Raw genomic sequence first — 115343 nt, forward strand, 5'->3', positions numbered from 1 at the left:
TTTTATGTATTGAAGTTTAAACATAAATCGCTTAAATTTGTGTTTCTTAATAAAAGAAACAAAAAGAGGGAGACTGTCGTGAGACAATCTCCCTTTTTTATTGTTTGTTTCATGTATTACATGAGTATCGGAATTAGCAGTTTGAAACCAAAGTTTCTGCCCATATTGTAAATTCCCATTTTACCATTTTCAGGATTATAGGTAGTATATTTGAGCCTGCTTAAATGATCTTGATAGGCGCGGTCGAACAAGTTGTTTGCTGTTATGTATAGACTTGCTCTTTTCTTGCCTTTTATCTTCAAGTCTGTACCCATACCTATATTTACGAGTGTATAGCTTGGTGTAGCGGTTTCAGTATCGTTGTATGCATAGTAATGGTCTTGTTTCAGATGACATTCCATATTGATATTGATATAGGTGTTATCGAGCACCTTACCGTCTCTTATGATATCGTAACGAAAATCTGAGGTCCACTTAGGTGCTGGAGTAAACGGCAGATACTTTCTGTCTTCAGGTTGATTTAACTGTACTGCGTTTACGTATGAGAAGGCATTCTGCCAATGTAGCTGTTCTATCGGATGCCAGTCGATACTGCATTCACCACCCATCAGTCGGGCATGGCCTTGTGTGTATTGATAGGTGTCGTAACCTTCTATTTGTATACCTTCTAGTTTTTCCGTGAAGATATAGTTATTGATCCAATTACTGAATAGAGATAGTTGTAGGGTTACTTTAGGGGTGGTATAGTCCCATCCTGCATCAATCTGCCAACTATTTTCTGGTTTAAGATCGTGGTTACCAAGCTCATATTGTACAGATCCCTCGTGTACACCATTTGATGCAAGTTCACTGAGGTTAGGTGCTCTGAATCCACGAGACAGATTTACTCTGACATTCATATTAGGTTGTATTTCGTATACTGCACCTGCACTGCCGGTGATGTTTGAAAAGTTTCGCGAAAACTGGTCGAATTGTTCCTCGAGTGCAAAGCTGTGTAAGTGTCTGTGGTCATATCTCAAACCGCCGCTTAATGTCCACTTACCCGTTTTATAGGTTGTGGTGCCAAATACACCGATATCAAAGAGCTGGTAGGCTGGTATCAAATACTCGTCACCATGGTTAAGAGAGCGCTGATACATACCGTTAACACCGGTGGCTATCTTCCAGTTACTATGTTCCGCTATAAGATATTTCAGATCATAGTTGATGGTATGCAACTGAAAATCAAGTCCGGCTTCATCCATACTTTCTTCGTATTCCTGTCGGCGGTTTTGCTGATAGGCGAGTGTTGCTTTAAGTGTTCCATCTCCAATGTAGAAAGAGTTGTCGCTTACTACTTTATAGTGATGTACTTGTTGAAACGGTAATTCTTTGCTATAGCTATAGGTATCTCCTCGTTCACCCTCAATAATACCAGGTGTAAGGTGATAGTAGCTCAAGCAAAGATGTGAAAATCCCCAGTTTTTATTGAGTCCCGCCATGGCTTCAGCTGCTCGTTCGCGAAATTGAGAGCCTTGTACATAGTTGTCGTATTTGTTTTTATAGTCGTGTGCCATTTTATCAGACCATCGCCCATTCCATACAAAACCGTTTTCGTTGCCTTTGAAGTTTACGGAGTAGTCAAAAAGTCCATTGTTGGTTTGATATTCTGACGATAAGTTGGCTTGCATGGTATGGTTAGGTGCTATCTGGTCACCATGAAAGACAATCACACCTGCCATGGCATCAGAACCATACATGAGCGAAGCTGGACCTTTGAGTATTTCTGCAGAAGAGATACCATTTCCATCGATTTCTATTCCATGTTCTGCACCCCACTGGTTACCTTCCTGACGTATACCATCATTGACAACTACCACACGGTTGCTTCCAAGTCCTCTGATGATAGGTTTAGAGATACCGCTACCTGTTGTAAGCTGTGATATACCAGGTTGATGGCTGAGTGCGTCAATGATATTGGTTGACGAAGTACTGACCAATTGTTGTGTACTGATGACTGAGATTGGTGTAGGTGAATCTTTCATTAGGGTATGGCCTGTAAGTCCGGTTACTACTACCTCATTGATGAGTGCATTCGACTCTTTCAGTACAAAATTCATGTGTTGTGTTTGTGATAAGTCGATTATTTTTACGATAGTTTGGTGACCGAGGTAAGAAACTTGCACCTCTGCTTTTTTGGCAGGTAATCCACTTAGTTTGAAGTTACCATCTGTGTCTGTGGTAGTACCCTGACGTAGTTCTGGAAAATAGATTGTTACTCCGATGAGAGGTTTACCATCGCTGGCATCAGTTACTTGACCTGTAAATGTGGCAGATTCACGCATAGGTTCTGCCCATGCTCCTATTATAATCATCTGGATAAGGAGCATAACCATTATTTTTTTCATTTTCGTTGTTGCTATATATGTATGTAATACTGTCCCACGATTTCTTTTATATCATGGGCTACTGATTTAAATGAGTACGGTTTTATGCCGTATTAAGAAAATGAAAAGAATGGAGGTGCACGTAATCCGACACCCGTTATCCTCTGTTTGAGAATAACTGTTCGCTTCAATCCGAAGCAAACATAACTATAGACTGCTGTTAAAGCAGCGACTAATATAGTAGGTGTGATATATGGTAGAGAAAGAAATGAACAGAGTATGCAATGGTCTATACTGACCGTTTGGTTGGTAATATGACCTGCATGGTTGATATGGTGCAAGCATTCATAACATGCTTGTTCACTTCGTTCTGATTCATGGTGGATATGAGTTACTGATAGAAGCAACATAGGAATGAATACTGCTAGCAGTATTCGAGCTTTCCATATTCGTCTATGATTCAGAACTTTTTTCAATCTTTTTCTACCTTGGTTATAGTAAAACGTTTAGCAAATTTACGAAATTAGCGGTAAATAGCTAGCTAATTTTATGATTTTAGTTGCTTATTTTATATTCTACAATATAATAATACATTTTTTTATATTTGGCAATGTAAAATACTCAAAATATCTAATAGACAAAGTATTTTTGTTTATAAATGCAATAAGACAATTTGTCAGAGTACTTATCTCCAGGCATCACCTAATAGTAGTGCTCCTCCAAATCCCGTATGTTCTAATTCTTGTAGTTTATCGTAGGTAACACCGCCTAAGGCATATACTTTTGAGGTAATGATACCATCTTTAACGGCTTGCTCTATCTGACTCTTTGTAAAAGCGGCCTGATATCCTATTTTGGATATCGAATTGTAAATAGGAGAAAGGCTAACGTAGTTGCATCGTTTTTTCCACGTGATTATTTCCTCGATGCTGTGACAACTTTTGCTGATGCTGCCTTGCCATCCCTCTATAGGTTCAGGATTGCGGCGATTCAGGTGTATGCCATACAGATGATAGCGAATTGCCAGTTCGTGATGATCGTGTAAGACGATACGTGAATAGTAATCTTCGGGTATCTCTCGTATCAAGGCTTCGATTTGAGAGAAAGTCCAGTTGGGCTTACGTATATGAATGAGGTCAGCATATTTCCGTTTAGGGTTTGTGGTCGACAAATGAAGACCTTCTCGGTTAGCCGAATGAGCAGAAGCGAGAAGCTCAACGATACGTTGTGCTTCTCGCTCTATCTTATCGGGCATCGTTATAACAACAGTTGTGAACATCTGTTTTATCCTACGCGGAAAGTTTCATCGAAACTAGCATCCCAATCTTTCCAGACAGGTTCACGGCCTATTTCGTGTAATCTTCGATTAATTTCTACAGCAGTACGGTTATCGCTTACACTAAATTGCTCGAGTGCTTGTGGATACGTATGATAACCACCAGGATTAGTATGTGATTCAGCCGACATGGTTGTAACCCCCAATGTAGCCATGTTATCGCGAATTTCCTTAGGTTCGCGTGTAGAGTAAGAGATATCTACGTCATGGTCGAAGATACGCATAGCAAAAGTCATCTGCGCCAGTTCCTTATCTGTAACAAAGCAGTTTGGCTGGAACCCTTCATTATGTGCAGGACGCATACGTGGGAAGTTTACTGAGTATTTGGTCTTCCAGTAATGCTTCTGCAAATAGCGTAGGTGGTAAGCCATCATGACCACATCCGTGCGCCATTCTTTTTCCAACCCTAACAGAGCACCCATACCAATAGAATGAACACCAGCCATACCCATACGGTCGAAACCATTGAGTCGCCACTCAAAGTTACTCTTCATGCCGGCAGGGTGATACAGTTTATAGTTCTCTCTGTGATAGGTCTCTTGAAAACAGATCACACCATTCATGCCGTGATGAGTCAGTTCGCGATAATCTTCGGTACTAAGTGGCATGACCTCGATTTTAACATTCGCGAAATATTTTTTGGCGATATCACACGCTTTAGCCAGATAAGGCACCCCCGCTTTGGCGGGATTCTCACCTGTTACCAGAAGAATGTTTTCAAAGGGTGCAAGTTTCTTGATGGCCTTATATTCATTTTCAATCTGTTCTGGTGTTAAGATGGTTCTAGCCATCGGGTTTTGGCGATGAAAACCGCAATACACGCAACTGTTAGAGCATGAGTTGGTAATATAGAGCGGAATAAACATCGATACGCATCTACCAAAACGCTGTTCGGTATATTTGCGGCTCAACCGTGCCATTTCTTCTAAATGAGGAATGGCAGCAGGTGAGATCAATGCCATAAAGTCATTGACATCGCAATAGGACTTATGGAGAGCCCTAACCACATCATTATCAGTCATCTGAGCAATTCGCTCTGTGGTCTCATCCCAACTTATTTTTGCTAATTCGTCTGAAAACATTGATTCTAATGTTTCTTATATGTTTATATATTTATTTTATTATTTATGCTTTCAACTTTCTCAAATCGTGAGTTAGTTTGGCGGCACAAAAGTTAGGACCGCACATCGTGCAATATTCACCATCCGTGTGTCCGGCTTCTTCGAAATATTGCAAGGCGCGTTCTGGGTCGAGTGACAAATGGAACTGGTCGCGCCAGCGGAAATCGAAGCGAGCTTTAGAGAGTGCATTATCACGAATCTCTGCCCCAGGATGCCCCTTAGCCAAATCGGCTGCATGAGCTGCGATCTTATAAGTTACAACACCTGTGCGCACATCTTCCTTGTTGGGCAGAGCGAGATGCTCTTTCGGTGTAACGTAGCAGAGCATTGCAGTACCCAACCACGCTATCTGTGCACCACCGATAGCACTGGTGATATGGTCATAACCCGGTGCAATGTCGGTTACCAATGGACCGAGGGTATAGAATGGAGCCTCATGACAATGGTCTAGTTGGCGTTCCATGTTTTCGCGTATCTTATGCATCGGAACATGTCCTGGACCTTCGATAAAGGCTTGTACATTGCGAGCCCATGCATGCTCCACCAGTTCGCCCATGGTATCGAGTTCTGCAAATTGAGCAGCATCGTTAGCATCGGCAGTACAGCCAGGTCGTAATCCATCTCCTAGTGAGAGTGCTGTATCATATTGTGCAACTATATCGCAGATGTCATCGAAGTGTTCGTAAAGGAATGATTCCTGGTTATGTACAAGGCACCATTTGCTCATGATACTGCCACCACGGCTTACGATACCACACAGACGATGGTCTGCCAAGTGCACGTTTTGAAGACGGATACCGGCATGAATGGTGAAATAGTCTACTCCTTGTTCACATTGTTCAATAAGAGTATCACGGAAAATCTCCCAGTTGAGGTCTTCTACCTTACCATTAACCTTCTCCAGCGCCTGATAAATAGGCACTGTACCTACTGGAACCGGACAGTTACGAATAATCCACTCACGTGTTTCGTGTATATTATCACCGGTAGAAAGATCCATCAGGGTATCGCCACCCCATTTACAGCTCCATACAGCTTTATCCACTTCCTCCTCGATGCTTGACGTCGTGGCAGAATTTCCGATATTCGTATTAATCTTCACCAGGAAGTTTCTACCGATAATCATCGGTTCACTTTCTGGATGGTTGATATTGGCTGGTAACACAGCACGCCCTTTTGCGATTTCGTCGCGTACAAATTCAGGAGTGATATAGCTTTTGATACCCAATTCTTCGCAATTCATATTTTCGCGAATAGCGACGTATTCCATTTCAGGAGTTATGATGCCTGCTTTCGCGTAAGCCATCTGTGTGATATGTAATCCTTTCTTGGCACGACGTGGGCGATGAATATGTTCAAATCGCAGATGGTCTAACGAATGGTCTGCAAGTCTCATCTGTCCGTATTCACTCGTTACTCCTTGTAATTTATCTGTGTCGTCACGGTCTACAATCCACTTTTCGCGAATTCGCTTGATACCTTTCTTCAGATCTACCTTTACATTTGGATCTGTAAAAGGTCCGCTCGTATCATAGATATATACCGGAGCATTTGGAGTCATGTGCGGTTTATCGTTTTCATCACGCGTCACAGTTGGTGTCAAGTTTACTTTGGTCATACCCACACGTATGTCCTTATAGATACGGCCATTCATGTAGGCCTTTTCGCGCTTAGCATAAGCTTGATGATCTTGTGGCATAATTAGATAGCTTCGTTTAAGAATGAGGTTAATGGACTAGAGGCTTCGGCGCACATATTAACAGCACCAAGACCTGCTTCGAATGCTCTTCTACCAGAGATGACGGCTTCCTTGAAAGCCTTGGCCATTTCGACAGGATTGCCTGCCACGGCTATTGCCGTATTAACGAGTACAAAGTCGGCACCCATTTCCATGGCTTCTGCAGCCTGACTAGGTGCTCCGATACCTGCATCTATGACGACTGGTACGGTAGCCTGTTCGATGATGATACGCAACATATCTTTCATGCGCAAGCCTTGGTTACTGCCGATAGGGGCTGCAAGAGGCATAACAGTAGCTGCACCTGCTTCTTCCAAGTGTTTGCAGAGGGTTGGGTCAGCTTGGCAATATGGCAATACCACGAAACCTTTCTTGGCAAGTTCTTCTGTAGCTTTCAAAGTCTCGATGGAGTCAGGTAAAAGATAACGAGGGTCTGGGTGAATTTCGAGTTTTACCCAGTTTGTGCCAAATGCTTCGCGAGCCATCATGGCTGCAAATACGGCTTCTTTGGCGTTGCGTACACCACTTGTGTTCGGCAGAAGTTGGATATTTTTGTTTTGGATAACATGAGTGAGCAAGTCATCGTTTTTGTCGCTCAGTTCTACACGTTTCATGGCAACAGTTACCATTTCGGTTTCACTAGCCTTGATGGCTTCTGCCATCTGTTGGTTATTATTAAATTTTCCTGTACCCAGGAATAGGCGTGAGCTAAACTCACGGTCTGCGATTTTTATTTTTTCCATTGCTTTATGATAGCTTTATTTATTCTTTGATTAGTTGGAGTAGTCGCTGCATTTCCTTGATCGGGTTGTCTGCTCTCAGCACAGTTCCGCTTAGCGCTATTCCGTTTACACCTGTCTGCATAATATCAGGTATATCTTGGGCTGTAATGCCACCTATCGCCACAATAGGTAAATCGATATGTGCTTTGCGCATCAAACTTACGATTTGTCGATAGCCTTCTAATCCCAAAATAGGTGAGAGACCTTTTTTCGTGGTTGTAAATCGAAAGGGACCACAACCGATATAATTGGCTCCAGAAGCAGCGTGTGCTTGGATATCTTCAAAAGTGTTCGCCGTACCACCGATGATAGTTTGTGGTCCTAGTATCTGTCGGGCTTGGTCGATAGGCATATCTTTTTTGCCTAAGTGAACACCGTCAGCCCCCAGTTCTTTTACTAGAGCTACATGGTCATCGATGATGAAAGTAGCGTGTGCATCCTTGCAGAGTTGCATAGCCTGCAAGGCGATAGGTCTGATCTCTTCGTCTGTAGCATCCTTCATGCGAAGCTGTATCCATCGGCATCCTCCTTGAAGAGCCATGCGTATACCATCGAGATAACTGTAGTGCTCGGTGTAATGGCTGATAAACTGTATCATCCTCCACAAGCAGCTGTTATCACGAGAATATCTGCACCATCAGCAAGAGCTGTAGTATTCCATTCTTCACGAATAATAAGTTCTGAGTTTAGGGCGATAGCTACGCCTGAAGCAGGCAAAGCTAATTCTTCTGCCAGTTGTTGCAGATTAGCAGCATTGGTCTGGTGTGACTTGTCGTTAAGTGTAATATTCATATTCTTAATCCTGATTAGTATTCGCATCAAGGGGGATTAAGATGATACAAGTCCGTATCAAAAAAGCCCGAGCAACGACATATAACTACGTCATTACCCGGGATCTTGTCTATACTTTCTTTCTATTGCTATTCTAGCTTGCTCATTTCCTACGGCTGAATTACCAGCATCAGGTTTAATGGGTATCATCTCAGCCCTACATGTTAAGCCTATTGGCTTCGTGTAGAGCACCCCGAGTATTCTTTTACGAGTGCAAAGTTACACTTTTTCTTGAAAAGTCAATACAAAACATAGAATTTTAATGATATTATTTGTGATATACCCTTATTTTTCTTACATTTGCAATGTAAAATGACACTCAAGTAGTATTTTTTTGGTAATGAAAAACGCTATAACCACCGTGCTGTTAGTATTAATGGTACTGCTTATTAATTCTTGTATTCATAAGGATAAAACAGCATTAGACCAAAACTCGGGCGATTCCATATACCTTTCCTCATATATTAATAAGGTATCAGCGAGAAATCCAGAAGACGCCTTACATCTTTGCGATGATGCAGAGAGAAAAGGAATGATGTGCCATGCCGATGCTGTTCGAGAAAAAGCCTCAATCTTTTTACGATATTATAATGATATCGATTCTGCTGCCGTACTGATTCGTTCGATAGTTAAAGATGACAGTGTGCTCGCATCGCCTAAAAGACGTTTGAAGGTATTTGAATTAATTAGTACGATTGCGTTGCAACGCAATAACTATGTTGTGGCTACACATTATTCTAAACAAGGGCTTCGCTTGGCTCAAGAACTCCGTGACAGTAGCCGTTATGGCTTTTTTATGTTTAATGTAGGACAGGCTCTCTGGTGTACAGGCGCTCGTGATGTCGGTATGCGCGAAATGATGCATAGTATAGCATTGCTTGAGAGGATAGATCCTAGTATAGAAGCAAAACTGTTGCTTTCTAAATCTATTGGTAAAGCTGCTTTCTTTTTGATTGAAGAGCGGAAACTGGAAGATGCCTGGCAGTTGAGTAAAAAGCATGAGAGCCTCATTGATAGTCTGGCACAAGTAAGCGATGTCAACTTAGATCGTGCCAGGGGGTATTGTTATGCTGACATGGCTCATATCAATGTGCTCTTGGGTAATAAAGCTGAGGCTGGAAGCTATGTCAAAAAGTTTTGGGGTACTAAGATGGCGCAAACGGCTGTAGGCAAGATGGCGATAATACCTTACCTCTTTTATAGTGGCAAATACAGCCAGTTGTTGTCGTATCATCAGGATATCATGGCTTATAAAGGCAGTGATACGATAAGTGATGATTTTATCAAACTGCTTCGCCTTGAGAGTATTGCCCTCGAGCATCAAGGTAATTTGAAAGCTGCTATTGTTAAACTTCATACGATTAGTAATCTCAAGGATAGTCTGAGGGCTTTTGAATATTTACAGACTACGGCTCACATGCAGGAGCAATTTAAAACAGAACAATTACGGGCTGAGGTTCAAGAAAAGATTAATCAGCGTAATATTCTGAATATTATAGTAGCTGTAGTGCTCGTTCTCATAGCTATTCTTATAGGTATTTTTATTGCCTATGTGCGCCACAGTAAAGCTATGCAGGCTAAAAATCGGAAGTTGATAGAAGAATATGAAGCATTCAACCGTCAGGTGGATGATCAGAATGTGAGATACAAGGAGGAGGTTGAACGTGAAAATAGGGAGATGGCAAATTTTCAGACGGGGGCTCGTGCATCAGAAAAGCTACAGAAACAAACTGATAGCTTATCGGATAAAGTACCAGAAGGCTACGATATGCATTCTCTGAAGGCTATCCGACTGAAGTTGTTACAGTATCTGGATGAAGAGAAATTATATAAAGATCCTACTCTTACGCGTGCAATGGTGCTCCGCAAGTTAGTGATCAAGGATGCTGAACTCAGTGCAGTGCTGAAGTATACGATGAATGGCGATTCGCTCATTAAAGTTATCAATGGCATACGTATCAAGAAATGTTGCTTGGAGCTAAAAGAGCATCCTGAATATACGATAGAGGCTATTGCTCAAGATTGTGGATTCAGTTCTTTGCGCACCTTTCAGCGAACGTTTAAGGATTTTATGGGGATGACCTCAACCGAATATCGTAAAGCTGTCGCAAGTCAAGTATAGCTATGCAAAGAAATGAATTTATATCAAGAATTATTTGTTATCTTAATTTTTTGAGAGAAAGTTTTTTGAGTTGGCATAATTTTTGTACTTTTACGAAACAATAGTTATTAGTTAAAGTATGTCTCAAACAAACAGCAATATTAAAGAAAGAATTAAATTGAAAGAGCCTAGACGTTACCAGGTTATCTTTTTCAACGATGATGTAACGACTATGGATTTTGTAATCGAGGTACTCACGACTGTGTTTCATAAAGCTTATCAAGAAGCAGAAGAACTGATGATGAAGGTTCATCTCAATGGTAGTGCCGTTGTAGGTGTATATAGCTATGATATAGCTTTAACCAAGACCACAAATGCTAGTGAAATGGCTCACAAGGCAGGGTTCCCATTACGTATAGAAATGCAAGCTGAATAATTATGATAGTAGAGGATTCTGATTTTATTTTTTCAGGTTTAGTAGAATATTACATTAGAGGGGCTGAATCAAACTGCAAAAAGAGTCATTGCGAAATTATTACCCCGGAGCATTTGCTTGAAACCATCATCTCTGACGATATATTCATAGAGACTTGTCGTCCTTATCATGTAGATCTTCAAGGCATGATGAAGGATTTAAAGTCTTATACCGACGGTCTTGATATGTTGGATGAAGAACCCGAAAATGTGGAGAGTTCTTTTCAGTTGACGCAACTTTTTAAGAATGCTGCTTTGATGGCGAATTCTGCAGGTAGAGGTTTTGAGTGCCGTATACCTTTACAGATCATTATCATCAGTTTATGGAATTTACCTGAGTCTTGGGCTTCATTCTATCTAAAGAAATATATTCTAGAATTCAGTGAATTCGGTAACTTCGAGCCTTTCATGAAGGCACTGATGAAGCGTTGCAAAGCTTCTCATGAAAATTTCGTTCAGCCACTCGACCCTACTATAGATGTTTCGAATATACAGCCGCTTATCCATTTCGGTAATACGGATGATGATTCTGTAAATTATGAAAGTTTTGATGACTCAGATCAGGATTTTGATGATATAGATCCTAACGCAGAGGTCGAAATCGGTAATAAGGACGGTGTAATTCGTATTCCTTTTATCCCTGGTGCATTTGGAAATTTTCAGCCTCTTCCTAATGATGCCGAAGATGATGCCGATGATGACAGTTGGAAAAAATATGTAACGCATATTAATCCTCTGGTAGAGGGGCATAATCCTCTTATCGGACGTGATAAGGAACTTGACCGTACGGTGCAGATTCTTTGTCGCAAGGATAAGAATAATCCGCTTCATGTGGGTGAACCGGGTGTAGGAAAAACGGCTTTGGTGTATGGATTGGCCGACCGTATTAATAAGGGTGAAGTGCCTGATCGACTGAAAAATAGTCAGATTTATAGTCTTGAGATGGCTTCGCTGGTTGCCGGTACACAGTTTCGTGGTGATATGGAGAAGCGTATCAAGAAGATTATGAGTGGTGCTGCTCGCGAGACGAATGTTATCATTTATATCGACGAAATACATACTTTGGTTGGAGCGGGTACTACAAGCGATTCTGCTCTTGATGCTTCTAATATGCTTAAACCTTATCTTGAAGCGGGTACCATCCGTTTTATCGGTAGTACGACGTATGAGGAGTATAACCGCTTCTTTGCCAAGTCTAAGAGTATTGTGCGAAGATTCCAGCAAATCGATATTAACGAACCAAGTATCGACGAGACGATAGCTATTATCAAGGGCTTGCAAAAGAATTATGAGAAGTACCATCATGTGGTTTATCGTCCAGAGGCTATAGAGTTTGCGGTGAGGGCTTCTGCCAAATATATTAACGACCGATTTCTTCCGGATAAAGCTATAGACCTGGTGGATGAGGCTGGTGCGTATCTTGAGATTCATCCGAATGATAAGTCTACTCAGTATGTTACTAAGGATTTGATAGCTAAGGTATTACAGCGTACTTGCAAGATAGATGCCTCTGTGATGAAAGAGGATGATAACAGACAGCTTAAAACGTTGTATAAGCGTATGGCTGAGCGTATCTATGGGCAAGACGAGGCGATATCTCAGGTGGTCGAGGCTGTGGAAATGGCTAAAGCGGGTTTACAAGATGATAATAAACCATTGGCGAGTCTGCTCTTTGTCGGTCCGACAGGTGTGGGTAAAACAGAAGTCGCTCGTGTACTCGCACAACAGTTAGGAATAGAATTGGTACGTTTCGATATGTCTGAGTATATGGAGAAACATGCCGTGGCTAAACTTATCGGTTCCCCTGCTGGTTATGTTGGTTATGAAGATGGTGGATTGTTGGTAGATGCTATTCGCAAGACTCCGAACTGTGTACTATTGCTCGACGAAATCGAGAAAGCGCATAGTGATATCTTCAATATCCTCTTGCAGGTCATGGATTATGCAAAACTTACTGATAATAAAGGTCAGAAAGCTGATTTCCGTCATGTCGTGGTTATTATGACCAGTAATGCGGGTGCTCAGTTTGCCTCACAGGCTAGTGTCGGATTCCAGAGTGTTGTCAGTCGTGGTGACGCTATGCTTGCCACCGTGAAGAAAACGTTCAAGCCTGAGTTTATTAACCGTCTTTCAGGTATTGTTGTCTTCCACGATATGGACGAGAAGATGGCATCGTTGATCTTGCAGAAGAAGGTGAGCGAGTTAGAGGCTAAATTGCAAAATAAGCACGTTACCTTGACCTTGACAGATGAGGCTATTGCAGAACTCGTTAAACGTGGTTTTACTCAAGAATATGGTGCTCGTGAAATGGACCGTGTTATAGCACGAGAGTTAAAACCGCTACTGATGAAGGAGATACTTTATGGCAAACTTCGAAAAGGTGGCCATGTCGATGTCGAGTATCAAGATGGTAAGTTTATCTTGAAATAGGATGTCGTGACAATTTTATCAATTTACCCTTAAATGGCAGTATACGAATTAGATAAAAATGAAATCGCATTTCCCGATCCGCGAGGTGGAGATGAAGATGGACTGATAGCAATAGGTGGCGATCTGAGTATTGACCGCCTGTTGTTAGCTTATAACTATGGTATATTTCCATGGTATAGTTTCAGGGATGCACCCGATATCATGTGGTTTTGTCCGATGAAACGCTTCGTCATTATTCCAGGCGAAGCTCATGTTAGTCACTCTATGAAGCAACTTATTCGTAGTGGAAAATATCGCGTTACGTTCAATAAGGCTTTTGATGAAGTGATACAGGGATGCAGTAAAGCACAAAATCGTATCGAGCAGGAAGGGGCATGGCTTGGTGAAGATATGATTCAGGCTTATACCGAACTATATCATCAAGGATTCGCTGCAAGTGTGGAAGTGTGGAATGGCGACAAATTAGTAGGTGGTCTTTATGGCGTAACTTTGGGTCGGGCTTTCTTCGGCGAAAGTATGTTCTCTCTTGAGCCTTCGGCATCTAAACTCGCTTTAATCTATCTTTCCAATATGATGAAAGATAGAGGAGGTACGGTAATCGATTGTCAGTTAGAAACTCCTCATCTCAAGTCGATGGGCGCTAAGTATATTGACTATGATGAATATCTCAGACTGATTCACGAAGATTTTTAATGATTCCGACGGAATATACCTACATACAAAAAGGACACCTCTATTTCAATAGAAGTGTCCTTTTTATATGACATTCAGTTTACTGATGTTTTCTGCTATAGATGCTTATATTATCTGAAGCCTTAAATACGATTTTATCGTGAGCAGGGATAACAATCTTCTCTTTAGTAGAAGGATTGATACCAGTACGCTCAGGCACTTGCTTTACCTGAAAGCGACCAAAGTCAGGAATAGCCAACAGACCGTCACCTTCGCAGAGGTTGTCTGCGATAGCACCTAATACAGCGTTAACTACTTTGCTAGATTCAGCTTTAGTCAAGTTAGCCTGTTCTGCTACCTTGCTTATAAGTTCTGTCTTATTCATATTTATTATATTTATATAGTTTAATGATTAGAATTCTTGGGCTTAAAGGGTAGTGTCAGATCCCAAACCTTCTTGAGCTCGTCTGGTGGGGTAGTGCGTAATACCAGATCAAGAGCGAACTTGGTCATATTTTTCGATTCGGGAGTTCTCAGAAAGCGTTCATCCAAACACCAGTCCCCCAGTCGATATCTATCGAGTGCATCAGCATCTTTGAAGATATGATATATTTCCTGTCCTATAGTCGTACCCTCATCATTTCCGATATGCGACACAGCGATAGCTTTATCCCCGATATCATCATTACGATCATGATATTTCATAGCATCGTAAGCCTCTTGGTAAAAGGAAATAGAAGTTTTATTCTCTTGACTCTGCAGTTTGCAGAAATCCGCATAATATTCAGCGGCACGATCCCCATGACCGATATCCCTATAATTATCTTTGCGACGAGTGTCGTGAAAAATGCAGGTATGAGCAAGAGCAGTCATGGCATCATCGCTAAGATTTCTTAAATGGCCAATGCGGAGTGCATGGAGCAGAACACGTGCACTATGTGCTTCCGTATGAATGTCTAGATTGCCAGGTAAAGACCAAAAAGCAACATGAGCTTCCATATAGTTTTCCCATTGTGTGAATAGTTTTTGTACACGATGAGGTTGGCTTTGTAAGATATCTTGTTTTAGCTTCATTTGAGTCTAAACCATTGCAAAATTTTTCTTTACTATTCCAAGAAGTGCATAGATGGGATTGCAAAAATAGCGAAATTTTCTGATATAGTCGCTATCTTTTTAATAAAAACTTTCCTTTTTCAGAAGTGAAATCATTTGAAATTTAGCATTTTTTTAATCAATTATTTAAAATTGCTTAATATTAGGAGTGAATAATCATTTATTCTTTTAAAATTACAAAATGATTTGTAACTTTGAAACTTAAAATGAAGTTATTTTCAAGGCAAAATGAGTGAAGAGATGAATTACACAGAAATTAAGCAGATTCGCAGCAAGGGAATCTATGCCTATTATTCTTGTCAAAGTGGCAAGGATACCTATATCTTAAAGGGACTTAAGTTAGAATATCAGTCTCGTAAGCAGTTTGCTCACCTTTTGCAGCGTGAGTACAAAAAGTGCTCTGCTTTGAATCATGAGGGTATTGTAAAATACATCGACTTGATCGAAACCGAGAATCAGGGTACGTGTATCGTATTAGAATATATCAATGGTCGTTCGTTAAAGGAGTATATTCAAGAGCGACACTCTGACGAAGAAAAGTTTGCAGTTTTACATCAGTTGGCTTCTGCTGTAGATTATCTGCATAAGAATAAGGTGGTTCATGGTAATCTGAAGCCATCTAATATTTTGATTACGAATCAAGGAGATCAGGTTAAACTTATTGATTTCCGTTTCCTCGATACGGATGAGAGTGCTGAACAGAGTGTTTCGTTGAAGTATCTTGCACCAGAGCTTCGAGATGGAACAATGACGGTAGATGGTTATGCTGATATCTATTCCATTGGTATGTTGCTTAAGGATATGAATTTAGGCAGTATGGCTACCAAGGTTATCGAGCGGTGTTGTTCTTTTGGCCGTTATGAGCGTTATGAGCAAGCAGAGGATGCAATTCAGGCACTCGAACATGGTGGTAATCATGGTGGTGAGCTTAATCTCAAGCTTGTGGGTGGCATCGTTGGTGCTGCTGTTATTGTGTTGGCCATCTTCTTAGCTGTAACTCAGTTTGGAGGTGACGTTACTGCTGCAGACGGTACAGCTCAGACAGATTCTACTGAGACTGTGGCTTCAGAGAATGGTGATGCCAGTGCTAATGGTAACGCTGCTTATGCTGATGCACGGGCGAGTGCTCCTGCTCAGACTCCTGCACCAGACCAAGCTGCAGCAACTGTGGAGAATCAACCAGCTGCCGCAACGGCCAGTGATGCTGTTAATCAGATTCAGGGTGCAGTTACTGCCGATCTCGATAAAATATTTGACCCTTATATTAATGGTGTAAAACAGGGTTATCCTGGTAAGCAGGTCGCTCGTTATTACAAAGGTATTCTTCGTGCTTATCAGTTGAAAGGCGCTGATCTTGAGGCTTTTGATAAATTCTTTGCTGATTATATTAATGGCAAGAAGGCTCAGCTCAAGAAGTAATAAGCCAAGAAGTAAATAAAACTAAAGGTAGATACAAGTTAAAGCGTCAGCTCTGTTGAAGATTAAAACGTAGCTGACGACGGTATTTTTAGAGTTTCAATAGACCGATATAATTTCATATTTTTGTCGATATGGAATTATATCGTTTTTTTATGACTTTACTCATGGGGGAATGCTGCTGGATAAGTTAGCCGCTGCTAAGCAGCTATCTGATGGTAAAGCTGCTATATCTGATAGTTAGTAGCTCTTGATAGTTAGCGTTATCTGATGGATAAGCAAGTGTACATGCGTAGGTATGCAAAAAAGTCTCCATCTTATATAGTTTAAGATGGAGACTTTTTAAGTTGATTCAGTCATCTTACACTTCTATTGAGAACTTGCCTACGAAGTGCAAGATGAGTAATATGCGTTAAGATAGATTATTCTTCAGTTTTCTTATTGTTGTACTGTTCCAGGATATTCTCCATAGAATCATCGATACGCATCTTGTAGAATGAACGCCATACGAAGACGATAGCGATAAGTACGAAGAGAATACCAAAATATGGTGCCAGCTCACGGAAAGATTCGCTAATAGCCATCTCCATAGCCAACAAACCGAAGAGGGTAGTAAACTTGATGATAGGGTTCAGCGATACAGAAGAAGTATCCTTAAATGGATCACCTACAGTATCACCTACTACAGAAGCATCGTGAAGGTCTGTGCCCTTCAAAGCAAGATCTACTTCCACCACCTTCTTAGCATTATCCCAGCTACCACCTGCATTAGCCATAAATACAGCCTGAAACAAACCAAAGAGGGCAATACTGATAAGATAACTAACGAATAATGATACCGCATTGTTACCACCGATACTTGCAGGAGAAGCTAAACAAGCAAAACCTAATGCAAAGAAGAAGATAGCGATAAAGATATTCCACATACCCTTCTGAGCATACTGTGTACATATCTTAACCACCTCAACACTACTCTTAGAGTCAGCCTTCTTAGGTGCGTTAGGATCGAGTTTGATGTGATCCTTGATAAAGGCAACGGCGCGGTTAGCACCTACAGTAACAGCCTGTGTACTTGCACCGGTAAACCAGTAAATAACACAACCACCCAACAAGAAACCAAGAATGGTATAAGGATTTAAAATATTCAGTACACTTGCTGGATCGATACCCAAAACGTTTTTGATAACCAAGATAATAGAGAAAATCATGGTTGTTGCACCTACTACGGCAGTACCGATCAATACCGGTTTAGCTGTAGCTTTGAAAGTGTTACCAGCACCATCGTTCTGCTCCAGATAATATTTACTCTTCTCCCAATCAGGAGTAAAACCATAATTCTGTTCGATTTCCTGATCCTTATTAGGCATATCCTCGATAAGGCTCAATTCGTATACACTCTGTGCATTATCAGTTACAGGGCCATAAGAGTCTACTGCGATAGTCACAGGACCCATACCGAGCATACCGAAAGCGATTAGGCCGAAAGCAAAGATAGCTGGGTAAGACATCAGGCTTTCTTCGATATTGATACTTGCAGCATAGCCCACGAACATAAGCAATACGAAGACTAAACCTGTCCAGAAGCCAGAGAAGTTACCCGTTACGAAACCTGAAAGGATATTCAGCGAAGCGCCACCATGATGAGAAGCCTTTACTACTTCGAGTACGTGGCCACTCTTTGGAGAAGTAAATACCTTGGTAATCTCTGGAATAACAGCTGCTCCCAGGGTACCCAAAGAAATGATAGTAGCGAAAATCCACCAAAGGTCATTACCCATACTTGCCAGCTGGAAGTATGATACGGCATAGGTAGCAATGATACTAAGGATAGAAGCAATCCAGATTAAGTTTGTCAGTGGAGCTTCAAAGTCGAGGTCTTCGTTACCGCCATATTTAGCATTGCTTACACCTTTATTAATATAGAAGGCAACAACAGATGTTACAGCCATCAGAATACGCATAGAGAAGATCCAGATAAGAAGCTGAGTCTGAGCGGCAGCATTTGGTACTGCGAGTAGTACAAATGAAACTAATGCAACACCTGTCACACCGTATGTCTCGAAACCATCAGCAGTAGGACCTACAGAGTCTCCTGCATTATCACCCGTACAGTCTGCGATAACACCAGGGTTACGTGGGTCATCCTCACCAATCTTGAAGATTACTTTCATCAAGTCTGAACCGATATCAGCAATTTTGGTAAAGATACCACCTGCGATACGAAGGGCTGAAGCACCCAAAGACTCACCAATGGCGAAACCTACGAAACAGCTACCAGCCAAGTTGGTAGGCATGAAAAGCAGGATGACGAGCATCAAGAAGAGCTCTACACATACCAACATCACACCGATACTCATACCAGCATTCAGAGGAATATTAAGCAGGTTGAGTGGATTTCGCTTCAGTGATGCAAAGGCCATACGTGCATTAGCATATGTGTTCATACGGATACCGTAAGCTGCTACACCGTATGAGCCACAGATACCGATAATGGTCCATAATAAAATAAGGAGGACACCGCCAGTAGTAGTGCCTTCTGAGAGAACACCGAAGTAAAGGGCTACGATAACACCGATGAAAATAAAAAGGGTTGCAAGAAACTTACCTTGCTGTTTCAGATAAGTAGAACATGTTTTATAGATTACTTCTCCGATGTCTTCCATACGCTCATGTACAGGAAGAGCCTTTGTTTTGGCGAAATAATAAATACCGAAGATAAACCCGAGGAGTGTTACCAAAAATCCCCAATGTAAAAATCCAAACTCGTGGATACTTTCAGGAATGACCAGATCAGCTTCGCTTGCCAAAAGTGGTGTTGCGCAGGTTGCGGTCAACATTAACATAAGTAATTTTTTCATATTGATATAAGTTAATTGTTACTGATTTCCATGATATGTCCATATTGATATACATTGTATTAATATAATGTGTATAGTCTTTGCTGAAACATATATTCAATAATATTTTTTATATAACGATTTTTATTTGTTGAAACATTTTGTTGTATGATATGCTGAAACTTGATATACATTTGCGAATAAACGCAAGAACAAAGATATAAAATATTCAAATAAGTTCCAAATATATTTTATCTTTTTGTCCTGTTTTGGGGTAACACTTGGTTTAAATGAGGAATGTTATAGGTGTTTTGATAACTGTACTTGTCAAATGCGAAGTCGTCGTTATACATTATTATATAATCTATTCATCTTTAGGGGTATATTTAGCATAACCAAAAGTCTTGTTTTTATTTAGTAAATTTCTTTCAAATAGTTTTTTGCTGTTGTATTTCATGAATAATGGTTGCATACCATACGGGTAACAATACTGCTTTTTATTGTTTAAGCCCCCATAAATGGGTAATCGTTCATAGCTTTAATCGATTTTTTATGTTAAATTACTTACAAATTATGATTTTTTTCAAGAATGATATGTTCGAAAAAATCATATTTTTTGAGTATTGTGTATTTATATCAAACGTGGTAATTTTGCACTCGCAAAAAATGCAACTTACTATTCAGATATAATCAGTTTATTAATATTTAAACAAAAAAAGATGAAAATTAAAAAAATTATGGCAATGCTGATTGCCGCTGTTGTTGTGTGTGTTGGTTTTACTTCATGTGGAGACGATGAGGATAACGAAGTGTTTCCTGCTGCAAAGACTATTGAGGGTAGCTATTCTGGGGAGGTAACTTTCTCTGTCATGGGATCGGAGTCAAAGGATAGTGGTACATACGAGATTAAGGCTGTTGATGACACACATATCAGTATGACGACTTCGTCTTCTGGTTCTGGTACGATGGCTTTACCTTCAATCACAGTCGATAACATTCCGGTTAGCGTTTCTAATACATCTGGCACCGAGGTGGTGTCTGCTTCTATACCAGAGGTGTCAGGCACTATCACGGTGAATGGTGAGGAGAAAGCATATACATTCAGTGATATCGTGATTGTGAATACAGGCAATAAGATTTCCATTGCATATAGCTTGCAGTATGGCAGGATGCCTATGGCAATAGTAACGTCATTTACAGGTGAGAAGTAACTCATGACTCAAAAGTTTCTCATGTCTATTGTTCTGCTTGCCAGTGTGGCTCCTACCATACAGGCGGCAGACATTGATCATAATACGCTAAAGGGTAATATCAAACACGACAAGGAAACAGCATTGTACGATTCCCTGACGCTCGATCAAGTGGTGGTTACAGCCACGCATACTCCGAAGGCTTTGAAAGATGTACCTGTTGTCACACGACTTATTTCGCTTGACGACATCAAGAAAACGGATGCTACTACTATTCAGGATTTGCTTGTGCAAGAACTTCCTGGACTTGAATTTGGCTTTTCCATGGGTCAGGAGACTTCCCTAAATATGAGCGGATTTGGTGGCAATGCCGTTCTCTTTCTTGTTGACGGCGAGCGTGTTGCAGGTGAAACGTTGGATAATACAGACTATAATCGTCTCAACCTTGACAATGCTGGAAGGATAGAGATAGTGAAGGGTGCTTCGTCGGCTCTATATGGTTCCAATGCTGTTGGTGGTGTTGTCAATATCATTACGAAGGAATCGACAGAGCCGTGGACTGTAAATGTGAATTCTCGATATAGTTCATTTGGTAATGAATGGAGAAACGGAGCTGGTTTCTCGTTTAATTCTGGTAAATGGAATTCGCAGACTAACTTCCAGCATACTAATATCGAATCTATAAAACTGTCATCGGGGCCAACTTCGGAGGAGAAGGCTCTTGCTGCATTGCTTGGGCAGACGATCGAGGAAGACAAGTCGAATGTTAAGAAATTATATGGACAGAAGTCATATCATGTCAAGGAACGTGTTATGTTCACGGCTTCCGATTTCCTACGTTTCATAGCGCGTGGCGGCTATTTCTACAGAGAAAGTCAGCGTGATACATATAACTATCATTTTAATGCTTATAGTGGTGGTCTGAAAGTCCTATACGACTGGAAGAATGGGCAGAATATAGAGCTTTCGTATGCCTATGATCAGTATGATAAGGCGAACTACACTCCTGCAGGAAAGCGTACCCATGACCACGACTATCGCAACACTCAGCATGTGGTTCATGCTATATATAATCACACGTTTGGTGAGCATGTTCTGACACTTGGTTCAGATCTTCTGCATGATTATCTTTCAACGTATCAGTTTTTGGACAATACTTCGCATGAGCAGAACAATATTGATGCTTATGCGCAGTTTGATTTCAATCCGAGTAAACGGTTTAACCTGGTGGGTAGTCTGAGATACGATTATTTCTCGGCATCGCGTGCAGATGCACTCACCGCACGACTTGCAGCTGTATGTAAACTTAATCGCGTTACGCTTCGGGCGAACTATGCAAGTGGATTCCGTGCCCCTTCACTCAAGGAGATGTATATGCACTTTGATATGGGCAACATGGGATATATAATTATGGGTAATCCTGATTTGAAGCCAGAGAAAAGCAACAACTTCAATGTTGCAGCGGAACTGAGCGGTATGGTCAGTAAAGGTGGGTTCCTTGATGGAAAATATAACATCACGCTCATGGGTTACTGCAATATCTTCGATAAGCGTATCACAACCGTTGGTCGCTATTGGGTGGTGGATGCCAGTTACAAAGAAGGTGGCTATCAGGTTCTTTCCGATGATAAGAGAATAAGTGAAGTAGGGGATGGATATGTCTTTACTGCAGATGATGGCACAAAATATGAGGCTCTGACGAGTTCGCTATATTGGAACGAGGAGGGAGTGAAGGTGTTTGGGCTCGATCTTAGCGCACAATATCGTTTTGACTTCGGGCTCGGTCTTCGCTATAATTACGCCTATATGCACGAGAGCGGCAATGTGATAGATTCCCAGTTCTCGCAACCTCGTACTCACTCTATGACATGGCGTATTGACTATGACCATCGTTTTTCACGCCGATATGCCCTGACCGCAGCTTTGTCGGGCCGATACTTAGGTAAACCGCAGTCAGGACGTCAGGATGTGGATCAAGGTTATACGCTTTGGAAACTGATGCTTCAGCAACATATTCGGAAAGGCATACACGTGAACTTCGCCATTGACAACATCCTGAACTATAAGCCAAAGGCATATTACTATTGTTCACCCATGACTACAGGTACGACATATAGTGTAGGCATATCGTTGAATTTCAATTGATTAACGATTTTTTTAATAATAATTTTGAATGATGAAGATTTCAAAACAAGCGAAACGTATCTGGAAATATGTGGGTTATGCGATACTGGCTCTTGTGGCTATCACTGCAATAACCGTGATATGGAATAAATGGTTCTCGCGTACACGTATTGCGTTCATCAATTATCAGGCTACTACGCTTGGAGAGATTAGCAAGGCAAATAACAATCCGTTTGTCGTAATAGAGGAATTGCCTCTTGAAAAACTCGATGATATAGACAACTATGACATGGTGTTTATGAATGCCATGGGTATTCGTCTTACCGATGAACAGCGAGACAAGATACAAATGGCTGGATGGACTGGCACGAATATCCTCACGACCATGTCGGTGAATCCAGATAATTATATTGTAAGCGTAGATGGCATTACTGCCGATACGCTCAACGCATATCTGCGTGGTTCTTCCCGCAGAAACTATCGCTCCATGCTCAATTATATCCGTCAGAATGTGGATGGCAAGATTATCTTCAAGGGTGAGGTAGAGAAAGTAGTGCCTGCTCCTGATGGTATGTTTGCACATCCTGACATCGATCATCCTGATGATGAGGATTTGTATTTCGACAAAATCAAGGATTACGAGGCTTATTTACAAAAGCATGGACTTATGAAAGCTGATGCTCCGAAGGTCATCGTTACGGGAATGATGGGTAATCCTAATGACCTCATAAGGGCTTTGGAGAAAAGCGGAAACACCGTGTATCACGTCAACAAGAGTTTTTCGGCATTTATTGATGCAAATCCGTCGTTTCACTTCAATGCTGTAGTCAATTTGGCTCATGGTCGTCTTGGGGATAAGGTTGTAGAGTGGCTCAGTGAGCAGAATATTCCCCTTTTCTCTACATTGAGCATCAACCGTCTCACTTCTGAATGGGAGGATGATAAGCAGGGGATGTCGGGAGGATTTCTGAGTCAGAGTATTGTGACACCGGAGATAGACGGTAGCATCCGTCCTTATGTTCTCTTTGCACAACGCATCAACAGTGAAGGCATACACGAGCAATATACCATTCCTGAGCGTCTGGAGAAATTTGTTACTACGGTAAAAAACTATATCTCGCTTCAGAAGAAGCAGAATAAGCATAAGCGAGTGGCTATCGTGTATTTCAAGGGCCCAGGCGAGCAATCGCTGACTGCTTCTGGTCTGGCGGTAGTGCCATCGCTCTACAACCTTCTTGTAAGGATGCGTAAGGAGGGATATAACGTAAGCGGACTGCCTGAGAATAGTGAGAAACTCTCGGAATTGCTTCAAAGAAAGGGATGTCCTATCTCGGATTTCACTATGCTCGATGCACATCCCGATACAGTGGTAAAGGTACAGTTTGGCAACATCGCCCTACTTCCCCAGCCACTTGCAGGTCATGGAGATAACACCTTCCAAATCGTTCATGGCACCGACAAAGACCCGGTGAAGGAGTTTCAGAATGCCTACTACTGGATTCAGAACACATTCAAGGCTGATGCCATGATACACTTCGGCACGCATGGCGGACTCGAATTTACACCTCGCAAGCAAGTGGCATTGTCATCAGCTGACTGGCCTGATAAGCTCGTAGGCACCATTCCGCATTTCTATATCTATACAATAGGTAATGTGGGTGAGGCACTCATTGCTAAGCGCAGAACGTATGCTGGCATTCAGAGCCATCTCACCGCTCCATTCCTTGAAAGTAACCTCCGAGCTCCTTACAAGGCTTTGAGTGATGCTATAAAGGTCTATAATAAAGCTCCAGGCAATGCTGCCTCTCTCGCCGTGAAGAAACTCGCTGTGGGCATGGGGATACATCGTGATCTTGGTCTTGATTCTGTGCTCACCAAAGCCTGGAATGAAACTGAGATTGCGAAGGTGGAAGAGTTTGAAGAGGAACTGGCCAATGAGAAAATCGTCGGACAACTCTACACGCTCGGTATACCATATGAAAAAGCAAGGATTGAATCTTCTGTGTATGCCATGACAACTGATCCTATTGCATACGGTATGTTGCGCCTCAATAAACTATTGAAACGTGCAAAGACAGATACGGAGAAACATAAAGCATTGTTCACAACGTTGTATATAAATCCAGCAAAGGCATTAGTAGCCAAACTTTTCAAAAGTAATGCACCTGTTACCGATGCTTTCATCTGTCAGACAGCGCATATTACTCAGGCTCAACTCAACAAGGCAAGGGAGATAGAGGCTTCTAAGCATAATTCGGAGGATATGATGAGTATGATGATGGGAGGAGGAGAAAGGCGTAAAAACTTTAAACACCCGACAACCAACCACCAGCACCCCAAAATGGATTCCCGTAAGGCCTTGCAAATGGCAAAGATGGCTGGCGCTTCTCCTGAGGCTCTCAAGAAAATGGCAGCAGCCATGGGGCTCGGAAGTAATGGTAGTGGTAAAGATAAGGTAAGCAATATGATGGCTCAGATGGCAGCTATGCGAAAAACCTATACGCGCGAGGAAACCTATTTGGCAGAGGCTATCATGGAAGTAGAACAGGCGCTGAAAAATGTAGCACATTATAAGCAGATGCTTATGGAAGCCCCACAGGCTGAACTTTCTTCTATGATCAATGCTCTGAATGGTGGTTATACCAGACCAAGCAGCGGAGGTGATGTGATAGCTAATCCACGCACTCTACCAACAGGGCGTAATCTTTATGGTGTGAATGCTGAGACTACACCTACCGAAAGTGCATGGGATAAGGGTAAGGCTTTGGCAGAGAGCACGATAAGGATGTATCAGGAACATCATCATGACTCTCTGCCTCGTAAGGTAAGTTTCACTTTCTGGTCGTCGGAGTTCATTGAGACCGGTGGAACCACAATAGCCCAGGTACTCTGGCTTCTCGGTGTAGAGCCTGTGCGTGATGTCTTTGGACGGGTGACAGATATTCGTCTTATTCCCATCAAGGAACTTGGTCGTCCGCGTATTGATGTGGTAGTGCAGACTTCCGGTCAGTTTCGCGACCTTGCTGCATCGCGTCTTTATCTCATAAACCGTGCCGTACAAATGGCTGCAGAAGCAGATGATGGAAAAGTGGCAAACCTGGTCAAGGAGGGTGTGAAGGAATCGGAACGCACACTAACCGAGTCGGGGGTATCGCCAAAGGATGCACGTGAGATGTCCACCTACCGTATCTTCGGTGCACTCAACGGAGGCTATGGCACAGGTATTCAGCAGATGGTGCAGCAGGGTGATAGCTGGAAGAGAGAGAACGAAATTGCGGATACCTATATCAACAACATGTCTGCATTCTATGGTTCTGAGCAATACTGGGAAAAAGCATCCAAGGTGGCCTTCAAGGCGGCTCTCACCCGTACCGATGCTGTGGTTCAGCCACGCCAGTCTAATTCTTGGGGTGCCCTGTCTCTTGATCATGTGTATGAGTTCATGGGAGGTATGAATCTAGCCGTGCGCCATGTTACGGGCAAGGATCCTGATGCCTACTTTGCAGACTATCGTAACCGCAACAACAACCGCATGCAGGAGCTAAGGGAGGCAATCGGCATTGAGAGTCGTTCCACAATCTTTAACCCTACTTATATCAGGGAAAAGATGAAGGGCGGAGCCAATGAAGCCGCAGAATTTGCAGAGGTGATTCAAAATACATACGGCTGGAATGTGATGAAGCCCAACGTCATAGATAACCAAATGTGGCAACAGATATATGATATCTATGTCAAGGACAAAATGAATCTCGGGGTGAACCAATTCATGCGTGAGAAAAATCCAGCGGCTATGGAGCAAATGGCTCATACTTTGGTGCAGACGATTCAGAAAGGATTATGGAAGACTTCGCCTGACAGACTCCGTGAACTTCAGAAATTGGAGAATGATCTCCATGTGGAAAGGAGTAAGGTAGAAAGTGGAAAAATGAAAGAAGAAAGAGGTACGGTTATGAAGAAAGAGACTCTTTCAGAGATGCCAGACACCACGCGCACCATTGTCACCACATCAGCTGTGCTCGCTATTGTCATCTTGGCGGGCGTATTGCTTGTATTCATCATTCGTAAGCGAAGAAAAGAAGAAGAGGAATGGAAGCCGTAATATTGGTATTGATGCTCGTTGTCATCTTTATGACCTGGGTGAAACTGACGTTCCTGAAAGCGTGGCAGGTAGCGGTAGTTGCCGTTATCTGTGCACTCTTCATCGGACTGACATGGAATTTTGCCATTGCGCGGAGCAGAAACGAGATAAGTGCGTGGTTGGGAAATCAGCAACTCATGCTTGATACTTCGGTTGTGCTCACGCTTGAGGTAATATGGCAAATGGCATACTGTATGCTTTCTGGCAAACTTATCTACGATGGCAAAGTTAGCCGGCGCACCGTGTGGGTGTATCGTATGCTGAGATTCTTTCCCGGCATCCTCATTCTCCCCGTGCTGTTCTATCTCCAGATACAGGTGATGTATTTCTTTTCGGGTATAGACTTTGCCCTTATATCGTGGAGCCTTGCCGTTCTGGTGCTGTTTACTATGATAGGAGGTACTTACGCTCTCCGATTATTGTTGCCACAAAAGGCACTCCGGCTTGAACTGCTCTTTCTATCCGCAGCCCTGGTACTTATCCTTGGCATAGTTAGTACAGTCAATGGCAGCACAAATTTCAAGGGATCAGACCCGATAGAATGGCGAGCCCTACTTACATTTATAGCAATCGCCGTCCTTTGTGGTGGAATTGGTTATTTTAGAAAAAAACAAAAAAAATGGAAATAATTTCAGACATACTTTACTGGATTAGCACAGGACTGCTTGTGCCAGTCATTGTCATTCTTATCATCGTCTTTATTCGTGCACTACTGCTTATTGGTAGTTTCTTTGGGCAGTATCTCACCATCAGAAAGACGTCGGCTCATGTGCGAAAGGCACTCACGGATGTGACAGCCGAGACACTTGATGATGTCATAGCAAAACTCCCAAAGACAGATAACGTGCTTGTCATTGCGTATATCAGGAAGATGATATCGTTACGCTACAATAAAGCAGAGGTCAAGAGACTGCTGGCAGAGTTTGAGATTGATGCCGACAAGGATCTTGGATTGAGCAAGATGCTTGTAAAACTAGGTCCTATGCTTGGCTTGATGGGCACTCTCATCCCTATGGGACCAGCTCTTGCCGGACTTGCTTCCGGCGATATAGAGTCAATGGCACGTAATATGCAAGTAGCGTTTGCCACCACTGTTACAGGACTCGTTGCCTCTGCTATCGGTTACGTTACGCAACAAGTCAAGCAGCGTTGGTATCTTCAAGACATCACTAATCTGGAGTATCTGTCAGAAGTAATCAGTAATTCTTAATAGATATGCGACGTTCTCTTTTACGAAATCATGAGGAAGATGATCCTATGTCAACGGTATCAAACCTCTTTGATGTAGCGATGGTGTTTGCTGTCGCACTTATGGTGGCACTTGTCAGTAGATTCAACATGACCGAAATGTTCTCCCAGGAAGATTTCAGTATGGTGAAAAATCCCGGCAAGGAGAATATGGAGATTATCACCAAGGAGGGCAAGAAGATAAACCGATATACCCCTTCAAAGAATCAGTCTTCAAAGAATCAAAACAAAGGAAAGAAGGTGGGTGTAGCCTATCAACTTGATAATGGTGAAATCATCTATGTTCCTGAATAGGTGTTTCCACATCCAGCGAGGCGAAGGCCTCGTTGATGATTAGATTAGTAAATAGTAAAAACAGGCAGTACCATCACAGAGGGTACTGCCTAATTTTACTATATAGGATTTAGAAATCTTGTAATCTGTTGTGTTTCTGTGGTTTCAAAATTTGTGTTTCTCAAACGTAACAAACCTGCACCAAAAATGTGTTAAATATATCCAAGCATCCGAAATGTGGTGCACGTACCACTGAAACATGGTGCAAAGTTACAAAAAATATCTGAGACTAATGCGATTTTCTATGATTATCTTTTTCACCGATGCAACCTGTCGGTTTTGGCATCAGGAAGTGGCACAAATGGGTGCTTCCAATACCTTCGTTTCCGATTGTAATATCCCCAATCGAAACAAACATCCCAAACGGTTTAAGAGTATGGAAAACGCCACAAAATCATACTCGGAAGTTAACTCTTCCAAAATTTCAATCATTTCTTTCAGCGTTTTTCGGGTCACCTGCATAACCGCGTGGATTAACCGAAAATCTTGACCAGTCTGAAGATGAAGAATTTCTTGTCAATAACACCTCTTAACTGAGCCCTGAAGTCCTTAATCTTGGCATTCAGCGATTCTGCAGAAGCATTGGTTGACCTGTTCACAAAATAGTTGAGAATTTCGTCCTCCCTGTCGTACATGGCTGCGGCAATGTCGTTGAAGGCTTTGGACAGGATGGTATAGACTTCACCTGTGGACAGACATGTCTCATCTATGCTCAGATGAGTGCCCATATTCTTCGGGATTATCACCCAGTCCTCTGCATGGTCTGCGTCTTTCCAGATCTTGAAACCACTGATTGTCTCCTTGTATGAGCGCTCGAAGTTATCACCGTTGATGTGATAGTCTTTCTCAAACGAACGGGCCGTTATAGGGAGCGTCTCCAAACGCCTCTTTAAAAAAATCCGCCAGTTCCTTCGAACAGCGGGTCGACTCCTGGATAAAATCAAACTCTGACATGACATTGTGATTGTCGGAGTCAAGCCAGCGACGGCGGCGCACTTGGTGACAAGAAAAATGAACTCTTCCGGCAGCTGCGAGAAAGTCTTCCTTGAATACGGCTAGCGGCAGGACTTCGGCACTGGTAAAGAAATTCCCTGTGCCACGGGGATATCGGTCATGAGAAAACGCGAGTCGCTAAGAAATGGTTCCGCCGGAAATATTTTACTTCCGTCATGAACATTCGTGACTTCTTCGCAGAGAACATCGGTAACAAGTTCGTCGGCATTGTCGCCAAATCTATTGATGACCACTACAGAAGATACAACCACTGATAAATTTACAATGAAGCCAATAAAGTAACCACAAATAAACCAATAACAAGAAATAAACAACCGCCAGAAGGATTATTTCCATGTGATGATTCGTTATTCACATGAATATTCTTATCTGAACAGGCTCTCCTAAGGATTTCTTTTTTAGGATTATATATTTCATGTTTGAAACTGTCAGACAATTTGAAAGTGTCAATAATCTTAATCGCATTCCAACTATTAATCTCTAAATCAGTAGAATACTGATTCATATCTGGATGATATCGACTTAAAGGTTTTCTTAAAAGAAATGCCTGGTCAATATCAAATAATGCAACTTTAGCGACAAAAGTGAACAGCCTCTCATAGGTATATACATCGTCAGAAAATTTGGAACGAGATAAAACCAAAATTTCCTTTTGCTGCATTAAAAAAGCACATAATTTAGTAAGGCCTAATGCACAATCATTTTTCAACAAGTCCCTGCTATTTTCAAGAATCTTATTGAATTCATCTGTCGCATTTGCTGATACGCAAAAATTTGAATTTTCTTCAAAAAATATTTCCTTATTGTGAAGATACGTTTTTTCCTTATCCGTTCCATATGGACTAAAACAAAATGCTTCATTTAAAGCTCGTAATTCATCTACTGTCAACATAATAATCTATTTATATTTTAAATAACTAAATTATGAGTATTATATTGTCTTTTTAACGATGCAAAAGCATTCTTACCTTTGCATCAACAAATTCTACTCACAATGACTACAAACAGCAAAGAATGGATCCAGTACACCACCGCCACGCTCATGATAGTGTCTGGGGGCAAACTTTCCTTTATCTCGTTTACAGGCTATCCAAAGATACCTGCCATCAGGTTTACGGCATTCACTTTCTTTTCCATCACCACGTCGGCATAAATCTCCGTTGTATGGACGTTGGTATGCCCTAACATCTTACTTGTTGTATAGAGATCTCCCCCAGCGGTCAGTGTCATTGTGGCGAAGGTGTGGCGGGCCTGGTGGAATGAGATAGTCTTGTCGATATGGCCGTTCTTCACCCACTTCTTTATGTGGTAGTTGATGGTGGCAACACTTGCAGGCAGCTTGAAGATGGGTTCGTTGGGATTCTCCTTCTCTTCAAGAGCTTTGAGAGCTTCACCTGACAATGGAACTTGACCGCTTTATCTTTTCCCACTGCTTGATGCCACGATCTTGCAGGGCGATAATGTTGTTTTGTTTTCAGTTATCAATCCCTATATTATATAGGATTTAAACGGTTCTAGGTTATAAGAGTTGATAAATGGAGCCTATAAATATCAGTCTTATAAAAGTTTTTCTATAAATAAAAAATCGGTATAATATTCCATTTAGTACTAAAAATATTACAGATAATATAAATTATATCTTTTATTTAAAAAAACATTCAATATGTTTGTTTTTTTTCGTGATAAATTAGTAATTTCGCATGCAAAGAGAGATTTTATTAATATAACCATTATGAAACAATTTTTATCTTTTTCTTCAATTTTAAGGATAATGGTGGTTATGCTATCATGTCCAATGACACTCGTCTTGGTCCACTTTTGGCTAAAAACGAATAACAAGCTTATTACACTATTTATCAAATAGTATTTTTTTAGCATAAATCATTTTTTAATTTTAAAGGAAAGTTTAACGATGAATGGCTTGGACACGGATTGGCGCTAATATCGGGTATAATATCGGAGTATATAAATAGTTTCTTAATAAAAAAGTGTTACCTTTAGATCCTTTGCAAAGGTAACCAATAATTAAAATATGAAGAAAAGAAATTATCTAGGAACATTTGTCTATTATTACAATATTCTAAATTATGTTATAAGTGATATGCTTTCCCAATGGGATTTGGCAATAGACGCAAAGATAACATTTGGCAAAAACATACTAGGGCATTATGATAAAAAACGATTAAGACGTAATTCGCTATGGGTGGCTAACAATCATTCAATCGCTATAATTGGTATTCTTTCTGCACCTATAGCCTTGTTGTTTATGGTTCTATTTAGCTTCTTTCTAGGGCACAAAATAATGGTCTGCTATATTGTATTGATATTATTTTGTTTGTCGCTTTATATGATGTCCATATCAAAATATGACCATTGCTATTTTGAGTACTTCGAAAGCATACGTGACATCAATATAAAAAAATGGCGTTATCAATGCTTGTTGTTTGCGATTGCTGACATGATAGTGGGGGCTGTTCTTGTATGTGTTTTAATTCATATATGAGCCTCTAACTGCAAAAGTTACACAATTCCTGATGGAGATTGGAATGTTGTTAATTTTATTTTCTCATATATTTCACCTCATAAGTTCATCTAAATGTGCAGATTCAATAAATTATGATTATGAAGAAATGTATAACTGTGTTAATTTTAGCATGCGTATGCTTTTTATCCACACATGCACAACACTCTTGTAAAGATTGTATATATGATCTTTATAAAGTGTTAGGAACATGCCAGTCAAAATGCATAGATATAGGGGACAATACTTATTCTGTCAAGTCGCTCTATCAAGACAAAAGTGATAGTATTATTTTTGCAGCAATCACCAAGGCTCATGTTTTCAGTTACGGTAACCCGTTAGATTCCGTTGTAGAACTTGATTTGGGGAATAAAGCACTGTATTTTATGGTAACTACTGAACCACCTCGCAGCTTCAGATATTCTGATATCAATTGCGTCTATGATAGTAAAGGATGTAATCTTCTATATAAAGAGGATTACATGAAATTTCCTGCTGTGATTAATGACCCAGATGGTTTCACCTATGTCAGAGAGAGACCTTCAACGAAGTCAAAAGTAAAGACAAAGATTCGTAGGAACCAGATATTTTTATATACCCCAATTTGGGGAAGTGATTGGTGCAGGGCTTATTCTGATGATGGGAGTTTATTTATCGGATATATATATCGTAAACGAATACTACCATTTGATAAATGCCCTATGGATATTAAAAAGAAAATGATAATATTCATGTTTGATTAAATAATTTTAAGTACGTTTATTAGATATGAAACTATTTGTAATAAGACTATTTTGAATTTATCAAAGAGCCAAATGGAGATATTAATCATAGATTATTTAGTCCCTTTAAATGAAACAGAATGATATAATTTCAATTATTCAAGATAATGATATTTCCGAATATTATTCCTTGAAAAATTTAGGTATTGAAGGCTATGCTTTTCCATACCAAGAAGCGCTTAAAATAGTGCAAATATGCAAACTTTTAGTGATTCCAATCTTAGGTGGTGATGTATATAGTATGAATAATTCTACTATAGAGAACTCAGATGATAATTGGTATTATGATAGGATTCCAAATGAGTCATTTTATGATTACGTGCAAAATAGTTGTAATAAATCTGAATCTTACATAAGGTCTTTTAAAAATCATTCTTGTGATAGGCCTTTATTTTCCTTTGTCCTAGAAGATCAATTAGAATAATCGAATCAAAGACCTCCCGACGCTGAGCCACCAGCCTGTTTCAATGGCTCGTTGTCGGGGACAAAGGTGCATAGAATATATGAGATAACAAAACGGTTCAGAACACGGAAATAACAGTCTTGTCTTATAACGACAAAGACTACATATCACTCACCGATATGGCAAACGGCAAGCAAAGTGAAAGCCGTGCAGCAGACATCATCAAGAACTGGATTCGCACTCGCTATACTATAGAGTTTCTGGGAACTTGGGAGATGATACACAATCCCTATTTTAAAGTGGTCGAATTTGACCACTTTAGAATGCAGGCAGGTTTGCCAAGTTTCGTGATGAGCGTGAGTGAATGGATTGAGAAGACTAATGCCATTGGTATCATTGTGAAAAAAGGGCGCTATGGTGGCACCTACGCATTCAAAGATATTGCTTTCGAGTTTGGAACTGTCATTAGTGTTACCTTCAAACTCTACCTAATTGACGAGTTCCAGAGACTAAAAGAGGAGGAACAGAAACAATTGGGATGGACTGCCAAGAGAGAACTATCCAAAATCAACTATCGCATCCATACAGATGCCATCAAAAGATGATAGATAAAATCTATGAAGTAGGTCCTTATAATGTATCTCATCATTGTGGAACACCTGAAACATTAAAGAAAATAAATGTTATTGATATTTCCTATCAAAGAGTTCCTATTGATAAACGAAGTGTGTTTCATAATGCGCTGTTGAAGCGAGTGACAAAATTACTAGATCCACTTAATTCTCATGATCTTGCATTTCATATAGAAATAAAACAATACTAGCAATATCTTTAATAACTGATAGTATCATTAAAAAATGATGCTATTAGTTATACTAATTGTTTTTAAAAAATGTTTATCTTATAAGATTTGTTTGAATATGAAAAGAATATTTTTTATTTCAATAGTAGCTTTTGCCCTGTTGTCTTGCATGGCCTCTTCGCCTCAACAGAGTCTACAGTCCCGATTATTTGGTTTTTGGGCGCCAATTGGTGATGAGGTTACAGTGTTCAAAATCGATAAGGATAGTTTGTATTATGTAGATGAATATCCTATTGTGGCAGTCCCTTATCAGTTTGCAGGCGATAGTATGTCCCTAGATTATTGGGGAGAAACTATCGTACAACATATTTCATTTCGCAAGGATACACTCGTTATGAAAAATAAATTAGGCGAGGTTAATTGTTTTGTACCTGTTAAATGAACTTATAATATTGGTAGAATTCATGAAAAGTAGGAATTGTACAGTAGAAGAACTTCAATTAACCTCTCCAGGTGGTATGTATAGTGGGCAAACGGTGCAAGACTACCCATAGAAGAGATTTCATCCGATAGAAGAAATCCTATTCTGGCCAAATCAACAACAAGCCAGTTTATGACCACCATTTACTCAATGGAATATGAACCAAAGGACCAACAGAACGAACAAAATCAAACCGGAATGAAGCAGGGATTAAGCTGGGAGCAAGTTGGGACTAAGACAGGACTAAGTTGGGACGAAGTTGCAAAATTGTTCATAGCTCTTCAAGAACCCAAATCCATGTCCGAGCTCAAAGAATTGTATCGGTGGTCTAATACAACGAAATTCAAAGCCAAATATGTAAGACCTCTTATAGAAGCGCAATTTGTTGATATGACATTGCCGAATAAACCAACAAGCCCCAACCAAAAGTATTACCTAACAGACTTGGGAAAGGCGTTGTTTACTTATGAGATGAAAGAAACTGAGGACATGGAGAATGTGAACGAAAAAGTTAGACACATGATTTTAGCTTTGAATGATGACGAAAAACGTATTGCACTGGAACTATTGAAAGGAATTCATTTTTCGGATTAACAATTTTTTTCTACGCGATAATTCTAAAATAGAAAGAAATAGAGTTTTAAACTAATATGAGACAAGTGTTTTTTAGTTTCCATTATATGCGTGATGTCTGGCGCGCTTCAATGGTGCGAACCGAGCTATCAAAGTTTTAAGGATAATGGTGGTTATGCTATCATGTCCAATGACACTCGTCTTGGTCCACTTTTGGCTAAAAACGAATAACAAGTTTATTACACCATTTGTCAAATAGTATTTTTTTTAGCATAAATCATTTTTAATAAAAAAGTGTTACCTTTAGATTCTTTGCAAAGGTAACCAATAATTAAAATATGAAGAAAAGAAATTATTTGGGAACATTTGTCTATTATTACAATATTCTAAATTATGTTATAAGTGATATGCTTTCCCAATGGGATTTGGCAATAGACGCAAAGATAACATTTGGCAAAAACATACTAGGGCATTATGATAAAAAACGATTAAGACGTAATTCGCTATGGGTGGCTAACAATCATTCAATCGCTATAATTGGTATTCTTTCTGCACCTATAGCCTTGTTGTTTATGGTTCTATTTAGCCTCTTTCTAGGGCACAAAATAATGGTCTGCTATATTGTATTGATATTATTTTGTTTGTCGCTTTATATGATGTCCATATCAAAATATGACCATTGCTATTTTGGGTACTTCGAAAGCATACGTGACATCAATATAAAAAAATGGCGTTATCAATGCTTGTTGTTTGCGATTGCTGACATGATAGTGGGGGCTGTTCTTGTATGTGTTTTAATTCATATATGAGCCTCCAACCATTAAACATTATTTACTTGAAGGAGACGAGCCTTTGAGATAGTCAGCATCAAGCTCTTCGTATTTCCGGTCATCATATTCGGGAGGACGGTGATATTTATAATCGGGGTACACTTTATGGAGGCATTCCTCCATAAAATCATCGCATTTCCTATACGGATTCTTTCCGTTGCGTTCCCTGAACACAACGAATTCCTTCTGTGCATAATTAGCCAGGCTGCGGTAAACAGTGTTAAAAACCATCTCATCATCATTTTCTGCACAGATAGTCGTGTGGACTTCTCCCTGCTCAAAAGTACAGTACAGCCACTGATTCCCATTCTTCTTATACCAAAAAGAAGAAGAAATGACGTTACTAAGCGAAATCAGCGGCACGTTGTATGCTGTAATCTTACTGAGTATGTCAGCGGCTTTTTGGTTGACTGCTTCGATGACTGTATTATCTGTGATCAAAGGGATAATTGGTGAATGATCTATACCTTTGTAAATATAGGAATCGCAGTAGTCACGAAAACGTTTAATTTTGTCGAACGGAGAGAGGTCTTTCTCTTTGGTCCAAAGGAACTTGGGAGAGGTGATGCAGCTATACGCGACAATCCTTTCGTGAGCAAGACTCACTATAGCTTCCTCATGCGTTTCACCGAGAAAATTTTCGCTGATTTCTCCGTATTCAAGATAAAGACGTTTGATATATCCTTGGTCAGTGATGAGAATATCGGCGTATTCCATCTCGTTAACTGATATAGCCAATTGATAGTCGGGGATGGTAGCCAGAAGCTTATTAACCTCGACCAGCAAGGCCTTCTTCTCATCCATTGTCATTTTTTTCATCATATATTCAAATTAAAGTTAACAACATCATGGATGTGAAATAAGGCTGAGTTTTCATTCGTCACAAGACTGTAATTTGTGATTCGCACCCACTCCTTAACATTAGGATCCTGATAGTTCATTGGGCTTTGCCTCCGGATTTGCAATGATGGCTCTAAGATGTTGCATATATATCAAATTCATAATATATAAACGTAAATGATATAAAATTATTGTTTTAAAATTCCGTGCTCCGCTTTTTGCGGAGCACGATAATGAAAATTACTTAATTTGGAAAAGGAACGATTAATTTGAATTCTATCAACTGGTTAGCATTCAGATATCTCAAATTAGAAGGTACACCATAAGAAGCAGGTAAAGCCCCAACATTAATACGGAACTGAATACCACCTCCAGGAGTCTGGAATTTAGGCACAGGAGCAACAATAGATGACTCTACAGGCAGATCCACCTTCAATTGATAATACATCCTTTCAACATCAAATCCTGACTCAATGTTCCTTCTTTATAACTAGGATCAACCCAGTCGGAAGGTGCTGGATTATCATTGTACTTCATCTTCGACCAGCAACGTCCCATTAACACCCGCGCCTGCATGGTCCGCCTGAAAATCACACGGGATTCATCCCAGGTTGAGACGATTCCCGTGGAAATCCGTAAATGTGTACCGTATCTTAAATGATAAACTCTTTCCCTTTGGTGATTGCGTGTAATTCTTTGAAAAATATATCAGTTCGGGTATAAAACAAAAGATTACATTAAAAAATATACCCGTTTGGGTATATTATTAAAAAAAAAACATAACTTTGTACCCGTTAAGGTATAATAGTTATGACTTTATCAGAGCATATTAAACAGAAACGCAAGAAAAACGGCCTTTCTCAAGTAGAGTTGGCTGAAAGGGCCGGAGTGGGTCTTAGGTTTGTGAGGGATTTAGAACAAGGAAAGCAGACATTGAGAATGGATAAGGTCAATGATGTGCTGGCCTTGTTTGGCGAACGTCTGGGACCTATAAAAACTGAAATCGTATGAAACAGGCCGGCATATATGTAAACGATAACTATTGTGGACTGCTCACGGAAGACGAGGAAGGTTTCCACTTTGCCTATGACGAGGAATATCTTGCGCGTCAGGATGCAGCCCCGGTAAGTCCCACAATGCCCTTAACTAAGCAGCAACAAGACCTGACGAAAATGAACCGTCCCTCGTTCATCCAGACCCCAGTACACATTGGCATATTGAGTTAAGTGAAATGAAATTAAGATACAATATTTACTATATTAATGAGAATCTTAAAAATGTGCTTGTTAAGTTAGGCACTATAGAACTTGTTATTCTGGTTCTTAATATGTTGGTTACAGAGATTGTGTTTGAACTGATGCCATCGGCATTTGACAAACATATGCACAACTTGATTCAATTTGGTGTGTCTGTTCTGGCTTGTCTGCTTCTTGTATGGCCAACACTCCGATATGTAGTAATAAGAGATTATAGACGTAGAAAAACAAAGCTGGTGGCAATATGCATGCCCTTTATCCTTGTTATGTGGTTGATGATGGGCTGTTCCAGTTTGTTGACACTTCGGTTACACAGAAAGATTACTAGAATTTCAAATGTAAATCAGATTAAGCGCAATCCAGGTTTTTGCTACTATAAAATTGCCGGAGTTGAAATCGACACTACACATTTTGGGGTAAACTATCATACAGAAAGTAGTTCAAGAAGCGGAACAAAGATGTATTTCAATGGAGTTGTTCCTGTGAAATCTCAAAAGCGTGTATGGTTGTGTTTTGATGTCCGAGAACATTGCTTTTTGTGGTATAGTGGAGAAAAAATGCGGAAATTCGTAAATAGGGCAACGGCCGAGATGAAAAATTATTCATCAGAAGATTCAACGTATATAGAGGTTCTTGATGATGAATACGGTTACAATCGCTCTGCTTTTAGAATGGCTATTTCAGATGATCCGCACACCAAATACGGAGAACCTGTGTTTGTTAGAGCATTTAATCTTTATAAGCAATATCTTGAAGATATCTTATGGACTTTAGGAATATTCGTAATATCCATCATTTGGTATTATATCGTACTAAAAGACGCAGAATATTTACCCAAGAAAAAAATCGGAGGGACAGGTTCCTTCGTATAAACCCCCAAAAACCTGAGTATGCAGAACGTGCCGTCCTTGAAGCAATGGTTAACCATTTCATCCATCGCGACTACACAGTGATGGGCAGTGAAGTTCATCTTGACATATACGATGACCGCCTCACTGTAACATCCCAAGGTGGAATGTATTGAGCGTCAGCAGAAAATGCTTAATCTTATCAAAGAATCTCCGACAATTACTAGCAAACAAATGTCAGAGACTTTGGCGGTGAGCCAACGCACCATTGAGCGTGACCTTTCTGCTTTACAGAAGCATGGCGTTTTGAAGCGTGAAGGCAAGGATAATGATGGTAAGTGGGTTATAATTTCTGTTAGTCACTGATTTGATTTAGCCCAATTCCATTAGCATGACAAGAGGAAATGTTCATTTGCTGTGAACATTTCCTCTTTTATATATGTGCAGTTTGCACCTACGGTGCTTTTTCCTATTTTATTCGATACTTTCCTCGATACTCTTGAGCACGTAGTCGAGAATTTCAGGAGTGTGACAACGACTGATGAAGTTGCCTTCAAATTGTGATGGACTAACATAGATACCTCTTTCCAACATATTGTTGAAGTAACGGGCGAATCTCTCCTGATCGCTGGCCTTGGTTTCCTGGAAATTAGTTGGATTCTTTTGGTTGAAGAAAAGGGTGAACATCGTACCACAATGGTTCAGATAGATGTCTTTACCTTCGATGATCTTCTCAAGGCGGGCGCAGAAGTCGTTAGCACGCTCTTCGAGCTCGTCATAAAATCCAGGCTGCTTCAGTTGGTCTAGCGTAGCAATGCCGGCAGCCATCGCTACAGGGTTACCACTTAGTGTACCAGCCTGGTAAACAGGACCTTCAGGGGCAAGCATATCCATGATTTCTTTCTTACCTCCAAAGGCAGCAGCAGGGAAACCACCACCTACAATCTTACCGACAGTTGTCATATCCGGTTTGATACCAAATCGCTGTTGGGCGCCACCAAAACTCAAACGGAAACCGGTAATAACCTCATCAAAGATAAGTACGCTACCATGAGCACTAGTGAGACGGCGAGTAGCTTCCAAGAATTCACGGGTAGGAGGAACTACACCCATATTACAAGCTACAGGTTCAAGAATCAGTGCTGCTACTTCGTCACCATGCTCTGCGAAATATTTCTCCAGCGCTTCAGTGTCATTATAAGGCAATACCACGGTATACTGGGTAAATCCCTGAGGAACACCTGCAGAAGAGGCATTGTTCAGCGTAGCTACACTACTACCGGCAGCTACCAGCAGATGATCAGCATGACCATGATAGCAACCTTCAAATTTTACCAAAATATCTCTTCCTGTATAGCCGCGAGCTACACGGATAGCACTCATCGTAGCCTCTGTACCCGAGTTGACAAAGCGCAGTTTTTCCATGCTTGGGAAAGCTTCCCTAACCTTATTGGCAAGCACAGTTTCAGCCTCAGTACAGATACCATAGCTACTGCCACGCATAACAGCTTCTGCTGCAGCCTTGCTCACTGTATCCTGATTATGACCGAGGATGAATACACCCCAAGACATACAGAAATCGATAAACTTGTTATCGTCGATATCATATATATAAGTATCCTTGGCATGGCTAACAAACAGCGGTGTTGTTCCTACTGCTTTCAGAGCACGTACAGGACTGTTTACGCCACCTGGAATGACGTTGCAGGCCCGTTCGAAAGCCAACTTTGAATTTTTTCTTTCGTTCATAGTTTTATAGCTGCTTGATTACTTCTTAATGGTGTAGCGTTCAGCCCACTTCTGCATATATTCCTTAGCATAATAGGAAATGATATATTTCGCACCTGCGCGCTTAAAGGCGATAAGACTTTCGAATACGACACGTGGCTCATCAAGCCAGCCCTTCAGCGAAGCAGCCTTGAGCATACTATATTCGCCACTTACCTGATAAGTTACCATTGGTATTTCAGGGAAGCGCTCTACGGCACGAGCGATCATGTCGAGATATGGCATACCTGGTTTAACCATAGTAGCATCTACACCTTCTTCGATATCGTCTGCAATCTCTTCAAGTCCCTGATCGTGTGTACGATAGTCCATCTGATAGGTTCTGCGGTCACCGAAGGCTGGGGTAGAGTCAGCAGCATCACGGAAAGGACCATAGAAGGCTGATGCATATTTGGCAGAGTAACCCAATATCTTACACTTAGGATACAAGCCGTTTTCTACAAGTTTGCTCTTGATGGCAGCAATCTGTCCGTCCATCATTGCAGAAGGAGCTACCCAGTCGGCACCAGCCTTAGCATATACGTATGCTTCCTGAGCCAACAATGGCAGGGTAGAGTCGTTGTCCACATCGTGATTATGAATCAGTCCACAGTGACCGTGACTGGTATATTCGCAGAGACATACGTCGGCGATGACAATCATATCTGGGTATTCGGCCTTGATAGCACGGATAGCCTTGCAGATAATACCATTTTCATCGTAACCGGCAGATCCACGCTCGTCTTTCTCTTCGTCTGGTATAACGCCAAAGAGAAGCAACTTATTGATACCCAACTCTTTCACTTCTGCGATATCCTTGAGCAGCAGGTCGATAGAGAAGTGATATACACCTGGCATAGATGCAATTTCGTGTTTTACGTTTTCACCTTCTACGACAAAGTAAGGGTAGATAAAATCTTCTGCGTTGACAAATACGTCAGCATAACGATCGCGTGTACTTTGATCTTTACGATATTCTCTGAATCTTTTCATTGTTATATCTTTTTATATATGGTTTCTTTTTTTCAGTTGTTTTTCCAGATGGGCTTGTGTAATAGCTCCTCGGGTTTCATACGTTTTATCTTCGGGTAGCGTACCATAGAGTTTCAAGAAGTTGTCGATGGTACTTGGCGATGTAAATACGATAGTGTCTATCGTCGCGAGGTCCACTCTCTTCGGGTGTTCGGGCATTACATTCTGGTAGGCGGTCAGCGTTTGTACGGTATAGCCTAACTCTCTTAATCCGTCAGGGATAATGGGTAGTGCTATGGCCGATCGTGGAAATATAACGTGGCGATGTAGAAGTCTTTCGTCTGTACGGAATAGTTCGATAACCCCATAAGAATCGTCTTGAGGAGCGATAATGAGGTTTTGTGCGCCTCTCTCTTGCAGTGCCTGGGCAGTAGTATGTCCGATAGCCACCACCTGCCCGTGCCATGGAGCCTTCACCTTCTGCATGGCTTCATACCAGTATTTCACCGTCATCCTGCTGGTCATCAGCAGAATATCATGGTCGGTGATAGAGGCAGCCGCTTGCTGCAGCAAGGTATCATCTTCCAGTCCTCTTATTTCGATCAGCGGAGTATGAATGGCCGTTTGATCTTTACATGTGAGTCCGGTATAGAGACGCATAGGCGATGATGATTAGATCGTTTCGTTAAGAATATTACCAGGTGCAAACCACTTTTTCAAGTTTTCGGCAGCTTCACCTCTTTTAGCTGTAATAGCCAGTCTTCCCTGCATCGGATGGGTAGGGAAAGGTAGAATCTCTGTAATTTCGTCTTCCATGCCCAGTCGTTTCAGTGCACAAGTAGCCACGATAGCGCAGTCTAGCTTGCCGTCTCTTACCTGAGCTACGCGGTCTTCGATACAACCACGTATCCCCACAATCTTTAAGTCTGGTCGCAGTTCTGACAAGCCTTTTTTACGCAGCGGCGAACTGGTACCTACGGTACTTCCAGCTGGCAAGTCCATCAGTTTGATATGGTCTCTACTTACCAGAGCATCTGTTTTATCAAAAGCTTCATACAGCGCAATCACTTCCAGATCAGGGTGCAAATGTTCAGGCAGATCCTTGGCAGAGTGTATAGCGATATCCGCATCATCATGCAGCAGCGCCCAGTCGAGTTCACGAGTAAACATATCGTCAGGAGCCTCACCGTTGAGTAAAGACAAATCCAGTCTTTTGTCGCCGAAGGTATCCGTAAAGACAATCGTATAAGGTATATCCTTCAGTCTATTGAAGACCTCAGCTACCTGTAGCTGGCTCAGTTTGCTTCTTCTGGCGATAACCCTGATAGGCGCTAATTCCTTATTTTGCGGCATATAATTTTCTCCTTTCCATGATATCCTCGAGTATCTCGATTTCATCTTCTATAATAGCTTCAGCCTTTTCCACCTCACTTGATCTTACCTCTATATTCTTCTTCACACGGTTTTCCAAATCGCGCAAGTTATAGAGATGCACGTTAGGATAAGTAGCGATTTCTGCATCGATATCACGAGGGAAAGCAAGGTCGATAGCCAGCAACTTCTGGTCGCGCTCGATATCGTCTGTAGTCACCACCAAACTTGGAGCAGAAGTAGCACTAATCAAGATATCCGTATTTTTCAGATAGTTCTTCTTTTCCTCCAGACCGAATACCTGTATGCCGAGTGGATCGGCCAGTTCGTGAGCTCGGTCCAGACTTCGGTTACCCAAGAAAAGAAGTTGCGCACCTTTATTCTGCAAGAATTTCAGAATATCGCTGGTCAACTTGTTGACACCGATAATCGTAATACGTGCATGCTTCAAGTCTACCTGTTCTTCTTCCATGATTTCTACAGCAGCCAAACTATGGCTTACAGCACCATGAGATATTTCAGTCTCATTACGCACACGTTTACCCACTTCGAGAGCACACTCAAAGAGTTTGTGAATACCGGCAGGCAGATGATGATCGTTACGTGCTTTCAGATAAGCCTCTTTCACCTGTCCCTGAACAGCTCTTTCGCCTACGATAGCCGATTCCAGTCCACTCACCACGCGGAAAAGATGGCGAGCCACACGCTTGGGAACATCACCATTACCCGAATAGAGTTCCATACGGTTACAAGTCTGTAGAAAAACAGACTCTGGTGGCATCTGGTTTTCGATCGTTTTAAAATATGATTCGCGATCTTGTAATGAAGTATTTTTAAAATTTATTGATTGATAAGTTACCATGATCTTTTTACGTAATTGGTGATAAACTGTAGGCTCTTGAGTGGAGCTTGTGGCGGAACGCCATGACCCAAGTTGAGTATCCAGTTGTGGTGCTCTTCCCAATATGGGCGATAGCTTTCAAGTTTTTGCTGGATAATTTCTTCACTGGCGAAGAGAATCCTTGGGTCTAGATTACCTTGTAGGCCGATGGCAGGGTTCACCAATTTTCTTGCCTCATAAAAGTCCATCTGCCAGTCTATGCTTACAAAGTCGCACATATCTGGGGTTACAGCTTGCAAGCCAAGTCCCAAACCTTTTGCAAAGTATATTACGGGAACACCCATTTCTTTCACAGCTTGTCCGATACGTCGTATGGCAGGCATAAAGTGGGCGATATATTCATTTTGAGGTAGTACGCCGGCATTTGTTTCGAAGATTTGGAAGAGTTGTACACCATGCTTTACCTGGTTACGGGCATATTCGATGGTCATCTCTGTGAGGGCTTCGATGAGTCGGTCGGTTTCTGCCGGATTACTGAAAATATAACTTACAGCATCGTTAAACTGATTATCCGTACTTCTACCCTGAAGCATATAGCAAAGTGTAGTGAGCGGCCCACCGCAGAAACCGATTAACGGGGTGCCGTCTGATATTCTACTTTTTATTTCATCGATATTGCGATAGATATAATCCAGTTTGCTTGCATCAGGTTTCAGCTGTTTGCTTGCGTCAGAATATTGGCAGAGCGGAGTACTGAATACCGGTCCTTTGTCAGTCCAACTGATATTAGCGCCCATCGCAGTAGGCACTACCAGAATATCACTGAATAAGATAGCAGCATCTACGCCAATGGTATGTACAGGCATAAGCGTTACCTGTGCACACAAATCAGGTGTGTGCATAATCTCGTCAAAACTGTGGAGATCGCGTAGTTTCAGATAATCGGGCAGTACTCTTCCTGCCTGTCTCATAAACCATACTGCTGGTCGCTCAGTCTTTTTACCTTGTAACGTACGAAGTATCAAATCGTTCATGTCATACTGTCTTTGTACAAAATCGTTGCAAAGGTACAAAAAATACATCAATCATGCAATCCTAATTTTTGATGATTCGTGTTAACGACTGGCTTTTCGTATTTCCCGTTTATTTTTATCGGTTCCAGATGCAGTCCGATATGTGTTTGTTTACCAAATTTAGCCTGTAATCGATGTTCTATATGGGTAGCATGCTGATGCGCTTCATATAAGGTAATATGTCCTGGCATACGTATATGCATCTCAATAGCTATTGTATTGCCAATACGTCGGGTTTGCAAATTGTGGGCATCTATTACCCCGTCCTCGCTTTCAGCTATTTGTATGATTTCATTTTCCGTTTCATCACCCAGACTCGCCTCGAGCAGTTCTGACAGAGCATCCTTTATCAGTTTGTAAGAAGATTTCGAAATAAAAAAGCTCACTACGACAGCCGCAATAGGGTCGAGAACAGCCCAATTTGGTCCTAACAGGATAGCACCGCCGATACCTAGAGCTGTACCTATAGAAGAAAGGGCATCGCTGCGATGATGCCAAGCATTAGCCGTAACGGCTTCCGACTTGTATTTTTTGCCAGCAGCAGCCGTAAATCGATAGGCCCATTCTTTCAGAGCGATACTCATCAGTGCTGCAGCCAGAGCTATCCATCTCGGTTGCCCAAGATTTTCGCCCCGTAGGCTCTGTATGATTTGCGAAATGCCACTATAACAGACCATCAGACCAACACCTAAGAGGCTGGTACCAATGATGGCCGTAGCTAAGGTTTCGTATTTACCATGACCATAATCATGACTTTTATCTTTCGGTTTGTTGCTTAATTTCACAAACACGATGACAACGATATCGGTAGCGAAGTCGGTCAGCGAGTGCACAGCATCGGCTAATATCGCAGCCGAATGTCCCCAAATACCTGCTGCAAATTTCAGAATAAGCAATATCACATTAATCAAACTCCCCTTCAAAGTGATGCGAAATAGTTTCTTTTCGCGTAAGGCTGAGTCATCAGAAGAGTCAGTGCTTTTATATTCCATTTCTCACGTGCTTTAAACCTTCGATGAGCAAATATATAAAGAAAATGTAACATGAGCTATAATTTGTTCAAAATTTAGGATATATTTTTTTGTATTCGTTACAAATGATAAATTATTTGGTACTTTTTGCAAAGTTTTACTGATAGATATTATTTATTTTTGCAATTGTCTTTAGAACTTGTGGTAAGCGAACTGCATTCTGTTTAGATGTGAATTTAGGTCAACTCATCCATTTAAGGCAGGTATTTCGATTTACCGTTCAATCGCCTGTCTCAATATGTGAGTTTAATAACTAGTTTAGTTAATTTTATTTAGGTTTTACTAGACGTAGTTTTTAAAAAGTTTTGTAGGTTTTTTACAAGTCAAGTGATAGGCAGATTCGTCGTGACGACAAATCTGCTTATATTTTTTATGTTGTTTCAGGAGGAAAAAATCAGCATGTAAATTTGTTTTTTAAATCAGATAATACTATCTTTGTCGTATTATAAATACCCCCAAAAAGAATGGTAATGGAATACGATTATTAACACTTAAATATTTAAAAATATGATCAACAACATGATGGTAACCACCACCCCAACCGTAGAGGGACATCGCATTTTAAGTTATAGAGGAGTTGTTACAGGCGAAACGATTATTGGCGCCAATGTTTTTAAAGATTTTTTCGCAAGTATTCGCGATATTATTGGTGGTCGTTCGGGCAGTTATGAGAGTGTGTTACGCGAGGCTAAGGATACCTCCATGCGTGAGATGATAGAGCGTGCTCAGCAAATGGGAGCCAATGCTGTAGTAGGTGTCGATATTGACTACGAAACGATTGGTGCACAGGGGTCTATGCTTATGGTTGCTGTGAGTGGTACAGCGGTGGTAATCGACTAAATTTGCAAAATGTACCGTTTAGCTGACAAAAATGGCTAAACTCGCATATAGTACCTCATTTTATTTTTAGCCTTAAAATGAGAGGTTTTTCGCCCCCTTGTTTTAAGGCTATTTTTGTGCGTAAGTGTTTGGTTTATAGGTTTATACATATTTACTTGCTTGATGTCTTTCTTCAAAAGGACATGGTCATAGATTAGCCATTAAAGCTCATTTCTTGTGCAAAAAAAAGTGATATTTTTATTGTACATGTTTTAGTTTATTTTTATTTTTGCTTTTGAAAGTTACCAAGTCGATCCGTTAGCCCTCAAAAATGTTACCAAGTCGATACGTTAGGACTTACCAAGTCGATCCGTTAGAAGGTTTTTGCTTAACCAAACCGATCCGCTACCCTTACCAAGTCGATCCGTTACACATGCGCTCAAGCCCGATAAACACTGGGCTGAGCGGGGATTGTGAAATATTTAAAATATTATATATATATAACCAAGTGATAGAAATATTATTTAGAAATATTGCAATAAGAGCAAAATATGTTGTTTTGAATTTTGTTGACATGAACCGCCTTATAATTCGCTTATTTGCTGTCGGCATGTTAGAAAGACTGAAATATGCGAATTTTGCGATAGTTTGTAACTGCCTGATTCATTGCGAGTTAGCTGTTAGCTGTTTTGGGGCGTTAAGAAATGCCCGGCAAAACCCCAGCTCCTATGGTCTAAAAGCTAAGGGTTTATGCGATAAGGTCATAGGTTTTAGCGGCTAAAGTCTAAGCTTTTGGGGTATAGGAGCTGGGGTTTTGCCGCAAGTGTGTGTGTAAGCGACAAAGTGGGTAGTCTAAAAGTTGAATTTTTCGAGCTAGATGGCGATTTTCGGAAGACCCTGATTTTGGCCATTTTATTTGACAGATGGCGGATTTTTTTTCTCGCTAAGAGCGCCAAGACGCAAAGAAAGAAAGTCAAGCGGGCAAGGGACGTAAGGGCGATTGGGTGTGTAAGCTTGGTACGGAAAAGTAGAGTAAGTGCGGAGAATTCGGGTAAAGCGTATCTAAGAAAACTTAGCGTGCAAGAAGAGAGTAGGGAAAATAGGGACAGGGAAGCAAAAAAGTAGAGAGAGCAAAGAGAGTTGGAAGTGCTAAAACCACAACGAAAAGAAAAAATGTTTAGCAAAAATCTTCATCTCTTCCCAAGAGACGGATTGAAACAAAAAAGTGTTGATATACAGATACTTACAGAGATATTCTGATGCGTTTTGCTAAACAAATGGCAAAAAAGCGATGCCTAAAACCCGTTTTTGGGGCATAAAAATGTGCGGTTTGAGAAAAAAAGAGTACCTTTGTACTCAGAATCCGTCTCTTGGGAAGAGATGAAGATTTTCGAATTTTTTCTTTTTCATGTTGATTGGATTCTCTCGATAAAGACCACAAAGAAGCCAATTGGCAAAACAAAGATTATTAGAACTCCCTCGCTGTGTAAAAAGGGCTTGGTCGTCTGTCGAGACACGGCTTGGGAGTTCTTTTGATTGCAGAATGACTGAGAAAATTAAACTTAGCGGATTGGAATCATTCCTCATGCGCATTGCGGATTACCTTCGCAAGAACATGGAGGAATCAGAATATAAAGAGTATATTTTTGGATTGCTCTTTTTGAAGCGCATGTCAGATGTGTTTGAAGAAAAGCGTGAAGTTTTGAAGAAAGATTATCAACATCTTCCTGAAGATGCCTTAAATTCTATTCTGGAGGATAAGACAACATACGGTGATACTTTCTTTGTTCCGAAACGTGCCAGATGGAACGAAGGTTGGTATGATGAGGAGAACGAAACCGAAGTTCCAGCCTTGCGAGACCTTAAAACTGATATTGGGCCAATGTTGAATAAAGCCCTGACTGCTATTGAGGATGCCAATAGCGAAGTGTTGCAAGGAATTTTCAAAGACCGCATCAACTTCAACAAAATGAGCGTTGATGGTACGCCTGTTATAAAAAACAGCGACCTTCGCAAGATGATAGAAGAGTTCAACAACTTTCCACCATTGTTGAACAAGAACTTTGAGTTCCCCGATTTACTTGGTGCAGCATACGAATTTATTCTGAAATACTTTGCAGACAGCGCAGGAAAGAAAGGTGGAGAATTCTATACGCCTAACACGGTGGTTCGCATGCTTGTAAAACTATTACAAGTAGATGAAGGTATGTCTATTTATGACCCTACTGTAGGTTCGGGTGGTATGCTTATTCAGGCATACCAGTATATTGAGGATGAAGGCAAAAATCCAAAGAATCTGGCTCTTTATGGTCAGGACAATAAAGATGGTGTTGTCGCCATTTGCAAGATGAACATGATTTTCCACGACATCCTCGGCTCGCATATCAAGTATGGCGATACTCTTGTGAATCCACAACATACGAAGAATGGCAAAATCATGAAGTTTGATCGTGTAATTGCCAATCCGCCATTTTCTCAGAAGTATTCTACTGAGGAAATGAAATACAAAGACCGCTTTATTTATGGCTTCACACCGGAAGATGCCAAGCAGGCAGATCTTATGTTTGTTCAGCACATGTTAGCCAGTTGTGACGAGAATAAAGGCGGTCGTGTAGTTGTGGTTATGCCTCATGGTGTCCTGTTCAGAGGCAGGAAAGAAAAAGAAATCCGTACAGCCATGCTTCAGCGCGACGTTGATGTGCTTGAAGGTGTGATAAGCTTACCACCGCAATTATTCTATGGTACTGGTATTCCTGCATGTGTGATGGTCTTCTCAAAGCGTAAGACTGATGATATGAAGGGCAAGGTGTTCTTTATCAATGCTGATAGAGAATACAAGGAGGGTAAGAAACAAAACACACTTCGGCCAGAAGATATTGAAAAGATTTCATACGTCTATCTGAACAAGATGGAAGTACCGAACTATTCACGTTTGGTTGACCTATCTGAGATAGAACAAAACGGTTATACTCTTAATATCCGCAAATACGTCGATAATACTCCTGCTCCAGAGCATCATGATGTTCACGCTCACCTTGTCGGAGGTGTCCCAGCAGTAGAGATAGAAGAAATCAACAGCAATCTTTCATCTAAAATTCACTTTGATGCCTTTACTCTTTTCAGTAGTGGCAATGATAGTTATCGTCAATTCGCTGTAAGCAACTGTGATGAGATAAAAAAAGCAGTTGAAGAAAGCAGCGAAGTAAACGCTGTTGTATCACAATTGCATGACAATTTATCCTCTTGGTGGGAAACTGCAAGCGATGAGTTTGCCACTATTGCAGGACATCGGGATGCATTGCTTTCAAAAGTCAGAAACAGTTTGATGCAATCTATGCGCCAGGCTCTCGAACCTATTGGTATGCTCGACCAACATCAGGTGGCTGGTATCTTTGTCAATTGGTGGGATGGTGTCAAGTACGACCTGAAGACTATCATGCAGCGCAAATGGGATATAGATCTCATCTATCCAGAATACAGTGACCTTGTTACAGCCATGTTCTTTGCCGATGAGCAACAAGCCATCGACAAGAAACAGGAAGATGTCGCAAACTGCGAAGCCAACTTAGAAGATATTGTAGAACAAATACTTGAATCTGTTGACTACGAGCCTGAGGAACCAGCAGAAGGCGAAGAAGCAAAAGAGATAAAGCATACTCCGAAATTAGCACACGAACAACTTGCGGTTGCCCTAAAAGGCTGTGAGGAGGACTCTGACGATGCCAAAGAGTTGGAAGCCTATTCAGCACAACTCAAAGAGTGTGAGGGAGCACTTAAGGCTGCTAAATCAGAGCTTGACCAATTGCAAAAGACTCTTGATTTGCATCTTGAATTGAAATGCCTTGGAGTGGAATCCAAGAAACTGTATGCCGAAGGATTGTTGAATCAAGCTAATAATGAAATTGCAGAAGTAACGCAACACGCTATTGCATTACTTGAACAGTCAGGTTTGCAATTCTGTATTCCGTCTGAGGATGCTTCTATAGAAACCATTCTTGTCTCTTTAGATGAAATTAAGAAGTCTGTGCCTTCAAACAAAAATAAGAGAACTGCCGAGCAGAACACTTTGCTAACAAAGGTCGCTCAGGCAAAAGATGTTCTCAAAGAGCCGAAAAAGAAGTTCGCAAAACTTCAAAAAGAAGTCGTGAAGATACAACAGGTTCTGAGCGGATATGATGCCACAATGCAATCTATTGGCGGGCAAATAACGGAAGAGGAAACTCGCACTTTGATTTTGCAGAAGCACTACAATATCATTGCCGACCAACTTAACCGTTACACCGAACAGGAGAGGCGCGACGTGATTGCTGCCTGTGAGCATCTTTTTGACAAATATGCAACGTCCGCACAACAGATTGCAACCGACTGCAATAAAGTGATGAATGAATTGAACGACATACTCAAAAAACTTAAATACGTTGACTGATATGGAAGTAAACAAGATTTCAATTCCAAAAGGTTGGCGTAAAGTCTCCATTGGCGAATGTGTCGTTGAGAAAAAAAAGTCGCCAATAAAAGTTGATGATGCTGCCAATTTCGGTTTGTACCCCTTCTTCACAAGTGGAGAGGCAGTTTTGCAGCATGATAGCAAACTTATAGATGGCGAGAACCTTTATCTGGCTACAGGTGGAATGGCTAACATCAAATACTTTAATGGAGAAGCTGCATATTCCACAGATACCTATGTGCTTGGTACAAAAGAGAATATTTGTCCCAAGTTCATGTACTATGTACTGCTATTCCTTAAACAATATATTGACATCAATTATTTCCAAGGAAGTGGCTTAAAACACCTTCAAAAGAAGGACTTCAAACGCCACGAAATTATTATCCCGGAATCAAAGGATGAGCAACAGCGTATTGCAGATGCGTTGTCTAAACTTGACGATTCGCTTTCAAAAACGCAGTCGCTCATTGATAAGTACGAACTAATAAAGCGAGGCTTGATGCAAGACTTGCTAACTTTTGGCATTGACAGTGAAGGTAACGTGCGAAGCGAAAAGACCCACAAGTTCAAGGACTCACCATTGGGTAGAATACCAGAAGAATGGGAATGGGTTGAAATGTCTAAATTAATGGATGCTATTGATGCTCAGCCAGACCACAGAACCCCAGCGGAAGTTGAAGAAGGTGCTCCCTATGTCGGAATAAGTGATATAGATGATTACGGTAATTTGATAATAGACAAATGCAGGAGAGTTGGGCGTTCTGTTGTAGAGAAACAAAAGTCCATTTTCACTGTAGAAGAAGGAGATATTATCTTTGGAAAGATAGGGACAATTGGAAAGCCCAAAATGCTTCCAATCCTCAACGAAGATTATGCTATTAGTGCCAACGTAATTGTCATCAAACCTAAGGAAAATGCGCTTTATCTTTACTATACATTGAAATCTGAATATGTGGATAAGGAGGTTGATTTATCTATTCATTCCACATCACAGCCAGCTTTCGGAATGGAAAAAATTAGGTCGCTGATGGTTAAGAAACCGCTTAAAGATGAACAAGAAGTTATTTCTGAGATAATATCTCAGTTTGATGGCTTTATACATCAAAACAAACTTGAGATTAACAAATTGTCGAGTACAAAGCAAGGTCTCCTTTCTGACCTCATTACAGGCAAAGTAAGAATATAATCGTAAAGGCTTATGATACTGACCAACGACAACAAATATGAAGAATCCCGTCGGAAACAACTTAAAATCGACGAGTTCAATAGCGTGGAACACCCTTTCATGGAACAGTTGAAAGAGTTGGGCTGGAATGATGATGCAAACGAAGTGATTGAACTTCAGATGCAACAGCAACCATCTGAAAGTTTTCGCACATCGTTCTCAGAAGTGGTGCTGATGCCTAAACTCAGGAAAGCATTAAAGCAAATCAATGACTTCCTGACAGACAGCCAGATTGATGAGGTTGCCAACCGCATCACGGCATATCAAGGTGTCACACTGCTCGAAAACAATGAGCGCATCTTCAATCTACTGGTGGAAGGTACGTCAGTATCACGAAACGAAAAGACGGGTGAACAATCGCCGTCTGTTCGCTATATTGATTTCGACCATCCAGAAAACAACATCTTCACAGCCATATCGCAGTTTAAGGTGGCTATCCCTGGCACCGACCATCATATTATACCAGATATTGTTTTGTTCTTGAATGGTCTGCCAATCGTCGTTGTAGAAGCTAAATCACCGAAGGTGTCAGAGCCGTTGCCTGAAGCCATCGACCAACTGATGCGTTATTCAGAACAGCGTGGAGATACAGGCGAGGGAAATCCTGCGTTGTTCCAATATAACCAGTTTTTAATAGTCACTTGCCGAAACGAAGCAAAAGCAGGTACTATCACCACCCATCGTGAAAAGTATTTTTATCGTTGGACAGATCCTTATCCAATGACATTGAACGATCTGAAACACGGTCAGAGTGCGCCAAACGACCAACAGCGCCTGGTGGCAGGTATGCTATCACTTCAAAACCTTCTTGACATTATCCGCATATTCACCATATTCTCTATTAATGACAAAGGCAAGAAGATAAAGATTGTATGTCGCTATCAACAGTTCCGTGCCGTCAAGAAGATGGTGAAGCGTTTGCAAGAAGGCAAGACTAAAGAAGATCGTGGAGGTATTTTATGGCATACGCAAGGTTCTGGAAAGTCGCTTACCATGATGTTCCTTGTACGCCAGATGCAACTTATAACAGCTCTTCAATCGTGGAAGGTGGTATTTGTCACCGACCGCACACAACTGGAAGAACAATTGGGTGACACTGGCGGCGGTGTTGGTTTTAACTTGAAGAAAGCTGAGTTTATAAACCCAAGGGCAAATAAACCTATGTGCAGTCTGAAAGAGCTTTTGAGCACCAATACTTCCGACCTTGTAATGGCGATGATTCATAAGTTCCAAGAGTCTGGAGAGTTGGATGACATTCAAATCTTTCCAGTCTTGAACGAAAGCCCCAAAGTGCTTATTCTTACCGATGAAGCGCACCGTTCACAATTCTCCCTGCTGGGTGCAAATCTTGAACGTGCCCTGCCTAATGCCACTCGCATAGGCTTTACTGGTACGCCAACGTCAAAAACCGAACGTTTATATAGAGACTATATAGACAGTTATACCATGCGTCAGAGTATTGATGATGGTGTAACGCTTGAAATCATCTATCAGGGCTTTACCCATAATGCCGAGGTGGAAGACAAAGAAGGCATGGATAAGAAGTTTGAAGATGTCTTCAGCGATTATAACATACAGGAGCGTTTGCAGATTCTGGGCTTCGGCTCTCGTGATGCATATCTGGACAGTGAAGATACCATTAGGGAAAAAGCTAAGTATATGATGGATCACTATGTTTCTCAGATTTTCCCAGGTGGCTTCAAGGCTCAGATTATCGCCAATTCTAGAATTGCAGCCGTAAGGTATAAACGCATGATAGAGGATGCTCTCAAAGCAAAAATTGAGGAATTGGAAAATAACAATCCATTAAGCATCAATATCGACCGGCTGAAAAAAGTACGTGCAGCCGTAGTTATCTCTGGCGACCGCAACGACGAGTTGGAGATAAAACAATATACAGATACCAACTATCACAAACGTAGCATTAAGTCGTTTAAACTTCCTTTCGATGGTGAAGACGAGGAAGATCCAACAATTAAGGGAGATGTGGGTATCATCATAGTCAACAACATGCTTACAACTGGTTTTGATGCGCCTATCGAACAGGTTCTGTATCTTGATCGTGTGCTTGTTGCTCATAATCTCCTTCAAGCCATAACTCGTCCTAACCGAGTGGGCGAAGAAGGCAAAGATTTCGGCTTTGTAGTGGACTATGTCGGCATAGGTCATCACTTGAAGAAAGCCATTGATTATTACGATGAGAAACAAGGTCAGGTTGACACTGATGAGACCGATGGAACACTTTCTACCATTGTTAATGAAGAAGAACTTCTGAAAGAACTCAAAAACACACATGCTGCCATTTGGGACTTTTTGAAGAAGAATGTGTTGACCGACCTCACAGACGAGGATGCTTTTTATGATCTCTTCTATGATGAAGATGCACGTGCAGAATGGTTGAAGCTATATGGCGAGTTCACACGTGCATTCAACGCTGTCCTCCCACGAAAAGAGACATTGGACTATCTGATGGACTGGAAATCATTCACAGAGATAAACGCCTTGGCACTGAAACATCTTCGAGATGGTCGATTTAGTATGAAAGGTATTCCGCAGAAACTACGTGCCATTGCCGATGTCTATCTGAAGTCCAAAGGAATAGAAGAAAAGGTTGCTCCAATCTCTATTATAAGCGAAAAGTTTACTGAAGAGGTTAAAAAGCGCAAGTCAGAAAAGACAAAGGCGGCAGCAACAGAACATGCCATTAGGAATTACATCGAGATAAATATCGATGAAGACCCTGAACTCTTTGCGTCTTTCTCCAAGGCTCTTGAAGAGATTCTTAAGAACTTTATGGGTAACTGGAAGAAAATATATGAAGAACTGGAGAAACTACGTCAACGCATACGTGACCGTGAAAAGGAGAATACCTATGGACTTGACCGTAAGCGGCAAATGCCATTCTTCCGCATATTCAAATCGGAGTTGTACAACGACAAAGATTTGACGGAAGACGAGGTAAGCAAAAGCGTTGCCTTGACTATCAATATAGTTGAGAAATTGCAAACAGAGCTTCGCCTTCTCGGTTTTTGGAGCAGTACACCAGCCCAAAATCATTTGAAAGGTGAACTACAGAAAATTCTTCTTTCTCCTGATTTCTGCTCAATGCCTGGTATTGTTACCAAACGGCAGGAGATCATTACAAGAATCATGGAAGTAGCCAAAACAAAATATTCAACTATTATTTCTGAAATATAATGGTTTACGAAATCGAATACAGCAAGCGAAGAAAAACCGTTGGCATTCTCGTAGAACGAGACAGACGTGTTATTGTGAAAGCCCCAGAGGGTTTTCCGGCTTCGCGTATTCAGGAAATAGTTGAAAAGAAAAAAAATTGGATTGAAGAAAAGGTCAATGATTCCTATAAATATCCTACTCAGCCAAGCAAGAAGGAATTTGTTTCAGGCGAAAGTATGATGCTCATGGGCAGGAACTGCACATTGCTTGTGGTGGATGAGAATATAAGAGGAATTAAGTACGACGGATTCTCTTTCCGTATCTCAAAAAAGAATCAGGAAAGAGCCCATGACCTATTCGTGGCTTGGTATAAGAAATATGCACTCACCAAAATAGAGCCAATGGCAAAGTCATTTGCTCAAAAGTTAGGTGTAAACTACAACGGATGCTCTGTTACTGACACCATGAAATACAGATGGGCATCATGCACCCCTAAAGGGAATGTCAATTTCAGTTGGCGCATTATCAAAGCTCCTGTATTTGTAATTGAGTATCTGATTGTACATGAATTAGCCCATTTGCGAATATCAGATCATTCTCCTGAATTTTGGAATATTGTATCAATACAAGTTCCATCATACGAAGACGCAAAGATTTGGCTTCGGGATAATGGAAATGTTCTAGAAGTGGATTTCTGAGTTCGTTCAATTTTAAAATTATTTGTTTAATGGCTCGCATTCTATACAAATATTTGGATATAACTGGGGCTAAATGTATGATTAGGAACCATAATCTCCAGTTTACTAATGCCTCTCAGTTGAATGATCCATTCGATTGTCATCCCAAGTTGCTTGACTACTCAAAGGTGCCAAAGCATAAACTACAAGGATGGATACCTGAGAGATGGTGGATAGAAAAAGAAGAAAACGACGCTCTTAATCTTCGTAACAACACGTGGCTTTGTAGTTTGTCTAAAGTCAATGACTCAATACTTATGTGGGCTCATTATTGCTATAATCACAAAGGTGTCTGTATCGGGCTTGACATAGACAAGGTGATGCAATCCGTCCCTCCAATGTTTGGAGAAATATACCAACAACCTCTTGTTCTTGATGTTCAATATAAGAGTATAATTGAACGTCCAAATGGATATTGTAACACGATGGGGCTGTTTAATTATCAATGGCAAACAAAAGCAAAGGAATGGGAATATGAACAGGAGGTAAGATTAGTCATGCCAAAACCCAACTCTATGTATGCAGCTTTGACTCCTGCGCAAGCCAAACATTCTAAAAAGACATGGGATATGCGTGAGATACACCATTATATACAGTTGAAAGGTGAATGTTTTGAGTCTATCTATTTTGGCATAAATATAGATAAGCATGAGAGAGAAAAAATAATTCAGTTTGTTCGTAAAGAACTGAACCCACACATCAATTTTTATCAAATGCGTGTAGATGATGATGCTTTTAAACTACAATCAGAAATAATATGATAGTTGCAAACTAAGTGTGTGTGATAGAGTAAATGTTGCTGCAACATTCAATCGCTATCATTTCGGGCGGAAACTGCGATATTTTGCAAGTTTCCGCCCGAAATAGCTTTTGTTTAGCTTTATATCGCCAAAGCAGAGAAATCGGTTAATAAGATGTTTCTAGTTGTCCAATAAGTATATTGCAATAAAGGAGCAAGACATTTATCTTATGGATAAGGCTTACTCCTTTTTGAATCATAAATAGTTTGGAGCGGAAACTATGATCTCTAGCATATCTTCACTTATTAGAATACGGTTGCGCTACATGTATGTACCGTCAAAATAAGAACTAATTAATTCATTAGTTCTTGGAGAACCTCTTCTATTGATATGTGTTTCAACATTGGCTTTGGATTGTTGTCCCTATATTCATTTTCATACTCTATATTTTTTTGCTTTCTGTATGATGGAAAGAAGATATATTTGTATGCCTTGGATACCTTTCTATGGTCCCATAACGGACGTACGAATGGAATTATGTAGATAATGAAGCTAATACTAATCGACAAACTTTTAATCTTATTATTTTCGTTGAATATACTTACAACGAATAAGCCTATGACTATTAGGACGTGAACTGTTGCTATCACAGCGTTCTTTCTCCAATCTTTTCTCCCGTTCTTCTTGATAAAGGTAGCCTTCCCCTTGAAATAATCTTCTTTCTGTTTCTCATATTCGTTTTGATATTCTCTATTCCTTTTATCTTGTATTTCTAATGCGGCTTTTCTAAGGGAGGCATCTTTTTTAGCACGCTCTTTCAAATCTGCATCATGTTGTTCTTTCATTTTCTTAAGAGTGTTCTGATGTTCTTCTTTGTTTTTTGCTTCAACCAATTTCCTCTCGGCAATGAATGCATTTATATCATTAACACTTAATACTTCTACATAGGAATCAGCATTGTCTGCATGTAGATCGTCTGGGCTAACTGTAGATTTATGTAGTTCTGCCAAGGTCGCTTTTTTGCTGTCAATATCAAATTTACCTTGTTTATCTTCTTCTATAAATTGAGAAAAAAGCCTGCCAACATTATCATTGATGCGAGAAGACAAAGCTATCTGAGCCTTAGTTATGACATTTATTGAACGAAGTGTTGACATGTTGGATAATCCTTTATTTAAGACCATCCAAAATCTATTTGTCAAAAATGAAAGACTTGTTGCTAATGGAACGCAATTGTCTTTTTTTACGTTCTTGTCAAATGCAATTGTAAATGTAACTTTATTTGCAGATAACAATATGTGTCCCACAGTCCTGAATATAGATTGGCTTTTATATCCTCTCTTGATTGATATATAATTGAGAAGCTTTACTTTCCTATCTATATCTTTTTCTGATGTATCATTATCATTGTATTCATAAAATGGCTTACTGTCAATCAAGTAATTCCAATTGGTTTCTTTATCATAGTAATGCTCTTGCGTGTCAAGTGTAATGTCTTTTTCGGCAAGCATCCGAAACAATTTTGATTTTTTCTCAACGACCTGGGAAGCATCAATACATCCATTTACAATATTACTCATCGCTTGTTTTGATGGATTGAGTTGTTCTTCCTTGCGAACAATTCGTTCTGCAATTTTGAAATAAGACTCTATCTCGTCTCTGTTCTCAGCAAAATATCTCAGTTTAATAATTGGAGTTTTTGCTTTTTTGTTGACTTCTTGGACTAATTCATAGAATTCATCAAACAGATCCTTATAAAGTGCGCCATTCAGTCCAAACATGTGGAATATTATTTCTGTGTCCAAATAGATGTGTAATTGCGTGTCGAGTTTATCAACAGCATTATAATCTGCGTTATAATTTAGGCCAACAAAAATTACGACACCCTGCCTGATTTGATTTAATTGTTCAACAAAAGCTTTATCATTTGACTGTTCAATTATAAATTGCGATATGTACTCTCCAAATTGTGAAGAATTCGTATCATCTATAATGAAAGTGCAAAAATCATTACACAATTCTTCTTTTTCATGTATAGAAAGGCTTTTTCCCATTTTCCCTTCAACGAACACACAAAGCGAGTCTATTGCTTTTTGATTCACATCGTTCTCGGTTTGTGTGTCCTTCCTTATTTCGTCGGCATTGAAAACTGCATCTTTTTTAATTGTATATGAGGATTTGTTTTTGTTTAGAAAATCTAGTTTTCCCAATGCTCTTTTTACAACAGCCACTGGCAAATCAAAACCGTACTCTTGATTTATAATATTAACCATCTCTTGCAAGTCAAAAGATGATAATGCTTTTTCTGCTATAGCTAATTTGATAAATTCTGCTATAACACAATAAATATCTCTTTTTTGATTATACAAATTGCGAAAAACAGTTAGTGATGCCATACACTTTCGCTTGTCTGAGATTCTATCCATTTGTTTATAATATTAATTCATTCGTTTAATTGTTTATCTATTCATCACGCTCTCAGCCAGCAGATATACTCGTGTACCGAGAGTCTGTGGCCAACGGTCAGTAGGATTTTTGTCCAAAGCTTTTGCCCGCTCTATCGCCTCCTTAACATGAGCTATCAGCATTTGAGCATCATATGCAGCCTCATGGTAAGAACCCATCTCTTGACGCAATCGTGTCTTTAGATATGGATCTGTCCTTCTCGAATTTCGACGGTTTTCCAGCCATAGCTGTTGCTCCTCAGGAGACAATGAGGTGGCATCTACCAAATGCAACAGCAACCAAAGTTCGATGCAAGGATTGCTCAATGCCATGTGCATATAGTCATTCTGCGAACATTCTGTAGCTACACGAGAAAGCATCGATTCTGTCCAGCGGTCTTTATCTACGACAAGCCAGAGTTCATCGTCAGCTTCTAGTGCATACTGTTCCTTGTAATCGTTCAACTGCTTCAAGACGTGTTCAGGGCTGGAGTTGTTTTGCTCGTCTTCACTTCGTTCCAAGATATGTACATGCACACGGGGATTGGTATATTCTTTGGCCAATGCCTTGAAATATATTCGCTCCGTGTCCTTGCCCTCGGAGGCTATGACTATTAGGCGAGCGTCACGGAATGCCTCTTGACGCTCGCGCATTAAACTATTCCTGCTTCGCATCGTTCCAATGAATATTGTTCAGTTCTCCAAAGAATGGTATGGCTCCGTATCGACCGTTCAGATACCCCTTCTGTACATTCTCCCTCGGCTTGTACTCACAGAGCGAAGACAGATGGCTTTCACCCTTCTTGTCTTTCTCCACAAACCATATCTCATCTTGACGGATAGGAGCAGTGGAAAGCAGATTAGACTCGTGTGTGGTGCATATCAACTGCATCTGCGAATCGCTTCTGAGTAAGCTGTCATACATCTCCAATAGTTTCAAAGTCAACATCGGATGCAGACTCCTATCGACCTCATCAATCACATAGACGGCATCATTGGCTCGCATGTCAATGAGCATAGGAATGAAATCGAAAAGGCGAGACGTTCCATCTGACTCTTCAAACATTTCGAATATATAGTCAGAGTTGCTGCCTTCTGTCTTGTGGATGGTCTTCAATTCGTACCACTTTAGGTTCTTCGACTCGTCTTTTTCCGCAAAGATGAAACGGCTCTCATTGTGAATCACAACGCCTGCTTTTTCATCTTTGCCGTCAAGGCTTTCCTCAATCTTCTGCCGAATTTCATCTGGGATGCCCAATTCCTCAGATTTCGACTCCACACGACGAAGATCTGATATGCCTGTGCCAAAGTAGCTGAGCAAATCACGCATCACGTTCTTAAATTGGGAGACGTCCACTACTCGAAATGGGAAATCTGTTCTGTGCGTATTTGGGAAGATGATGTTCAAATTCTCGAACCACTTTCGTGCCGACTTGATAGCATCGATTCCCTTTCCGTTACGCTTGATATATTCACTCAGGAAAGTGCCTTTTGTTGGTGTGCCATCAATCAGGAACTTCAAGAACTGACCGTCTGCCCCCTTTACGAACTGTGGTGCAATGGTATTCTCCCAAACGTCGCCATTACGCTTGCGCTCGAAAATCATAGTATCAGTACGACTGCCTGTCTTATACAGCCATTCTTCCAACAAGCCACCCTTCGAGAAGGCAATGCCGTATGCAAAGAATTGACCATCCACCTTGAACTCCAGTTCAATGCTTGAACGCTCTTGTGGAGTGTCCGTCATCTTGAAGTAATTGTACTTTCGGTTACTCCAACCATTCATGGCAAACTCCTTGATGATAGCCAAACACTTTATGATGTTCGACTTACCCGAAGCATTGGCACCATAAATCAAGCCCATGCGGAGCACAGATATATCATCTCGCTTCTCTGCACGTGACACTTGCAACGGCAATTGGTCGCTCTTGCTCGCCGTGAACAAGATACGCGTTTCCTCGTTGAACGAGTATATATTTTCGAACTTGGCTGATAATAGCATGATAGTATCTAATATTTATATTATTTCTGTTGCAAATATAATAAATAAATTTAGACTCTGTCGAATTTATACATTAAATATTTGAAAATGTGACAAATATTTAGGGTGTTATAAATATCTCGTCGTTTTCTTATAAAAATCCGATGTGTTGAACCTTGTAAAGAAGTCTTTCTAAGTATTCGGTTATACAGCCCAAAAAAGGAATAAGTGGACAAATATAGCCCTAAAAATTCGGAATAAGTGGGTGAAATTGGTCGTTAAAAAACGGAATAAGTGGACAAAAATGATGTTAAAATGATGGAATAAGTGGATTTTTTTCTTGTTAACTAAAAAAAGGGACAGTCGATATAATAATTCGACTGTCCGTAAAATGCATACGAAAAAGATTAAAAGAAGGTTATTTTATGGGAAAGTTTTCCATATTAGCGACTTTGTTCCGTAAATATTTTACGGAACAAAGAATATTTTGTAACTTTGCCGTATATAATTTAAAAAAGTAAATATTAGCTATGCTAACAAGATTTGCCGTTAAGAATTATCGTGGATTTGCTGATAACATAGAGTGGAATTTGTCGCATCCATGCAGCTATTCTTTCAATACGGATGCCATTAAGAACGGTATTGTGAAGAATGGCATCATATATGGTCCAAATGGATCAGGAAAAAGTAACTTAGGGTTGGCTATCTTCGATATAGCCAATCATTTGTCGCATAAGTGGAAGAAACCCGATTACTATTTGAACTATGCTTCGGCATATGGATACAACCTGCCTGTAGATTTTGAGTATGTCTTTAATTTCGGTAAAGATGTCATATCATATAACTACTCAAAGGTGGCAAAGGAGCTTAAAGGGATTATCGTAAAGGAGCAATTGTTCTTGAATGACAAGGAACTACTATATAAGGACACGGATACGTTGCGCTTGAACAAAGAGTTCGCTTTGACGGATGCAGCCATTGACAATTTGAAAAACAGCGCAAATAACATCTCGATTGTCAATTATCTGTTGAGTGTTGTGCCTTTTCCTGAAGGGCATGCCTTGCTGAAGCTAAGAAACTTTGTTGAGAATATGTTGTTCTTCAGAAGCCTTGACAATCGTGAGTTTATTGGACTTAAAGAGGGAGGAAGCAACATAGAGGAATATATCATCAACAATAATCTTACAGAAGATTTCTCGAATTTTCTGAAAGAAGTGAGCGGTCAGCATTTTGTGTTTGCTAAACCCATGCAGGGCGAGAACATGCTTTATACGGTTATCAATGGCATCCGTATGCCATTTGTGTTAGTTGCGTCTACGGGCACAATGAATTTAGAATTGCAATACTACTGGTTGAAAGAGATGGTGAATGCTTCATTTATCTTCATTGATGAATTTGATGCTTTTTACCACCATGAGCTTTCATATACCCTTTGCCGTCGATTGTTCAAGAGTGACAATCAGTTATTCTTGACTACTCATGACACGTTTTTGTTGTCAAATGATTTGCTACGCCCTGATTGTTTCTTCATATTAAAGAACAACAATATAAGTGCGATATGCAATCTTACGGACAAAGAGCTTCGATTTGGTCACAACTTGGAGAAACTGTATAGAGGGGGTACGTTTGACGTATGATATTGTTCGTATTTGAAGGTGGAAAAGCCGAACCTACGGTTTTCGATTCGATAGGAAAACTATTCCTGCCGAATGAAGAACTATGCGTAGTTAAGTGCAGGCATGATCTCCCAACATTGTACTCAAATATTGAAATACACCAAGGAAATGCCAGATGCTGACTATTGGAAATATGTTGCGACAAGGGACGAGTGCGCCAAGCATCTATTCAAAGGTAAGGCCGAACGTTTCGCTTATGCACAAGCAAAAGCCTTTCGATTCATCGACCTTGATAAGACAGACAAGGAAACCGTCAAGAACAACTGGGAAAGTTTGAAAATTCAAAATGTATGTAAGGCTCATTATTTAGTAAGTGGTTGCAATACCATCCCATCAGAAAAATCAACGATCAATCAGAAAAGCATATTTGAAGCGCAGAAAGATAAATATGTGAATACGGATGAAATGGTTTCCATATTAAACTCTTTTCCAATATTCTTGTATGATTATTTGAAATGATTGAGAGGATTTTTCTAAGCCAAAAATGATGTTAAAATGATGGAATAAGTGGATTTTTTTCTTGTTAACTAAAAAAAGGGACAGTCGAATTATTATATCGATTGTCCCTTTTTTTAAAATGTTTTTTCTTTTAATTCTCTTTCTCAAATCTTGCTCACACGATTAAGAGATTAGTCTTTGTCGATGTAAGAAAGGAACCAGTTATGGAAATTAAAATCTGTTTCAATCATACCATTTTTGATAGTTCCTGTTGATACATTCTTTTCCTTTTTCATCGCTTTATTCGCATTAGTTCTTTTTATTTTTCTCGTTGAAATTCTCAACTTTTGCTGCAAAGATATATAGTTTTTCTCTACTATGATAATTTTTACGCATTAAAATTGTTTTTTATTATGTAAACGTTTGCATGATGACATAAAAAAGACTCAACCAGAGGTGTATACGCCTTCTGGTTGAGTCTGCTATTTCTATTATCGATCTTTCTTTTTATGCTACACCATCTTCGCCTAGGTAGCTGTCCTTGAAGCCAAGGAAGTATAATATGGCATCGAGTCCAATGTTGTTAATACTCTGTTCTGCGCTTTCTACAACTTTTGGTTTAGCGTGGAAGGCGATTCCCAGACCGGCTTCTGATATCATGAGTAAGTCGTTTGCACCATCACCCACAGCTACCGTTTGCTCCAAATTGATTTGCTCTACCTGAGCAATCAGTTTCAATAGTTCTGCCTTGCGATGACCATCGACAACAGGACCTTTGTAGCGACCGGTCAACTTGCCATCTTCGCCAACTTCAAGTTCGTTGGCATATACATAGTCTACACCGTAAGTCTTGCGGAAGTATTCACCAAAGTAAGTAAATCCACCAGAGAGGATAGCAATCTTATAACCAGCCTTCTTGAGCACCTTCATCAGTCGATCACAACCCTCGGTGATAGGAAGATTTTTCTGTACATCCTCCATAACGCTGATATCAAGACCCTTCAGCAAAGCCACTCTTCGGGTAAAACTCTCTTTGAAATCGATTTCACCACGCATAGCGCTGGCTGTGATGGCTGCTACCTGATCGTATACACCATGACGGCGAGCCAGCTCATCGATACATTCAGCCTGAATCAGCGTAGAGTCCATATCGAAACAAATCAGTCTTCGCATACGGCGATACATGGTATCTTCCTGGAATGATATCTCGATACCGTGCTCACGGCTCAATCGCATAAATTCACTTTGCATCTGCTCCCGATCTGTAGGTTTGCCACGTAGTGAAAACTCGAAACAAGTGCGGAGATTACTTTCAGGATGCTCGATACTCATTCTACCAGTGAGTCGGCGAATATTATCAATATTAAAACCTTGTTGGCGTATAATCGCAGTAACAAGAGCTATTTGCAATGCGGTAAGACTTCTACCTACCACTGATAGGATATAGCGGTTTTTACCCTGATGGCGTACCCATCCCTCGTATTCCTTGTCGGCTACTGGACGGAAGTCAATATGTACACCAAGTTCGGTGGCTGCAAACAGAAGATCTTTCATAACGAATCCTGACTTCTCCGTGCCGATACGAATCAAAATACCCAAACTTAAAGTAGAGTGGATGTTAGCCTGACCGATATCGAGGATTTGTGCCTCGTAGCGAGAAAGGATACGCATGATGGTAGCGGTAAGACCTGGCTGGTCGATACCGGTTATACCAATAAGGATCTGTTCTTCTTTTAGTTCATTATTTACCATATCAAATATGAATAGTTGCGTTTATCGTGCAAAGTTACGCAAATATTCGTTGATAAGACGAAAAAAAGCAGAAAACTTGCGTTTTCTGCCTATTTTTACCCGATGTCGGGCGATATTCACTCTTAATGTTTTAAGATAGTAGCTTGAATCGCTTCTTGCAACTGCTGCTTGTTCATCGCTCCAACAGCGGTCTGTGGCTGTCCTTCCTTAGGTATAAATACGAGGGTAGGGATAGAGCGTACACCAAACAATGCAGCGAGTTCTTCTTGCTGGTCTACATCGACTTTGTAAAAATCGATTTGTCCTGTATACTCGCCTGCTAATTCTTCGAGTACCGGTGCGGTAGCTTTACAAGGGCCACACCATGTAGCGTAGAAGTCGATAACAGCTGGTTTATCACCTTGATATTTCCATTCATTAGGATTAGTCTGATAATCCATAATCTTCTCGCGGAACATTGCCGCAGTCATTTCTACTGGTTTGTTCATCTTTTTTTCCTCCTTGTTTATAGTTGTTTTGTTCTCTTCTTTTGCCAGATGGTTACTGGCTGTTGGCTCTTTCCCTTCTTGCTGTGCATTCTTATCCGACTGTTTATTACAGCTCGTTGCAGCAAGCATCACGGTCAGGGTTAAGCCCATTAATATCGTTTTCCTTATCAAGTATTTCATATCGTTTCAGATATTTATTGCTGCAAATATAGACTATTTTTATATTACTTCCAAATATTTTCGGTAAAAAAGTATCGTATGAGAGATAAATTTGATATTTTTGGTTAAATCGATGGAATTCTCAAAAAAAATCAGTAAGTTTGCAGCATCATATAAAAAGGTATTAAAAACCCACAAAAAAAGATTTGTAAAAATGACAGAATATAAGCTCAATAGTATTGAGGAAGCGGTAAAAGATTTTAAAGAGGGTAAATTTGTAATCGTTGTAGACGATGAAGATCGCGAAAACGAAGGTGATCTGATAGTTGCGGCAGAAAAGATTACTACTGAAAAAGTTAACTTCTTATTGCATGAGGCTCGTGGTGTACTATGTGTGCCTATGACTAACGCTCGTTGCGCTGAGCTTAATTTGCCTCACATGGTAAAGGATAATACTTCACTTTTGGGTACACCTTTCACGGTTACGGTCGATAAACTTGAGGGCTGTTCTACTGGTGTTTCAGCTGCAGACCGTGCGGCTACTATTTTGGCTTTGTCTGATCCTGCTTCTACCCCTGATACTTTTGGTCGTCCAGGACATATTAATCCGCTTTATGCACAGGATAATGGTGTGCTCGATCGTAATGGTCATACCGAAGCTGCTATCGACTTGTGTCGTCTTGCGGGACTTAAACCTGTTGGCGTGTTGATGGAGGTGATGAATGAAGATGGTACGATGGCACGTTTGCCACAGTTGATGGAAAAGGCGAAGGCTTGGGATATGAAGATTATTTCTATCGAGGAATTGATAGAATATCGTAAAGCTAACAACTGCTAAACGGTAATAGATTCATTCTACAGATTTCATTTGAAACTGTTATTTAAATAGGAATAAAGGCAATCGATTGATTTCGGTTGCCTTTATGTTTTGTATGGTTTTCAAGTTCATCAGCGTGCCTGCCAAATGGATAAGGACAGCCAGATACGACGAACTGAACATCTATACGGACAACAAGTCATACCATTGACAGCAGCGCAGAACCTGTACCACCTTTGTGGTCTCGAATATGAAAGTTACCTATTGAGTACTAAAAAAGTTAAAAAAATAAACAATGTATCTAGTTTATATATAATTTTGTAAGAAAATTAATCACTTATTTTTATATATCTGATCAAGAATTTTATGAAAAAATGGAGATTTTAAACAATTGTAATAATGACGGCTTAAATCATTGATTATGAGGAATATATTTATGTCGTGGTGTTTGTTATTGATGCTGTCATCATGCCATAGATCCATTTCTGATCGGATTTATCTTGATGTCCTTGCTGGTGATACTAAGATAGATATAAACGATTATGTTGATTTTCCTTGGGACTCAGCAGTAATATATAGCTATGCGCCTTGCGAAGACGAAGTTTATAGTAGATTTGGACGAAAGAATGATTTTCGTTTGGGTACTAGACCTTTTGTTTTTTATTCTCATGGGAAAATTGTGTATTTTGAAAATGCAGGCTCATATTGTGATGATTATCAAGATGGCATCATCTATCATCTTCCAAAAGACCAGCCGATTGATGGTTATGAATGGCCTGGAGACCTTGTTGTCCATAAAGAAAAAAGCCAATATAAAGCAAAGATTAAAAAATATATGGGATATTATTTGGTTTTATTGTATGATCAATAATGTTAATTCTACTTATATGACAACTAAGAACTTCATGCAGAGCAGCTAGGCTACGACGCATTATACATTTTATAAACTATTCGTAACCTGGCATAAAGTGATGTTGCTATATCAGCAGGAGAAGGTACTCTAACAAGTGGACTCTCTTCAATATAGGAAATTGTATATGGGGTGTAAATAAAGCCTTTTTTGATAGGAATAGTCAAATAATAAAGAAATAAAATTATGGTTTTAATTACAGATGTTTTTAAGACATTGTGGTTTAATGCTTTTTTGTGGGCAATTTGTTTATTTATAGTAACTTTTCTAGATATACTTATACGTACGAGCTATCTATTGCTCCCAATTTGTATTCCGTGGATGCATGATTATTTGGCTATAATAGTATTGTCTTTATGCATTTCTGTATATATCAAATGGTTTAAGCATAGTACTAAAAATTTTTTAAGTTTATGTTTTGAGCTTTTTTGCAAGTTTTTTGTTAGTTATGTAGTTATTGCTTCTATAATAGTATTTAGAGCCCTCTAAACAACTATAAATAACGAAAAACACACATAGATAAGCCACTATATATCAATTACTTTTAGATTTTAACACTTCAGAAGCTATTTTTGGTTGCTTCGGAAATTCCCGTTAATTTTGCAACGTATTTCTACCGCAGGGAATTTACGAGGCTATTTTTTTGCCATATCGTGGACAGAGTTGACAAGAGTTGACGACAGGTTACAAGAGTTGACGTTTTTTTGACCCACTTTTGAGAAAAGCAATATCGTGGAAAAGGTTGACAAAGATTGTCGATAGTTTACTTGTGATTACTTGCGGAGAGGTACAGCAAAAAGGAATGTTGAACCCATTAATATTGCAAGTATGCCAAAGACCAGAAAATGTGCTTATTGTGGTAAGATTTTCACCACAAACAACGGAATGCAGAAGTTCTGCTCAGAGGAATGTGCTGAGCAAGCGAAGGAGAGCAAGAGAAAAAGACAAAAGGATTTCCTTCGAGCTATTGAACCAGCGATGGAACTCCAACAGCAGGAGTACCTGACCTTTTCTAAAGCAGCTATTCTTCTTGGCTGTACCCGTCAGTATGTCTATAAACTTGTAGAACAAGGGAAGTTGCCAGCTTCACGGCTGAGCAGCCGGATGGCTCTTGTCCGCAAGAGTGACATCGAGAAGATGTTTGCAGTAAATCCCTATCATAGAGTAATGCCTGGTGCTTCATCAAAGAAAGCAAGCAAGAAACCTTCCCATTTGTCATCTTCCTCTTCATCAAAGAAAGATAAGAACCAGATTGGCGAATCACCAATGAGGTACTCCGAAACACTTGACTATATCTCCGGCGAGGCTGTCATGGCAATCTACAAGGTAAAGAAGTCATGGCTCTATGCTTCTGCCAAGAGAAACAACATCCCCATGTGTAAGATTGCAGGCAAGAACTATTATAGCCGAAAACACATGGATGAACTATTTGGCGTTTCTGCCGAGATAGAATCTCTGACTGAGTGGCTCACCACAGAGGAGGCAGAAACATTATATTCCACTACCAGGGAATCCCTGCGCTCCCAAGTATACCGTCGCCATATTCCCACCAAGCGAGAATATGGCAAAACTTACTATTCAAAGATACATCTTGACGAGATATATCATCCAGATATGAAGGCGAGTGATGCCTATTGCACTACTGCCGAAGCAGCAGAGAAGTACGGCATGACCAAGAGCAACATCTGTATTATCGTCAAGACAAACAACCTCACAAAGGTGAAAGTTGGTGTCCAAAACCTCATCGTCAAAGAAGAAATTGAAAAGGTTATGGCCAACAGACTGGCTAAATTCGGCTCTTATCGGATTCAATGATGGTGGAAAACAGAACTTTCCTCCTCAATTTTGAGCGAAATCCAGTTATTCCCCAATTATTCACAAGTTACGATAAGTTTTCATCGTCACGGGTACATCATTCAGTTACTTTGTGCCCTCAAAGCGGACAACAGCTATCAGTATTCATTGAATTGTAAAACTATAAACAGTTGTATTATGAGTAACATCTGCAAGACCGTGAGCCTCCGTACACGGAAAATCAAAGGCGGAGAACAGCTTTCCTTCTATCTCGACTACTATCCCGGCTATCGGGACGAGGCCACTCACGCTCGTATCAGGGAAAAGCAACTTGCAGGACAGCTGCAGGAAATGCTTGATGTTCCGGAAATCAAGGAACTTTGGGATGCCATACAGCAGAACAAGAGAGCCATTGAACTGCAGATTAACCAGTGGATTGCCGATGCCATTGATACCATCGCTGCATTCGCAAAGAGCAGCCAAAGCCTGTTTACGAAGGAGCAAGACAATACCGTCCGCATTGGCATCATCGCCCAGACGTTCAAGGACAACCTTGATGCGACGGATAAAGACCAACGGATGCAAGCGACACAAGCCTTGTTGGGACAAGTGGACTGGAGCGGTTTGTCGGAGTACAAGGTGAAGTTTGCCAGGTTGCGCACCGAGCAGTCCTGTGAAGAGATGACCGTTCCCAAAGCCGTTGTTGAATCGCTCCTACTTGCAGCAAGAGGACGCGGAGGCATCAGCACTGGTGGTGGAGGCTCTAACAACGAGCTTACCAACTGGGATGGAACGAAGAAAAAGAATGGATGGGGGAGATAATTCCTATTGATCTATGAAAACTTCTTTAGAGCTAGACACATATTAATTTACGACTTCCAATATATCATCGGTATATTCACCATTTTTATACACGTAAAATTCCCAATGGTCTGGATTGCCGGTCACAGTTATATCAGTATTATTAAATATTATAGGCAGTGTATATCCACTGGTATTATCTAATTTAGTGGGAATAATAGTATACTTCTTAGGAGTTATCCTTGCAATTGCCAGATAATCACAAGATATTAAAACGGTGTCATTATTTGGTTTGAAATGCAATTCTACTCCATATAATGTTTTTCCCAAATCGTCAGAAGTAAATATAGTATCTGTCTTATTTAGAATTATTAAATCATTCTCATTGAATTGATCAACTATGGTGATATACATATTATTGTCTTTACAGTACCATGTTTTACTATTCTTGCTCTCTGAGATAGTATCATATAAACATGAAAAAACTAATATCCCTACAAATAGAATAGCAGGAATAGAAATAAGTACTAAAAAAAAAACATGTATTTTTTTCATTATATATTCAAATTAGTTGTTTATCTTTGCATTCGTTAACAACATCAAGGAAGTGGAATAAGGCCGATTTTTCATTCGTCATAAGACAGTAAGCAATGTTCAGCCCCCGCTCCTTAACATCCGAATCCGGACAGTTCACTGGGCTTTGACCCCGCATGCGTAATGATGGCTCCAAGATGTTTCGATGTTGCATATTTGTTTAAATTCGTTATAGTTATGACTTACATTGGTATCGACGTCAGCAAGGACACTTTCGTTGTCGCTTATTCTCCAGAGAAGAACAGCAAGACGAGGACATTCAAGAACACCACCAGAGGTATTCATGAGTTCATCAGGACTATCTCCAAGGATGAGCATCACTGCGTCATGGAGGCGACAGGCAATTACAGTGCTCTGCTTGTCTATCTGCTCTCGGAGGCAGGCATCACGACAAGCCTGGAGAATCCGCTTAAAGTGAAGAACTTCGCCCGTGCCATGCTATCCACCGTCAAGACGGATGAGATAGATGCCCGCCTGATTGCCCTCTACGGGGAGAAGATGAATCCAGCCCTTTACAGGCTTCGCAGTGACGCTATCCTCACCCTGAAGCAGAAGCGTACAGTCATTCGCCAGCTCAAGAAGCAGCTCATTGCCACAAGGAACCTCAAAGGCTCTATGGAGGTGTTGCCGTTCTTTGATGCCAAGTGTAAGAAGTCTATCGAGAAAACCATTGCCTTCCTTGAGAAGCAGGTTAAGGATCTCGAAGAGGATCTCTCTTCACTTGCCCGTTCTGAGTACAAAAAGCAGATGGATCTGCTCACCTCTGTAAAAGGTATTGGCGTCACCCTTGCTGCTGCACTCATCATGGCCACTGGCGGCTTCACTTACTTTGATAATGCCAAGCAACTCACCCGCCATTTGGGATTGTCGCCGACTTATCAGCAGTCCGGTACTTCAGTCAATTTCAAAGGTCACATCAACCGCAACGGGGACTCTTCTTTGAGGAGTCAACTCTACGTCGCGGCGTGCTCTTCGCTAAGATGCAACACCGAGTGCAGAGCCTGTTACGACCGTCTGCGGTCTAATGGAAAGCCTGGGAAGGTCGCTATCATTGCCGTAGCAAATAAACTCATCCGGCAGGCTTTTGCCGTTGTCACTCAGGAGAAACTCTATGTCGATGGTTATGTATCGTCAAAGAAGTAGCTCCTGCATTTCCCAGAAGTGTATCAGGATAGAAAATCTAATACCTGAAAACACCGAGGGGGTTGGGGGCGAGAAGCCCCCATGAGAGGCAACGATTCAGCACTAAGTGCTAATAATCGTTAACCATGTTCATTTTTCGTATTACAGTTCATTGCTTATCAGAAAAGGTTGTCAAAGAAATCAAATATTGAATTCCACACATTTTTAGCTTCAGAATGCGTATTACTATATCTATGCATCATGCTCCATCCGTAGTATTCGGCATTTCTTGTAGAAATACCCTCCACTACAGGTCTACCACTACATTTAGATTGGTATGCATCAAATGCAATTCTTGCAGCTGACCATGATATACCATTCTTGGCAGCCACAATACCAGCAGCCATATTACCAATGTCACGAGCTGATGATATTAATTGCTGGCCATTAGCTGTTGAACCTATAGACATTCCACGATAAATGTCAATTTTAGGAATTACCTTATTAGTTCCATTTGTTACTTTAAAGTCATACGGTTTTCCGGTTCTAGCATTAGACATATAGTCATCTAAAGTAACGTCAGAAGAAACCATTCTATTCAAAAAACCCTTTCCGCTGTTATCACTCAGATCTATTATTGCATCTTTAGCCCAGGACTTTTTATCACTATTATAAAAAGATGTCATTGAAGTAGTTTGACCTATAGAATTGCCTCGTATAGTGTATTTTCCGTTTTTATCCTGAGAATAAACATATACATTTCTATCTTTATCTTCTAGGTTTCCTCCTATTACTTGATATGTTCCATTTCCTGCATTAATAACCCAAGTACTTCTACCATCTGGATCTATTGCATTAATCGGATTACCTCCACAGTAGCTGTATGGACTAATACTATAATATTTCTCAGCATGTGGATCTATACTTGTAAAAACTGCTTTCGCATTTTCACTAATACTATCGTGAAGGATAACATTACCATTTAAGTCACTTAGTATAACCGCCCCCTTTCCAAAATCGAAATCCGCCAAGTATTTCACTTTATCATTTTCAAGGATATGTACACGATAAATATTTTTAGCTGATTCTTTCTTTGCATTAAGCATCACTGAGTTGTCACCAAACACGGCATAGGGACTTTGGGCTGAAGCCTTTATACACATGCAAAACAATAATATTACAATAGTAACAATCTGAATAGGTTTTGTAAAAGATATAATTTTCATATTAATGTTTGTTTGATTTGTCCTCTATATTCTTCAGTGCTTTTTCGACACTCTGCTTATATTCTTCTTCTGTTTGTTGTGAATAACCAAGGCTATCAAGAGTATTTATCATGCGCTGAAATTCGGAATAATTGTAATATGCGTAATCTGTGTGATCGTTCCCATATTTTTTCTGATATGCATAACCCAACTGCTGATGCACACAAAACTTAAGAACAAGAGCATCACAAAAATGAGGTAATATTTTTAGTACTTCATCTGCACATCTTAAAGGGAAATAGTCCCATGAGTTATACTTTTGTTGATAAGCCTTTCCCAATTGAGTTATCATGAATGCAATATTTTCTTTGTCTGATAAAGCTGTGAGAAATACCCCATTACGTATAGCCTCCGTTGAGACGTTCATTGTTTGTATAATCCATTCATCTCGTACAAAATGTCCATTGGTAAGTTCTATGTTTACCCATTTGCCATCTTCACCAATATGCTTAATATATGCGTGCTTGGGTGCAAATGCAAGTGATGATTGTCCACCAAGTTCGTCACAAAGAATCTTATAATATAGTGGCAGTGACGTACATTGCCCTGTATGCGTCTTCATAACTTTAGTGATAAAAAGGTTTCGGAAATCTTTTTTACCAGTAAAATCATTAAAGTCATAACTAAAGGCTTTATTCCCATTCATAGGACTAGCTTTTGTGAAGTATTCAAACAAAGCATAGTTTGGAGCAGTTTTGTACTGCTGTATATTGTTTACTTGAATAAATCGTTTTAATATAAAAACTACACTGTCTATGTCGTGACAATATTTGGAATAATCCATTTTGCCTCCTGAATATGCACGTTCCACAACAAACTCCGCCCTTTTCAAAGAGTAAGGTTCACCACCGACAAGCATCTTAGCAAGTTCGTTGAATCCCTCCATGAAGGCTTTGTCATTTACCATATAAGGAATAGTATCATAAGACAATTCCTCTGGACGGTCATAGTAAATGGTATCATTCGTATTTGCCGTTATCTTGTTTACTACGAGCAACAATAATATAATTATACGTATTTTAATCATCTACCCTTAACGCTGTAATAAAGTAATTTTGATGCTAAAGTAATAAAAAAACATCAAACTACCAAACAAATGTTTCATGATTTTTTAAGAGTATTAGCTTCGGATGGAACAAGGTACGCAATTTGCTAAGCATAATTAGCTTTTGCGGAGTGAGCGACAAAATTTGCGCTATATGACAAAGGTACTAAATAGACTCTATTCCACTAAGGATATGTCATGATGACCTCAACCTTTCTTTGTGCTGCACAACATTTTATCGCATTATCTCTGTCTGTGGAACCGAAGTCTTGCCAAGCAGCCCATGTACCTCAAAGAGTATCGCGACAAATGAATCAATACACCATTGGCAGAAAACTATAAAAAAGCCTTTCGGAGTGATAACCACCACGCTGTATCAGTATAATGCGGTATAGCCCGAAAATCAAATCAAATTAAAGAGAAACTGCTACAAATGTTTGATAGTTGTGCTGACATTACCTATCCTCGCCTTGGCTTCACTGGTGATTGGCGCAAAGAGCCGATTTGGCGATAAATGACATCTGCATTGCACAAACCATGCGATTTTGTGGTGTACAAATGTTAAAATCGTTAAATCTTCATCTTTTTGTCCATTTTCAGAATCTGTAGACACACTTTTCTACCGTTTAACACGCAAATCGCTGATATTAAATAATTTGCAAATACCTATTGTGTTCTTCCAAATCAATATTTTCCCTCAGGAGAAGAAATAAAAAAGACTGGAACCGTGATTGATAATGAAATGGGAATATATGTGCCAAGTAAACAGGCAGATTCGTGGGTATATGATAGGAAAAAATATGTAAAAGTGACTTTTACTCTATATTGATAGCTATAAGATAAGTATCTTAGCACAAGAGTGATTATTCATTCCGTTATTTTGCGATGATGATATCTATATTTTGTCGGAGCAGCAGTTCCTGATCTTTCAGTGTCATGGCATCGTCAGTGATAATGGTATCTACCAGTGACAGACTGCCTAGACACGCAAAAGCACTTTTGCCGATTTTACTGCTGTCGGCTACCAGATATACATGTTCAGAAGCATCAATCATCGCTTTTTTCACGACCAGATCGCTTACACTCGGATAAGTCAGTCCTGTCTCGATATTGATACCAGCTGTAGCCAAAAATACTTTATCCGCATGAAGATTGACAAAGAAGTCTGCTGCTTTTTGTCCTGTCAAAGAGAGGGTAGGTGATTTGAATTCACCACCAGTAACTAACAGATTGATGCCAGGATTGCTTCCCAGAATCATGGCGATATTCAAGGCATTAGTTATCACTGTCAAATTGGTGAAACCCATAATAAGATGTGCAATTTCTGTAGTTGTTGAACCAGAATCAAGAATAATCGTATCTCCATTCTTGATCAGTTTTACAGCCTCACGAGCTATAGCCTGTTTTGCATCTTGATGATCACGAGTAACGAGTGAGAATTCGCGAACATTATTGCCGGCATTATTAAGGATAGCGCCACCATGTACACGTCGCAGTTGCTGTTCCTCTTCCAGCTTCTCCAGATCCTGACGTATAGTCACTTCGCTGATACCGAACACTTTGCTCAGTTCGCTCACCTTGACATGCCCGTCTTCGCGAAGCATTTCGAGTATTTTTTCTCTTCGTTCTGCAGCTAAAAGCATAGTTATTTTTCTTTTTTTGTGCAAAAATACTGATATTTTCTGATATTTTCTCCTATCTACATGTATTTTTTTAGCGATGCGATTTCTTAGCCGGAGCACAAAAGAGTTAAGTGAAATCTATTTTTATGGTTCTCTTTTTGCAAAAAAATTATGGCAATTTAGTATAGTTTACCTTAATTCATCATATTTTGTCGTAAATAGAACATTGATATTATTCTTGAATAGTTTATTTTTGTAACCGAATTTTATTATAGGTTAATAGGTAAGTAAAAATATTACTATTTAGGGTAAAGATAATTTTATACAATAGTTATGAATAGGTTTAAGTTAAAGTTTATCGTAGCTTTGATGATACCTTTTCTTGCCAGTTGCTTTGATACCCATCCTTATGATGTGGAGGTAACAGGAGAAAGAGGTATTAATAGTACGAATATTAGTAAAATAGAACAAATTACGAAGGATAAAGATACGATTCGTTTTGTATGTATGAGTGATTCTCACCAGTGGTATACTGATACAGACGATGCTGTAGCTGATATTAATCGAAGAAAAGACAGTATCGATTTTGTTATCCACTGTGGTGATATTACAGATACGGGTACTCGAAAGGAGTTTGAGTGGGCAGATGATGTACTCAGTGGTTTACAGTTGCCTTATGTCGTGCTGATTGGTAATCACGATTTTCTGGGTACAGGTGAGGAATATTATTATACCAAGTATGGACCGGGTAATTTTTCGATGATTGCCGGTAGAATCAAGTTTATCTTTATTAATACGAATGCTACAGAGTACGATTATGTTGCTTCGGTACCCGATCTGAATTATCTAAGAGCACAGTCAGTAGCCGATTCGAGTGAGTTCGATCGTACTGTAGTCTGTATGCATGCCCGTCCATATAGCGACCAGTTTAACAATAATATAGCTGAACCATTTCAGTATTATGTACAGAATTTTTTACATCCTATCTTCTGTCTTAATGGTCACGATCATAATATCCAGACCGATGACCTCTTTCATGACGGTTTGATGTATTATGGTATGCCAAGTATGGAGAAGCGTACCTATTTTATTTTCACCATCACCCCAAGTGGCTATTATTATGAAATTGTTAAATATTAAATCTCTGCTTATTGTTTTATATCTGTTACTGGCGAATGCCAGTATACAGGCTCAGAATGTAAATACTGATAAACTCTTTGCCCAGTTTAATGATTCTGTGTTAAGAGATACCAGTTTTTCAGATTACGATAGAAAGGTGATACGTCGTTATAGGCGATGGGCCCACTTAATTCCTACACAAGGTATATTTCAGACCCATGGCAATATGGGTGTTGTGTCGTTAGGTATCGGATGGGATTATGGTAAGCGTGAACAATGGGAAACCCATTTACTGATGGGTTTCATTCCGAAGGGTAATTCTGACGATCCGAAGATAACGATGACCTTGAAACAGACTTTTATTCCTTGGCAGATCAAGACGTGGAAAAACTTAGTTGTAGACCCACTTACCTGCGGCTTGTATCTGAATACCGTGTTTGGTAAGGATTTCTGGGGAAGTCAGCCCGACCGTTATCCGAAGAGTTATTACGACTTCTTATCTACTCGCATTCGAATCAACGTATTCTTAGGTCAGCAGATTTCGTGGAATATTCCACCGAAGCATCGTACGAATAAGAGGAGTATTTCGCTCTTTTACGAGTTTAGTACCTGCGACCTTTACCTCCGTTCGTATATCACCGAAAAGAAAGTAAAGCTCACAGATATCGTAGGTTTGTCTATCGGTGCAAAGATAAAGTTCCTTTAACGTGATATTCGTGTTTATTTATTCTCCCTTTCCGTCACGAAGCAGGCCACGAGCCCGTAGGTGATGGTGGGACGGATCCAAATTTCGACGAGCAAATAGTCGGTGTACTCATTGGTGGGTTCCAGATAGATGTCCAGATTGTAGAGCGCGGCAATAAGCATGTCGATGATGCAGATGGCCCAGAGATTGCGCTTGGTGTAGCTCTTCCAGTCCTTACGTGCATAGAAGAAAGTGAGCATACAGAGCAGCAGCACCGACAGGGTGAGACATGACAGGTGGAGCGCGTAGAACGCCAACGGCGGTGCAAAGAGAATGTCGCGCAGCAGCACCGTCATACCCACCGAGACGGAACACCAGTAGTTGAACTGCTGGGTGGTGATACGGGGAGAGTTGAAGAAGTACATCCATATCATCACCAGACAGGCGATGTAGAACATGTTGAGCACCAGTTCAGGCCAAGCCTCGCCCAGTCCGAAATAAAATACGCCATAGAGCATTACGCCCACCGACAGCATTCCAGCCACGGCGGTAATCACGATGTCGAATACCTTGGCTCTTTTCTTAAATCTTGCCTGCATAAGCTACTTATTTTTATGTGCTTTGCGAATCTTTTTCATAGTCTCATGAGAAGACATAAGGCATAATGTCTCTATGAGGGAGTGTGTTCATCAAGAGAAAGCAGAAAATCACTAAATGTTGTTATTCTTATAATTTAGATTTTTATTGGTACAAATTAAATAAAAAAGAATGATTGTACCAAGTAATTGCTCAAAAAAGTTCATTTTCACTTTGATTCGCACTTAACGTGGTAGAATAATAATCCCTTATCATGAAATAATGATTTGTACACGATATAAAAGGAATCTGCTAATAGTTTATAATTATTATGCTGGATAATCATAATATTTATATACGTATAAACGTAAATAAGGCGTTTGCTGTAAAGCTAACGCCTTATTTGCTATCTCCGACGAGATAAAATGATTCAATAATAAGAAATTTATGCGAATAATCTATCAGGCCTTTCCTAAGAATCACTCCCAAGTAGGTCTGTGCGAATAATATATGTAAAACTTCAACTAATATTTTTGATTTTTATACTGCAAATATAAGTTGAATTTATTTATATTCCAAGCTTTTTTCGTTCAATTTGATTATTCGTGTTAAGTTTGAAAGATTTCTGTTTGTCGCTTGAAGGTTTTCTGAGGGGGTATGACAGAATCTCCTTCATCGTGACTGATTATTAAGCGTGTTAGCATGAAGTCTTATAGAAGTAAGGTCTCTTTTTACACCAGGCACTTCCTGATGATTTCTTCACTGATACCATTTTCTTTCATTTTCTCGGCAACAGTATGTTTATAATCTTCCAATTCTTGATGTTGGAAAATCATTTCTCCTAAGCTTTCCAAAGCTTTTTCTATACGTTTCTGACCGATAAGAAGAGGTTTTGTCTTCAAAAAGTGAAGACAAAACCTCTTTTAATGGTTATATATAAGTTATTTTTGAATATGCTTTTTGCCTGAAGTGACAACAATACCTTGGTAGGTTGGTGATACACGCTGGCCGGTAATGTTATATTCAGTTGCACTCTTGGTGTCAGTCTGTTTAATCGTTGTTATACCGGTAGTTGTGGCAGGAATGCCATACTCACTGAGCGATCCATATTCGTTTACAGCCTGTACTTTATAACTTTCTGTGTTTTTTGAAGATGCTAGAGCGGTAGTAGTATCATAGGTTGTATTGGTAGTGATTGCTACCACTTCGTCGCCTTGAGTTACGACGTAGCAGATAGCATAAGCTACAGGTTGCCATGACAGTATACCATCAGCAGAAGTTACTTCTGGAGTAGTGCAGGCTTCTGTTATTAGTTCAGGATTCCATCCATCGTCTCCACTACATACATTCTTAACGGTATATTGTGCAGCTTCCTCAGCTGTAAGAACAGCTTTTGCACTCTTGCCTTCTATGAGCTGTGTCTTCTCTGCATCGGCATAATAGTAGTAATCTACACGGCGCTGAGAAAGGTCGAGTGGATTGCCCTGTCCGTCCATAGAGTTAAACTCTGCCCAAAGTGCTGGGATACCACCCATTGTAGGATACCACCCAGTAGCAGGGATAGTTACCTCGAAACGGGTATTGAGATACACCGTTTTAGGTGTTTCATGCCAAGGACGCCCCAACCATACGTCGGTTTCGCTAGGTATACCAGGAGCTGTTACGATATTGTTTTGGAACACATAACCCCATTTACAGTTTTCACCCTGGTTAGGTGCTACGATATAACCACCACTCTTGCGGACGATATTGATTGTGTTGTCTATAATCATAGCATCGCCCTTGCCATAGAAGAAGTCAACGGCGCCTTCTATCAAACTGTTGCTTATGTATGCACGATGAGTATCGTCCTTGCCGGTGAACCAGGTATCCTGATATGAGCGGAGCCCCATCTTGTTCATGATCAGGCGATCGCCTTTAGAGCAGAGTGCCAGAGCCTGAGGACCATTATTTTGAGTTACACCGTACGAATTAATCAGGTCGATACCTTCCATGTAGATGTTATCCGATTCGATGTCGAGTGTAGCACCATCTTCGATACCATACTGGCCGGTACCGCTGGTGCGTTCGTCGCTGATAGTAACATAGTCTTTACCCTGGCCAATGAGGTGGATATGGGGTTTGGTAGCAGGTATGGTAATATGTCCTTTATATTCACCCTTCTTGATAAAGATAAGCCATGGAGTAGCTGCATTGGCAGGAGCAGCATCGATAGCAGCCTGAACGGTAGTATAGTCGCCTGTTCCGTCTTGAGCTACTATAGCATCAAAGACACTGGCGGTTGGCTGTTGACGTTCCATGGTGCTGAAACTGATGCTGACACCTTCGAAGGCATTGCCATTGCGGTCGGTAATTGCACCAGCAGGAAGAGTGAAGGTATAGTCTGTGGCGTATGATAAACCAGAATATGGGTATACTACGGTTTTGCCGGTTATGGTTGGCTGAAGAGTTTCGTCACCAAGTGTTGCATTTCCCTGGCCAACTTGTACTTTTTCGTCGAAGGTAAGTACGATATTGCCTGAAGCTGATACACCGTCTGTCTTATCTGCCGGATTAGAGCTGAGTAGAGTAGGTGCTACAGTGTCATCGCCCGATGCATGGTCTGCAGTAACAAAAATTTCTGCAATAGAAAGGCCGTCATTGGTAGAGCTAACACCTACCAGTTCGCTATCGAAATCAGGATACCAGCGAACATACACTTTCTGTTGATTGCTGTATTTCTCTGGTAATGTGAAGGATTTGACATCGCTCCAGCCTCGAGCAGGAATATTTTCGAATGTACCTATTGTTTCGTATTCCTTACCATCGAGAGATACCTGCTCATAGATAGTAGAGTATGAATTATAGTCGGTACCCAGGCAGTTGCTTACTTGAACATTATTGTAGCCGAGGGTAGAGAAATTAATTTCAAAAAAATATTTATCGGTCAGCGGATGCCAGATGCGTGCTGCATATTTGCCATTCTCCTGTCCGTTTTGTGATCCGCGTGAAAGCCATGAGGTGGTAGCTCCCTCTTCATTATGCAGACTCAGTAGGCCGGCGTTCTCGGTATCCGACTTATAGTCTGCTGCTCGTTCGGTCTTTGGTGAATCATCATATAAATCCCAACCTACGATATAATCATCAGTGGCAAAGTTTGCCGTGATGGTTGTGTCTGAATTCATGGTAATGACACGTTCTGTTGTTGTCGTGTTGTCCTCCCAGCCAGTAAAGGTCATAATCTTATTATTCTGGGCAGTCAGTTTCACTTCTGTGCCAATCTCATACTGGTGTTTACCATCTACGATATTGCCTTCAGGCTCAATCTTTACGAGGTTAGAACGGGCGCCATTGGTGAGTTTGACGTCCAGATTGTAAACAGTTGCCTTCTGCCATACGGCTTTTACATCTACGTTATTTGTTATCTTAAAGGTGTAAGGATTAGACTCAGAGAGGTAGTTGCCTTCTGTGTCGTTCCAGGCAATGAAGTGATAGCCGAAGTTCTCTGTTGCTGACAAGGTCACTTCTGTACCTTCGTCTAAGACGGAGGCTTCTGGACTTACTGAAATCGTACCGGCATCAGGATCAGAATTGCCTACATTGAGAGTATAGCTTGGTACTTCGACAACGGTACCAGAGAAATTTCCTGTTACTACGATATCGCGTATACCTATCTGTTTGGTATTGCCCAGACTCTTGACATAGAATTTTATGACGACAGGGTCGCCTGTAGTAACCAGATTCTGAATATCATAGCTCAGGTCTGAATAACCTGTATTGTTGCGATCTGGCTTGATATCTTGAGCAATGGTCACACTGTTGTCGCCTACTGATGCAACGATATCGAGGAGACCACCATCGGTACCGAATCGTACAGTCTTGAAGGCGATGTGTGTAGGCACGTATACAAGTCCTTTCTTAGGGGTGAGAGTGAAGTTGATGGTAGCATTGTCATCATCTGCGCTGACGGTCTCTGTTGGCTGTACACGATAGAATGATAGAGAGTTGACATTCTGAGGAGATGCTACTGTGAGTTTGCTGCCTATAGTCATGGTAGCAGTAGAGGTAAGACCAGCAACAGATAGTTCTCCGTTGGTAGAGCTTGTGGTTCCATCGCCCAGAGTCCATGTGGCGGTTACCCCGTCTTGAGCTTCACCGGTTTCCAGTTTCACGATTTCTCCTGTTACGGCTACATTGACAGTCTGTTCACCTTGTGCTATCTGGATATTACCATTTATCTCTGCGTTCTCATCAGTGATATTATATTTGGCATAGAGAGTTTCGAGTATCATGCCGGCTTCGTACGAGAGGGTGAGCGATGAACTCCAGTTTTGCTGGTCTGTTGATACCAGTATGTTTCCGGTAGTGGTCAGTGATACAGATCCCTGTTCAGGACTAAGTTCAAACCCTTTAAGAGTAAAACTCTTGGTAAGACTTTGTCCCTTGTAGCCACTACCCAGACTGAGGGCTGAAGGAGTAGCTGTGAGTTCAGTTGTCAGGTTGACATCGTCAGCAAGGATACCTTGTTCTTTCATCTTCTGGGCACAGAGTCGGGCTATCATGGTAGCACCAGTCTCATTAAAGTGGGTTGAGCCATTACCGTCGAAGAATAATTCGTTGGCCTTGGTATCACCATATTTTTCGAATAATTCTTCAGAAGCCTGTGTCAGATCGATAAAAGGCACGTCCATAGAGTCTGCTACATGTTTCATCATGGCAGGGTAATCCATAAGAGTATTGTCTTCGCTTACACTTTGGTTGGTGAGAACACCGTTTGAGGTGAGGACAGAGTAGCTGTCGCCCAAATCATGACGACCATTGCGGCGAATCTTGTTACCTGTGAAATACTTACGACATACAGGGCTTACCAATACAGGTGTACAGCCTGCGATGCGGCTCTCGTTGACAAACTTAATAAGGTAATCCTTATAGGCACCATTAGGAACAGTTCCACGAGTGTCCACGCTGGAAGCCTGGGCATCACCGATGCTCTCGTAATAAGCCTTGAGTTCTGCTCCATCCATACCGTCGTTTTTCTCATCGTTATGAGCAAACTGTATGAATACGTAGTCGCCTTCTGCCAGTTGAGTTTTGGTGGTAGCCCAGAAACGGGAGTCTTCATAGAAGCTTCGGGTACTGCATCCACCATGTGCATAATTAGCTACTAGTAGATTCTCGGTGAGGAAGTCTTGAAGATACATTCCCCAGCCACGAGTCACGGTTTGTGAAGGATCGTAAGGGGCCATGGTCGAATCACCAATAGTGTGAACCTTGCGTATGGCTTGTGCCCCAAAACTTGACAAAAGGGCGACAAGAACCATAAGAATTTTCATTAGGTTATTTTTCATCATTATTAAAAAGGATTAGTAATTTATTCGGTTGCAAAATTACAGATAACTCTACAAGGGATAGGGTGAAAAATAACGAAAAGAATGGGTAAAAAAAACGCAAACAACCGATTAACAGGGTGTTTGCGCTTGTATATGATATTTTTATTCTCGATATTCGCTCGGTGTTTTTCCGATAGAGGATTTAAATACCTTGGAGAAATATTTGGGATCGTTAAATCCACACATGTAAGCTATTTCGGATATATTCATATTTGTATTTTTTAGTAACTCTGTGGCTTTCTTGATGCGGGCCTCTTTAAGAAAATCACCAGGGGTGAGTCCTATAAGTTCTTTGAGTTTACGGGTAAGATTTGATTTTGACATTAATGCTGCTTCGGCCATTTCACTGACACCGGCATCAGTATCGCCGATGTGTTCTTCAACGAAGGTCATGACACGTTTCATGATGGCGTCGTCTTGTTCGGAGAGTTGTGGCTTACTTGTTTTTTCTTGGGCTGTTTTCTGTTCTTGTTCTTCTGTATGGAGTAGTGCCAGATAGGCTTCAAGGGTTTCCCTTTGCTGGCTTTTCATGCGTTTTATATAATAATAGGTATAGCCTCCTATAGCCAGTATGGTAATGATAGTCAGAAGATTAAGCAGTGTAAACCAGATTGTTTCTGTGAATTTAGGGGTAACATGAATTGATAGTTTGCGAGTATTGTTACTCCATGTGCCGTCTGCATTGGTGCTCTGAATGAGAAGTTCGTAATCGCCTGGCTTTAATTCTGGGAGTGTAATCGTACGATTGTGCCCCAGATAGTGCCACTCGGTATCATCAGCCAGTCGATAAGCATATAAGATATGATGGGGATCACTGTAATCGAGTGCAGCGAAAGAGAGAGAGAGCGTTCGTTCATCAGTTTGAAGTGTAATTTTGTTGAGTGCATCTGCATGATACAGGGTGGGATGATTCTCTATGCTTATGGCTGTCAATGCTAAATATGGTCGGAATCTGCTGCCCTGAAGTGCTTTCTCGTTTATCTGGATAGCTCCATCCTGGAGTCCTAATAACCAGCGGCCGTCAGCCAGACGGATAGGGGTGGCGTCGCAGAATCGGCAGGATCGTTGCAGAAAGTGCTTACTAAGCGAACGAGACTTGCCGGTTTGGGGATTAAGGATGATTAGTTTGTTGCTGCTTACGATAAGTATGTTGTTTCCTAGTGATACCATAGACAGCGCGATGTCTGAGGCAAGGCCCATTGACATGTCGAAATGTCGGAACCGGAGTTGTTTGTCGAGCAGATTCGTATTGAGAATTTCATTGACTCCGCCGCTTTCTGTGGCAATATAGAGGTGCCCCTGGTGTTCCAGAATATTCATGCAGGCCGAAGAGCTCATACTATTGACTCTGTTGGCCTCTTTCTGATGAAGAATAAACTTTTTATTCTTGATATCAGCCACAAATAGTCCTTCTGTTGTGGCTCCCAGCAGAACATTTCCTTTTCGGAATATTTTGCGGAAGCGCATTTGGGGTGCGGTAGGTGGCAGCCAGGATGTTAACTTGCCGCCTTTCAGTTGGAAAATGCCCTGAAACGAGGCTATCCAAGTTGGTTCATGACTGGAAGTAACGATGTCATAGATATCAAGAGGTGGTGAGCAGCGTTGAAAGCCGTTCTCATTGCCTATAAGCAAACCTTCAGGTTTGCAACCCAAAAGAATCTGTCCCTGCGCATCTTCTGCTATGGTATAGGCTGAGGCCTGAATGGGAATGGATTTCTTGAAATGAAGTGAACGGTCAAAAAGATAGATGCATTTTTCTTCACGACTAGAAATCCAAATCTGGCCTTTATGATCTTTGAAGAAAGCTCTTATTTGAGATGAATGGCCCACTTGGTCTAATTGTTTTACGGGAGAATGTGATGGAGTAAGTTTTTGGATACCATTCTTCATGATGCACCATAAATTACCCTGTCGGTCATACATCTCGAAGAGTTTTTCTTCTTTACCCTTCATAAATCTGGTCTGTCTGTGAGAGACCGAGTTGAGAATACGATTAGCGCGGACGGTAAGATTATAAAACTTGCCGTCTTTCTGACTAAATCTGTACCATGTCTCATCTACGCGACAGTATATGTCATTATTTTTGGCAAGTATCATATCGCGAATGCGATCAGTAGGCATATTGCTTCCATCACCAGCTTTCGACTTGAATGCAATAAATTCCTTACCATCAAATCGATTAAGACCATTCCATGTGGAAAACCACATCATGCCATTGTGGTCTTGTAGCATTTGAGTAACATGCCATTGGGTTAGACCTGAATCTTCATTGTAGAATGTCGTGTCATAAGTTTGGCTCTTCACGGTAGAAATGACCATAAGAAGCATCATTAGTAAATAGGTTCTCATGTATAAAGCTAATCTTTTTATTTAGGCGCGGCGAAGGTAATAAAAATATCAGAATAATCCAAAGGATATATTAAATATATAATATCGTATTTCATTTCTATTGTTCGATACTATGATGGCGAGGATGGTATTATCAAATAAGAAAGGGGCATTTCTCACGATATGCCCCTTTCTTGCTTAAATACAATAGTCAATTATCCATTTTTGTCTTTAATATGTCTTTCATATTCGGCAAGTTCCCGTTCTCCGAAGTGGGCCAGACCGTAATGTTCATCATGTTGACTAAGGTCTAGACCTACCCGTTCGCTCTCGATGCTGACACGCATAGGTACAAATTTATCTACTAACCAATAACCGAAATAACTCATAATAAAGGTGTAAACGAATACTATAGCGATGGCTAACAGATGATAGAGGAAGACGACAAAGCCATCCCATGTGCCGGCAATGAGCCCTTCCTGAATGAAGATACCTGTCATGACTGTACCTACAATACCACCTGTGCCATGGGTAGGAAATACGTCGAGAGCATCGTCTATGCGGCTCTGTGAACGCCAGTATACGGCAATATTGCATATCATGGTAATTATGAATGCAATAAATATGGTCTGCCCTACAGTAACATATCCTGCTGAAGGGGTGCAAGCTACCAAACCGACGACACAACCTACAGCTGCGCCCATAGCTGAAGGTTTACGGCCACGAAGACAATCGAAAAATATCCAAGTCATCATCGCTGTTGCTGAGGCTGTCGTGGTATTTAAGAAGGCTTTAACGGCTACACCATCGGCGTGTAAAGAACTACCTGCATTAAAACCAAACCATCCTAACCAAAGCATGGCAGCTCCGAGGAGCACAAAAGGTATGTTGGCTGGTTCCTCATTCTTGGTCTGAGTCTTTCTTCGACCAAGAAATATCGCTCCGGCTAATGCTGCAACACCAGATGAGGCGTGGACAACGATACCACCTGCAAAATCGACTACTCCCCATTTCAAGAATAGTCCATCTGGATGCCATGTCATGTGTGCCAATGGACAGTAGATCACTATGAAGAAAAACATCATGAAGAAGAGGTAAGCCGAAAAACGTACTCGCTCTGCAAATGAACCTGTAATCAGTGAAGGAGTAATAATGGCAAATTTCATCTGGAACAGAGCATAAAGAGCCAACGGTATCGTTGCGCCACCTACTAATTTTCCTGTTGGGGTAATATAAGTGTCGGCTCCTACATTCTGAAACATTAAAAAGGTGTTCGGATTGCCTAAAATGCCACCAATGTCGTCACCAAAACACAGACTGAAACCAAATGCTACCCAGAGTACTGTAATGATACCCATGGCGATAAAACTTTGGAGCATGGTTGATATTACATTTCGGGCTCCTACCATTCCTCCATAGAAAAAAGACAGTCCTGGGGTCATCATTAATACAAAAATCGTGGAGGTGATGAGCCAAGATACATCTGCACCATTGATCTTACTAAAATCACAGGTGAATGATGGTTCACTGACGAATAATCCTGATATGGCTATAAAGGCCATGCCAAGCATGAGTAAAATCCATTTCTTTTTGATATGCATAGCTATTTCTTTTATATATAATGGTTTGTGTTTTGGCTGCAAAGATAGCTTATTGTTGGCAAAAGTGGTGTAATTGATATCATAATGTTTTATTTATTATATTTATTCTTACGTATTGTAAGATATTTAATAATAAACGCTTACAGTTGGTTAGTATTTTTAATCTTTGACTTACGAATAGTAAGAATACTAATTATACTTGTAGAAAAATGTAATATATTAAACTAAAATAGTTTCAATTTGTTTATATTTGCAATCGTAAAGACAACACTTGATGTATTTTATCTTATTGTCGTTGAGAGAGAGATTTTGTAAGTTTATTATAGTGCCTATGTACTAATTAAAAAATGAATGTAATACGTGAGAAGCATGAATAAGCAGTTCACTTCAAAAGGTGGACTGCTATTTTAATTAACAAAGTAAATAAAAAAGATATATGAAAGAAACATTGAATATTGCACTTGTTGCACACGATTCACGTAAGAAAGAAATCATGAATTGGGTTAAGTTTAATGCAGACTTACTCTCTAATCATCATCTTTATGCGACGGGTACTACCGGAAAGCTTATCAGTGAGCTGAGTATTGTTACTGAAACAGATGGTGATAAAGAAGTGGTAACTTATCCTTTTAAAGATAAGGTTACTCGGTTACTGAGTGGTCCACTGGGGGGAGATCAGCAGATAGGTGCTATGATTGCTACCGGACAGGTAGATATGCTTATCTTCTTTTGTGACAACTTGGTGATGCAGGGACACCAGAACGATGTGTCGGCTTTGTCTCGACTGGCTTCACTTTACAATATTGCTTTTGCTACTAATCGTACGACTGCAGATATGCTATTGACATCGAGTTTATTGGGTAACGAGAGCTATGAGCGTAAAATACCTGATTGCATTCAGGCTTATGCTCATCGTAATTTAAATCAATAGCCAAAATATATAGTCTTGTTGTAAACTTGTCTTAAAAAATTTTGGCTATTTGAAAAAAAAATATTACTTTTGCAATCGTTTTGTAAAAGGGAGTACCTATTGCATAATAGGCGAGTAATTTAATGGTAAAATAGCGGTCTCCAAAACCGCCTTTCTGGGTTCGATTCCTGGTTCGCCTGCAAAGAAAAAAGTGAATTAGCACATTTTGCTAGTTCACTTTTTTAGTTATAATCACTTTACTTTTGATATAATCGCGATATTTTCCAATATTTAGTTCTTTGTGCGGATGTAATTGTTATTCTTCAGATCATTCATCAGTGAATTTATCCATTGTATTCTTAATGCGAAGACGTACCCGTTCGGCGAAACTAAGATGATGGGTCGCTTGTTCCTTGATATCGTATTCATGTGCACCGTTTTCATCATAATTTGTCGGTTTCTTGATGACGGAATTATGATTTGCTGCAGGATTATAGGGTCTGAACGTTAATTTATCCTCTTTCTGGTCATCCTTTTCTTCCAGATTTTCAAGCGTTTCTTGTTCGTTCTTCTCTTTTTGCTCTTCCAAAGTCTCTATTTCAAGATTAGAAAAATCATCATTTTCATCTTCCTCAGCTATTTCAGTGCTTGCATCCTTTTCAGTATTTTTGTCATTCTCTGCATTAACATCTTCCTCAGCTATTTCAGTGCTTATATCCTTTTCAGTATTATCTGCATCCTCAGAATGTTCAGTCTGATTTTTTCGATAGAGACTTTCGATGATTTCGTTATAATATAGCGTTTCATCTTCTCCATGATCTTTTTCTCTAGGCAGGAACTCATTATCCAGTCCCGTTGCTAGAATAATTACTTTGGCATCCTCGCCAACAGTATTGTCATCAGATACGCCCCATATCACATTAATATTTGGATCAAGTTCATACATGAAAGAGTCTATTTCTTGCATTTCACTGATCAAGAGAGGATGCTCTTCGCTCGTATAAATATTAAAGAGAATGCGTTTGGCTTTAGAAATATCGCTGCCGTATAGAAGAGGAGAGTCGAGTGCATTAAGAATCGCATTTTGAACACGTTTTTCGCCCGATGCTCTTCCGATAGCCATTAAAGCTCCGCCACCTCCCTTAATAGTAGCTTCCACATCTCTAAAGTCAAGGTTAATAGTGCCCTCAACAGTAATCAGTTCTGCTATACTTCTTGTGGCATCACTCAGTAATTTGTCGGCAGTTTTGAATGCTTCCTTGATAGGTACCCGTGTATCGGCATAGATATCACAAAGACGCTCGTTGTTCACAATAAGCAGGGCATCTACATTTTTGCGAAGCTGTTCTACTCCCTGTAAGGCCGTGATAATCTTATTGCGTTTCTCAAAAAAGAAAGGAATGGTAACAATACCTACTGTCAGAATGTTCAGCTGCTTGCACACACCAGCGATAATCGGGCTTGCTCCCGTGCCCGTTCCACCGCCCATGCCTGCAGTGATAAAGCACATTTTAGTGCCGTCAGACAACAATCGTTTGATATCGTCTACGGCTTCTTCGGCATCTCGTTTGGCGATTTCAGGATTGGCACCAGCACCCAAACCTGTGCCCAATTGTATTTTTACGGGTACAGGTGAATTTCTCAGACTCTGGCTATCAGTATTGCATACAGCAAACGAGACATTATCAATGCCTTCCCGGTACATATTGCTTACAGCATTGCATCCGCCACCACCTACACCGATTACCTTGATGATGTCTTTGGTCTTGTCTTCTATTTCTACATCGAAATCGAGCATATTCTATCTTTTTTTATCAGAATTCCCAAGTATAACTTACTCCGATATCAAAAGAATGCCAAGTGGCTTTTTCACCTTCTTCAAACCCTCCTTGATGGTGTCGTATGGCATATTCGCCTTTTACTACCAGGTTTTTGAGTGGTGAAAAGTTGATACCCACAGTATATTTATTAAAGTTGAGTTCGCCTAAATGAAACAATCCATCGTATCGCATAAATGGAATAAGTTCCATCTTATCTGTCTTTTCAGTTGTCTCAAAGAAGTCATAGCCGATTTCTATACCAGCAGATTTAGCTGATTGGTCGGTACAGTAAATAGCAGAACCGTCTATAATCCAACCATTCTCCTGGTAATCGAAGTCGAAAGCACCATACCATAGTCCGTCTGTACCAAGAAAATTCAAATCTTGTCGGTGATATTGACTTTTGCATGGCGTTCCCCAGTAGCTACTCACACCCATGCGAAGACCGTTGATAGGATAGTAGTTCAGGCGAATAGCTCCTCCTAGCATTTGGCTATTTTTTAGTGGGAGAGAAGTATAGATATAGCCGCCAATCTGATAATCCCATTTACCAAGGGAGCCATATATACTGGCGCCACCTTCGTGCCAGGTCATCGGAATAATATTCGATTCGCTTTCTGGGTCGTAGATGGTAAGTGCAGGTCCACCTGCGTTGACGATACCTACAGGAACCTCGATAATACCGGCTTTTGCACTGAAGGCCTTAGAAAAATCTTTGGCTATATACAGTTTGTTGGATGTAAAGTTGCCATCAAATTTATATTCCCACTGTTTATTTTCATAAAACTGCTCATATTCCAGTTCGGCCACAACAGTCCACCCTTTGCCCAAATGTAAATGGCCATTAATAATGAAATGAGGCAAGTCGAGCAAGTCAGGAGAATCAAGGTCCCCGTGTCTGCCATAGTTTACTTCAGAATACAAACTACCCTCAAATCGCTTATTATTGACACCGGTATTATCAATAATGATATTGGAATCTTTTTTATTCTCTGCTTTTTGATTTAAATATTTGTTACGGTCATCCTTAAAATGATGAGATACTTGTTCGCGATGTAAAACAGACTTAGGCTCATGATGAGAATTAGTTATGGTCGTGTCTTTTGTGGTAGAATAAGACACACGTAGCTGATTATCGGTTTGTTGAGCCTGCATGTTGAAAGAATTACAGAGAATCAATAAACAAGCAGCAATCATAGTATTTTTTGGTGAAGTATTATAATTCGATATTATCAATGCGCAGTTTTAGTAGACCAGCAGGAACCCTTACTTCGAACACGTCACCTACCTTTTTATTAAGTAAAGCCTGTGCAATAGGAGATTTGATAGAAATCTTACCCTCTTTAAGGCTCGCTTCGTGCGGACTTACGATGGTATAATTCATGCTGGCATTATTACCGGTATTCGTAAGTTTAACCTTACTGAGAAGCTGTACATTGTCAGCACTGAGCCGTGAAGAATCGATAACCCGAGCATGAGCCAGTACATTCTGCTTAAAACGAATACGGCCCAGTAGACGTCCTTGTTCGCGCTTAGCTGCATGATACTCGAAATTTTCACTCAGATCGCCTTTATCGCGTGCTTCTGAGATTGCTTCTGTTACTCGTGGTAATTCCACCTTAGTAAGGTGTTGTAGTTCGGCTACGAGTTTATCGTATCCCTCTTGAGACATATATTCCATAAGGCTTCTTCTTTTTAGTTTTTATTAATGCTAATGGGGATTATTGATGGAGCTATTTTAATAGCTTAGTCAGTTAATTCTGGGTACTCAGTAAGCAGATGTTCCATCAAGTCATTCAGGTTATCTTGTAAGTCGATATTATAATTTACGACAAGAGAAACTTTTTTGTCTTTTACATTAACGTGTAATGTTCCTAATGCTTCATTGTACTCTACTGGCAAACGGATATCTCCAAAAACAAATGCGAAGTCTCCGCCTTGTTTTATAAAATTGTCTATTTGTTGTCTGATTGCTAATTTCTGTTGATGAGTTGCCATGATTTTATTTTATTTCGACTTGCAAAGGTAGTACATTATTTTGAAATACGATAGTTTTTCGTGCAGTAACTTTTGCGAAGAAGCTTCTTTTTTGCAAGAGTCATAATTATCATTTATTGGTATAGTTTAATTCGTCACAACGTAAGTAAATAATTCCAAAATTCCTCCTCTATCGTAACGGTTGTTGTATAAAAAATCATAATTATATGCGTTTTTGTTATTAATATCAGTAATTTTACTATACCTTTGTTGTAGAAAGAAAATTTGTTTTTGTTAAAAAATTTTTAGTTATTATTCCTATATTATTATTTATTATTCATTTAAAATTAGGAGAGTTATCGTTATGAAAAAAAGTAAAATTAGTGTAATGAGCCTCGTTGTATTAGCAGGTTTGACTATTGTCGGTTGCAAGGATAATAAAGCAGAAGCATTGCAGAAACAGCTTGATTCTCTTGCAAATGTAGATAGTCTACGTGCTGAAGATGTTACCTCTATGGCTCAGTTTATTCAGGTTATGAGTGATGGTATGGACAGTATTGCTGCTCAGGAAGGTATTGTTCGCAAGTCTTCTAATCCTGAGGGAAAGCGTATTGATAAGGAAACTTTAAAGACTCAGTTGTCTACCTTAAATGATATCGTTAAGCGTCAGCGTGAGCATATCGCAGAGCTCGAGCAAAAGCTTAGCAGCAGTAATTCTTCTTATTCTCAGCGTGTGAAGAAGTTGATAGCTTATTACAAGCAGCAGTTGGATGAGAAAGAAGCTAAGATTGCTGAATTGCAGGCAGAGTTGGACAAGAAGAACGCAGATATCGCCAAGTTGAATGATGATATCACAGCTCTTAATACCACGAATACTCAGCTTAATAATACGGTTGCAGAGCAGCAGACGGTTATGAATGCTCAAGATGAAACGATTCATGAGGCTTATGTGCAGATTGGTACAAGTAAGGAGCTGAAGAATAAGGGCTTGTTGACTGGTGGTTTCCTTGCAAAGAAAAAGATTGATGTATCTAAGTTGAAGAGTGCAGATTTCAGCAAAATTGATATCCGTAACTATAATGATATTAACTTGAATTCTAAGAAGCCTCAGATTATGACTCAAATGCCTGCAGGTTCTTATGAGATTACTCAGAATGCAAATGGTACTTCTACTTTACACATCAAGGATGTGAACAAGTTCTGGAGTGTTAGTAAGTTCTTGGTTATTAAATTGTAATTCATTATATTATTTTTTTATTTAGAGGTTCGACTTTTTTAATAAGTCGAACCTCTAATGTTTTTCTAGTAATGCTTTTTATTGAGCCTATTTCACTTGATAGTTGGCTGTTATCTTAACGATATGAGGCAACTTCTCAAGATCGTACCAGCGTCGTGTCATAAGATGACTACGATCTTTTATTTTTTTCCACAACTTGGGCAAAAGTGGTAGTGTATTATGCCAGAGTATATCATTTTCTCCTACGTGGATAGCCCAAATGGTCTCTCCGTCTGTTATGCAGGAATCATCTTCGCGTATCTTATATTCAGCTATCGTTTGCATGCAATGTTCGCATTCAGGATTATAGAAGAATAGGGTAATATCACCTTGTAGAGGAGTCGTATAGAGTGTAGAGTCTCGTCCTTCTTCATCAGTATATTGAAAGTCGAGAACGACATGTCCCCGTGTATCTCGTCTGAAAAATTCCCAGAGTTTAGGATTGTATACAGGTGATTCACAGTCGGTTAAGTACCGATGACTTTCGTCTAATATGAAGTCGATGGCTTCTGGATATGGGGATGCTTCTTGGAACAGGTTATTGATGGCATGTTGCTTGTAATCGTCATCCTCAACGTGCTGCAAGAGAAAGAAAAAATCTGCCAAATATTGTTCCTGTTCTGCAGATTGGGCTATATTCTTATCTGAAAAATGGAAGTGCTGACAGTATTTGATGAGGTCTATTGACTCTAAATCCTGTGCCTGTATTTTGTTCGAAATAGTCAGTAGAGTAAACAAAAGAAATAAAAGGACTGATTTTTTTTTCATGATACCCGTCGAAATGTTCATGGATATATGGCTATTCATATCAAAGAGCCATCGGCCCGTGAAATCACTTTTGTGATTTCACGGCGATGGTCTTGGTTGTATTTTTAACTTTCACGATGTATACACCAGGATGTAGTTCCTTGGTATATTCGTTTTGTACCTGATGAGCATGGCTGTAGAGTTTACCACTGATGGTGTAGATATTGACATCTTCTGCACCTTCGATACCCTTAACATGTAAGGTCGTATTTTCTACATATATGCTTAATGTACTGCTAGCCTCTGCAGTCTTAATACCCGTAGGTTGCATGCCACCAAACTTAATAGCAAGACGGTTGTCGTATGTACCAGCTTTGCTGATTGTAAGTTGGTAAGCATTATCCTTAAGATCGGTAACAGAACCCGTTGCATGGTCTATGAGCCATACATTACTAACTTGATCAAAAGCATCAACCTCAGGTAATGATATCGTATAGTTACCCGTTTTTGCAGCTTTGATACCTATACCCAATTCCTGTTCTACCGGAGCTTCAGGTACCCAGCTCATACGTGTGCCGTCAGAAGCGTTTGCATAAATTTCTGGTAGGGTATCGTTGATGGCATCCCATTTTACACCACCGTTACCAACACTGTAGGTAATGCTTGTGGCTTCAGCAGATGGAGCCATCTTAACAGCATCTTTAGTACCATTCTCTGCCGTTAGCATGATATTTGGCTTGGCAGCAGCCTGTGTTGGTTCTTCTGGGTTTATAGGCAGGCGGAAGGTAACTTTTTCGGTATCACTTTGAGTTGCGGTCTGTGTAAAGTAGCCGTCGCCCATCGTTATCTCAGAACCTTCTTCCCAGCTTGGGAGAGTTACCATCTGGTCTGCACTCTGGTATGTACCGTCTTCACTGTTTACGCCATAGAGCACATGTGGAATGTGCATCTGGTACTTGCCATTCTGACCGGTAGCAGTATTGTAATTACTTACCAAGTATGGAAGTCCGATAAAGTTCCATCCCATATTTTCTGCTCTAGTAAAGTGAGCCGTTCCACTACGATCTATCGTGTTATGCTGTGTAAGAATAACCTGCTTATCGCTACCGTCTTCCTCGTAGGCAAAGCTGTTATTATTCTTGGCAAAGGCTGTCATTCGAATGGTCTGATCTTCGTTGAGAGAGCGGCCATAGTCTATCATCCATCCTTCTCCAACTTGAAGAGGAGTATCGACATGCACATCCTCCCAGCATGACGAATTTTCAGTTTGATATTCGTAGTTCCATGCAGAACGAGTTTCGCCATTGTAGGTCTTAACCACAGCATTGGTGAGATCGAATTTACTTAATGTGATATTACCATCTTGACTAGATACCACATTTACATTATCCCAATAGTACTCATTGAATGGAAGCGACATGAGTTTATAGCGATCACCCTTTTTGAGTGTCTTCTCAATAGCGACATAGCTTGCTCGTATCACGTTACGATTACCATAGAGAGAGGCACTGTCTTTGAGGAGTAGATAACTTGGCATGAATGCGTTGTCGGCGTCAAAAATAGGAGTTTCACTCGCATTCTTGTTGAAATTGAATCTTGCCCCTCGCCCGATATACATGACACTACCCGCATGTGGATAGAAGTTGCCACCGTAATTCTTGGTATAGGTACGGTAGCTGTCATCATCCTCCGTTAGATTAGCCTCTGTGTTTGTGGTGTTTTCGGTATAGACATTTTGATGGTCAGAGATGTTCCATACTTCAAAAGCACCAATATCAATATGGTTGGATGTTTCACCATCCTGTTTACCGAGTAGACGTGGATTACCTAAGATATCACGGTCTGTTGCAAAGTTTACTGCATCGTGTGAGAAGTGTTTGTTGCCGATGATAAGTTCACCACTTGGTGTGGTTATATTCGTACCGGCATTAATCATACTGCTCGCTTCGTGCAACTGATAGTAATAGGTAGGATAGATTGTATATGCTGTAGGTTGATGAGCATAAAGGGTATTATCCATATATGGAATGAACGGATTCACCTGGCTTGCCGTATTGCAGGTGGTGAATGTTCCGTTTCCATTCTTTTCAGCTGATGTGCCAGTAGCAGTGTTCCACATCAACGTATTGATGACCTCACCACTCTTATTGTCTACAGTAATACCATCTGCCTGGTTGGCAATAATGGTATTGTTGAGCAGTACACCACCCTGATTGTCCACGAGGGTCGTTGCCGTATTGTTATAGATGAGAGAGTTATAGAGCAAACCATTTTTGATTTTGATCAGAGCTTCACCCTTGTTCTTATTGTTTTGTATAATAAGGTTGCGAAGGGTGGTACGATCATTATCAAGTTCGATAGCCGGAGTTTCAGCTATGCTGTCATTCTCGATGATAAAGCCATCTATAATGCTACCCAGAATGTTATCTTTATTATTGACCGGTTCCGTAATGAGACCACGTATACGGGTGGCATTAGCGCTGTTGGTTTCAGATGCCATACCACGACGGTCAGCCTTGATATGATTAATCATGTCAGTGATCGCATTCTCTTTCTCGTTATCTTGCATATTCAGCGTATCACCCAGTTCTATGAGAGAATGTATGCTTCCATACAAGTTTACACCATCGCGTATAGTCAACTGTGGTTCAGTAGCCTGACCATTTACCAGGACGTATGATTTCTTTTTATCCGTATTCAGGTGTACATAAAGTGTAGCACCGTCAATGATATCCTGTAAATGTCCGCCACCGAATGCAGAATTCCAGCTCTTACCATCTTGTACTTCAGGATTGAATGCCTGATTCTGCTTTACATAATATATGCGCTGCAGGTCAATGACATTTTCGTAAGCACCACGTTCCATACCTTTACCATTGTAACGGCTGAAGGTACCAGAGAGGTCTGTTTGGTGTTTAAGATCAGTAACGACAGAATCCTGAATGGCTTCATCGCTCATACCCGTAAAATTACGAAGTAGCGCTTTCTCTGCAAAAAGTCGTGCATTTGCGCGGCGGCAGGTATGGTCGGCAGGTCTAATCTTAAAGTTACAATCTGCTGCATTGCTCTCGAATGGGGCAATGAAGTTAGGACCATATAGCACAAGACTATTGTTATCACCCAAGCCTACATTGTAGTAATGTGCCTGGTCTTCATTCGTGTTCTCGATACCATATACGGCATTATAACTGTTATATTCAGAACCCTCATCTATCTGGTTGCCCGTATGTGTTAATTCATACTGTTGTGCATACTTGGTAGAAGCAAGAGTATCATCCTTCCAGATAATACAGTTATGCAGTTCACTGGTATAAGGACCCCATGTCTTGTTTTCTTCGTTTGAATTGAGCGTGTAAGTATATCCAGACTCAGAAAGCTGTGTGTGACCTCCGTTGAGTGCGAAGGTACAGTTGGTTATCTTGGTATCAACAGCCTTTACTGGGATACCGATATTTGAGTGGAACAGACTGTTGTAGATAAGTGCCTGTCCGCCACCTGTACCAATAGTAACCGCTGGCGCAGCTGTCGTATTGCCTGGTATACCATTCTCACGGAAAATACAATTCTTGATAATCAGTTTAGGATCATCATTATCGTTCGGGTTAAGTGGAACGGTGGTTTTTGTAGCCGTTTCGGTCTTACTCTCCGAACAATATTGGTCCTGATAGTTAATAGAAGAACCGCCACTTGTACTTTGTCCTGTATTATTAATAAAGGTAATACCATTAATGGTAATCGGTACGGTCTTAAAGGTAGGGCGCGTTATTTTATCCTCCTTCACATCCATTTCGGTCTCACGGTTTTCCACATCTACGATATTCAAGATATGATTCGTTGTGCTACCATAGATGTTACCAGGTTTAAAGATAACCTGATATGTTTCCGGATTCCATTCTTCGGCTTCGGTATTCCATCCACCATTAATAGTAAGACTCTTTATACCATAACCGATACCCGTATAGACAGTATCTTTCAGTTCGATAGAGTTGTTGTTATAGTTACCCAGTGCGATTGTGTATCCCAAATTATCGTTCATCACGTAAGCTGGAGAATATGTACCGGCTTCGATATTGAGCACTTTAGGATGGTCGTTTCTACTCATTAATAGCACCTCTATTGCACGTTGCAAGTCTGAGGTAGGGGTCTTCCAAGTTTTACCATCGTTCTGACCGACGACTTCGCTAGGAGCCACCCAAATGGTATCTACTTCGTGGCTATTATTCAATGCTAGAATCGTATGCTGATATTCGTACAGACCCATGTCGATATAGTCATAGTTGAGACCTTTTTTATGCAATGGATCATTAGAGATACGTTTGTTACTTTCGTTCAAGTCAGTTTCTACATTGCTATATTCCATATAAACCTCGTCGCCCAGTGGCACCAAGGTAAGGTTACTATAGCGGTTAGTGAGACGTGACCAGTAGTTATAATACCCACCACCAGCATAAGAGCCATCACTATTTTTGATGAATTTACCATTTTCATCTTGTTCCAGGTAACCCCATCCGTTATCACATAAGTTGTTAATACGAGAGAGCATCCAGTTACATTGTTCCATGTAACCATCTGCACCTGCTTCTACGGTAGGTTCCTTAAAGTTAGGACCATCTAGAGCATCGTTGTCGCTATCGAGCAGTATGTTCATATCATACTGTATTACGGTACCGTCTTCCTGTGTCTCTCTTAATTGAGGAGCGATATCCTGGAAGTTTCCGGTAAAGTTGATACGCTTATATTTTGGATCGAGAGTACGATAAGGAGTGTGAGCTTGACCGCTTTCAAAAGCATTAAAGAATATAGAAGGTGCATTGTCGACACCTTTCCACTCCTCAATGTTCATGATTGTTTTGAGCGTATCATTGTTTTCTGTAGAGATTTCGTTACCCCAGAACACGTTATTGATGGCATAGTGGTGGATATTGTCAGAACGGTTAGGGATAGAGTTGAAGATACAAGGATATCCTACAGATTTGTTGCGTACGATATCGGTATTCATCATATAGATGGCGGATTCGTCTCCCAACCAGATGGCACCACCATAGCCCTGATATTGATTAGCATTCTTATTGACGGTCTTTCCGTTATGTAATGTTACATCATCAGCGTTTATGGTGATAGCAACATCTCCATATAGTGCTTCGTTATTGGCCAACAGACAGTTACCCATTAATAAGTCTGAGTTGGACGCAATAGCTCCACCGCCACTGTATGATACATAACGGTTATCCGTATTAGCAGTTGAACCACTAGGACCGACAGTTGTATTCTGTACAAATTCAGAACCACTAATATAGAGTGTACCATTCGAGAAGATGGCACCACCCTGTATCGCATTATTGTTCTGGAAGATACAGTTAGCAAGGAGTACAGCTTTATCACGCAGACCACGTTCCATAGCATTTGTTTCGATAGTACGTGTCAACTTATGCTGTTCGTTAGAATTTGCGAAGACCGTAGTCTCAGGGTTTCCATCAATATACATACCACCACCTCGGAAGTAGCCATTAAGGTTGTATACTGTAGTATCAGTATATTCACTGGCGTTACCATTGGTAACCTTTATGCCATCTATGATGATCATACGACTCATCATAGACTCCTGGCTTTCCTTAGTACGGTCTAATGTGGTTTCTCCATTGGTAAGGTTTGTGCCTGTAAACATATCAGGCGATTTACCCGTTTTGGAATCATCATTGATGATAGAGATAACATGGTTCACATTACCTGGAGTATTGTCGTCGATAGTAACTTCACCACTCAGGGTGGTTTGAGCAGCCATTTCCCAAAGCTCATAGATCGAGTTCTTGTTGAAATCGATATGCTCACGAGCAGCGCGGATACTATCTGTGGTACACCCTTTGAGGGTATAGGTATTTTGATTACTTGTGATGGTTATATCCTGTCCTATAGTGCTGCTCTGGCAGTACATATGGTCATCTTTTGATACATCAATACTACCGATTATCGTAACCTTTTCAGGAATGAGGAAGGTATTGCCTCGGGCTGAAGAGTTGTTACGGTCGATATTGGTGTAAGGAAAATATCTACCTTGCGCCAGGAAAATTTCAAATCGTGTATTGTTGATATTGTTTATCGAACTCTGTCGGGCTTTGGCTACATATTCCAGGGCATCGTCAAGGCGTAAGAACGGATTGGCAAATGAGCTGCCAACCTGTTTATACATCGTATTGTCAGATTGCTGCCATGCAATAGCTCGTTGTGGTTCTACATATTCTGTATGGGCCACAAAGATTCGTGTCATCAGATTGTCGGTGGTAATGTTTTGTGATGTGTAGGTCATGAATGCATAGTTGACCACACGTGCACCTATTTCGATATATGAATTGCTCTTCACGGTCCATGGATTACCATCGTAATCTGATCGTTTGGCATTATAGTCGGATAAACTTACTGCCATACGTGACAAGCCATTGATGTCAAGAGAGTCGATGCTTGGATAGCTTTCTTGCATTCGGCGGAAGTTGGCATACGACATACCACCTCGGGTAAGCTGTGACAGTACCTGTAATGAGTAGTATTTGTCGTCGTCTGTGTTATTCCACCTTACACCTTTCGTTTCGTCAGCATCAACAGATATATTGTTTGATCCGTCTGCTATCTGGTTGGTAATAGCACAATAGGTAACGGGATAGATATCACCTTTCAAACCATTTGTTGTGGTGGTAACACCCGATAAGTCAGCCTGGTCGTTACTAGTATTAGCCCAGTATACACTGGAGTTGGTACGGAAGTTATTGAGGAAGTAGATACCACCTCCACGAGTAGTAGCGGTATTATTGACGACCGTAGATGATACTACATACGGGTAATTCAAATACGCATTCTCACTCATGTCGTTGTTATCGACGACAGCGATACCACCACCATAATCAGCCGAATTATTTTCTACAATACAACCGATTACGAGAGCACGTTTTTGTAAGTAAAGACCGCCACCTTCTGTTAGTGCATTGTTATTCTGGATGATACAGTTCTGGATCATGGCATAATTTGGTATGATAGCACCACCACCGATTTGGTCTTCTGTGTTGATACCATTGGCAGATCCATCTTCAATATAGAGTCCATCAAGAACAGCTCGAATATTGGGTTGTTCGATATTCTGGATGGTATCAATCAGCGTTGTACCATAGGTATCTATTAATTTCTTGGTGATGGACTTCGGAGTTACACCATCATCCTCATATTCCAGATTTTGATTGATATCAAATACATGATCCGTGAAGGTTACGGCATGATAACTCTGCGTGACAATGTTTTCGCTGGTATATTTTGCCGACAGTACGGTACGGTTGTCAATAATGTTACGAGAAGCAAAATTATCCGTGTCAAGATAGCCACCCATCACTTTTACACCACGTGGTACGATGATAGAGAAGTTACGCGGATTAATGGTAGAGTAGTTCTCTTGAGTCGTACGGGTTGGATAGTAATGACCGTCAGGAATACTGGCGAGTTTTACAGTTACAGCAGAAGTAGGGTTTGCATATTTATATCGACCAGCAGCATCGAGTATCTTCTGTAGTTTCTGCATACAGGCTGGTTCTGTCAACGTACCTTTGGCAGTACCAGCACCATTCTCTGTTACATAATAAGTTGCAGAATTGCCTTCTATTACAGGAGTAATTTCTCCAGTACCATCGTATTCGTATGCACCTTTGTCAATTTTACAATCTTGTACACGGTTCGCTCCAGTAATATCTTCTATAATATTGAATTTGCTATCCATTTCGTCTGCCCATTCATCAGCACCCATGTTGATGCAATTATTGGCAACATCGCTTGCGCGATTGATGCTATAATTATTGTCTGATGAACCATCTGGGAAATATGGATAGTTGTATTCGTTAAACAGATTGGCATCATAACAGCTTTGGCGGTAAGCATCTACATACGCGGCCTCGTAATATTTAGAATTGGCTTCAGGCACACCATTATAGTCGATATTCTTGGTATTGTATACCAAGGTGGAGTCTGTTACCGCAGAGTGACTGTTGTTTACACCTTCTATGGCAAAGTAGGTGGATGGAGTAGAGTGGTAACAGTTATGTAAGAAACCGGTAACACCGATAGAGGCCTGCCAGTTTGTACGGCACAAGTTGTTATAGTTTTCGCCTGTGATACCATAACCTGCATTTCCCCAGATGATACAGTTATAGAACTGTGATGCATTAGCAGCCCAACCGCTACCTTTATTAGGATTAGAAGCATCGTCCCACACACCAGGGGCAGCAGCACCAGTAAAGTTGCTTCTTACATTGAATCCATTGTTATATGCGATGGTACAGCTATATAGGCTACTCTTACTCTTGATGTAAATGCCTTGTCCAAGAACACCTGAACCGACATTTGAATAATTTTCTACAATAAGTGAATTTACAATATCGCCACCATCCATAAGTACTCCTACACCGCGAGCAGGAGTAGATACATTGGCTACAACACTACCATCAAGAGAACTGAAATCGATAACATTGTTGCGTATAATACAGTTGAGTACTTTACTTCCACTTGTCGTAGCAATACCGGCACCACCATATTCTGTACCACCTTTAGCGTTCTTGTACTTACCATCAACCATATTATAGATACGACTTGAATTGTTATCGTATTTGATGGATGTCGTCGATTTTTCGATGCCATTTTCGCTGTCTTTGGTGTAGATTGTAATCTTAATAACTTTATTGCGTACATTCTTAACCAGATACTGGGTAGGGTATTGCATCTGCATTAAGTTATCCTTAATCAGACAGTTTTTCAGTGTACCATTACTCATAAGGTTTACACCCACACCCGATTTCCAAGAAGGTTCACTTTCGTTATAATGTCTAGTAAAGTGACCTGTAACATTTTGAGTGATTTCCTTCACTATCTTCGTACCGTAAGTACCATGGCTCCATGCACTCGTGAGTGTATCTACGATGACTTCATTTTCAGATATAGTCATTTCATCAGCAATGGCAGAAGCCCATAAACCATTTTGTATTGTAAATCCTTCCCAGATCGTTTCTTTGCTAAAGTCTTCTTCCTGATTCAGTACTCTACCGCTTCTGTCACCATCAATAATGGTCTGATATTCAGAATCTTCGTTAGAAATATTTCGTTCGTTTTCTTCTTTTCCTGGATTACCATAGTTCAGGAATCCGCCATATACATTGACGCCTTCCTTCATGGTAAGGTTTTCATAATACTTACCTGCAGCAACCCAAATGTCTTGTCCGTATGTGGCACGTTCTAGGGCAGCGGAGATAGTCTTGAGCGCAGAACCCCAGCTGCCACCGTGAGCATTATCATCCACACCGTCTGATTCGCGAACATAGATTACCTGTCCGTTTTCAGGGAGTGTATTATTCTCGATAGCGCCGGCATCAGGAGCACCACCGATATTTCTTTTATTTACAGTAGTAAGGTCGGTAGATGTGGCATTACTGTCATCAGTAGTTGCCGCATTCACCATCGGGTTCATATCTTTAGGCATGAAATCAGGAGCACCACCATACATAGTAATATTATCCTGATTATGTCTTGCGCCTACAGTTTGAGTAGCGTTCTCAAAGTGAGCATAGCTCTTGATGTCGTTGGCATCGGATCCCAATACTTGTTTAATATTGGTCATATCCATGAAACCCGTCGGAATTGTTATCGTCTTGTCTACGATGTTATTATTACCGATAATGGTTTTCAGGGTCGTATTTTGAGAAGTTGCTAATGGTGCGATGTAGTTTTCGATATCGGTTATGTTTACCGAGTCGGTTACATTTCCGAATATAGCGCAGTTGGTTGCATTGATCGTTCCTGAATATCCACGAGCTTGCATACTTTGCAATGGTATACCTACATTGTTAACTAATGTACAATGGTCCATCACGATTTCTGCATTACCTCGGGCTGTTACGATACCTGTGCCAGACTGGTTGGTATTGTTGTTGATGACGCAGTTAAGAAGTTTAGCACTGATATGACAAACATTTTTAAGTGCGACATTTCCGTCGGCACCATCATCTTGGGTTCCTGTATAATAGAATCCATTTGCAAAGACAGCTGCACCCGATTCTTCTGCAACACAGTTTCGCATCGTACAGTTTCTTATCTCAATGTTGTCCATGTTCACACGTCCCGTAGGTTCGGTATTCGTGTCATAATTGACATTTGAGATCATAATGGCACCGCCACTTGGCAGTGTGTTGTTTGAATTGATAGAAGTAGAATTACCATATTCCAGGGTAAGTCCATCTACGATCACGTCGTGTACGTTATTCAACTCCATGACATGTACACTATTGGTATTAAATCCCTGGTTAATATTATTGGCACTTACAATAGTCTTGTAATTCAATGGATTACGTGCATAAGTAGTTTCGTTGATGGTTTGCTGGGTATTTGTACCAGTTAATTCAGAAGGATAACCACCAAATATGCGCATGTAAGATTGTGGTCGGAGAGAAGCTGAGTGGAGCATATTATTGACATACGAGCTTGGTCCTGTCGTGTTTATGCTACCTTCTTTAATCAGAATTTGAACTTTCTGCGTATTGTTGCCTTTATCTGAATATTTCTTTTGGAAATAGTTAATGGCTTCACTGACATTGGTTAATGGTGATTCCCAACTTGTTCCGAATATAGATCCACGGATAATGGCATTGAAATTAGGGTCTACAAAAATAGTAGGTATTAACTGACCATTGTCGCTTTCTTCAACAGAAGCCATCATAATTTCACGGGTTTTACTTTCATCGCATTCCATGGCTCCGCAAGAAGAAATCGGGTAGAGAGTACGACCGCGTAAGTCGCTTTGCACCTGTGCATGTAAGATGATCTTATTGTAAGTAGGGATATCTTGTATTTGTACAGAACGATATGCTAAATCGGAACGAGCACTGATACGCCAGTCTGTATACACGTTGTTGGGTGTTTGACCATTCGCACCGATGATAGAAGATGGGTCCATAAAATAAGGAAAATGTCCTGAAGCAGTAGTTGATTCAGGATAATTTCCCTTTTCGAGTGATAGTACATTATCTTTATGGGTTCCATTCCAGTTGGTGATATCGTGATTTGCAATAGCAGTATAGGCTACTATTGGACGGTTCACCTTGGTGTTTTCATCGGTTGTTTCCTGTATGTAAGCCGCATATTGTATATCCGTATTCGTACTACATTTATTGCCCCAGATAACGGTGTTATATACAACGCCCATTTTGTCTATATATACACCACCGCTTCTACCGTATCGGTGATTCTTATAGGTTACATCAGCACCGGCGTTTTCGTTTTCTGCTACAGTACAGTTTACGATGACTCCACCGTTGCCGATATTAACACCACCGGCTTCTGTAATAGAAGTATTGTTGGTGATGATACACGAAGTGGCATATCCTGCATACTGGTTTCTGTCATCAGTTTGCCAACTCAGTGGAACTCTGTCATTTTCGTGTGTAATATTTAGGCCACCACCCATGCGGGCAACATTTTTCTCGATATAGCTCTTTCGTATTCCACCTTCCCATCCGATAGAAACACCACCGCCCATTCCGTCGGTGATACCTGAACCGATACTCTGATTCTCTACGATGTGGCAGTTTTCTACCAGACCGCCACCGTCTAGATATACGCCACCACCCTTTATAGCAGCACTGTTGTGAGTAACAATGCAGTTGCGAAGGATCGTGTTCTTTACCATATATACACCACCGCCATAGCTATTATGGGCTCGTATCTCTGACTGTTTATTATTGGCGTTACCGTCTTGTATCGTAACACCGTCTAGACTGGCACCATAGGTATAGGCTTTACGGCGGTTTGTTACTTTTTTATGTGTACTGGTTTCCTCATCCGTTTCTTCACCGGCAGTACCAAACCATACGACGTGATACGAACTGCTAGGATATCTTGTGTTATATTTCTTTTCAGTATCATTCCATTCAAATGTCACTTCACCAGCACCATGCTTACCTGTAAAGATGGTTGGTGTCTTAAATGACCAGTGTGCAATATCCGATCCGGTACCGGCAGTGTCAAGAGCGTCTCTTTCACCTACTGTAATGGTATTGTCAGCATTTTGTTCATCCACCAATATACGTTCTGCTGGAGTTGATTCCGGGTTATGTGGATTAAAGCCACCATATACATGTATACCATCATAGATATTAATAGCGGTATTCTGTATAGACGATGCCTCTTTCTCTGTGGTTTCAAGTGGGGAGAAAATGGCACTGTCACCACCCATGACATATATGCTGCCCGACGTGACATTCGGGTTAGCTTTCATGTAGTTGTGTAGACTATTGATGGCATCCTGTACGTGTGCATAACCTGTGGCCCAGGTTTTGCCATCAGGCATTACATTTTTTGATTTGTTGCTTGGATTAACGTATCTTATTGTATCCGTTTGTGCCCATCCTTTTAGTATAAATAGCGCAAAAAAGGTAAGGAGTATATATCGTTTCATATTGTTCTATCCGTTTTTGGGTTATACTTTAATCATTAAGCCATCCCGTAGCATCTTTGATGATGATATTACCGTACATCCATGGAACAAAGCTGCTTTGGTTTATTGTCATATTGATGGTGGTTTGTTTATATCCACCCGAAATACCGTTTTCTATGCGTAATGGTAATTGTATGTTCGTGCCATCGGCTGCATAAGGTATAATATAATAATAGGTACGTCCATACCATTGAGTTCCTGGTGTCGTATTGAAGGTCTCTTGATATGTATTGCTTCCGGCAGTTGTATTCTTGTTAGGCCTGAAAAGCAAACATCCTTCTTGTTTTAAACCTTCGATGGTGATGCTTTTTACACTAACGCTTTCATTGATATCCTCTGCAACATTCCAGTCTATGTCCAGTATGGCTGCCACATGATACATTTTCAGTTTAATATATGGATTATTCGACTCGTAGTCACTAATTATACCATAATACTGTGTACCGTTTTTCAAGTCGGCGTTAGTAGAGTAGATATCTTTGAGATGTGCATAGGTATCATCGTTCTTGCTGAAACTGAAAGAGGTATTCAGTACATCTTGCTGTGTTAATGGATCATCAGAGTTGAGATGTAGAGGACTGTAAGATGTAGCACAATAGACTTCACCCGTCGTTCTCAGTTCTGGTATTGGAACTTTGATACCACCTATATATTTATAGATGTTTTCTTCTTCATTCTTTTCCCACAGTGCCGAATCAAGTTCAGAAGTGATATATTGCACCGTTGTGGTCGTATCGTTATTCGAGTCAGCATATTTACTTACCAGAAAAAGATAAAGATAGCGAGGCAGCTTATAGCTATATCCAGAACCAGGATCTCCCCAAGCCCGTGTCGTTTGTTCTGCAGGTATCTCTATTTCTACGGGAAGTGTTTTCGTCTTTATGCCAGATGGTTCTGTATCTTCATGATTGCTACACGATATGAATAGCAATACGGACAGCATAAGGATGGATAACTGATGTATTTTCATATGTTTCCGTTTCGTTATTATCTCATGGGGAGTGAGGTTAGATAGACGGTTCGTAAGTATGACCTTCTTTCCATGTCGTGATGACACTCATACCCATATTCTGTTGTAACTCCTGGTCACCTATTGTACCGGATTCGTTCATCTTGATTTCCAGAATTCGTTTTTCACCAGGTTTTAATTTTTCCTCAACCTTTATCCGAGTATAGACCGTCTCTCCTGTGGTCAGTGCTGCTTTTATGGTATAATACCATTCTTCTGGCGATGGGAATCCTACTCCGACAAAACCAAGTTTCCCTTGTTCGATTGCGACTGCTGGATATGTTTTAATAATCTCTTTACGACTAAAGGTATATAAAAAATCATTGCTAAAGTTTATTCCAGTATAGAGACTGTCGATAGATACCGTAACGTTCTTAACGATTTGTGTGGCAGCAGTGGTGTCTATAATGACTTCTACCACACTGTTCATCGGACTCAAATTTACGGTAAACTCGCGATTAAGTGTGTCGATATTCATGGTCTCGAGCGCATAATACATAATCTTGGCATGGCTGCCTATGCTATCCGCGAGGATATTATTGATACTGAAATTCGTAAAACTAGACGAGTCGCTCAGGGTTACTTGTGAAGTCTCTTTTACATCTGTAATAGCTACATTCATATATTTGTTGATATTCATCTCTCCCTGGATCGTCAAACTCGTACCCTGATTACTGTATCTAGTCTTGAGCGCAAAGTCTTTGCTGTTATCATCGAAAAAATATGAATCATAATTATGAGAACTTAGACTACCGAGGCTTTTTTCCATGAGCGAATCACTTTCAATAACACCACTTAGATTGTAGGTTATTGTAACATCGGTAGTATTAACGACAGGTTCCGGTTCTGGAGGAGACGGACAGTCGTCTAAGTCTTCATAAATGATACTACAACTGCCCATCATCACTGCCAGCAGTGCCAGCATTATATATCGTATGATGGTTTTCATTTTCATGCGCTTGCTTTTAGAGTTCTACTTCGAAGTATAAGCCCGATTGCCATGATGGGTCTACAGAGAAGCCGAAGCTGATGAGTGATTTACTCAAGTCTGGCAAAACATTATAGGCATTACCAAGACCTGTCTCGTGGTTTTCGCTTTCTTCAGTAGAGTTTTGTGGTATGGTCAGTTTCACGGTAGTAATATAGTCTTGTTTGAAGACTTGATTAAGTTCGTTTGCTGTATAGCCACTTTTAGCAGCTGGTGGGTTCAGATTGGCTATAAGATAGAACTTGCCACCGTTAGGAATAATACCAGTAGCTCCTTCGAAATTTTGGCCAGTATTATTAATTAGTTCTATGGCGATATTAACGACTTCTTCTGCTGCAGATGGCAATGTTAGCGTATAGTTGGTATCACTACCGTTACTGCTAGCATACATATTACTCATCGAGTTATCGTATATGGCATATTGTTTGCTATTAGAGTCGGTAATCGGATTAAAATCTTGATCTACTGCCTTCTGTCCACCGATAATGATACCCGTTACTTCAAATCCCTTCGCATTAGGAGTAACCACATTGCCAGCTTTATCGTAGAGTACGTTGCCGTTGGCCAACTTGATAGTGAGATCCATACGTCCCACAGCATATCGCAGAGGTTGTTGCATAGCGATAGTCTTGGTGGTTGTTGTGACACTAGTGTTAGGGAAATTGTCGACGTCATTTACAATTTCACTCCAATCTTTGTTGGTTGTCATGACCTTAGTCTGATCGATGCTTGATGTTTTCAGTGGAGAAGTTACTTGATACCACAAATTTGGCATGTAGACATATCGTGGTATTTCCAAAGTAGAAATTGATTCGGAAATCGTACTTGAACCCATTACCGGTTGAAAACCGGTGTTATTGTTCCATTTTACAACAGCAGCTCCATCAGGAAGATTCAGTTCGGTTGGATAATTGTCCAGGTCACTGTGAAGTGATAGTATGCCGTTGTTGTTGGTGATACAAGGGTATGAACCGCCATTGATGTCCTGAACATCGTTCAGGGTAACGGTATTGATTTTATTTATCAAGGCAACAGACATAGCGTTGCTCTTGCTCTTCATGTTATCGTATAATTCTTGTATCAGGCCAAGTACAGTTTTAGATGATCCTGCAGCGTTTTTTATGAAATTATAATATGCAGTTTTTTCATTTTCATCATTACTCCAGCTAACTCCGTTTGCATTTGTCTTTGCGATTTCAGTAAGCAGGTTAGCAAGATACTGGGCTTTGTTTGATGGTACAGAAGAAGCATTGATACTTACCGGTGTAAAACTAATAGTGTTGATATCCGTATTAGCCTCATCGTCAAGTCCTGTTGCTGTGAGGGTACCATTGGTAAAGTGATAGCCTTCTAGGGCTTCAGTCGTATCCTTTGCGTGTGCGTAGGCTCTTATTCCAGCTGTACCCACGCTTAACAAAATGTTGTCATACACCTTGGCAAGGCTTCCGCTGCTAAGTTGGTTCTTGTTGATATCTTCCAGTGTGATATTGGCACCATTACGTTGAGTAGAATCAGTAGAATATGGTATGAGTACAATATTCGATAATCCTCTGAATTGATTGTCTGCTCCCTGTACGATTTCCTGGGATGCACGAGAGGAAACTTTAGTAGTGCTGTTAAGTCCCTTGTAATTTTTACCAGCAGCATTCTGTGGAATCGAAATAGCGAGGCTGGTGTTGACTAAATCGTTTTGTTGAACAGGTGTGTCTGGGGCAATATCGTTGCTTTGACATGCTGTTAGATGTATTGCTGCTGCTATAGCTATCGCTCCAGAGAGGGTCGATGTAATAAATGTTTTTCTCATGCTGGGAGATGTTTTATGATTATAATTTATTTTTATGCTTTTTGAAGGTACTTGCCGTTAATGCTTTACATTCACGGGATTTATATAATTTTGTCTTGCAAATATAAACAAATATTTTAAGATATGTTATGATTATATTGCTTTTTTGGCTGAAATCAGTGATATATGTTCAAAATTAACGATATAAACTTATTCTACTTGATTACTGGTGGTAAAAGTTGGTATCTATTATAGATAATCTTAGCGTTGATAATCAGTCATCAAGGATGGATTTGAATGAGAAATACACATTTTTTGTTGTTATGTTGGTACTTCGAATCATTTATTTTTTTTGTTATCGTGCACAGATTTTCTTGTTTTCGAACACAGAAAAAAAATAACAAATTTAGTGAAAAAAGTGGCCTCTAACTCTTGACAGGTTCCTTTTTTTTTATTATATTTGTACTATCAAAAAGAGATTATTGGTTTATTTATTCGCATTAGTATATTAAACTTATTCGCATTAGACATTAATTAAGCTAGGTGTAGTTGATTTCGCATTAGGGAATGCTTATTTTCGGTCAACATATTTAAGTTGGTTATTCGCATTTAAACAGTACGAGACATTGCTTAATCTGCATAGGAAGATTAAGGATACATAAAAAAGGATTCTCCGTGAGGCGAATCCTTTTTTATGTTATTTTATTTTCATGCGAGAGATTGGTTTGTGTCGTACTAACCATGCCGGGATGAAGAAAAATGCTAAACGAATTAAGGTTTTTGATTTCTGATAAATGCGATGAGCTGGGTACGGTCGAATTCTTGTTGCTCATTGCCATCACCAAGTATTATTTTCTCGAATGCGAGCCAATATTGAGTGTTATCTGGTGTCAGCTTGAGAGGGATAATGCCTTGGTTATGATTATTCAGGTATGCCCAACGCGCAATAGGTATTTTTTGGTTATCTATCTGAAGTATGGTTCCATTTTGTTGTAATTGATATTTCTTGTGTTTATATTGGCAAGTGTTACAGCTGAAGATGTATATGGAATCTTGATCAAAAGCCATTACACTGGTGATATTATTTTGTTCGTCCTCGAGTACAAAGATACCTTTCATCAAGAAAGCAAGATTCTCTATAGGATAGTCTTGTTCTAGTTTGAGTGCCTCATTATGGTTGGTCGCATCTTTCACAACAAGTTCTGTCTGTTCGTTAACCTCATCTTTTGTGCAGGAGGATACCGACAAACTGGTCATACAGAATAGTGTAGCTAAAAATAAATAATAGAAGTTTTTCATAAATGTGTGTTTTTGTTTAAGGTATGATAAATGCAAATATATTATTTATTCTAATAAAAAGCAAATTTTATACAAAAAAATAATGCCTATTTTCCTAAAAAGGCTTACCTTTATCCCCAAATTCATTTAATCGCAATAAAAAAACATTTATGTCTCAAATTTGGATTAGTGCAGCCGGACTTTGCGGAGCCACTCTGATAGGTGCTGTTTTGGGCTTTCTAATTAAGGAACTTCCTCATAAGTGGAATGATACGGTATTAGGCTATTGTGCTGGTATTATGCTTGCCGCATCAACGTTAGGATTAATTGTACCTGCTTTTGATATGACGTCTTCTACAACTTGGTGGATAGTGGTTGTCGGTGTTATGGCTGGAGCATTATTTCTTAATGTCCTCGATTTGGTTACTCCACATTTGCATCATATTACAGGATTAGATCAAGAAGAGCATCGCAATAACAAATCGCTCAATCATATTCTCCTCTTTGTTATGGCTATTGCTTTGCATAAAATGCCCGAAGGCATGGCTGCTGGCGTTAGTATGAGCACTACGGAAATCGATTGGTCGGTAAGTTTGGGTATTGCTCTTCAGAATGTACCAGAAGGTATGGTTATTATTGCCCCATTGCTGGTTGCCGGTGTGTCTAAGATACGAACTATGGTCATTTCGTTGGCTATCGGTCTGCTTGAGGTAGTCGGTGTATGGATTGGATTTGGGTTGGGCTCTGTATCATTGACGCTGTTACCGGTTATGCTCGGTTTTGCAGGAGGAGCAATGCTCTATGTTACCAGCGACGAGATGATACCTGAGACGCATGCGCATGGGTATCAGAAGCAGGCCACGTATGCCTTATTACTCGGTTTTATGACCTTGTTGTTGATGGATAAACTTATTTGATAGCGCTTAATGTGAAGTGGAAGACCAATCCTCCTGTAGGATTGTTCTTCACGGTTATGTTGCCATGGTGAAAGAGCACAGCGTTTTTGACGATGGCTAGACCGAGACCTGTTCCTCCCATTTTTCGACTTCTTCCCTTGTCTACGCGATAAAATCTTTCGAAAAGTCGATTCAAGTGTGCGTAGGGTACGCCTATGCCATTATCGCTGAATGTAAAGTGCCAGACGCTTTCTTCTAGAGTAGCTGATATGGTTATCGTTGTACCTTGGCCGGCATAGGATATCGCATTATCGGTAAGATTACGGAATATGCTATATAATAATGAGCGGTTGCCGTTAACGATTAAAGAAGGCGGTAACTGGTTTACGAAGTTCATTTCATGTTTCTGTAATTGAAGAGCCGTTTCTTTTTGTATGTTCTGCACGATCTCTGTTATATCCACATATTCAAAGTTTTGTAGCTGTGGCGCATCGTCCAACTTGTTGAGCGTAGAGATATCACGTAGAAGTGATGTTAATCGCTCACTTTGTGCAAAGCAGCGTTGAAGAAATTGTGCTTTTGTTTCTTCATTTATATTCGGGTTATTGATAATAGTTTCAAGATAGCCCTGAATACTTGCCACAGGTGTCTTCAATTCGTGCGCTACATTCTGAGTAAGCTCACGTTTTAGTTTGTCTTGTTCTTGACGCGTGTTTTGCAGTCTTCTGTATATCTTGATGATGCGCTCTGCGATTTCACCTAATTCGTCATTCGGAAAGTGGATAAGGTCATCGATATCGAGACTTTTATTATGGTCGGCTCTCCAGGCAAATGTACGGAGATTATTAATGTTTTGTCCCAGTCGATTGGTAAATCGAAAAAGGAATATCGTTAGTAATAGAATGGCGCCAAGCGCAAACCAGATAAAATGCTGGTCGGTTGCCAATGATTTTGCCAAGTCATTGTCGTATGGTAAAGCCGTTCGTATCACATATCCATCCTCGGGAAAATAGGTCGCACTGTAAAAATAATCATGTTTAAGTGTGCTCGAGAGACGATCTACTGTAGAGCCTTCGCCTGTTTTTATCGCTTGTATAAACTCCGTACGATTCGAGTGGTTAGCAATCTTAGAATAATCCTTTATCAGATTATCAAAAAATACTAGTCCATCTTTTCGAATAAGCGTTACGCGTATATTTTTCTCATAATTACGTTGAACATAATTGCTCAACGTTTTCTCATCCATTTTGCCCAAGATAGAAAGTGATACATGCATCCTGTCGTTATAATCTTGTAGGCGTAAATTGAGAAATTCTATCTTATACTGCTTTTCGCGATTTTGCTGGAATACGATAAAGGATATGGCGAAAATCAGAAATATAGATACTACGCTGAGATATAGTTTGTTACCTATAGAGAGTTTAATCATGATTTATGCATTGAAATAATAACCAAATCCTTGTCTGGTAGCAATATGTGTGGCATATTGACCGATCTTTTTACGTAAACGAGTGATGTTTACATCTACCGTACGATCGGATACTTGTACATCGCTAGGCCATATTCTGTCTATAAGTTGTTGGCGTGAGAAAACTCTATTTTTTTCTTCTAATAACAGTTTTAGAAGTTCGTATTCTGTCTTTGAAAAAGACACATTCTGCCCATCTACAGTTATCGTCTTCTGGTCTAGGTTGATGATGATACCCTTATATGATAAGGTATTTTGATTATCGATAGCATTCTGATGGGCTGTTCTGCGTAACACAGCCTTAATTCTGAGTATTACTTCACGAATAGAAAAAGGTTTAGCGATATAATCATCAGCTCCCAGTGTAAAACCGGTGACCGTATCGTTTTCGGTATCTTTGGCAGTTAGAAAGACAATGGGTATTGGTGCTGTTGTAGCATTGCTTTTCAGCTGTTTGGCTAAGGCAAAACCACTCATGCCTCCCATCATGACATCGAGAAGAAGTAGATGGTAAGAAGCGATATCAAGTGTGAGTGCTTCTTCTGCAGAATTAGCTGTATTTACGATGTAACCCTCCATTTCGAGATTGAATTTGAGAATCTCACAGAGGTCCTCTTCGTCATCTACTACTAATATGCGATAACTTTCATCTTTCATGTTGCGATATTACTGATATATTTGCAAATATACAGTTTTTTTTGTTCGAAAACGAGTTGAGGCTGTTCATTTTTTAAGTTGTAACAGTATTGTAACATGAGTGTTATGTTTCTGTAACATACATCCTGTATATTTGCCTACAAATAAGTATTTATGGAAACAATTTATTTTGTCATTGTGGTCTTTCTGCTTAGTTTAGCAGTGTTTGGCCTTTTCGTAGGTGTTAGTAATGATGCTGTCAATTTTTTGCAGTCTGCAGTCGGCGCTCGTGCAGCTAAGTTTCGTACAGTATTAATTTATGCCTCTTTAGGAGTGTTGCTGGGTGCAGTAATGTCAACAGGTATGATGGATGTGGCTCGGCATGGTATTCTTACCCCTGTACATTATTCCTTTTTTGAAGTAATGACCATATTCTTTGCCGTCATGGTGGCTAATGTGATTATATTAGACATGTTCAATTCGGTGGGAATGCCTACTTCAAGTACGATATCTCTCGTTTTTGGTCTATTAGGAGCATCGTTTTCTATTGCTACCCTAAAAACGATTGTAAACCCTTCGCTCGATTATAATATGTTACTCAATTCTGGTCAGGCTTTGAGTATGATTATTGCTATCTTTGTGAGTGTAGCTTTCGCCT

At 40.4% G+C, this 115343-nt stretch carries 89 protein-coding genes, 1 tRNA gene, 3 pseudogenes and 1 riboswitch (1 of these 94 only partly in view); of the genes and pseudogenes, 44 read left to right on the forward strand and 49 right to left on the reverse strand.

The features are described from left to right. Positions 1-116: 116 nt before the first annotated feature. The 8 genes from L6471_RS00690 to thiS form a co-directional block, all read right to left on the reverse strand. Positions 117-2387, reverse strand: a complete 2271-nt coding sequence (locus L6471_RS00690; protein WP_237797018.1) for a TonB-dependent receptor — start codon at positions 2385-2387, stop codon at positions 117-119. A 92-nt stretch (positions 2388-2479) separates the two neighbouring features. After that, positions 2480-2842: a hypothetical protein gene (locus L6471_RS00695; protein WP_143007251.1), complete on the reverse strand. Its 363-nt coding sequence runs from the start codon at positions 2840-2842 to the stop codon at positions 2480-2482. A gap of 209 nt (positions 2843-3051) precedes the next feature. Beyond that, positions 3052-3645: a thiamine phosphate synthase gene (locus L6471_RS00700; protein ID WP_237797019.1), complete on the reverse strand. Its 594-nt coding sequence runs from the start codon at positions 3643-3645 to the stop codon at positions 3052-3054. A gap of 5 nt (positions 3646-3650) precedes the next feature. Further along, positions 3651-4784 carry a 2-iminoacetate synthase ThiH gene (thiH, locus tag L6471_RS00705; RefSeq protein ID WP_027453818.1) on the reverse strand — a complete coding sequence of 378 codons (1134 nt, stop codon included), beginning with the start codon at positions 4782-4784 and terminating at the stop codon, positions 3651-3653. Positions 4785-4827: 43 nt separating this feature from the next. Beyond that, positions 4828-6522: a phosphomethylpyrimidine synthase ThiC gene (gene thiC / locus L6471_RS00710; protein ID WP_094448588.1), complete on the reverse strand. Its 1695-nt coding sequence runs from the start codon at positions 6520-6522 to the stop codon at positions 4828-4830. A gap of 2 nt (positions 6523-6524) precedes the next feature. Then, entirely contained in the window at positions 6525-7304 is a 780-nt protein-coding gene (locus L6471_RS00715) for a thiazole synthase (protein WP_237797020.1), read from the reverse strand. A 19-nt stretch (positions 7305-7323) separates the two neighbouring features. After that, positions 7324-7941 (reverse strand): thiamine phosphate synthase, encoded by a 618-nt coding sequence (locus L6471_RS00720; RefSeq protein ID WP_006281472.1) that lies wholly within the window; start codon positions 7939-7941, stop codon positions 7324-7326. Further along, complete coding sequence (gene thiS / locus L6471_RS00725; RefSeq protein ID WP_237797021.1) at positions 7938-8135, reverse strand: sulfur carrier protein ThiS; 198 nt, start codon at positions 8133-8135, stop codon at positions 7938-7940. Before thiS ends, L6471_RS00720 begins: the two co-directional genes overlap by 4 nt. Positions 8136-8264: 129 nt before the next feature. Further along, a riboswitch (TPP riboswitch) is annotated at positions 8265-8380 on the reverse strand. Positions 8381-8514: 134 nt separating this feature from the next. On the opposite strand from thiS, the gene L6471_RS00730 reads away from it, so the two are divergent. The 4 genes from L6471_RS00730 to aat all read left to right on the forward strand — a co-directional run bounded on the left by L6471_RS00730 (position 8515) and on the right by aat (position 13872). After that, positions 8515-10296, forward strand: a complete 1782-nt coding sequence (locus tag L6471_RS00730; protein ID WP_237797022.1) for a helix-turn-helix domain-containing protein — start codon at positions 8515-8517, stop codon at positions 10294-10296. 118 nt (positions 10297-10414) lie between these two features. Continuing rightward, complete coding sequence (locus L6471_RS00735; protein WP_006281469.1) at positions 10415-10711, forward strand: ATP-dependent Clp protease adaptor ClpS; 297 nt, start codon at positions 10415-10417, stop codon at positions 10709-10711. Positions 10712-10713: 2 nt separating this feature from the next. After that, complete coding sequence (locus L6471_RS00740) at positions 10714-13179, forward strand: AAA family ATPase (RefSeq protein WP_237797023.1); 2466 nt, start codon at positions 10714-10716, stop codon at positions 13177-13179. 33 nt (positions 13180-13212) lie between these two features. Next, positions 13213-13872: a leucyl/phenylalanyl-tRNA--protein transferase gene (gene aat / locus L6471_RS00745; RefSeq protein WP_006281467.1), complete on the forward strand. Its 660-nt coding sequence runs from the start codon at positions 13213-13215 to the stop codon at positions 13870-13872. 79 nt (positions 13873-13951) lie between these two features. On the opposite strand, the gene L6471_RS00750 is transcribed toward aat, so the two are convergent. Both L6471_RS00750 and L6471_RS00755 read right to left on the reverse strand, forming a co-directional pair. After that, on the reverse strand, positions 13952-14236 hold the full coding sequence (locus L6471_RS00750) for an HU family DNA-binding protein (RefSeq protein WP_094448591.1): 285 nt from the start codon (positions 14234-14236) through the stop codon (positions 13952-13954). A gap of 20 nt (positions 14237-14256) precedes the next feature. Continuing rightward, a complete protein-coding gene (locus L6471_RS00755; protein WP_237797024.1) occupies positions 14257-14925 on the reverse strand; it encodes a hypothetical protein in 669 nt (222 codons plus the stop codon). Between the two features lie 279 nt (positions 14926-15204). Between L6471_RS00755 and L6471_RS00760 the strand changes: the two genes are divergently transcribed. Further along, positions 15205-16383, forward strand: a complete 1179-nt coding sequence (locus tag L6471_RS00760) for a serine/threonine protein kinase (protein ID WP_237797025.1) — start codon at positions 15205-15207, stop codon at positions 16381-16383. Between the two features lie 419 nt (positions 16384-16802). On the opposite strand, the gene L6471_RS00765 is transcribed toward L6471_RS00760, so the two are convergent. After that, a complete protein-coding gene (locus tag L6471_RS00765; protein WP_006281464.1) occupies positions 16803-19238 on the reverse strand; it encodes a sodium-translocating pyrophosphatase in 2436 nt (811 codons plus the stop codon). Positions 19239-19936: 698 nt separating this feature from the next. Between L6471_RS00765 and L6471_RS00770 the strand changes: the two genes are divergently transcribed. From L6471_RS00770 to L6471_RS00795, 6 genes are read left to right on the forward strand one after another with little or no spacing between them, the layout of a single operon-like run. After that, positions 19937-20428 carry a calycin-like domain-containing protein gene (locus tag L6471_RS00770; RefSeq protein WP_237797026.1) on the forward strand — a complete coding sequence of 164 codons (492 nt, stop codon included), beginning with the start codon at positions 19937-19939 and terminating at the stop codon, positions 20426-20428. A 3-nt stretch (positions 20429-20431) separates the two neighbouring features. Continuing rightward, positions 20432-22552 carry a TonB-dependent receptor plug domain-containing protein gene (locus tag L6471_RS00775; RefSeq protein ID WP_237797027.1) on the forward strand — a complete coding sequence of 707 codons (2121 nt, stop codon included), beginning with the start codon at positions 20432-20434 and terminating at the stop codon, positions 22550-22552. A 28-nt stretch (positions 22553-22580) separates the two neighbouring features. Beyond that, on the forward strand, positions 22581-26630 hold the full coding sequence (locus L6471_RS00780; RefSeq protein WP_237797028.1) for a cobaltochelatase subunit CobN: 4050 nt from the start codon (positions 22581-22583) through the stop codon (positions 26628-26630). 38 nt (positions 26631-26668) lie between these two features. Beyond that, complete coding sequence (locus L6471_RS00785; protein ID WP_237797029.1) at positions 26669-27298, forward strand: hypothetical protein; 630 nt, start codon at positions 26669-26671, stop codon at positions 27296-27298. Next, positions 27289-27879 (forward strand): MotA/TolQ/ExbB proton channel family protein, encoded by a 591-nt coding sequence (locus L6471_RS00790; RefSeq protein ID WP_237797030.1) that lies wholly within the window; start codon positions 27289-27291, stop codon positions 27877-27879. Before L6471_RS00785 ends, L6471_RS00790 begins: the two co-directional genes overlap by 10 nt. 5 nt (positions 27880-27884) lie before the next feature. Further along, positions 27885-28211 carry a DUF2149 domain-containing protein gene (locus L6471_RS00795; protein WP_237797031.1) on the forward strand — a complete coding sequence of 109 codons (327 nt, stop codon included), beginning with the start codon at positions 27885-27887 and terminating at the stop codon, positions 28209-28211. Positions 28212-28723: 512 nt separating this feature from the next. Here the strand turns inward: L6471_RS00795 and L6471_RS00800 are convergent. The 3 genes from L6471_RS00800 to L6471_RS00810 form a co-directional block, all read right to left on the reverse strand. Then, positions 28724-29131 (reverse strand): transposase, encoded by a 408-nt coding sequence (locus tag L6471_RS00800; protein WP_237797032.1) that lies wholly within the window; start codon positions 29129-29131, stop codon positions 28724-28726. A gap of 392 nt (positions 29132-29523) precedes the next feature. Further along, positions 29524-30156 (reverse strand): hypothetical protein, encoded by a 633-nt coding sequence (locus L6471_RS00805; protein WP_237797033.1) that lies wholly within the window; start codon positions 30154-30156, stop codon positions 29524-29526. 194 nt (positions 30157-30350) lie between these two features. Further along, a complete protein-coding gene (locus L6471_RS00810; protein WP_237797034.1) occupies positions 30351-30665 on the reverse strand; it encodes a tyrosine-type recombinase/integrase in 315 nt (104 codons plus the stop codon). A 631-nt stretch (positions 30666-31296) separates the two neighbouring features. On the opposite strand from L6471_RS00810, the gene L6471_RS00815 reads away from it, so the two are divergent. The 8 genes and pseudogenes from L6471_RS00815 to L6471_RS00850 all read left to right on the forward strand — a co-directional run bounded on the left by L6471_RS00815 (position 31297) and on the right by L6471_RS00850 (position 35635). Beyond that, positions 31297-31767, forward strand: a complete 471-nt coding sequence (locus L6471_RS00815; RefSeq protein ID WP_237797035.1) for a hypothetical protein — start codon at positions 31297-31299, stop codon at positions 31765-31767. Positions 31768-31985: 218 nt separating this feature from the next. After that, positions 31986-32528 carry an SH3 domain-containing protein gene (locus L6471_RS00820; RefSeq protein ID WP_237797036.1) on the forward strand — a complete coding sequence of 181 codons (543 nt, stop codon included), beginning with the start codon at positions 31986-31988 and terminating at the stop codon, positions 32526-32528. 109 nt (positions 32529-32637) lie between these two features. Further along, complete coding sequence (imm40, locus tag L6471_RS00825; RefSeq protein WP_237797037.1) at positions 32638-32991, forward strand: Imm40 family immunity protein; 354 nt, start codon at positions 32638-32640, stop codon at positions 32989-32991. Positions 32992-33101: 110 nt separating this feature from the next. Continuing rightward, positions 33102-33572, forward strand: a pseudogene (locus L6471_RS00830) (KilA-N domain-containing protein); the annotation flags it as partial. Next, complete coding sequence (locus L6471_RS00835; protein ID WP_237797038.1) at positions 33572-33793, forward strand: hypothetical protein; 222 nt, start codon at positions 33572-33574, stop codon at positions 33791-33793. The pseudogene L6471_RS00830 and the gene L6471_RS00835, both read left to right, overlap by 1 nt. Before the next feature lie 97 nt (positions 33794-33890). Further along, positions 33891-34214: a hypothetical protein gene (locus L6471_RS00840; protein WP_237797039.1), complete on the forward strand. Its 324-nt coding sequence runs from the start codon at positions 33891-33893 to the stop codon at positions 34212-34214. Positions 34215-34403: 189 nt separating this feature from the next. Further along, on the forward strand, positions 34404-34847 hold the full coding sequence (locus tag L6471_RS00845; protein WP_237797040.1) for a Fic family protein: 444 nt from the start codon (positions 34404-34406) through the stop codon (positions 34845-34847). A 317-nt stretch (positions 34848-35164) separates the two neighbouring features. Then, positions 35165-35635: a hypothetical protein gene (locus L6471_RS00850; protein ID WP_237797041.1), complete on the forward strand. Its 471-nt coding sequence runs from the start codon at positions 35165-35167 to the stop codon at positions 35633-35635. A gap of 18 nt (positions 35636-35653) precedes the next feature. Here the strand turns inward: L6471_RS00850 and L6471_RS00855 are convergent, their stop codons facing one another. Next, complete coding sequence (locus tag L6471_RS00855; RefSeq protein ID WP_237797042.1) at positions 35654-36478, reverse strand: hypothetical protein; 825 nt, start codon at positions 36476-36478, stop codon at positions 35654-35656. A gap of 262 nt (positions 36479-36740) precedes the next feature. Continuing rightward, positions 36741-36944, reverse strand: a complete 204-nt coding sequence (locus L6471_RS00860) for a TNT domain-containing protein (protein ID WP_237797043.1) — start codon at positions 36942-36944, stop codon at positions 36741-36743. A gap of 362 nt (positions 36945-37306) precedes the next feature. On the opposite strand from L6471_RS00860, the gene L6471_RS00865 reads away from it, so the two are divergent. From L6471_RS00865 to L6471_RS14200, 4 genes are all read left to right on the forward strand, one after another. Next, a complete protein-coding gene (locus L6471_RS00865; protein WP_074614800.1) occupies positions 37307-37507 on the forward strand; it encodes a helix-turn-helix transcriptional regulator in 201 nt (66 codons plus the stop codon). Next, on the forward strand, positions 37504-37722 hold the full coding sequence (locus L6471_RS00870; RefSeq protein WP_083351042.1) for a HipA N-terminal domain-containing protein: 219 nt from the start codon (positions 37504-37506) through the stop codon (positions 37720-37722). The genes L6471_RS00865 and L6471_RS00870 overlap by 4 nt, the downstream gene beginning before the upstream one ends. A gap of 5 nt (positions 37723-37727) precedes the next feature. Continuing rightward, the gene (locus tag L6471_RS00875) at positions 37728-38624 is read left to right on the forward strand and encodes a hypothetical protein (protein WP_237797044.1); all 897 of its coding nucleotides are present in this window, start codon (positions 37728-37730) and stop codon (positions 38622-38624) included. A 165-nt stretch (positions 38625-38789) separates the two neighbouring features. Then, positions 38790-38966 (forward strand): HTH domain-containing protein, encoded by a 177-nt coding sequence (locus L6471_RS14200; protein WP_404830152.1) that lies wholly within the window; start codon positions 38790-38792, stop codon positions 38964-38966. 108 nt (positions 38967-39074) lie between these two features. Here the strand turns inward: L6471_RS14200 and hemL are convergent, their stop codons facing one another. The 7 genes from hemL to L6471_RS00915 all read right to left on the reverse strand — a co-directional run bounded on the left by hemL (position 39075) and on the right by L6471_RS00915 (position 45616). Next, the gene (hemL, locus tag L6471_RS00885) at positions 39075-40349 is read right to left on the reverse strand and encodes a glutamate-1-semialdehyde 2,1-aminomutase (protein WP_006281452.1); all 1275 of its coding nucleotides are present in this window, start codon (positions 40347-40349) and stop codon (positions 39075-39077) included. A gap of 18 nt (positions 40350-40367) precedes the next feature. Further along, positions 40368-41360, reverse strand: coding sequence for a porphobilinogen synthase (gene hemB / locus L6471_RS00890; protein WP_006281451.1), 993 nt, complete (start codon positions 41358-41360; stop codon positions 40368-40370). Positions 41361-41372: 12 nt separating this feature from the next. Continuing rightward, on the reverse strand, positions 41373-41912 hold the full coding sequence (locus L6471_RS00895; protein ID WP_237797045.1) for a uroporphyrinogen-III synthase: 540 nt from the start codon (positions 41910-41912) through the stop codon (positions 41373-41375). A gap of 99 nt (positions 41913-42011) precedes the next feature. Further along, positions 42012-42692, reverse strand: coding sequence for a hydroxymethylbilane synthase (hemC, locus tag L6471_RS00900; RefSeq protein WP_006281449.1), 681 nt, complete (start codon positions 42690-42692; stop codon positions 42012-42014). After that, positions 42679-43491, reverse strand: a complete 813-nt coding sequence (hemA, locus tag L6471_RS00905) for a glutamyl-tRNA reductase (RefSeq protein WP_179226478.1) — start codon at positions 43489-43491, stop codon at positions 42679-42681. The genes hemC and hemA overlap by 14 nt, the downstream gene beginning before the upstream one ends. A 74-nt stretch (positions 43492-43565) precedes the next feature. After that, positions 43566-44585 (reverse strand): uroporphyrinogen decarboxylase, encoded by a 1020-nt coding sequence (hemE, locus tag L6471_RS00910; RefSeq protein ID WP_237797046.1) that lies wholly within the window; start codon positions 44583-44585, stop codon positions 43566-43568. Between the two features lie 47 nt (positions 44586-44632). Beyond that, complete coding sequence (locus tag L6471_RS00915) at positions 44633-45616, reverse strand: cation diffusion facilitator family transporter (protein ID WP_237797047.1); 984 nt, start codon at positions 45614-45616, stop codon at positions 44633-44635. Positions 45617-46174: 558 nt separating this feature from the next. Here L6471_RS00915 and L6471_RS00920 point away from each other — a divergent pair. The 7 genes from L6471_RS00920 (at position 46175) to L6471_RS00950 (ending at position 56821) form a co-directional block, all read left to right on the forward strand. Then, the gene (locus L6471_RS00920; RefSeq protein WP_039869577.1) at positions 46175-46495 is read left to right on the forward strand and encodes a heavy metal-binding domain-containing protein; all 321 of its coding nucleotides are present in this window, start codon (positions 46175-46177) and stop codon (positions 46493-46495) included. A 487-nt stretch (positions 46496-46982) separates the two neighbouring features. Beyond that, positions 46983-47255, forward strand: a complete 273-nt coding sequence (locus L6471_RS00925; RefSeq protein ID WP_237797048.1) for a hypothetical protein — start codon at positions 46983-46985, stop codon at positions 47253-47255. A gap of 762 nt (positions 47256-48017) precedes the next feature. Beyond that, positions 48018-50900, forward strand: coding sequence for an HsdM family class I SAM-dependent methyltransferase (locus L6471_RS00930; protein ID WP_237797049.1), 2883 nt, complete (start codon positions 48018-48020; stop codon positions 50898-50900). A gap of 1 nt (position 50901) precedes the next feature. Then, entirely contained in the window at positions 50902-52107 is a 1206-nt protein-coding gene (locus tag L6471_RS00935) for a restriction endonuclease subunit S (protein WP_237797050.1), read from the forward strand. Between the two features lie 12 nt (positions 52108-52119). Further along, positions 52120-55344 carry a type I restriction endonuclease subunit R gene (locus L6471_RS00940; protein WP_237797051.1) on the forward strand — a complete coding sequence of 1075 codons (3225 nt, stop codon included), beginning with the start codon at positions 52120-52122 and terminating at the stop codon, positions 55342-55344. Further along, the gene (locus L6471_RS00945) at positions 55344-56021 is read left to right on the forward strand and encodes a M48 family metallopeptidase (protein WP_237797052.1); all 678 of its coding nucleotides are present in this window, start codon (positions 55344-55346) and stop codon (positions 56019-56021) included. The genes L6471_RS00940 and L6471_RS00945 overlap by 1 nt, the downstream gene beginning before the upstream one ends. Before the next feature lie 77 nt (positions 56022-56098). Next, on the forward strand, positions 56099-56821 hold the full coding sequence (locus L6471_RS00950) for a DUF2971 domain-containing protein (RefSeq protein WP_237797053.1): 723 nt from the start codon (positions 56099-56101) through the stop codon (positions 56819-56821). Positions 56822-57153: 332 nt separating this feature from the next. On the opposite strand, the gene L6471_RS00955 is transcribed toward L6471_RS00950, so the two are convergent. The 3 genes from L6471_RS00955 to L6471_RS00965 are packed head-to-tail and all read right to left on the reverse strand — an operon-like array spanning position 57154 to position 61246. After that, positions 57154-59226 carry a hypothetical protein gene (locus L6471_RS00955; protein WP_237797054.1) on the reverse strand — a complete coding sequence of 691 codons (2073 nt, stop codon included), beginning with the start codon at positions 59224-59226 and terminating at the stop codon, positions 57154-57156. 33 nt (positions 59227-59259) lie between these two features. Then, positions 59260-59898 carry an RloB family protein gene (locus L6471_RS00960; protein ID WP_237797055.1) on the reverse strand — a complete coding sequence of 213 codons (639 nt, stop codon included), beginning with the start codon at positions 59896-59898 and terminating at the stop codon, positions 59260-59262. Between the two features lie 4 nt (positions 59899-59902). Continuing rightward, the gene (locus L6471_RS00965; RefSeq protein WP_237797056.1) at positions 59903-61246 is read right to left on the reverse strand and encodes an AAA family ATPase; all 1344 of its coding nucleotides are present in this window, start codon (positions 61244-61246) and stop codon (positions 59903-59905) included. Positions 61247-61755: 509 nt separating this feature from the next. Here L6471_RS00965 and L6471_RS00970 point away from each other — a divergent pair. Both L6471_RS00970 and L6471_RS00975 read left to right on the forward strand, forming a co-directional pair. Further along, positions 61756-62862, forward strand: coding sequence for an AAA family ATPase (locus L6471_RS00970; RefSeq protein WP_237797057.1), 1107 nt, complete (start codon positions 61756-61758; stop codon positions 62860-62862). Between the two features lie 102 nt (positions 62863-62964). Continuing rightward, positions 62965-63360, forward strand: coding sequence for a hypothetical protein (locus L6471_RS00975; RefSeq protein ID WP_074803229.1), 396 nt, complete (start codon positions 62965-62967; stop codon positions 63358-63360). Positions 63361-63846: 486 nt separating this feature from the next. On the opposite strand, the gene serB is transcribed toward L6471_RS00975, so the two are convergent. Both serB and trxA read right to left on the reverse strand, forming a co-directional pair. Further along, the gene (gene serB, locus L6471_RS00980) at positions 63847-65091 is read right to left on the reverse strand and encodes a phosphoserine phosphatase SerB (protein WP_006281433.1); all 1245 of its coding nucleotides are present in this window, start codon (positions 65089-65091) and stop codon (positions 63847-63849) included. A 122-nt stretch (positions 65092-65213) separates the two neighbouring features. After that, positions 65214-65759, reverse strand: a complete 546-nt coding sequence (gene trxA / locus L6471_RS00985) for a thioredoxin (RefSeq protein WP_237797058.1) — start codon at positions 65757-65759, stop codon at positions 65214-65216. 193 nt (positions 65760-65952) lie between these two features. Here trxA and ribB point away from each other — a divergent pair. The 4 genes and pseudogenes from ribB to L6471_RS14205 all read left to right on the forward strand — a co-directional run. Beyond that, positions 65953-66558 (forward strand): annotated as a pseudogene (ribB, locus tag L6471_RS00990) (3,4-dihydroxy-2-butanone-4-phosphate synthase); the annotation flags it as partial. Positions 66559-66976: 418 nt separating this feature from the next. Beyond that, positions 66977-67426 (forward strand): hypothetical protein, encoded by a 450-nt coding sequence (locus L6471_RS00995; protein ID WP_237797059.1) that lies wholly within the window; start codon positions 66977-66979, stop codon positions 67424-67426. 867 nt (positions 67427-68293) lie between these two features. Beyond that, on the forward strand, positions 68294-69280 hold the full coding sequence (locus tag L6471_RS01000) for a helix-turn-helix domain-containing protein (protein WP_094448725.1): 987 nt from the start codon (positions 68294-68296) through the stop codon (positions 69278-69280). Between the two features lie 177 nt (positions 69281-69457). Further along, a pseudogene (locus tag L6471_RS14205) lies at positions 69458-69592 on the forward strand (site-specific integrase); the annotation flags it as partial. 531 nt (positions 69593-70123) lie between these two features. On the opposite strand, the gene L6471_RS01010 reads toward L6471_RS14205, so the two are convergent. Then, positions 70124-70615, reverse strand: coding sequence for a hypothetical protein (locus L6471_RS01010; protein ID WP_094448727.1), 492 nt, complete (start codon positions 70613-70615; stop codon positions 70124-70126). A 216-nt stretch (positions 70616-70831) separates the two neighbouring features. On the opposite strand from L6471_RS01010, the gene L6471_RS01015 reads away from it, so the two are divergent. Next, positions 70832-71797 carry an IS110 family RNA-guided transposase gene (locus tag L6471_RS01015; RefSeq protein WP_094447913.1) on the forward strand — a complete coding sequence of 322 codons (966 nt, stop codon included), beginning with the start codon at positions 70832-70834 and terminating at the stop codon, positions 71795-71797. Between the two features lie 158 nt (positions 71798-71955). On the opposite strand, the gene L6471_RS01020 is transcribed toward L6471_RS01015, so the two are convergent. The 3 genes from L6471_RS01020 to L6471_RS01030 form a co-directional block, all read right to left on the reverse strand. Further along, positions 71956-73002 carry an RHS repeat-associated core domain-containing protein gene (locus tag L6471_RS01020; RefSeq protein ID WP_144263876.1) on the reverse strand — a complete coding sequence of 349 codons (1047 nt, stop codon included), beginning with the start codon at positions 73000-73002 and terminating at the stop codon, positions 71956-71958. 1 nt (position 73003) lies between these two features. Next, a complete protein-coding gene (locus tag L6471_RS01025; RefSeq protein ID WP_094449160.1) occupies positions 73004-74068 on the reverse strand; it encodes a hypothetical protein in 1065 nt (354 codons plus the stop codon). An 893-nt stretch (positions 74069-74961) separates the two neighbouring features. Next, positions 74962-75729, reverse strand: coding sequence for a DeoR/GlpR family DNA-binding transcription regulator (locus tag L6471_RS01030; RefSeq protein ID WP_094449161.1), 768 nt, complete (start codon positions 75727-75729; stop codon positions 74962-74964). 312 nt (positions 75730-76041) lie between these two features. On the opposite strand from L6471_RS01030, the gene L6471_RS01035 reads away from it, so the two are divergent. Together L6471_RS01035 and L6471_RS01040 are read left to right on the forward strand one after the other, a co-directional pair. Continuing rightward, positions 76042-76848: a metallophosphoesterase family protein gene (locus L6471_RS01035; RefSeq protein ID WP_006281426.1), complete on the forward strand. Its 807-nt coding sequence runs from the start codon at positions 76042-76044 to the stop codon at positions 76846-76848. Next, a complete protein-coding gene (locus L6471_RS01040; RefSeq protein ID WP_006281425.1) occupies positions 76829-77533 on the forward strand; it encodes a hypothetical protein in 705 nt (234 codons plus the stop codon). Before L6471_RS01035 ends, L6471_RS01040 begins: the two co-directional genes overlap by 20 nt. 14 nt (positions 77534-77547) lie before the next feature. Here L6471_RS01040 and L6471_RS01045 read toward each other — a convergent pair whose 3' ends face one another. The 5 genes from L6471_RS01045 to L6471_RS01065 all read right to left on the reverse strand — a co-directional run bounded on the left by L6471_RS01045 (position 77548) and on the right by L6471_RS01065 (position 87386). Further along, positions 77548-78111: a hypothetical protein gene (locus tag L6471_RS01045; RefSeq protein WP_094449162.1), complete on the reverse strand. Its 564-nt coding sequence runs from the start codon at positions 78109-78111 to the stop codon at positions 77548-77550. A 708-nt stretch (positions 78112-78819) separates the two neighbouring features. Continuing rightward, positions 78820-78990 carry a hypothetical protein gene (locus L6471_RS01050; RefSeq protein WP_237797060.1) on the reverse strand — a complete coding sequence of 57 codons (171 nt, stop codon included), beginning with the start codon at positions 78988-78990 and terminating at the stop codon, positions 78820-78822. 39 nt (positions 78991-79029) lie between these two features. Then, positions 79030-83400: a pectinesterase family protein gene (locus L6471_RS01055; RefSeq protein ID WP_237797061.1), complete on the reverse strand. Its 4371-nt coding sequence runs from the start codon at positions 83398-83400 to the stop codon at positions 79030-79032. A 159-nt stretch (positions 83401-83559) separates the two neighbouring features. After that, positions 83560-85806: a helix-turn-helix domain-containing protein gene (locus L6471_RS01060; protein ID WP_237797062.1), complete on the reverse strand. Its 2247-nt coding sequence runs from the start codon at positions 85804-85806 to the stop codon at positions 83560-83562. Between the two features lie 194 nt (positions 85807-86000). After that, positions 86001-87386: an ammonium transporter gene (locus L6471_RS01065; RefSeq protein WP_006281421.1), complete on the reverse strand. Its 1386-nt coding sequence runs from the start codon at positions 87384-87386 to the stop codon at positions 86001-86003. 436 nt (positions 87387-87822) lie between these two features. Here L6471_RS01065 and L6471_RS01070 point away from each other — a divergent pair, with 436 nt between their 5' ends. Continuing rightward, complete coding sequence (locus tag L6471_RS01070; RefSeq protein ID WP_006281420.1) at positions 87823-88317, forward strand: methylglyoxal synthase; 495 nt, start codon at positions 87823-87825, stop codon at positions 88315-88317. Between the two features lie 108 nt (positions 88318-88425). Continuing rightward, a tRNA-Trp gene (locus tag L6471_RS01075) sits at positions 88426-88496 on the forward strand. A 128-nt stretch (positions 88497-88624) separates the two neighbouring features. Here L6471_RS01075 and ftsZ read toward each other — a convergent pair. From ftsZ to L6471_RS01095, 4 genes are all read right to left on the reverse strand, one after another. Continuing rightward, entirely contained in the window at positions 88625-90094 is a 1470-nt protein-coding gene (gene ftsZ, locus L6471_RS01080) for a cell division protein FtsZ (protein ID WP_237797063.1), read from the reverse strand. 16 nt (positions 90095-90110) lie between these two features. Beyond that, positions 90111-91271, reverse strand: coding sequence for a hypothetical protein (locus tag L6471_RS01085; RefSeq protein WP_036858203.1), 1161 nt, complete (start codon positions 91269-91271; stop codon positions 90111-90113). 61 nt (positions 91272-91332) lie between these two features. Next, the gene (greA, locus tag L6471_RS01090) at positions 91333-91797 is read right to left on the reverse strand and encodes a transcription elongation factor GreA (RefSeq protein WP_237797064.1); all 465 of its coding nucleotides are present in this window, start codon (positions 91795-91797) and stop codon (positions 91333-91335) included. A 65-nt stretch (positions 91798-91862) separates the two neighbouring features. Then, a complete protein-coding gene (locus L6471_RS01095) occupies positions 91863-92114 on the reverse strand; it encodes a hypothetical protein (protein ID WP_006281416.1) in 252 nt (83 codons plus the stop codon). A 343-nt stretch (positions 92115-92457) separates the two neighbouring features. Between L6471_RS01095 and L6471_RS01100 the strand changes: the two genes are divergently transcribed. Continuing rightward, complete coding sequence (locus L6471_RS01100; protein WP_006281415.1) at positions 92458-93330, forward strand: Cbp1 family collagen-binding glycoprotein adhesin; 873 nt, start codon at positions 92458-92460, stop codon at positions 93328-93330. Between the two features lie 87 nt (positions 93331-93417). Here the strand turns inward: L6471_RS01100 and L6471_RS01105 are convergent, their stop codons facing one another. The 6 genes from L6471_RS01105 to L6471_RS01130 all read right to left on the reverse strand — a co-directional run bounded on the left by L6471_RS01105 (position 93418) and on the right by L6471_RS01130 (position 111706). Continuing rightward, positions 93418-94137: a DUF5106 domain-containing protein gene (locus tag L6471_RS01105; RefSeq protein WP_237797065.1), complete on the reverse strand. Its 720-nt coding sequence runs from the start codon at positions 94135-94137 to the stop codon at positions 93418-93420. Positions 94138-94201: 64 nt separating this feature from the next. After that, positions 94202-106588: a T9SS type A sorting domain-containing protein gene (locus tag L6471_RS01110; RefSeq protein WP_237797066.1), complete on the reverse strand. Its 12387-nt coding sequence runs from the start codon at positions 106586-106588 to the stop codon at positions 94202-94204. Positions 106589-106616: 28 nt separating this feature from the next. Further along, entirely contained in the window at positions 106617-107597 is a 981-nt protein-coding gene (locus L6471_RS01115) for a hypothetical protein (RefSeq protein ID WP_144263860.1), read from the reverse strand. 37 nt (positions 107598-107634) lie between these two features. Further along, positions 107635-108585 carry a hypothetical protein gene (locus L6471_RS01120; protein ID WP_144263859.1) on the reverse strand — a complete coding sequence of 317 codons (951 nt, stop codon included), beginning with the start codon at positions 108583-108585 and terminating at the stop codon, positions 107635-107637. A 16-nt stretch (positions 108586-108601) separates the two neighbouring features. After that, positions 108602-110428, reverse strand: a complete 1827-nt coding sequence (locus L6471_RS01125; protein ID WP_094448923.1) for a hypothetical protein — start codon at positions 110426-110428, stop codon at positions 108602-108604. Between the two features lie 750 nt (positions 110429-111178). Beyond that, the gene (locus L6471_RS01130; RefSeq protein WP_027453745.1) at positions 111179-111706 is read right to left on the reverse strand and encodes a hypothetical protein; all 528 of its coding nucleotides are present in this window, start codon (positions 111704-111706) and stop codon (positions 111179-111181) included. Positions 111707-111855: 149 nt separating this feature from the next. Here L6471_RS01130 and L6471_RS01135 point away from each other — a divergent pair, with 149 nt between their 5' ends. Beyond that, complete coding sequence (locus L6471_RS01135) at positions 111856-112602, forward strand: ZIP family metal transporter (protein WP_027453744.1); 747 nt, start codon at positions 111856-111858, stop codon at positions 112600-112602. Here L6471_RS01135 and L6471_RS01140 read toward each other — a convergent pair. Both L6471_RS01140 and L6471_RS01145 read right to left on the reverse strand, forming a co-directional pair. Further along, on the reverse strand, positions 112595-114010 hold the full coding sequence (locus L6471_RS01140; protein ID WP_094448922.1) for a sensor histidine kinase: 1416 nt from the start codon (positions 114008-114010) through the stop codon (positions 112595-112597). The two genes, L6471_RS01135 and L6471_RS01140, sit on opposite strands and share 8 nt — an antisense overlap. A gap of 3 nt (positions 114011-114013) precedes the next feature. Then, positions 114014-114706, reverse strand: coding sequence for a response regulator (locus L6471_RS01145; RefSeq protein ID WP_094448921.1), 693 nt, complete (start codon positions 114704-114706; stop codon positions 114014-114016). A 153-nt stretch (positions 114707-114859) separates the two neighbouring features. Between L6471_RS01145 and L6471_RS01150 the strand changes: the two genes are divergently transcribed. Further along, positions 114860-115343, forward strand: partial view of an inorganic phosphate transporter gene (locus L6471_RS01150; protein ID WP_006281405.1) — the 5' portion only. 1766 nt of this gene lie beyond the right edge of the window; 484 of the gene's 2250 nt are visible here — the first part of the coding sequence; the start codon lies at positions 114860-114862; its stop codon lies beyond the right edge, outside the window.

Source organism: Segatella bryantii (assembly GCF_022024215.1).
Classification (GTDB): Bacteria; Bacteroidota; Bacteroidia; order Bacteroidales; family Bacteroidaceae; genus Prevotella; species Prevotella bryantii.

What these genes read in the sequence shown, in the direction of transcription:
- L6471_RS00690 (WP_237797018.1), bottom strand. Translation starts at nt 2,387, where the DNA reads ATGAAAAAAATAATGGTTATGCTCCTTATCCAGATGATTATAATAGGA.
- L6471_RS00700 (WP_237797019.1), bottom strand. Translation starts at nt 3,645, where the DNA reads ATGTTCACAACTGTTGTTATAACGATGCCCGATAAGATAGAGCGAGAA.
- thiH (WP_027453818.1), bottom strand. Translation starts at nt 4,784, where the DNA reads ATGTTTTCAGACGAATTAGCAAAAATAAGTTGGGATGAGACCACAGAG.
- thiC (WP_094448588.1), bottom strand. Translation starts at nt 6,522, where the DNA reads ATGCCACAAGATCATCAAGCTTATGCTAAGCGCGAAAAGGCCTACATG.
- L6471_RS00715 (WP_237797020.1), bottom strand. Translation starts at nt 7,304, where the DNA reads ATGGAAAAAATAAAAATCGCAGACCGTGAGTTTAGCTCACGCCTATTC.
- L6471_RS00720 (WP_006281472.1), bottom strand. Translation starts at nt 7,941, where the DNA reads ATGATACAGTTTATCAGCCATTACACCGAGCACTACAGTTATCTCGAT.
- thiS (WP_237797021.1), bottom strand. Translation starts at nt 8,135, where the DNA reads ATGAATATTACACTTAACGACAAGTCACACCAGACCAATGCTGCTAAT.
- L6471_RS00730 (WP_237797022.1), top strand. Translation starts at nt 8,515, where the DNA reads ATGAAAAACGCTATAACCACCGTGCTGTTAGTATTAATGGTACTGCTT.
- L6471_RS00735 (WP_006281469.1), top strand. Translation starts at nt 10,415, where the DNA reads ATGTCTCAAACAAACAGCAATATTAAAGAAAGAATTAAATTGAAAGAG.
- L6471_RS00740 (WP_237797023.1), top strand. Translation starts at nt 10,714, where the DNA reads ATGATAGTAGAGGATTCTGATTTTATTTTTTCAGGTTTAGTAGAATAT.
- aat (WP_006281467.1), top strand. Translation starts at nt 13,213, where the DNA reads ATGGCAGTATACGAATTAGATAAAAATGAAATCGCATTTCCCGATCCG.
- L6471_RS00750 (WP_094448591.1), bottom strand. Translation starts at nt 14,236, where the DNA reads ATGAATAAGACAGAACTTATAAGCAAGGTAGCAGAACAGGCTAACTTG.
- L6471_RS00755 (WP_237797024.1), bottom strand. Translation starts at nt 14,925, where the DNA reads ATGAAGCTAAAACAAGATATCTTACAAAGCCAACCTCATCGTGTACAA.
- L6471_RS00760 (WP_237797025.1), top strand. Translation starts at nt 15,205, where the DNA reads ATGAATTACACAGAAATTAAGCAGATTCGCAGCAAGGGAATCTATGCC.
- L6471_RS00765 (WP_006281464.1), bottom strand. Translation starts at nt 19,238, where the DNA reads ATGAAAAAATTACTTATGTTAATGTTGACCGCAACCTGCGCAACACCA.
- L6471_RS00770 (WP_237797026.1), top strand. Translation starts at nt 19,937, where the DNA reads ATGAAAATTAAAAAAATTATGGCAATGCTGATTGCCGCTGTTGTTGTG.
- L6471_RS00775 (WP_237797027.1), top strand. Translation starts at nt 20,432, where the DNA reads ATGACTCAAAAGTTTCTCATGTCTATTGTTCTGCTTGCCAGTGTGGCT.
- L6471_RS00780 (WP_237797028.1), top strand. Translation starts at nt 22,581, where the DNA reads ATGATGAAGATTTCAAAACAAGCGAAACGTATCTGGAAATATGTGGGT.
- L6471_RS00790 (WP_237797030.1), top strand. Translation starts at nt 27,289, where the DNA reads ATGGAAATAATTTCAGACATACTTTACTGGATTAGCACAGGACTGCTT.
- L6471_RS00795 (WP_237797031.1), top strand. Translation starts at nt 27,885, where the DNA reads ATGCGACGTTCTCTTTTACGAAATCATGAGGAAGATGATCCTATGTCA.
- L6471_RS00805 (WP_237797033.1), bottom strand. Translation starts at nt 30,156, where the DNA reads ATGTTGACAGTAGATGAATTACGAGCTTTAAATGAAGCATTTTGTTTT.
- L6471_RS00815 (WP_237797035.1), top strand. Translation starts at nt 31,297, where the DNA reads ATGAAGAAAAGAAATTATCTAGGAACATTTGTCTATTATTACAATATT.
- imm40 (WP_237797037.1), top strand. Translation starts at nt 32,638, where the DNA reads ATGAAACAGAATGATATAATTTCAATTATTCAAGATAATGATATTTCC.
- L6471_RS00835 (WP_237797038.1), top strand. Translation starts at nt 33,572, where the DNA reads ATGATAGATAAAATCTATGAAGTAGGTCCTTATAATGTATCTCATCAT.
- L6471_RS00840 (WP_237797039.1), top strand. Translation starts at nt 33,891, where the DNA reads ATGAAAAGAATATTTTTTATTTCAATAGTAGCTTTTGCCCTGTTGTCT.
- L6471_RS00845 (WP_237797040.1), top strand. Translation starts at nt 34,404, where the DNA reads ATGGAATATGAACCAAAGGACCAACAGAACGAACAAAATCAAACCGGA.
- L6471_RS00850 (WP_237797041.1), top strand. Translation starts at nt 35,165, where the DNA reads ATGAAGAAAAGAAATTATTTGGGAACATTTGTCTATTATTACAATATT.
- L6471_RS00855 (WP_237797042.1), bottom strand. Translation starts at nt 36,478, where the DNA reads ATGATGAAAAAAATGACAATGGATGAGAAGAAGGCCTTGCTGGTCGAG.
- L6471_RS00860 (WP_237797043.1), bottom strand. Translation starts at nt 36,944, where the DNA reads ATGTATTATCAATTGAAGGTGGATCTGCCTGTAGAGTCATCTATTGTT.
- L6471_RS00865 (WP_074614800.1), top strand. Translation starts at nt 37,307, where the DNA reads ATGACTTTATCAGAGCATATTAAACAGAAACGCAAGAAAAACGGCCTT.
- L6471_RS00870 (WP_083351042.1), top strand. Translation starts at nt 37,504, where the DNA reads ATGAAACAGGCCGGCATATATGTAAACGATAACTATTGTGGACTGCTC.
- L6471_RS00875 (WP_237797044.1), top strand. Translation starts at nt 37,728, where the DNA reads ATGAAATTAAGATACAATATTTACTATATTAATGAGAATCTTAAAAAT.
- L6471_RS14200 (WP_404830152.1), top strand. Translation starts at nt 38,790, where the DNA reads ATGCTTAATCTTATCAAAGAATCTCCGACAATTACTAGCAAACAAATG.
- hemL (WP_006281452.1), bottom strand. Translation starts at nt 40,349, where the DNA reads ATGAACGAAAGAAAAAATTCAAAGTTGGCTTTCGAACGGGCCTGCAAC.
- hemB (WP_006281451.1), bottom strand. Translation starts at nt 41,360, where the DNA reads ATGAAAAGATTCAGAGAATATCGTAAAGATCAAAGTACACGCGATCGT.
- hemC (WP_006281449.1), bottom strand. Translation starts at nt 42,692, where the DNA reads ATGCCGCAAAATAAGGAATTAGCGCCTATCAGGGTTATCGCCAGAAGA.
- hemA (WP_179226478.1), bottom strand. Translation starts at nt 43,491, where the DNA reads ATGCCACCAGAGTCTGTTTTTCTACAGACTTGTAACCGTATGGAACTC.
- hemE (WP_237797046.1), bottom strand. Translation starts at nt 44,585, where the DNA reads ATGAACGATTTGATACTTCGTACGTTACAAGGTAAAAAGACTGAGCGA.
- L6471_RS00915 (WP_237797047.1), bottom strand. Translation starts at nt 45,616, where the DNA reads ATGGAATATAAAAGCACTGACTCTTCTGATGACTCAGCCTTACGCGAA.
- L6471_RS00920 (WP_039869577.1), top strand. Translation starts at nt 46,175, where the DNA reads ATGATGGTAACCACCACCCCAACCGTAGAGGGACATCGCATTTTAAGT.
- L6471_RS00930 (WP_237797049.1), top strand. Translation starts at nt 48,018, where the DNA reads ATGACTGAGAAAATTAAACTTAGCGGATTGGAATCATTCCTCATGCGC.
- L6471_RS00935 (WP_237797050.1), top strand. Translation starts at nt 50,902, where the DNA reads ATGGAAGTAAACAAGATTTCAATTCCAAAAGGTTGGCGTAAAGTCTCC.
- L6471_RS00940 (WP_237797051.1), top strand. Translation starts at nt 52,120, where the DNA reads ATGATACTGACCAACGACAACAAATATGAAGAATCCCGTCGGAAACAA.
- L6471_RS00945 (WP_237797052.1), top strand. Translation starts at nt 55,344, where the DNA reads ATGGTTTACGAAATCGAATACAGCAAGCGAAGAAAAACCGTTGGCATT.
- L6471_RS00950 (WP_237797053.1), top strand. Translation starts at nt 56,099, where the DNA reads ATGATTAGGAACCATAATCTCCAGTTTACTAATGCCTCTCAGTTGAAT.
- L6471_RS00955 (WP_237797054.1), bottom strand. Translation starts at nt 59,226, where the DNA reads ATGGATAGAATCTCAGACAAGCGAAAGTGTATGGCATCACTAACTGTT.
- L6471_RS00960 (WP_237797055.1), bottom strand. Translation starts at nt 59,898, where the DNA reads ATGCGCGAGCGTCAAGAGGCATTCCGTGACGCTCGCCTAATAGTCATA.
- L6471_RS00965 (WP_237797056.1), bottom strand. Translation starts at nt 61,246, where the DNA reads ATGCTATTATCAGCCAAGTTCGAAAATATATACTCGTTCAACGAGGAA.
- L6471_RS00970 (WP_237797057.1), top strand. Translation starts at nt 61,756, where the DNA reads ATGCTAACAAGATTTGCCGTTAAGAATTATCGTGGATTTGCTGATAAC.
- L6471_RS00975 (WP_074803229.1), top strand. Translation starts at nt 62,965, where the DNA reads ATGATCTCCCAACATTGTACTCAAATATTGAAATACACCAAGGAAATG.
- serB (WP_006281433.1), bottom strand. Translation starts at nt 65,091, where the DNA reads ATGGTAAATAATGAACTAAAAGAAGAACAGATCCTTATTGGTATAACC.
- trxA (WP_237797058.1), bottom strand. Translation starts at nt 65,759, where the DNA reads ATGAAATACTTGATAAGGAAAACGATATTAATGGGCTTAACCCTGACC.
- L6471_RS00995 (WP_237797059.1), top strand. Translation starts at nt 66,977, where the DNA reads ATGAGGAATATATTTATGTCGTGGTGTTTGTTATTGATGCTGTCATCA.
- L6471_RS01000 (WP_094448725.1), top strand. Translation starts at nt 68,294, where the DNA reads ATGCCAAAGACCAGAAAATGTGCTTATTGTGGTAAGATTTTCACCACA.
- L6471_RS01010 (WP_094448727.1), bottom strand. Translation starts at nt 70,615, where the DNA reads ATGAAAAAAATACATGTTTTTTTTTTAGTACTTATTTCTATTCCTGCT.
- L6471_RS01015 (WP_094447913.1), top strand. Translation starts at nt 70,832, where the DNA reads ATGACTTACATTGGTATCGACGTCAGCAAGGACACTTTCGTTGTCGCT.
- L6471_RS01020 (WP_144263876.1), bottom strand. Translation starts at nt 73,002, where the DNA reads ATGAAAATTATATCTTTTACAAAACCTATTCAGATTGTTACTATTGTA.
- L6471_RS01025 (WP_094449160.1), bottom strand. Translation starts at nt 74,068, where the DNA reads ATGATTAAAATACGTATAATTATATTATTGTTGCTCGTAGTAAACAAG.
- L6471_RS01030 (WP_094449161.1), bottom strand. Translation starts at nt 75,729, where the DNA reads ATGCTTTTAGCTGCAGAACGAAGAGAAAAAATACTCGAAATGCTTCGC.
- L6471_RS01035 (WP_006281426.1), top strand. Translation starts at nt 76,042, where the DNA reads ATGAATAGGTTTAAGTTAAAGTTTATCGTAGCTTTGATGATACCTTTT.
- L6471_RS01040 (WP_006281425.1), top strand. Translation starts at nt 76,829, where the DNA reads ATGAAATTGTTAAATATTAAATCTCTGCTTATTGTTTTATATCTGTTA.
- L6471_RS01045 (WP_094449162.1), bottom strand. Translation starts at nt 78,111, where the DNA reads ATGCAGGCAAGATTTAAGAAAAGAGCCAAGGTATTCGACATCGTGATT.
- L6471_RS01055 (WP_237797061.1), bottom strand. Translation starts at nt 83,400, where the DNA reads ATGAAAATTCTTATGGTTCTTGTCGCCCTTTTGTCAAGTTTTGGGGCA.
- L6471_RS01060 (WP_237797062.1), bottom strand. Translation starts at nt 85,806, where the DNA reads ATGAGAACCTATTTACTAATGATGCTTCTTATGGTCATTTCTACCGTG.
- L6471_RS01065 (WP_006281421.1), bottom strand. Translation starts at nt 87,386, where the DNA reads ATGCATATCAAAAAGAAATGGATTTTACTCATGCTTGGCATGGCCTTT.
- L6471_RS01070 (WP_006281420.1), top strand. Translation starts at nt 87,823, where the DNA reads ATGAAAGAAACATTGAATATTGCACTTGTTGCACACGATTCACGTAAG.
- ftsZ (WP_237797063.1), bottom strand. Translation starts at nt 90,094, where the DNA reads ATGCTCGATTTCGATGTAGAAATAGAAGACAAGACCAAAGACATCATC.
- L6471_RS01085 (WP_036858203.1), bottom strand. Translation starts at nt 91,271, where the DNA reads ATGCAGGCTCAACAAACCGATAATCAGCTACGTGTGTCTTATTCTACC.
- greA (WP_237797064.1), bottom strand. Translation starts at nt 91,797, where the DNA reads ATGGAATATATGTCTCAAGAGGGATACGATAAACTCGTAGCCGAACTA.
- L6471_RS01095 (WP_006281416.1), bottom strand. Translation starts at nt 92,114, where the DNA reads ATGGCAACTCATCAACAGAAATTAGCAATCAGACAACAAATAGACAAT.
- L6471_RS01100 (WP_006281415.1), top strand. Translation starts at nt 92,458, where the DNA reads ATGAAAAAAAGTAAAATTAGTGTAATGAGCCTCGTTGTATTAGCAGGT.
- L6471_RS01105 (WP_237797065.1), bottom strand. Translation starts at nt 94,137, where the DNA reads ATGAAAAAAAAATCAGTCCTTTTATTTCTTTTGTTTACTCTACTGACT.
- L6471_RS01110 (WP_237797066.1), bottom strand. Translation starts at nt 106,588, where the DNA reads ATGAAACGATATATACTCCTTACCTTTTTTGCGCTATTTATACTAAAA.
- L6471_RS01115 (WP_144263860.1), bottom strand. Translation starts at nt 107,597, where the DNA reads ATGAAAATACATCAGTTATCCATCCTTATGCTGTCCGTATTGCTATTC.
- L6471_RS01120 (WP_144263859.1), bottom strand. Translation starts at nt 108,585, where the DNA reads ATGAAAACCATCATACGATATATAATGCTGGCACTGCTGGCAGTGATG.
- L6471_RS01125 (WP_094448923.1), bottom strand. Translation starts at nt 110,428, where the DNA reads ATGAGAAAAACATTTATTACATCGACCCTCTCTGGAGCGATAGCTATA.
- L6471_RS01130 (WP_027453745.1), bottom strand. Translation starts at nt 111,706, where the DNA reads ATGAAAAACTTCTATTATTTATTTTTAGCTACACTATTCTGTATGACC.
- L6471_RS01135 (WP_027453744.1), top strand. Translation starts at nt 111,856, where the DNA reads ATGTCTCAAATTTGGATTAGTGCAGCCGGACTTTGCGGAGCCACTCTG.
- L6471_RS01140 (WP_094448922.1), bottom strand. Translation starts at nt 114,010, where the DNA reads ATGATTAAACTCTCTATAGGTAACAAACTATATCTCAGCGTAGTATCT.
- L6471_RS01145 (WP_094448921.1), bottom strand. Translation starts at nt 114,706, where the DNA reads ATGAAAGATGAAAGTTATCGCATATTAGTAGTAGATGACGAAGAGGAC.